Origin of the sequence: Micromonospora sp. NPDC048868 (assembly GCF_043198195.1) — a bacterium.
Lineage (GTDB): Bacteria > Actinomycetota > Actinomycetes > Mycobacteriales > Micromonosporaceae > Micromonospora > Micromonospora reichwaldensis.
In genome coordinates this window covers 1-104,555 of the sequence record NZ_JBICUN010000021.1, presented here as the reverse complement: position 1 = coordinate 104,555, position 104,555 = coordinate 1, and the positions used below count along the sequence as shown (strand labels likewise).

The 104,555-nt window shown below is 74.7% G+C and carries 59 protein-coding genes; 43 read left to right on the top strand and 16 right to left on the bottom strand.

What is annotated here, in order from left to right:
- Window positions 1-262: 262 nt before the first annotated feature.
- The 3 genes from ACGFNF_RS25930 (at window position 263) to ACGFNF_RS25920 (ending at window position 2,653) form a co-directional block, all read left to right on the top strand.
- Window positions 263-685: a DUF6234 family protein gene (locus ACGFNF_RS25930; protein ID WP_357579847.1), complete on the top strand. Its 423-nt coding sequence runs from the start codon at window positions 263-265 to the stop codon at window positions 683-685.
- Window positions 686-810: 125 nt separating this feature from the next.
- Window positions 811-1,683 carry a peptidoglycan DD-metalloendopeptidase family protein gene (locus tag ACGFNF_RS25925; protein WP_357579846.1) on the top strand — a complete coding sequence of 291 codons (873 nt, stop codon included), beginning with the start codon at window positions 811-813 and terminating at the stop codon, window positions 1,681-1,683.
- A 70-nt stretch (window positions 1,684-1,753) separates the two neighbouring features.
- Window positions 1,754-2,653 (top strand): serine hydrolase domain-containing protein, encoded by a 900-nt coding sequence (locus ACGFNF_RS25920; protein WP_357579845.1) that lies wholly within the window; start codon window positions 1,754-1,756, stop codon window positions 2,651-2,653.
- A gap of 48 nt (window positions 2,654-2,701) precedes the next feature.
- On the opposite strand, the gene ACGFNF_RS25915 is transcribed toward ACGFNF_RS25920, so the two are convergent.
- Entirely contained in the window at window positions 2,702-4,096 is a 1,395-nt protein-coding gene (locus tag ACGFNF_RS25915) for an N-acetylmuramoyl-L-alanine amidase (RefSeq protein ID WP_357579844.1), read from the bottom strand.
- Window positions 4,097-4,399: 303 nt separating this feature from the next.
- Between ACGFNF_RS25915 and ACGFNF_RS25910 the strand changes: the two genes are divergently transcribed.
- The 3 genes from ACGFNF_RS25910 to ACGFNF_RS25900 all read left to right on the top strand — a co-directional run bounded on the left by ACGFNF_RS25910 (window position 4,400) and on the right by ACGFNF_RS25900 (window position 8,336).
- On the top strand, window positions 4,400-5,806 hold the full coding sequence (locus ACGFNF_RS25910; protein ID WP_357579843.1) for a hypothetical protein: 1,407 nt from the start codon (window positions 4,400-4,402) through the stop codon (window positions 5,804-5,806).
- A 65-nt stretch (window positions 5,807-5,871) separates the two neighbouring features.
- Window positions 5,872-7,098 (top strand): AAA family ATPase, encoded by a 1,227-nt coding sequence (locus ACGFNF_RS25905; RefSeq protein ID WP_393171277.1) that lies wholly within the window; start codon window positions 5,872-5,874, stop codon window positions 7,096-7,098.
- Window positions 7,095-8,336: a VWA-like domain-containing protein gene (locus tag ACGFNF_RS25900; RefSeq protein ID WP_357579841.1), complete on the top strand. Its 1,242-nt coding sequence runs from the start codon at window positions 7,095-7,097 to the stop codon at window positions 8,334-8,336. The genes ACGFNF_RS25905 and ACGFNF_RS25900 overlap by 4 nt, the downstream gene beginning before the upstream one ends.
- Before the next feature lie 36 nt (window positions 8,337-8,372).
- Here ACGFNF_RS25900 and ACGFNF_RS25895 read toward each other — a convergent pair whose 3' ends face one another.
- The 4 genes from ACGFNF_RS25895 to ACGFNF_RS25880 all read right to left on the bottom strand — a co-directional run bounded on the left by ACGFNF_RS25895 (window position 8,373) and on the right by ACGFNF_RS25880 (window position 16,401).
- A complete protein-coding gene (locus tag ACGFNF_RS25895; protein ID WP_357579840.1) occupies window positions 8,373-9,812 on the bottom strand; it encodes a hypothetical protein in 1,440 nt (479 codons plus the stop codon).
- Between the two features lie 93 nt (window positions 9,813-9,905).
- Window positions 9,906-12,806 carry an AAA family ATPase gene (locus tag ACGFNF_RS25890; protein WP_357579839.1) on the bottom strand — a complete coding sequence of 967 codons (2,901 nt, stop codon included), beginning with the start codon at window positions 12,804-12,806 and terminating at the stop codon, window positions 9,906-9,908.
- An 83-nt stretch (window positions 12,807-12,889) separates the two neighbouring features.
- On the bottom strand, window positions 12,890-13,126 hold the full coding sequence (locus tag ACGFNF_RS25885) for a hypothetical protein (protein ID WP_357579838.1): 237 nt from the start codon (window positions 13,124-13,126) through the stop codon (window positions 12,890-12,892).
- An 86-nt stretch (window positions 13,127-13,212) separates the two neighbouring features.
- Window positions 13,213-16,401: a type 2 lanthipeptide synthetase LanM family protein gene (locus ACGFNF_RS25880; RefSeq protein WP_357579837.1), complete on the bottom strand. Its 3,189-nt coding sequence runs from the start codon at window positions 16,399-16,401 to the stop codon at window positions 13,213-13,215.
- A gap of 307 nt (window positions 16,402-16,708) precedes the next feature.
- On the opposite strand from ACGFNF_RS25880, the gene ACGFNF_RS25875 reads away from it, so the two are divergent.
- From ACGFNF_RS25875 to ACGFNF_RS25860, 4 genes are all read left to right on the top strand, one after another.
- Window positions 16,709-18,526 carry a BTAD domain-containing putative transcriptional regulator gene (locus tag ACGFNF_RS25875; RefSeq protein WP_357579836.1) on the top strand — a complete coding sequence of 606 codons (1,818 nt, stop codon included), beginning with the start codon at window positions 16,709-16,711 and terminating at the stop codon, window positions 18,524-18,526.
- 145 nt (window positions 18,527-18,671) lie between these two features.
- Window positions 18,672-19,046, top strand: coding sequence for a hypothetical protein (locus ACGFNF_RS25870; RefSeq protein ID WP_393171253.1), 375 nt, complete (start codon window positions 18,672-18,674; stop codon window positions 19,044-19,046).
- Window positions 19,043-19,555: a beta-hydroxyacyl-ACP dehydratase gene (locus ACGFNF_RS25865; protein WP_357579834.1), complete on the top strand. Its 513-nt coding sequence runs from the start codon at window positions 19,043-19,045 to the stop codon at window positions 19,553-19,555. Before ACGFNF_RS25870 ends, ACGFNF_RS25865 begins: the two co-directional genes overlap by 4 nt.
- Window positions 19,552-20,298, top strand: a complete 747-nt coding sequence (locus ACGFNF_RS25860; RefSeq protein WP_311410390.1) for an SDR family NAD(P)-dependent oxidoreductase — start codon at window positions 19,552-19,554, stop codon at window positions 20,296-20,298. Before ACGFNF_RS25865 ends, ACGFNF_RS25860 begins: the two co-directional genes overlap by 4 nt.
- On the opposite strand, the gene ACGFNF_RS25855 is transcribed toward ACGFNF_RS25860, so the two are convergent.
- Window positions 20,270-21,106: an SDR family NAD(P)-dependent oxidoreductase gene (locus tag ACGFNF_RS25855; protein ID WP_357579833.1), complete on the bottom strand. Its 837-nt coding sequence runs from the start codon at window positions 21,104-21,106 to the stop codon at window positions 20,270-20,272. The genes ACGFNF_RS25860 and ACGFNF_RS25855 overlap by 29 nt on opposite strands.
- Window positions 21,107-21,284: 178 nt before the next feature.
- On the opposite strand from ACGFNF_RS25855, the gene ACGFNF_RS25850 reads away from it, so the two are divergent.
- From ACGFNF_RS25850 to ACGFNF_RS25785, 14 genes are all read left to right on the top strand, one after another.
- The gene (locus ACGFNF_RS25850) at window positions 21,285-22,241 is read left to right on the top strand and encodes a beta-ketoacyl-ACP synthase III (RefSeq protein ID WP_151456122.1); all 957 of its coding nucleotides are present in this window, start codon (window positions 21,285-21,287) and stop codon (window positions 22,239-22,241) included.
- Between the two features lie 24 nt (window positions 22,242-22,265).
- Window positions 22,266-22,505, top strand: coding sequence for an acyl carrier protein (locus tag ACGFNF_RS25845; RefSeq protein ID WP_132240744.1), 240 nt, complete (start codon window positions 22,266-22,268; stop codon window positions 22,503-22,505).
- Window positions 22,502-23,863 (top strand): condensation domain-containing protein, encoded by a 1,362-nt coding sequence (locus ACGFNF_RS25840; protein WP_357579832.1) that lies wholly within the window; start codon window positions 22,502-22,504, stop codon window positions 23,861-23,863. The genes ACGFNF_RS25845 and ACGFNF_RS25840 overlap by 4 nt, the downstream gene beginning before the upstream one ends.
- Window positions 23,864-23,960: 97 nt before the next feature.
- Window positions 23,961-24,941, top strand: a complete 981-nt coding sequence (gene sbnA, locus ACGFNF_RS25835) for a 2,3-diaminopropionate biosynthesis protein SbnA (RefSeq protein WP_132240746.1) — start codon at window positions 23,961-23,963, stop codon at window positions 24,939-24,941.
- Window positions 24,935-25,966, top strand: coding sequence for a 2,3-diaminopropionate biosynthesis protein SbnB (sbnB, locus tag ACGFNF_RS25830; RefSeq protein WP_357579831.1), 1,032 nt, complete (start codon window positions 24,935-24,937; stop codon window positions 25,964-25,966). Before sbnA ends, sbnB begins: the two co-directional genes overlap by 7 nt.
- Window positions 25,963-26,169 carry an MbtH family NRPS accessory protein gene (locus ACGFNF_RS25825; protein ID WP_121401347.1) on the top strand — a complete coding sequence of 69 codons (207 nt, stop codon included), beginning with the start codon at window positions 25,963-25,965 and terminating at the stop codon, window positions 26,167-26,169. The genes sbnB and ACGFNF_RS25825 overlap by 4 nt, the downstream gene beginning before the upstream one ends.
- Before the next feature lie 66 nt (window positions 26,170-26,235).
- Window positions 26,236-31,248, top strand: coding sequence for an amino acid adenylation domain-containing protein (locus ACGFNF_RS25820; RefSeq protein WP_357579830.1), 5,013 nt, complete (start codon window positions 26,236-26,238; stop codon window positions 31,246-31,248).
- A complete protein-coding gene (locus ACGFNF_RS25815) occupies window positions 31,245-54,626 on the top strand; it encodes a non-ribosomal peptide synthase/polyketide synthase (RefSeq protein ID WP_393171249.1) in 23,382 nt (7,793 codons plus the stop codon). Before ACGFNF_RS25820 ends, ACGFNF_RS25815 begins: the two co-directional genes overlap by 4 nt.
- On the top strand, window positions 54,626-55,609 hold the full coding sequence (locus tag ACGFNF_RS25810) for an ornithine carbamoyltransferase (protein WP_393171247.1): 984 nt from the start codon (window positions 54,626-54,628) through the stop codon (window positions 55,607-55,609). The genes ACGFNF_RS25815 and ACGFNF_RS25810 overlap by 1 nt, the downstream gene beginning before the upstream one ends.
- The gene (locus ACGFNF_RS25805) at window positions 55,606-56,934 is read left to right on the top strand and encodes an MFS transporter (protein WP_357578568.1); all 1,329 of its coding nucleotides are present in this window, start codon (window positions 55,606-55,608) and stop codon (window positions 56,932-56,934) included. Before ACGFNF_RS25810 ends, ACGFNF_RS25805 begins: the two co-directional genes overlap by 4 nt.
- Before the next feature lie 56 nt (window positions 56,935-56,990).
- A complete protein-coding gene (locus ACGFNF_RS25800; RefSeq protein ID WP_357578569.1) occupies window positions 56,991-57,926 on the top strand; it encodes a TauD/TfdA family dioxygenase in 936 nt (311 codons plus the stop codon).
- A 25-nt stretch (window positions 57,927-57,951) separates the two neighbouring features.
- Window positions 57,952-58,758, top strand: coding sequence for a thioesterase II family protein (locus ACGFNF_RS25795; protein ID WP_393171244.1), 807 nt, complete (start codon window positions 57,952-57,954; stop codon window positions 58,756-58,758).
- Between the two features lie 35 nt (window positions 58,759-58,793).
- Complete coding sequence (locus ACGFNF_RS25790) at window positions 58,794-59,972, top strand: class I SAM-dependent methyltransferase (protein ID WP_357578571.1); 1,179 nt, start codon at window positions 58,794-58,796, stop codon at window positions 59,970-59,972.
- Window positions 59,973-60,211: 239 nt separating this feature from the next.
- Complete coding sequence (locus ACGFNF_RS25785; protein ID WP_357578572.1) at window positions 60,212-61,015, top strand: SGNH/GDSL hydrolase family protein; 804 nt, start codon at window positions 60,212-60,214, stop codon at window positions 61,013-61,015.
- 531 nt (window positions 61,016-61,546) lie between these two features.
- Here ACGFNF_RS25785 and ACGFNF_RS25780 read toward each other — a convergent pair.
- Entirely contained in the window at window positions 61,547-62,350 is an 804-nt protein-coding gene (locus ACGFNF_RS25780; RefSeq protein ID WP_357578573.1) for an aminotransferase class IV family protein, read from the bottom strand.
- 26 nt (window positions 62,351-62,376) lie between these two features.
- On the opposite strand from ACGFNF_RS25780, the gene ACGFNF_RS25775 reads away from it, so the two are divergent.
- Entirely contained in the window at window positions 62,377-62,754 is a 378-nt protein-coding gene (locus ACGFNF_RS25775; protein ID WP_357578574.1) for a MerR family transcriptional regulator, read from the top strand.
- 96 nt (window positions 62,755-62,850) lie between these two features.
- On the top strand, window positions 62,851-63,558 hold the full coding sequence (locus ACGFNF_RS25770; protein ID WP_357578575.1) for an AbiV family abortive infection protein: 708 nt from the start codon (window positions 62,851-62,853) through the stop codon (window positions 63,556-63,558).
- Between the two features lie 239 nt (window positions 63,559-63,797).
- On the opposite strand, the gene ACGFNF_RS25765 is transcribed toward ACGFNF_RS25770, so the two are convergent.
- The 4 genes from ACGFNF_RS25765 to ACGFNF_RS25750 all read right to left on the bottom strand — a co-directional run bounded on the left by ACGFNF_RS25765 (window position 63,798) and on the right by ACGFNF_RS25750 (window position 67,687).
- Window positions 63,798-65,072, bottom strand: coding sequence for a rod shape-determining protein MreC (locus ACGFNF_RS25765; protein ID WP_357578576.1), 1,275 nt, complete (start codon window positions 65,070-65,072; stop codon window positions 63,798-63,800).
- Window positions 65,065-65,586 carry a SigE family RNA polymerase sigma factor gene (locus tag ACGFNF_RS25760; RefSeq protein WP_357578577.1) on the bottom strand — a complete coding sequence of 174 codons (522 nt, stop codon included), beginning with the start codon at window positions 65,584-65,586 and terminating at the stop codon, window positions 65,065-65,067. Before ACGFNF_RS25760 ends, ACGFNF_RS25765 begins: the two co-directional genes overlap by 8 nt.
- 40 nt (window positions 65,587-65,626) lie before the next feature.
- A complete protein-coding gene (locus tag ACGFNF_RS25755; protein ID WP_393171275.1) occupies window positions 65,627-65,794 on the bottom strand; it encodes an NUDIX domain-containing protein in 168 nt (55 codons plus the stop codon).
- A gap of 279 nt (window positions 65,795-66,073) precedes the next feature.
- A complete protein-coding gene (locus tag ACGFNF_RS25750; RefSeq protein ID WP_357578578.1) occupies window positions 66,074-67,687 on the bottom strand; it encodes an RICIN domain-containing protein in 1,614 nt (537 codons plus the stop codon).
- 592 nt (window positions 67,688-68,279) lie between these two features.
- Between ACGFNF_RS25750 and ACGFNF_RS25745 the strand changes: the two genes are divergently transcribed.
- The 14 genes from ACGFNF_RS25745 (at window position 68,280) to ACGFNF_RS25680 (ending at window position 94,065) form a co-directional block, all read left to right on the top strand.
- The gene (locus ACGFNF_RS25745; RefSeq protein ID WP_357578579.1) at window positions 68,280-71,438 is read left to right on the top strand and encodes an amino acid adenylation domain-containing protein; all 3,159 of its coding nucleotides are present in this window, start codon (window positions 68,280-68,282) and stop codon (window positions 71,436-71,438) included.
- A complete protein-coding gene (locus tag ACGFNF_RS25740) occupies window positions 71,431-72,489 on the top strand; it encodes a TauD/TfdA family dioxygenase (RefSeq protein WP_357578580.1) in 1,059 nt (352 codons plus the stop codon). Before ACGFNF_RS25745 ends, ACGFNF_RS25740 begins: the two co-directional genes overlap by 8 nt.
- The gene (locus ACGFNF_RS25735; RefSeq protein ID WP_132238359.1) at window positions 72,486-73,502 is read left to right on the top strand and encodes a TauD/TfdA family dioxygenase; all 1,017 of its coding nucleotides are present in this window, start codon (window positions 72,486-72,488) and stop codon (window positions 73,500-73,502) included. The genes ACGFNF_RS25740 and ACGFNF_RS25735 overlap by 4 nt, the downstream gene beginning before the upstream one ends.
- Complete coding sequence (locus ACGFNF_RS25730) at window positions 73,499-78,844, top strand: amino acid adenylation domain-containing protein (RefSeq protein WP_357578581.1); 5,346 nt, start codon at window positions 73,499-73,501, stop codon at window positions 78,842-78,844. Before ACGFNF_RS25735 ends, ACGFNF_RS25730 begins: the two co-directional genes overlap by 4 nt.
- The gene (locus ACGFNF_RS25725; RefSeq protein ID WP_151457456.1) at window positions 78,837-79,589 is read left to right on the top strand and encodes a thioesterase II family protein; all 753 of its coding nucleotides are present in this window, start codon (window positions 78,837-78,839) and stop codon (window positions 79,587-79,589) included. The genes ACGFNF_RS25730 and ACGFNF_RS25725 overlap by 8 nt, the downstream gene beginning before the upstream one ends.
- Entirely contained in the window at window positions 79,586-80,290 is a 705-nt protein-coding gene (locus ACGFNF_RS25720; protein WP_357578582.1) for an alpha/beta fold hydrolase, read from the top strand. The genes ACGFNF_RS25725 and ACGFNF_RS25720 overlap by 4 nt, the downstream gene beginning before the upstream one ends.
- On the top strand, window positions 80,283-81,125 hold the full coding sequence (locus tag ACGFNF_RS25715; protein WP_132238351.1) for an SDR family oxidoreductase: 843 nt from the start codon (window positions 80,283-80,285) through the stop codon (window positions 81,123-81,125). The genes ACGFNF_RS25720 and ACGFNF_RS25715 overlap by 8 nt, the downstream gene beginning before the upstream one ends.
- Window positions 81,122-83,941: an amino acid adenylation domain-containing protein gene (locus tag ACGFNF_RS25710; protein WP_393171238.1), complete on the top strand. Its 2,820-nt coding sequence runs from the start codon at window positions 81,122-81,124 to the stop codon at window positions 83,939-83,941. The genes ACGFNF_RS25715 and ACGFNF_RS25710 overlap by 4 nt, the downstream gene beginning before the upstream one ends.
- A complete protein-coding gene (locus tag ACGFNF_RS25705) occupies window positions 83,941-85,716 on the top strand; it encodes a condensation domain-containing protein (RefSeq protein WP_357578584.1) in 1,776 nt (591 codons plus the stop codon). Before ACGFNF_RS25710 ends, ACGFNF_RS25705 begins: the two co-directional genes overlap by 1 nt.
- Window positions 85,717-85,728: 12 nt before the next feature.
- Entirely contained in the window at window positions 85,729-90,708 is a 4,980-nt protein-coding gene (locus ACGFNF_RS25700; protein ID WP_393171236.1) for an amino acid adenylation domain-containing protein, read from the top strand.
- The gene (locus tag ACGFNF_RS25695; RefSeq protein ID WP_357578586.1) at window positions 90,701-91,591 is read left to right on the top strand and encodes an AzlC family ABC transporter permease; all 891 of its coding nucleotides are present in this window, start codon (window positions 90,701-90,703) and stop codon (window positions 91,589-91,591) included. The genes ACGFNF_RS25700 and ACGFNF_RS25695 overlap by 8 nt, the downstream gene beginning before the upstream one ends.
- 5 nt (window positions 91,592-91,596) lie before the next feature.
- Complete coding sequence (locus ACGFNF_RS25690) at window positions 91,597-91,926, top strand: AzlD domain-containing protein (RefSeq protein ID WP_357578587.1); 330 nt, start codon at window positions 91,597-91,599, stop codon at window positions 91,924-91,926.
- A complete protein-coding gene (locus ACGFNF_RS25685; RefSeq protein WP_357578588.1) occupies window positions 91,908-92,768 on the top strand; it encodes a carbon-nitrogen hydrolase family protein in 861 nt (286 codons plus the stop codon). The genes ACGFNF_RS25690 and ACGFNF_RS25685 overlap by 19 nt, the downstream gene beginning before the upstream one ends.
- A gap of 121 nt (window positions 92,769-92,889) precedes the next feature.
- The gene (locus ACGFNF_RS25680) at window positions 92,890-94,065 is read left to right on the top strand and encodes a PLP-dependent aspartate aminotransferase family protein (protein WP_357578589.1); all 1,176 of its coding nucleotides are present in this window, start codon (window positions 92,890-92,892) and stop codon (window positions 94,063-94,065) included.
- Between the two features lie 21 nt (window positions 94,066-94,086).
- Here ACGFNF_RS25680 and ACGFNF_RS25675 read toward each other — a convergent pair whose 3' ends face one another.
- On the bottom strand, window positions 94,087-95,016 hold the full coding sequence (locus ACGFNF_RS25675) for a diacylglycerol/lipid kinase family protein (RefSeq protein WP_393171233.1): 930 nt from the start codon (window positions 95,014-95,016) through the stop codon (window positions 94,087-94,089).
- Window positions 95,017-95,199: 183 nt separating this feature from the next.
- Between ACGFNF_RS25675 and ACGFNF_RS25670 the strand changes: the two genes are divergently transcribed.
- A complete protein-coding gene (locus ACGFNF_RS25670; RefSeq protein WP_207914442.1) occupies window positions 95,200-95,490 on the top strand; it encodes a hypothetical protein in 291 nt (96 codons plus the stop codon).
- A gap of 74 nt (window positions 95,491-95,564) precedes the next feature.
- Here ACGFNF_RS25670 and ACGFNF_RS25665 read toward each other — a convergent pair whose 3' ends face one another.
- From ACGFNF_RS25665 to ACGFNF_RS25650, 4 genes are all read right to left on the bottom strand, one after another.
- On the bottom strand, window positions 95,565-96,965 hold the full coding sequence (locus ACGFNF_RS25665; protein WP_357578595.1) for a GH1 family beta-glucosidase: 1,401 nt from the start codon (window positions 96,963-96,965) through the stop codon (window positions 95,565-95,567).
- A gap of 25 nt (window positions 96,966-96,990) precedes the next feature.
- A complete protein-coding gene (locus tag ACGFNF_RS25660) occupies window positions 96,991-97,830 on the bottom strand; it encodes a carbohydrate ABC transporter permease (RefSeq protein WP_132238333.1) in 840 nt (279 codons plus the stop codon).
- On the bottom strand, window positions 97,823-98,809 hold the full coding sequence (locus ACGFNF_RS25655) for a sugar ABC transporter permease (protein ID WP_357578591.1): 987 nt from the start codon (window positions 98,807-98,809) through the stop codon (window positions 97,823-97,825). Before ACGFNF_RS25655 ends, ACGFNF_RS25660 begins: the two co-directional genes overlap by 8 nt.
- Before the next feature lie 66 nt (window positions 98,810-98,875).
- Window positions 98,876-100,174, bottom strand: a complete 1,299-nt coding sequence (locus ACGFNF_RS25650) for a sugar ABC transporter substrate-binding protein (RefSeq protein WP_357578592.1) — start codon at window positions 100,172-100,174, stop codon at window positions 98,876-98,878.
- 220 nt (window positions 100,175-100,394) lie between these two features.
- Here ACGFNF_RS25650 and ACGFNF_RS25645 point away from each other — a divergent pair, with 220 nt between their 5' ends.
- A complete protein-coding gene (locus ACGFNF_RS25645) occupies window positions 100,395-101,633 on the top strand; it encodes an ROK family transcriptional regulator (RefSeq protein ID WP_357578593.1) in 1,239 nt (412 codons plus the stop codon).
- A 174-nt stretch (window positions 101,634-101,807) separates the two neighbouring features.
- Window positions 101,808-104,435, top strand: a complete 2,628-nt coding sequence (locus ACGFNF_RS25640; protein ID WP_393171230.1) for a discoidin domain-containing protein — start codon at window positions 101,808-101,810, stop codon at window positions 104,433-104,435.
- Window positions 104,436-104,555 lie beyond the last annotated feature (120 nt).

Sequence of the window (104,555 nt, the reverse complement as noted above, 5' to 3'; positions counted from 1 at the left end):
GCGCGGCCCGCGCGGGGGGGGGCCGCGCCCCGGCCCCACCGCCCCCGGGTGGCGGGGGGCGGGCCCGGGGGGGGGGGCGCCCGCCCCCCCCCCCCCGCCGGGCCGCCGTCCTCGGCGGCGGCCCCTCCCGCCGCAAGCGCCGCGGCCTGACGCGTGGTCAGCGCCGACCCGGCCCCCGCGCGTACGTCGGGGTGCGGGAGATCCCGCGCGGTGAGTACCCGGGCTCACGTCCCGCGGCCCCGGCTCCGCGAGGCTGTACGGCATGACCTCGTCGACACCCGCCGCCCGGTCCCGGTACGCCCTCGTGCTCCTCACGGTGGTCTGGGTGGTGGCGTGCCTGGCGTTGCTGTGGTGGTTGTTCACCATCGGCATGGAGGGCTGGGCCGACCACCACTCGAACGGTGGCGGGCGGTCGGCGGAATTCGGGCGCCGCTCCGCCCAGGCTCTGCTGTGCCTGGCGGCGACGGCAGCGGGCGGGCCGGCCGTCATCGCGCTTGTGGCGTTCGGCTGCCGGTACCGCCGCACCGGGCTGGTCTACCTGCTCCTCGCCGTCGTGGCTGCGGCGGCGCTGGCGCCGGCGGTCGCGGATGCCGCGCGCACCCTCCGGCCGCCGGCCGCGCCGCTCCCGGCGCCGACGACCTGCCAGGAGCACAGCGGCGGTGACAGCCGCTGCCCGGGCGGCTGAGCGACCCGGTGGTGCGGTACGGCGCGGGACCGTCGCCCGTGGCGGAGCGTGATGGTCGACAGATTCATTTGCGGCTATGTATCGTCACAGGCTCGACCGGCGTACCGACCCGCAGGGAGCACGCGATGGACCACCTCGACCCACCCGCGTGCTGTGGCGACGGACCGGCGGTCGCCGGTGTCGACCGCCGCGCGGTGCTGCTCGGCGCCGCCCTCGGCGCGGGCGCCCTGGCCGGGCTGGCCATCCCCGGCCGCGCGTACGCCGCCCCCGCCATCTACCACCCCTTCTCCGGGTATCCCGTCACCGGCACCTGGCAGGAGCACCTGAACCGGGGTTCGCTCGGCGGCGTCGACTTCGGCATGCCGGTCGGCACCCGCCTGCCCGCCTGCGGCGCCGGCACCGTCCAGAACATCCCGTACAACGGCACGGGCGGGCACACCGTCACCATCCACCACGCGGACGGGTACCGCAGCCAGTACATGCACCTGTCGCAGTTCCTGCTCGGCAACGGCGCGGCCGTCGCCGGCGGCACCGTCGTCGGCCTCTCCGGCGGCGCCGCCGGAGCGCCGGGCTCGGGCTCGTCCACCGGGCCGCACGTGCACTGGCACATGATCAACCCGGCGGGCGTACGCATCGACCCGCTGGCCTACATCGGGCAGAACCCCGTACCCGGGCGACTGCCCAAGACCTCCACCGAGCAGGACGGCGTCCCCGGCGTCATCTTCTACCAGCGCATGCAGAACTGGCTGCGGCTCACCGCCGGATACACCGGACCGGTCGACGGCGTGCCCGGGCCGAACACCTACGCCGCCCTCCAGCGGGCCATGCGGGCCTACGGCTACACCGGGCCGATCGACGGCCAGCCCGGCCCGAACACCTGGCGTGCCGTGCAGCGCCTCGCCTCCGGCCACGGCTACACCGGCCCGATCGACGGGGTCATGGGGCCCAACTCGTGGCGCGGCTTCGCCCGCTTCCTCAACCAGGACAGGTGGGACTGACCGCGACAGCCCCGCCGCGCTGGCCGCACGGGCGGCGGCGCGGCGCGGACCGGACGCGTATCGTCCGCCCGTGAGCGCCGAACTCCTCGACGACTTCGTGCGGGCGGACCGCGACCGTGCCCTGGGCACGTACGGCATCCACGTCCACCGCGAGGGCCACCCGCCCGTGGCACACCGCTTCCGGTCCGACGACCGGGTGAACGTGTACTCCGTCGCCAAAACGTTCACGTCCGTGGCCATGGGGCTGGCCGAGGCGGAGGGACGGCTGAGCCTCGACGACCGCCTCCTGGACCACCTGCCCGAGCTGCGGCCGATCGCCGCCGACGGGCTAGGTGCCGTCACGCTCCGGCAGTTGCTGACGATGACCAGCGGCACCAGCCACCGCTGGTTCGCCGACGAGCGGATCACCGCCGCCGACCTGCTCCACGAGATCGTCGCCGCGCCGCTCGCCGCCGCGCCCGGGACCCGCTTCGCGTACACGGGTTCGGGTCCGTACGCCCTCGGCCGGGTGATCGCCCGGGTCACCGGGGCCGACCTGCGCTCGTTCCTGCTGCCGCGCCTGTTCGCGCCGCTGGACCTGCACAACCCGGCCTGGCACGCGTGTCCGCTGGGCCACCCGCTCGCGGAGAGCGACCTCTTCCTGCGTACGGAGGAACTCGCGCGGTTCGCCCGGCTGCTGTTGCAGGAGGGCCGGTGGGACGGCCGGCAGGTGCTGCCCGCGCGGTACGTGCGGCGGATGACGGGGGAGCGGGTCGACACGAGCGCCGTGACGTACGGCGAGCCGTACACCCACGGATACGGGTTGGGCGTGTGGCTCGACCGGGCCGGCACGTACCGGTTGGACGGCCGCTACGGCCAGTACGTGGTGGTCAGCCCCGCGCGCCGGGCCGCCGTCACGGTGACCGCGCACGCGGAGCGCGACGAGGAGCTGCTCACCGCGATCCACGAGCTCGTCGTCGCGCGGTGCTGACGCGCCGGTGCCGTCCACCCGGCGGGCGGACGGCAGCGGCCGTGGTGGTCAGCAGCGTGGCACGCCGGGAATGAAGCCGTCGTGGCCGGTCAGGACGTACGCGTCGGAGACGTAGCGGTTGGTGCCGATCCGGTCCCAGACGTTGCTCGTGCCGTAGGGGCCGGTCACCGTCGTGCCGACGGCCTGGCAGTAGATGCTGACGGTCGCGCCGTCGGCGACGGAACCCACGACGGCGTAGCCGGTGCCGGGCCCGGAACGCACGTTGAGGCTCACCCCCTCGGTGTTCACCGTGCCGGAGCCGACGCCGGTCTGCTGGTTCACCAGCTGCATGTAGTAGGACCAGTTCCAGTTCGGGCCCGGGTCGGTGTGGGTGGCCCCGGGGACCTCGTGGTGACCGATGATGTGCGTCCGGGTCTTGGGGATGCCGTACTTGTTGGCGAGGCTGCGGGTGAGCGTCGCGGAAGCCCTGTACATCGCGTCGGTGAACCAGGCCGCGTTGTTGACGTACCCCTCGTGCTCGATGCCGATGGACTGGGTGTTGTAGGTCCAGTTGCCGGCGTGCCAGGCGATGTCCTTCTCCCGCACCGACTGGGTGACCGCCCCGTCGGAGGAGCGGAACGTGTAGTGCGCGCTGGCCTGGGCGGCCGGGTTCTGGAACCAGCTGATCGAGCCGGCGTAGCTGCCCTGCGTCACGTGGATGACGATGTACCTGACGGAGTGGCTGGTGGGTCGGCTCGCCACCGTGTAGTTGCTGGTGCTCGCCGGCGCCCACGCGGCCGGTCCGTAGTCGGTGCTGAGAGTGCCGGGCCCGTCCGATTCGCCGCCCGGCAGGTCCCGATCCGGTGCCACCTGGCGGCCGGGTACCCGCGCCACCCCGGCATGGCCGGTGTCGAAGCCGGTGCGGAGCAGGTCGTAGACGGCGTCCGCGTAGAGGCGGGCGAGCGACGGGCTGGCCGCGCCGCCGTAGCGGGCGACCGCGGCGTACCACTCGTCGACGTCGTCGCGCCCGGCCGCGCTCAGGCCGGCCTGGTCGGCGTAGGAGCGCAGGACGGCGGCCGCTCCGGCGACGTTCGCGGCGGCGTCGGTGCGCAGCGCGGCACGGCTGAGCCCGGTCAGCGTGGCCGCCTCGTCCAGGGTGTGCAGCTTGGGGTTGCTGACCAGGTGCATCATGCCGTAGCCGCCCGCCGCGCTGGGTGCGCCGCCGTGCCCGTCCAGGCGGGTCTCGGCGTAGCCGAGGGCGACGAGCAGGTCGCGGGGGACGTCGTACCGGCCGGCGGCGGTGTCGAAGGCGGTGGCCAGCCGGGCGGCCGCCGGTGGGGCCCCCTCCGGGGCGGCCGACACGGGCGCGGCGGCCAGGGCTGATTCGGCAGTCAGGAGCAGGGTCGCGGCCAGCATGGCGCTGAGCAGCCCACGCCTGCGTCGCGCGGCGAGTCGAGCAGTCATCTGCACCCCTCACAATATTCGCCAATGTCGATGAGGATCGGCGGGTGGCGGTAACGTACACCGCGACGGACGGCGATGTAAATGCCCTCCGTGGCGGTGCGGCGAGGTGGCGGAAACCTTCAACCTGGTGCGCCGGGCGCCTCCGTGGCACCACCGCGCCGAGTGGACGGGCGGGAAGCGGGCGGCCCCGGCCGGGACGGGATAGGGCCTGGCGGGTCCGGTGCCCGCACCGGTATGCTCCCCGCCGATGACGACTTCCTCTCTCACCAGATCGGAGGCCCGGTTCTCGCAAGGTGAGTGCTGATGCACTCCCGACCCGCGAGTCCGGACCTTCGTCCGTCCTTCTGGCCGCACGTGCGCGAGTTCGCCGTGCCGCCGTCCATGATCGAGGTTGCCACCGCCCGTCGGGCCGTCGGGGACTGGGCCGGGGCGTGCGCCGCCGCCCGCGTCGACGCCGATGTCGACATGCGCTCCGTGGCCCGTACCCACGGTCGGGAACTCGCCGACCGGCTCCGCGCCGACCTTCGCCACCTGGCTCCCGACCTGCTGCGCTGGCATCTGCCGAGGATCGCGCCCGACGGGCTGCTGCGCCCCGGCCTGACCATCGCGCTGGCCCGCTACGACCGGGGCGGACGCCCCGCCGACACCGTGCACCTCGTGGTCCGGACGCCACCGGCCTGGGCCGACGCCGGTCAGCGGTTCAGCCTGGCGCTGTGGGACGGGTCCCGCTCCGGCTCCGGGCCCTGTCGCCATCCGCACCCGCACCCCGACCGCCGGTTCCGTCTCGACCTGCACCGCCACCTGTGGGACGCGCGGCGGGCCGGTGAGCTGCGCGTCCGGTCGGGGGCGGACCGGCCGCCCGAGGACGACCCCTGCGCCGTCCTACCGGAACCGCTGCGGACGGCCGGGCGACGGCGGGGCTGGGCGGTGCGGAGGTGGCCCGCCGAGGCAGCCATCCTGCTGCGCGCCGAGGGACGGGCCGGTGGTCCGGTCGTCGTACGGGTCGGGGCGCGCCGCCACCTGCTGCTGGAGGTGGCGGCCGGAGACGGTCCCGGCCCGCCCGAGCTGCGGACCGCGTCGTCGCCCATGCGAAGCCGCGTCGGGACGCACGGGTCCACGCCGGTGTTGCCCGACGCCGCGACCTGGGTGTCGCCGGACCTGGAACTGCTCCGCAGCGGGCTGATCGAGGCCGACCGGCTGCATCCGCTGGTCGCGTCGGCCCTGGCACCCGGCCGCCCGGCGGGGACCGCGCCCCGGACGACGGACCGGGCGGGACAGCCGCGCCGGGTGCGGTGCCGGGGAGCCTGGCACCGGATCGGCCTGGCCGGCGGGACGCTCGTCGCGCTCGACCACGACCCGGCCGAGGTGCGCCGGGAGGAACTCCTGGCCGCGTTGACCGGCACCCCGCTGCCCTGCCTCCAGGCGATCGACGAGGCACACCGCCACCCGGAGTGCCTCCCCGAGGTCCGGGCCCGCCTGGACCACGGCGACACCGCCGGCGCGCTCGCCGTCGTCGAGGCCCTGCTCGGACCCGACGCGCGGGTGCGCGACGGGGCGCTGCGCAACGAACTCGAGACGGCCGCACTGCGGCGGGTCACGTACGGGCTGTTCCGGGCGGGACTGGCCGGGACCGGCCCCGGCCCCGCCGCCGCAGAGCGTCGCCGTACCCGCGACCGTCGCTCGCGTCCGCGCCACGGCATCGCCCGCTGACCGAGGGCCCCGGCCCCGCACCACCTCGCTCTTGCACCCACCACGAGAAACCACAGGTGATCACCATGTCCCTTGCCGTCGACCGGACCCCCGATCCGCAGCTCGCCGTCGCCGCCGAGCTGCTCTCCCTGTTGCGCGACACCACCACCGAACCGCGATCCGACACGCAGCTGGAGGCACTGACCCTGGCAGTGGCCGCCGACCTGCCCGTGCTGTTGTGGGGTGAACCGGGGATCGGCAAGACCGCTGCCCTGACACAGCTCGCCGAGGCGCTGGACCTGCCGCTGACGACCGTCGTCGCCAGCGTCCACGAGCCGTCCGACTTCTCGGGACTGCCGATCGTCGGTGACGACCCCGCGACGCAGGGCGTCCCGATGGCGCCGCCGGACTGGGCCGTACGCCTCGTCCGCGCCGGCCGCGGGCTGCTGTTCCTGGACGAGCTGTCCACCGCCCCGCCGGCCGTCCAGGCCGCCCTGCTCCGCCTCGTGCTCGAGCGGCGGGTGGGCGCGCTGCGGCTGCCGCCCGGTATCCGGATCGTGGCCGCCGCGAACCCCCGGTCCTCGGCGGCCGACGGCTGGGAGCTGAGCCCGCCCCTGGCCAACCGCTTCGTCCATCTCCAGTGGGTCCACGACCACGAGGTCGTGGTACGCGGCCTGGGCGGGACCTGGCCCCGGACCGCGCCGCCCCGGCTGCACCCCGAGAGGTTGCCGGAGGCCGTCACCTTCGCCCGGCGCGCGGTGTGCGGGCTACTGTCGGCCCGCCCCGCGCTCGTGCACCGGCTGCCCGGCAACGAGACCCGCCGGGGCGGCCCGTGGCCCTCGCCCCGTAGCTGGGAGATGACCCTGCGCCTGATCGCCTTCGCGACCGCGGCGGGCACCTCCCGGGAGGTGCTCTCGATGCTGGTACGGGGCACGGTGGGCGACGGCCCGGGGCTGGAACTGCTCGCCAGCATGGACCGGATGGACCTCCCCGACCCCGAGACGTTGCTGGCCGACCCGGCGGCTGCGGTCCTGCCCGAGCGGGGCGACCTGCGGCAGACCGTGCTGGACGGCGTGGTGGAGGCCGTCCGCGGGCGCCCGGAGAGGGGGCGCTGGGAGGCCGCGTGGACGCTGCTGGTCCGGGCGCTGGAGACCGGCCCGCCGGACCTGGTGGTCGTTCCCGCGAGCACGCTCGCCGCCCTGCGCCGCGAGGACTGGGACGTGCCGGCGGCGATCGAACGGCTCGCCGGGGCGGTGTCGGTGTCCCGGCGAGCCGACCAGGCCCGGCTCGCCGCCGCGGGGAGCGGCAGGTGAGCCCGGAACCGGGGACGCTGGACCGTGAGAAGCTCTTCGCCGCCCGGCTGCACGCCGTCCGGGTCCGGCCCTACCTGGCGTCGGCGCTGTTCGCCCTGCACCTGGTGGAGTCCCGCCGGGTGCCGACGATGGCGGTGGACAAGCACTGGCGGTGTTACGTCTCCCCGGTGTTCGTGGACCGGACCCCGGTGGAGGAGCTCGCCGGGGTGTGGGTGCACGAGGTCTCGCACCTGCTCCGCGACCACCACGGGCGCAGTGACCGGGTCGCGCGGGAACGGGGACTGACCGGGCCGGGGGAGCGGCTCCGGATGAACATCGCCGCCGACTGCGAGATCAACGACGACGTGTTCGGCGACGGGTTGGCCCGGCCCGACGGCGTCGTGGACCCGGCGACGCTGGGGCTGCCCGAGGGGGAGCTGATGGAGGACTACCTGCGACAGTTCCGGCTCGGGCCGCGTACGCAGGGGCTGGTCTGGCTGGACTGCGGCAGCGGCGCCGACGGGGCGGAGCGGGAGTGGGACCTGGGGCCGGACGGCGCGCAGGGCCTCAGCGCGCAGGAACGCGACGCGGTGCGGTTCCGGGTGGCGGAGGGCATCACCGGGCGTCCCGGGGACGTCCCGCAGGGCTGGCGGAGGTGGGCGGAGGAGGCGTTCCACCCGCCCCAGCCGTGGCGGGACCTGCTGGGGGCGGCGATCCGCTCGGCGGCCTCCGGCGCGGGCGCGGGCGAGGACTACACGTACGGCCGGCCGGCGCGGCGCTCCGCCGGGGTTCCCGGCGTCGTCCTGCCCAGCCTGCGGCGCATGCCCCCTCGGGTCTGCGTGGTCGTCGACACCTCCGGGTCCGTCAGCGACGCCGAACTGGGCAGCGCGCTGCTCGAGGTCGCGGCGATCTCCCGCGCCGTGGGCGGCCGGCGTGACCTGGTCACCGTGCTGTCCTGCGACGCGGCGGCCCGGACCGTGCACCCGCTGTGCCGCGCCGAGGAGATCCCGTTGGTGGGCGGGGGCGGGACGGACCTGCGTACGGGCTTCGCCCGGGCGTTGCGGACCCGGCCCCGCCCGGACGTCGTCGTGGTCCTGACCGACGGGCAGACGCCCTGGCCGGCCGCGCGGCCGCCCTGCCGCACGGTGGTCGGGCTGTTTCCCCGCCGGCACACGTACTCCGGATCGTGGAACGAGGACGATCCCGAGTACGTGCCGGACGCACCACCGGAGTGGGCGCGGGTGGTGGTCATCGGGTAGTCCGGCACCGGCGTGGCCCAGCTTCCCGGGGCGGCGTCACGAACCGCCGAGGCGGGGCGTGACCGGGCGGATCTCGACCGGGGCGCCCGGCCGCCCGCCCGCGCGCGAGCGGTACTCGGGGACGCCCACGCAGGTGAAGAGCAGCGCCGCGAGGTCGTCCGGCTCGCCCAGCAGCCCCGGGACGTCCGAGTCGAGGAAGGTCATGCCGGAGGCGCCCGCGCCCAGGGCGTACGCCGCGAGGTGCAGCCGGCCCTCGACGAGCCCGGCGGCGAGCTGGGCGTCGCGGTAGCCGCGGTCGTCGAGGGCCGACATCGGCGCGGCGGCGACGACGACGTAGGCGGCGTCGCCGGCGAGCGCCTGGTCCAGGCAGACCCGGAGCAACTCGTCGCGCAGGTCACCGGCGCGCAGCGGCGTCGACAGGTCGGGCCACCGGTAGAGGCCGGGCGGCACCCCGTCGACCCCGTGCACGGCGACCCAGTGCGGCACCGGCACGCCGCGCAGGGCCGCGGCCAGGGGCCATTCCAGCAGGGCGCGCGGCAGTGTGCGGGACCTGTCCATCCGCCGCTGCGAGCCGCGCCGGCGGACGACCTCGTCGAGCGGGTCGGACGGCGGGTACGCCGGCAGCGGCTCCGCCGACGGCCAGGGCGCGCCGAGCACGTCCCGCTCGCCCGCGCGCTGGGCGGCGGTGCACAGCGGCAGCTCGACCGGGGGCAGCTCACCGGGGAGCGCCGGCCCGGTGGGCCCGATCGCCGGATCGCCGTCGCCGAAGGACAGCAGGGCCAGCGGGTACTCGTGCACCCCGTCCGCGCCGACGAGCGCGCGCACGGTGGCGTCCGGGAAGAGCGACCGCAGCCGCGGCGACAGGCCGGCGCTGTCGGCGGCCGCCGACAGTTGGGACAGCAGCGTGCCGGCGTCCCAGTAGAGGTGTCGCCAGCCGCGCTCGGCGTAGCGCCACCCCGTGCGCCACGGCACGCCCGTGACCACAAGCGTCGTGACCGCCCCGGTCGCGGCGGGAGCCACCTGGACGAGCGCGTGCCGCCGCGCGTCGTACCAGTGCACGCCGTCCGGCACCCCCGCGACGCCCCGGGTGCTCGCGTAGACCTCCAGCGGGAAGCGCGCCCCGGCCGAGCCGGCGGCGCGGTAGAGGAAGGGGCGGCCGTTGCGCTCGGCGGTGCGCACGACGCCGGCGCCCAGGAAGAGCACGCGGCCCAGCTGCGCCGCGTCGAGGGGCCGCGCGGGGGCCGCGACGCCGGCCAGCACGGCGGTCGCGGAGACGCCGGGGTCGGGCAGGTCGCGCGGCAGGGCGAGGACGGCCGGGCCGTCCGGGTAGCCCTTCATGGGCGGCGGCAGGGTCCCGGGGTCGTTCGGGACGAGGTCGTGGCGGACGCGCGGATCGTCCACGGGCACGTCCCACTCGCGGCTCGGCTCGTAGGACGTCAGCCGGTGCAGCAGCCCGGCGCCGGTGTCGAGGTCCATCCGGCCATCCTGCCAGCGCGGAGCGTCGGGCGGTGGCCCCACAAAGCGGTCGCACGTCGGTGCGGGGACCGCCGGGCGGCCGGGACGGCCGGCTCAGCCGCTCTCCACCTCGGCGGCGTACTCGCTCAGCGCGATCCGGTTCGGCAGGCCCGTCTTGCCGAGCAGGCTGGACACGTGCCGTTCCACGGTGCGCGGGGACAGGTGCAGCCGACCGGCGATCTCCCGGTTGCTCAGCCGCCCGACCAGCAGCCGCAGCACCTCGAACTCCCGCACCGTCACGCCCACCGACCGCAGGCCGGAGGGGATGTCGCCCGCGCCGGAGCGGCGCTGCGTCATGCGTACGCCCGCCTGGCGCAGCAGGGCCCGGCAGGCGCTGGCCACGGCCGGCACGTCGCTGCGGTGGAAGTGCTCCTCGGCGGCGCGCAGCCACTGCACCGGCGTGCCCCACCCGTCGGCGAGGGCCGCCTCGCACACCAGCCGCAACGCGAGGTGCCGGCCCATCGCGTACGGCGCCCCGGCCCGCATCGCCTCCGTCGCCGCCTCCGCCGCCTCCTCCGGCCGACCGGACCGGCCGAGCAGCACCGCCTTCGCGAAGAGGGCGAACTGCAGGTCCCAGCGCAGCCTGCTCGCCGAGTCGCCCTGCACCGCCTCGTACGCCGGCCAGCCGGCCTCGCCGGACGTGACCTGGAGCAGCAGGTGCAGGCCGTGCCGGCCGGAGAGGTGGAACACCGTCGGGCTCTGCGCCTCGGCGTGGAACGCGCGGGCCAGTTCGTCGAGGGCGCGGGGCCGGTCCTCCTCCAGCAGCGCGCAGAAGGCCCTGGCCAGCCCGTGTACGCGGGAGGCGTGCAGGGCCTGGTCGCCGCTCCACCGGCGGAACTCGGCCAGCGCGTGCTCCATCTCCCGGCGCCGCCCCTGGTGCGCGGCGAGCACGGCGCTGACCAGCAGCACGTACTGGGTGGTCTCCAGCAGCTTCAGCCGGGTGGTCGCGGCCAGCACCTGCTGGACGAGGGCACCCGCGGTGTCGAAGTCGCCCCGCAGCACCGCGTGCAGGGCGAGGCTGGCCTCCGCCTGGTGGCGCGCGGTCACCGCGCCGGCCTGGGAGGCCCGCTCCCGGGCCTGTTCGAGCCGGTCCAGCCGCGCGTCGCGCAGCGCGTCGTCGTTGCCGAGCCGGATCAGTGCGTGGATCTCCCAGATCGGCAGCCGGTGCTGCGCGGCGATCGCCAGGGCCCGTTCCAGGCACTGCGTCGCCTCCGCCGGATCGCGATGCCGGATCAACGCGCCGAGCAGCTGCCAGGCCTGGCAGGCCACCACCGGCAGGGGGACGGTCTCGGCGACGGTCGCTGCGCGGCGGGCCAGCGCCTCGGCGGTGGCGAGCTGGTCCTGCCCGGCGGTGTCCAGCACCAGGTGGGCGGCGACCACGTCGACCGGCGCGGTGTCCTCGGCGGCGGCGTCCGGGCCGAGCAGTGCGCGCGCCTGCTCCACCTGGGCCAGCCCCTCGGCCGAGCGGCCGGCGACCGTCGCGGCCCAGGCCAGCCGGGTGTGCAGCTGCGCCCGCCGGCGCGGATCGACGCCACCGATCTGGTCGAGGGTGCTGACCGAGGCGAGCGCCCGCTCGACCAGTCCCGCCTCCGCCAGGGCGTGCAGCAGGGCTTCGAGGGCGGCGGCCCGGGCCACCGGGTTCTCGCCGAGCAGGCCGATCGCGCGGTCCAGCAGGGCGACCGCGGTGGTGGCGCCGCCCTGCGCGATCGCCCGCCGGCCCGCCTCGGTGAACAGCCGACCGGCCGCCTCCGGGTTGTCGGCCTCCAGGTGCAGGGTGGCCGACACCTGGCACCATTCGCCCGGCAGGCCGGGGAAGACCGCCGCCACCGCGTCGGCCATCCGCTGGGCGAGCCGGGCGCGGTCGGCGGGGCCGAGGAGGCTGAGCAGCGCCTCCCGGGTCAGCCGGTGCCGGAAGGCGTACCAGTCGGTGAGCTGGTCGTCCACCGTGACCAGTCGCCCGGCGACGTCGCCGCACAGATGGTCGAGCACGTCGTGGTCGCTCAGCCCGGTGGCCGCCTGCACCACGGCCAGCGGGAACCGCTGGCCCAGCAGCGCGCCCATCGAGAGCAGCTCCCGGGCCTGGGGGCCGAGTTGCTCGACTCCCTGCGCCATGCCCCGCGCCAGGGTGCCCGGCAGGGCGGCGGGCAGCTCCTCGGACAGCCGCCAGCCCGCCGGGCCGCCGATCAGCAGCGCGCCGTCGACCATGCCGGCGACGAGTTCCTCGATCAGGAAGGGGTTGCCGGCACTGCCCGTCGAGACGAGGGCGTGCGCCGCCGCCGGCACCCGCTCCGGGTCGGCGTCGAGGCAGGCGCCGACCATCTGCCGCAGCGCGTCGTCGTCGAGGCGGCCCAGCTCGATGAGGGTGCACTGACCGCGTTGGGCGGCCGAGCGGGCGATCGTCGACGCCGCGCAGGGCTCCGCCCTGATCGCCCCCAGCAGCAGGGTCGGTTGCAGGGCGAGGTTGTCGATCAGGTACTCCAGCACGGTCAACGTCTCCGTGTCGGCGTCCTGGAGGTCGTCCAGCAGCATCAGGCAACCCCGCCCCGCGCCGGCCACGCCGGTCAGCCGGAGGACGGCCTCGGCGAGGATCACCAGGGACGCGTTCTCCTGGTCGGCCGGCGGCCGTCCCCAGTCGGGGACGAGCCGGCCGAGGATCGGGCCGTACGGCCCGAGCACGGTGGGGTCGACCGGCCCGGACCGCAGCAGCGACAGCAGCGCCTCGGTGAGGGGGCGCAGCGGCACCGCGGTGCCGATCGTGCTGCCCCGGCCCCGCATCACCCGCATGCCCGCCGCGGTGGCCAGCTCCGCGACCCTCGACGCGAGGCGGGACTTGCCGACGCCGCTCTCGCCCACCACGAAGACCGCGCCGCCCCGCCCCGCCCGCGCCGATTCGAGGCTGTCCAGCACCGCGCGCAGTTCGGCGTCCCTGCCGATGAACTTCGAGGAGCGGTACACACTGCGCACGCTATCCGAGGAGGCAGGCCTCGCCCAACGCGGTGCTGTCGACGCCGGTCCCCCGAACGGCTACCTTGCCGTCATCACATCGGCTTCTCGGGGCAGCAGGTCGTCAGCGGCGCGGCGTCCGCCGCCGCGCCGGCGTCACCGACGAGACCGCCGATCACCATGCCCACGGGCACGACCAGGCTGGCGAGGGCCGCCGCGCGGATCCCGAAGGTCACGACGGGCTGCAGCCACATCGCCCCGGCCGGGTCGTCGACGGGCGCCGCGGAGTCGGTCTCGTCGACACGGCACGGGGAGAGCTGGTTCTCGGACAACTGTCATTCCTCCTGTTGGTGACTTCGTGGGTCGTTACCGGAGCTGGCGGCTCCTCTGGAGATCGTCGTCGGTCGCCCGGCGGTCCTCAACCCGAGGTTCGCGGTTCAGGGGTCGGTTCCAGCAGCAGCACCGACGGCACCGGCCCGGCCCCGGAGAGCCGGAGCAGCCCGTACCCGATGCCGGCGAGGCCGGTGAGCAGACCGGGGGTGGGCACGTTGCCCGGGGTCCCGCAGGACGCCCCGTACCGGTCGACGGCGTCGAGGATCCGGCCGGCACGTCGCAGGGCCGCGCCACCGTCGAGGACAGCCGTCGCCTCGGCGACGCCCAGCTCGCCGTGGCAGAGGCTGAGGTCGTCGAGCAGCGGACGGTCGGTGGGCAGGCGTACCGCCTCGTCGGGGGCGAGGGCGTGGTGGGCGAGCGTCAGGCCGGCGGCGCCGCGACACCAGCCGTACCCCGCCGCCCCGTCGCCGCCGGGGGTGCCGGCCCGGCGCAGCGCGCGCCGGCCCGCCCGCGCGTACCGGGCGCCACCGGTGCGGGCGTGGCGGCCCAGCGCCCAGCCGATGCCGGCCACCCCGTCGGCGAAGCCCACCCCCGTCGGCAGCTCGTCCCGCTCGATCGCGTCCACGAGCCGGTCGGCCCAACCCCGGGCGAGTGACGCCGCCGGCGCGTGGCCCAGCTCGGCGTGCACCGCGTCCATGGCGGCGAGACAGCCCGCGCCGCCGTCGGCCCAGGCCACGGCCGCCGAGCCCGTGCTGGCGGCGGCGGCCAGGTCGACCGCCGCGCGGGCCTGCCCGGCGAGCCCGGGGTCGGCGAGCAGGGTGGACAGCCGGGCGAGCCCGTACGCGATGCCGCCGAGGCCGTACAGGCCGCCGGGGCCGATCGCGGCGACCAGGTCCGGGCGCGCGTCGAGCAGCTGGAACAGCCCCGGCACCCCGGCGACGGCCCGGTGGGCCAGCTCGGCGTAGCGGGCGGTGCCGGTCACCGAGGCGAGCTGGCCGAGGAAGAGGGCGACCCCGAGGTGCCCGTTCGCCAGGCCGGCCCCCATCGGCAGGACGAGCCACTGCCGGTCGTCGACCAGCTCCAGGCCGAGCCAGTTCACCCGGTCCGCGCCGGTCACGCTCCGGGTCTGGATCTCGTCGGCCAGCGCGCACGCCGCAGCGAGCAGGCGCTCCGGCGACGCGGCGACGTCCGCGACCGGCCGGGACGTCGGCGCCCCGGCGTGCCGGCCGTCGACCGGGCGCCGGGTCGCCAGCGTCGCCGCGACGATCCACTCCTGGTGCCGCCGGTCGGCCTCGCCCAGCGCGGCGATCTTGCCCAGCGCGGCGTCGAGCCCGCAGCGGGCCAGCGGCACGGGCAGCGGCTCGCCGCCCCCGGCGACCCGGGCGGTCCGGCTGCCCGGAGTGCCCTCGAACAGCGGGATGTCGCCCGCCCACAGCGCGGCGACCTCGTGCCGCGGGAACTGGGCGAGGAAGGGGTGCCCGGCCACGCTGGACCAGAGGACGCCGAACGCGCGGTCCCGCTCCAGCGCGTCGCCGAGCACGTCCGGGTGGGTGGTCTCGGTGAGCAGGGTGTGGTACGCCGACGTGGGCCGGGCGACCAGCCGTACCGGGACGTCGGCGCACGCCGCGACGAGTTCGGTGAACTCCCTGCGGTGCGCCCGGATCGTCTCGTACGCCTGCCGGAACCCCGCCCGCAGCGCCGGCTCGTGGGCGCCGGGATCGACCAGGGCGTCGCCGACGCGGGGGCGGTTGCGGCCGCCGGCGAAGTCGACGGCCCGCCGGGTCAGCCGCATCCGGTCGGTGCCCGGGTCGGCCCAGTCGAGCGCGCTGACGGGCGCGGTCCCGCCCCGGTCGCCGCCGACGCCGGACAGGTCCATCGCCCCCTGGTCGCCCACGACGATCACCGGTATCAGGCCGGTCCGGTGCACCGAGGCGGTCAGCAGGTCCGCAGCCGGGTCGCCGGTGCCCACCGGCTCGCCCAGCGCGGGGTGGAAGAGCGTCTCGGTGTCCACCACGACCGGTGTGTCGCCGGCGGCGATCAGGTTCTCGTAGTGCATGTCCGTGGCGTGCAGGGCGTGCAGCAGCGCGACCAGGGCGCCCTGCCGGCGGTAGAACCCGTCCGCCTGCCCCGGGTGGCGCAGCGCCGTCGCGTCGACGTACTCCGACCAGCCGTAGCCCGGTCGGGTCAGGGCGGCGACCCCGCGCAGCCCCAGCCCCGGCGCCCGCTGCTCCAGCCAGTCGACGAACCCGGTGAAGCGGACCTGGGAGGCCAGGTCGCGCGGCTTGTAGACGACGCGTCGGCCGTCCGCGAAGCGCAGCACGGTTGTCGTGCGGCCACCGGTGTGGGCGTCGCCCAGGTTGCTGCCGACCGCGACCAGCGGGCCGGGGTCGGCGCCGCCGAGCAGGGTGCCCACCAGGTCGTCGCGGTCGGCGACGAACCGGGTCAGGAGTTCGAGCCCGGACCGGGCGGCCGCCGTGCCGGCCTGCGCCAGCAGGCGGGCCAGCACGGGATAGCGGTCGACCAGCTCGGCCAGCCCGGCGGGGTCGCAGAGCTGGGCCACGAAGTCGGCGAAGCGGGCCCGGCCGTCGGCGCCGGCGAGCCGGCCGGCCGCCCCGCGCCGGTGCAGCTCCGAGACCAGCGTGCGGGCCGCGACGGCGAGCAGGCGGCGACCCAGTGCGGTGGCGAACTGGTCGGCCAGGGTGGCCAGGTCGACCGTCTTCTCCGTCGCGATCCGACGGGCCCCGTCGAGGAACCGGTCGGCGGCGACTGCCACGAACGGTCGCAGGGGCGCCGTGAGGGCGATCCGCCAGTCCGCCTCCTCGGCCGGCCGCCGCGGCTCGGCTGGGGCGGCCAGGGCCGCCTCGACGGTCTCCGCCCACGCCGGGCGGGTCGTCCTGGCGGCGAGCGCGGCCCGGTCCTCGGCCAGCAGGTCGCGCAGCCCCGCCTCGTCGAGGCCGACCTCGGCGAGCCGCGCCCCGAGGCCCGGCCCGTGCCCGTCCCGCCACCGGGCCAGCCGCCGGCCGGCGCCGTCCGCGCCGTCGGCGCTGCCTGTGCCGCCCATGCCGTCGGGACCGCGGCTAGCCGTGCCGGCTGCGCCGCGCGTGGTGCCGGCGGTGTCCGTGGCGTCCGCGTCTCGCGGTGCGTCGGCGGTGCGTCGGCCGGGGGCGCCCGGCGCGCGTTCGTGCAGCGCGAGCCCCGAGGCCCACCAGTGCGGGGCCAGCCGTACGCCGGAGCAGGCGTGATCGGTGGCGCCGGCCAGGGGAGTCGAGGTCACCGTTGCACGGTGCCAGAGCGGGGCGCGGAGTTCATGAGTGGAAACTACTCACATTCCTGCCCCGTTGCTGGCCACGCCGGTGCGCGTGGGCCCGCCCAGGTCCGCGGCCGGCGCGACCGGCCGGGCCGGCGGCGGCTCCTCGCTCCACGTGCGACCCGCCCCATCCTAGTCACGATCGGTGATCAATTGAACGGTCAGCGTGACGTGGGCGGGAAATTGAGTGCCGCCCACGCATGTGGACGCTGCCGGCGCCGATGAGTCTTCGGGCGACTGTTCTACCCGGGGCGGCGCGATGAACGGAGCCAGGATGGAGTTTCGGGTACTCGGGCCGGTGGGGGCCTGGAAGGGTGACTCGGAGGTGGCGCTGGACGGTGCGAAGCAGCGCACCGTGCTCGCGGCGTTGCTGCTCGCCGCTGGGCGTACCGTGCCGGACACCCGGCTGTGCGAGCTGCTCTGGGGGGAGCGCCCGCCGGCCACCTTCGCCGCCCAGCTCTACAACTACGTCTCGCGGCTGCGCAAGTACCTCGGCGCCGAGGTGGACATCGTCCGGCAGTGGTCGGGCTACCAGATCCGGACCGGCGCCGCCCGGCTCGACCTCGACGAGTTCGAGCGCCTGGCCGAGGCCGGTAGGGAGGCGTTGCGCGCCGGGCGGTACGCCGAGGCCGCCGAACGGCTGCACGCCGCCATGTCGCTGTGGCGCGGCCCCGCGTTGTCCAATGTGACCGAACACCTCGTGACGGCCGAGTCGCACCGGATGGCGGAGCTGCGGATGGCGGTCCTGGAGAGCCGGATCGAGGCCGACCTGCGGCTGGGACGCCACGTCCGGCTGGTCCCTGAGATCACCCAGCTCGTCGCCGAGCACCCGCTGCACGAGGGGCTGCGGGGCCACCTGATGACCGCCCTGCTGCACTGCGACCGGCAGGCCGACGCGCTGGCCGCCTACCACGAGGGCCGCCGGGTGCTCGCCGACGAACTGGGCGTCGACCCGGGGCCGCTGCTCACCGAGGCGTACCGGTCGATCCTCGCCGGCCCGCCGGCCCCGGCGGTCGTCGTGGAGCCGAGCTGGCACGGCGTGCGGCCCGCGATGCTCCCGCCCGGCGTCGGTGACTTCGCCGGCCGGGAGGAGGAGCTCACCGGGCTGCTCCGGGTGCTGACCGCCGAGCCGAGGGCCTGCCCGCCGGTCGCCGTGGTCACCGGGATGGCCGGCGTCGGCAAGAGCACGCTCGCCCTGCACGCGGCCCACCTCACCCGGACCGCCTTCCCCGACGGCCAGCTCTACGCCGACCTCGGCCGCGCGAGCGGCAACCCCGTCGAGCCGTACGACGTGCTCGGCTGGTTCCTGCGCAGCCTCGGCCACGCCGAGTCGGCGATCCCGAAGGGGCTCGACGAGCGGGTCCGGCTCTACCGCAGCCAGCTCGCCGGCCGGCGGCTGCTGGTCATGCTCGACGGCACCGCGGGCTACGCGCAGGTGAGCCCGCTGCTGCCCGGCGACCCCGGCTGTCAGGTCATCGTCACCAGCCGGCTCCGCATGCCCGAGCTGGCCGGCGCCACGTCGATCGAGGTCGGCACCCTCGACCGGCAGCAGGCGCTCGCGCTGCTCGGCCGGATCATCGGGGCGCAGCGGGTCGCCGAGGAGGCCGACGCGGCCGGCCGGATCGTCGAGCTGTGCGGTCGGCTCTCGCTCGGCGTCCGGGTCGCCGGATCCCGGCTGCTGGCCCGCCCGCACTGGTCGCTCGGGTACCTGGCGGACCGGCTCGCCGACGAGCGGTACCGGCTGGACGAGCTCCGGCTGGGCTCGATGGACGTCCGGGAACGGCTGGACAGCAGCTACCACCAGCTGGCCGACCAGGGCCAGCTCGCCCTGCGCCGGCTGGCGCTGCTGCGCACGCCGGCCTTCCCCAGCTGGTGCACCGCGGAGGTGCTGGGCGTGTCCCGGCACGCCGGCGAGGAGGTGGGGGAGAACCTGGTCGACGCCCGGCTGCTGGAGATCGTCGAGTCCGACGGCGGTCGGCGGCAGCGGTTCCGCTTCCACGACCTCGTGCGCGTCTTCGCCCGGGAGAAGGCCGACCAGGCCGACCGGGTGCTGGTGGCGGGCGCCGGGGCGCTGAGCGCGGTGGGGAACTGACCCGACGCCGGGACCGACCTTCTCGGCCGCGCCCGGGGTCCGGGCGCGGCCGGCGCTCGCCCCTGCCCGCCGTGACCAGCGCCGCCGGGCGCGCGGCGGGCCGGGACAGTAGAGAAGATATAGCCGCCGAGCCCATGGTGGCCTGGTGAACGCCCTGACATCGGCCGACTGCGCGACGGCCGTTCCCATCGACGTGGAGCACGTCGCACCCGACACGATCGTGGCCAGGATCCGCCCCGACCTCGGCGATCCGGTATTCGCCGGCCACTACCCGGGATTTCCGTTGCTGCCCGGGGTCCACATCTTCGAGTTCGTGCACCGGGCGGTCCGCGCCGCGGCCCCCGAGCTGGCGCTGGCCGAGATCGTCAGCTGCCGGTTCCTGCTGCCCTTCCGGGGCGACGACGAACTCGTCGTGACCATCCGCCGCAGCGGCGACCTGTGGCGGGGCGAGGTCGCCGCCGCCGCATTGCCGGTCGCCGAGGTGCTGCTGCGCTACGCGAGCGAGGAGTGCGCACCATGATGGGGATCGAGGAGATCAGGCGGATCATCCCGCACCGGCCGCCGATGCTGCTGGTCGACCGGGTCACCGAGCTGGTGCCCCGGCGGCGGCTGGTGGGCTCGCTGACCGTCACCGGTGACCGGCCGCTGCCGATGTCGCTGCTGCTGGAGTCCTGGGGGCAGGCGGCGCTCGTGCTCATCCGGCACGACCGGCCGATGCCGGACGTGCTGACCGACGGCGTGCCGGTGGCCGGGGTCTTCGAGCGCATCCGGTTCGGCCGGCCGGTGCTGCCGGGGGAGACGGTGGAGCACCACGTCACCATGACCCGGCTGGTCGCCGACACCGCCTTCGTCACCGGCGAGAGCGTCGTCGGGTCCACCGTGGTGCTGCGGGTGGGCCGCCTGGTCGGTGCGATGCGGTCGGTGGAGTCCCTGCGCGCGTCCCTCGACGCGGCGACCCGGGAGCCCCACCCGGCGGCCCCCGCGCAGCCGGCCGGGCCGGCTCCGGTGGTGTCCGGGGCGGCGCGGTGAGCGCCGGTGGGCGGCCCGTCGCCCTGGTCACCGGCGGCTCCCGGGGGATCGGCCGGGCGGTGGTGCTGCGGCTGGTCCGCGACGGCTACGACGTGGCCATGTGCTACCAGTCCAGCAAGGACGCCGCCGACGAGGTCGTCGCGGAGGCGGCCCGCGACGGCGGGCGCGTGCTGGCGCTGGCGGTCGACGTCGCCGACCCCGCCGCGGTGCGGAACTTCGTGTCGACCACCGAGCGGGAGCTGGGCGACCCCGAGGCGGTGGTCACCGTCGCGGGGATCATCCGGGACCGGCCGCTGGCCCTGATGGCCGACGCCGACTGGCGCTCCGTGATGGAGGTGAACCTCGACGGCACCTACCACGTCTGCCGTGCGGTGGTCCGCCGGATGATGCGCCGGCGCAGGGGGTCGATCGTCACGGTCTCCTCGGTGTCCGGGGTGGCCGGCAACGCGATGCAGACGAACTACTCCGCCTCCAAGGCCGGGATCATCGGCTTCACCAAGGCGCTGGCCAAGGAGGTCGGCCGGTACGACATCCGGGCGAACGTGGTGGCGCCCGGCTACGTCGACACGGACATGATCGCCGCCCTCTCCGACGAGCTGGGCGCGATCGCCCGGGACCGGGTGGCCCTGGGCCGGCTCGGGCGCAGCGAGGAGATCGCCGACGTGGTGGCGTTCCTGCTCTCCTCCCGGGCGTCCTACCTGACCGGTCAGGTGGTCACCGTGGACGGCGGCCTGTCGATGTGACCGGCCGCCGGCCACGGCCGGCGGCCGGCCTCGGGTACCACGGTCCGAGCAGCCGGGTCAGGATCTCGGTGCGGTAGGCGTCCGCCCCGACCAGGATCCGGGCCCGGTTGCGGGCCACCCCGCGCAGGATGGCGCGGGCGGCCTGCTCCGCCGTGACGTCCACCGAACGCTCGAAGTGCTCCCGGACCGCCTGGTAGTCCCGCAACCCGTCGTTGCGGGCGTTGCGCATGATGTTCGTCCTGATCCGGCCGGGATGTACGCAGCTCACCCCGACCGGCACCCCGTCGGCCCGCAGTTCCTGCGCCACCGCCTCCGTGAAGCCCCGGACGGCGAACTTGGCGGCGTTGTACCCGCTCTGCATCGGCGCACCGGCCAGCCCCAGCACGCTGGAGACGTTGACCAGGTGGCCCCGCGACGCCGTCAGCAGCGGCAGGAACGCCCGGGTGCCGTGCACGACTCCCCAGAAGTCGACGTTCATGACCCATTCGAGGTCTTCCCAGGCCCCGTCGGAGACCGAGGCGAGCAGGGTCACCCCGGCGTTGTTGACGACCAGGTCGGCGCGGCCGAAGTCGCCCTCGACCCGCTCGGCGTGCGCCAGCACCGCGGCCCGGTCCGACACGTCCAGCTGGTATCCGCGCACCTGGCCGTCGCGGCCCGCGCAGCGCCGTACGGTCTCCCGTAGCCCCTCGTCGTCCACGTCGGAGACGGCGAGCCGGGCGCCCCGGGCGGCCAGCTCGACGGCGAGCGCGCGGCCGATGCCCGAGCCGGCGCCGGTGACCACCGCCACCCTGTCAGTGAAGTCTCTCATCCTGGACCTTCTCGATCGGCCTTCGGGCCTCGGCGGTCCGTGCCCGGCGCAGACTTCCGCCGCCGGCTATGGCATTCCTATGCCGCGTCGATATGTAGAGAAGCTATGAGGCGGCTGCCCGAGCCTTCTCCCGGCAGTCCTCGACACGGCTGCCGGCCGGGTTGACGAAGGGAGAACGATGTCGAGCATCTTCGGTTCGGCGATCACCGGGCTCGGCGCCTATCGGCCCACCCGCGTGGTCACCAACCCGGACATCGCACTGCGTACGGACGTGACCACGGAGTGGATCGAGGAGCGCACGGGTATCAAGACCCGGCACGCCGCCGGTCCCGGGGAGACCGTGCCGGTGATGTCGGCCGAGGCCGGCGCGAAGGCGCTGGCGATGGCGAACGTCGACCCCTCCGAGGTCGACCTGCTCATCCTGGCCACCGCCACCAAGCGGGACCGGATCCCGGGCGGCGCGCCGGAGGTCGCCCACCGGATCGGCATCCCCGCCACCGGCGCCTTCGACCTGAACGCCGCCTGCGCGGGCTTCGCCTACTCGGTGTCGGTCGCGTCGAACGCGGTCCGGCTCGGCGAGGCGCGCAACGTGCTGGTCGTCGGCGCCGAGCACCTCACCGAGTTCATCGACCCCGAGGACCCGGCGACGTACGTCATCTTCGGCGACGGCGCGGGCGCGGCGGTGATCTCCCGCTCCGGGACCGAGGGCATCGGCCCGGTGGTGTGGGGCAGCGACGGCCGGCGGGCCCCGATCCTCGGCACGAAGTGGGCCAAGGACGGCAAGGAGTACGCCTCGATGAACGGGCCGCTGGTCTACCGGTGGTCCACCAAGAACATCCCCCCGGTCGCCCGGGAGGCCTGCGCCCGCGCCGGGATCGACCTGTCGGAGATCGACTGGTTCGTGCCGCACCAGGCGAACCTGCGGATCATCGAGCAGCTCGCCGAGATCCTGGAGATCCCCGAGGAGAAGGTCGCCCGCGACGTGATCGACACGGGGAACACCTCGGCGGCCTCGGTGCCGCTCGCGCTGAGCCGGCTGCACGAGAGCGGCCGTACCAAGCCCGGCGACAAGGCGCTGCTGCTCGGCTTCGGCGCCGGCCTCGCCTACGCCGGCCAGATCGTCCGGATGCCCTGAACACCCTCCCGAAAGGACACTGACATGACCGTTGACCAGGTGGCCGCCGACGTCGAGCAGCTGACCCGCAAGCTGATGACCGAGGAGCCGGACCGGCCGATCTCCGCCGACGACACCTTCGTGGACCTGGGCCTCGACTCGCTCAAGCTGGTCGACCTGCTCGGCGCCGCCGAGATGCACTTCGACATCGAGGTGCCGGACGAGGAGGTCGGCAACTTCGTCCGCGTCCGGGACCTCACCGACTTCGTGCTCGGCGCCAAGTGAACGCCGGCGACGGGGACGCCCGGGAGCTGTCCGTCGGTCAGGCCGCGCAGTGGGCGCTGTACCGACTCGCGCCCGAGAGCTCGACCAGCAACGTGGTGACGGCCGTGCTCGCCGAGCCGGTCCTCGACACCGACGTGCTGCGGGCCGCCCTCGTCGCCGTCCAGGCTCGGCACGACCTGCTCCGGTCCCGGTTCGCCGAGACCGGAGCAGGACCGGTGCGGCTGGTCGACCCGGTCGGCTCGGGCACGATCGAGATCCGCGACGTCGGCGACGTGGACGACGAGACCCTGCGTGCGCTCATCCACGCCGTCGGCGAGCAGCCGCTCCGGCTCGAACAGGACGGCCCCCTGCGGGCGGTGCTGCTGCGGCGGGGCACGGACTGCGCGTTGGTGCTGGTCATCCACCACATCGCCACCGACGGGCTCTCCCAGTACCTGATCTGGCGGGACCTCGGCGACGCGTACCGGGCGGGTCGGGTCGGGGACCCGGTGGACTGGCCGACGCGGCCCAGCTACGACGAGTTCGTCGCCCGCGAGCAGGCCATGCTGGCCGGGCCCCGGCGCGCCGAGCTGGCCGAGCACTGGGCCCGCACCTGCGCCGGCGCCACCGCCGCCACCCTGCCCACCGACCGGCCCCGCTCCGCCACCCGCTCGTACCGGGGCGCGTCCGTGGCCCGGATGCTGCCGGACGACGTCGCCCGGCAGGTACGCGCCACGGCCGCCACCCTGGCGGTGACCCCGTTCACGGTCCTGCTCGGCGTCTTCGAGGCGCTGCTGCACCGGTGCACGGGGCAGGGCGAGTTCACCATCGGCTGCCCGGTCTCGCTGCGCCGGGGGAGGGCGCTGCGGGAGGTCGTCGGGATGCTGGTGAACCCGGTCGTGCTGCGGTCGTCGTTCACCCCGGGCACCACCTTCGCGACGGCGATCGCCGCCGCGGGACGCCAGCTCTCGGAGGGCGTGGCACGCGCCGCCTACCCGTTCCCCCTGGTCCAGGCGGCCCGCCGGGACCGGGACCCGCTGGTGCGGGTCACCATCACGCTGCTCACCCGGCAGCACGGCGACACCCTGTCCGACACCAGCAACGGATTCGTCGGGCACCGGGTCCGCCAGCTGGTGGTGCCGTACGACGAGGGGCAGTTCGACCTCGCCGTGACGGTGCACCAGCTGCCCGACCTGGCCCTGCGTACCGAGTTCAACTACGACCGGGACCTGCTCGACCGCGCCACCGTCGAGCGGCTCTTCGACCAGTATCTGGCCCTGCTCGGCGCGGCCTGCGCCGACCCGGCCGCGACGGTGGCCGACGCCCGCCTGGCCGGCGACGTCGACGAGCGGATGCTGCTCGAACTCGGCATGAGCTGAGCACCCCGGTCATCCGGCGCCCGTCGTCGACGGGTGCCGCACAGCGCCCGCACGGCGGTTGCGGGCGACCTTCCGTCAGCCCGGAGAGGGGGTTGAAATGGATCAGGGAATTCTCTCCACGGTCGGCAACACGCCCCTGGTGCGCCTGGACCGGTTGTTTCCCGAATTTCCCGCCCGGGCGTACGCGAAACTCGAACAGTTCAATCCGGGCGGGAGCATCAAGGACCGGGCCGCGCTGAACATGCTGCGCGGAAAGATCGAATCCGGCGAACTGGTGCCGGGACGGTCCGTGGTGGTGGAGTCCAGCTCCGGCAACCTCGCCATCGGCCTGGCCCAGATCTGCGCGTACTTCGGGATCCGGTTCATCTGCGTGGTGGACCCGAAGACCACCCGGCAGAACCTGGCGGTGCTGGCCGCGTACCAGGCCGAGATCGACATGATCGAGCACCCCGACCCGGTGACCGGCGAGTATCTCGCGGTCCGGCGCCGCCGCGTGCGCGAGCTGGTGGAGACCGTCCCCGGCGCCTACCGCCCGGACCAGTACACCAACCCGCTCAACGCCCGCGCCCAGCGGCAGACCATGGCCGAGATCATGACCGAACTGGACGGCCGGGTCGACTACCTGTTCTGCTCCACCGGCACCTGCGGCACCCTGGTCGGCTGCGCCGACTACCTGCGCGAGAACGGCCACCGCACCCGGATCGTCGCCGTCGACGCCGTCGGCAGCGCGATCTTCGGCCACCCGCCCGCGCCCCGGCTGATCCCCGGGCACGGCGCCTCGGTGGTGCCGCCGCTGGCCGCCAACGCCCGGCCGGACGAGGTGCTGCACGTCTCCGACCTCGACTGCGTGGTCGGCTGCCGGTTGCTGGCGGTCCGGGAGGCCATCCTCGCCGGCGGTTCCTCCGGGGCGACGGTGGCCGCGCTGCGGCGCCGCATGGCGGACCTGCCCGCCGGGAGCACCAGCGTCCTGATCTTCCCGGACAACGGCGACCGCTACCTCGACACCATCTACTCCGATCGCTGGGTGACCGAACAGTTCGGCGAGGTCAGCCACCTGTGGAAGGGCGAAAAATGCTGATCATCGGCCATGCCGTGGTCCGGGACGTGCTCGACGGCGACGAGGCCCGGGTCATCGACCTCGTCCGGCAGGCGTACCTCCTGCACGAGCAGAGCCGCACCAGCGTGCCGCACTCGGTCTTCCTGCGCTTCCCCGACAACGCCCGCAACCGCATCATCGGCCTGCCCGCGTACCTGGGCGCCGATCCGCCGGCCGCCGGCATGAAGTGGATCTCCTCGTTCCCGGCGAACATCGAGCGCGGCCTGGACCGCGCCAGCGCCGCCATCGTGCTGAACTCGCTGGAGACCGGCCAGCCCGAGGCGGTGATCGAGGGATCGGTCATCTCCGCCCGGCGCACCGCGGCCGGCGCGGCCCTCGCCGCGCAGCTGTTGACCGCCGAGCGCCGCCCGGACGCCCTGGCGCTGATCGGCTGCGGGCTGATCAACGAGCAGGTGCTGCGCTTCCTGACGGTGGCCCTGACCCCGCCGGCCTCGCTGGTGCTGCACGACACCGACCCCCGCCGGGCCGAGGCGTTCGCCGCCCGCGCGGCGTCCCTGCTGCCGGCCACGACGATCAGCGTGGCGGCGAGCGCCGAGCAGGCCCTGGCCGCCCACCGGCTGGTCTCGATCGCCACCACCGCCAGCGAACCGCACCTGGAGCTGACCGCCTGCCAGCCGGGGAGCGTGGTGCTGCACCTGTCGCTGCGCGACCTGCACCCCGAGGCGATCCTGTCGGCCCGCAACGTCGTCGACGACCCCGACCACGTGTGCCGCGAGCGCACCTCGCTGCACCTCACCGAGCAGCTCACCGGCGGCCGGGACTTCATCCACACCACCATCGGCCGGCTCGCCGGCGGTGCGGCGCTGCCCCCGGGCGACGGGCCGGTGGTGGTCTCGCCGTTCGGGCTGGGCGTGCTGGACATCGCCCTGGCCGAACACGTCCGCCGCACGGCGGCCGAGCGGGGCCTCGGCGTGCGGATCGACGACTTCACACCCGTACCGGCCGCCGCCGTGGCGACCGCGCGACCCACGAGGGAGAGAACATGAGCGACGACGACCGCAGCTACCTGGTGGTGCTCAACGACGAGGAGCAGTACTCGATCTGGTGGAGCGACCGGGCGCTGCCGGCCGGCTGGCGGGCCGAGGGCACCGAGGGCACCCGCGACGAGTGCCTCAGCCGGATCAACGAGCTCTGGACCGACATGCGGCCGAAGAGCCTGCGCCTGCGCATGGACGGCGCGTCCGTCTGACGGACCCCCGGCAGGCGTGACCCCCGGCCGTCCGCGATCGACCCCCCACCCCGGAGGAGCACCCCGATGAGCACCCCTCTGTCCACCCTGCCGGCCGCCGGAGCGGGCACGGTCGGTCCCGTCGTCCTGCCGGACCTGATCGCCCGCCAGGCCGCGGCGACGCCCGACGCGACCGCGGTGCTCGCCGGCGACGTACGGGTCGGCTACGCCGAACTCGACCGGCGCGCCAACCAGCTCGCCCGGCACCTGGTCGGGCTGGGCGTCGGTCCGGAGTCGACGGTCGGCGTGTACCTGCGCCGGGGGGTCGACCTGGTGGTCGCCCTGCTCGGGGTGTGGCGGGCCGGCGGCGCGTACCTGCCGCTGGACCCGGCGCACCCGGTGGACCGGCGACGGTGGATCGTCGCCGACACCGGGGTGGACGTCGTGCTCACCCAGAGCGACCTGCGCGACGACGCCCTGGCCGGGCCGTCGCACGTGGTCTGCCTGGACGCCGACCGGGCGCGGATCGCGGCCGGACCGGACACCGCGCCGCCGGTCCGCATCGACCCCGACAACGCGGCGTACGTCATCTACACCTCCGGGTCGACCGGCCGGCCCAAGGGCGTGGTCGTCACCCACGGGGCCATCGGCAACCGGGTGGCCTGGACGGTCCGGCAGCACGGCCTGTCGCCGGCGGACCGGGTGTTGCAGAAGACCGCGGTGAGCTTCGACGCGGCCGGCTGGGAGTTCTTCGCCCCGCTGATCTGCGGAGCCACGGTGGCGCTCGCGCCGGACGGCGCCGAACGCGACCCGGCGGCCCTGGTGGCGGCGGTCGTCCGGTCCCAGGCGACCGTGCTCCAGGGCGTGCCGTCGGTGCTGCAACTGGTGACGGAGGAGCCGGACTGGCCGAGGTGCACCTCGCTGCGCCTGGTCTTCTCGGCCGGCGAGCCGCTGCACGCCGAGCTGTGCCAGCGGTTGGCGGTGGCGCCCGGGACGCGGGTCTGGAACACCTACGGCCCGACCGAGTGCGCCATCGACGTGACCGCCCAGCAGGTCGACCTCGCCCAGCGCACCGGGCCGGTGCCGATCGGCCGGCCGCTGGACAACCTCCGCCTCCAGGTGCTGGACGCCAACCGGCGGCCGGTGCCGATCGGCGTGGTCGGCGACCTCTACGTGGGCGGGGCCGGGCTCGGCCGCGGGTACCTCCACCGGCCCGACCTGACCGCGGAGCGGTTCGTGCCGGACGAGTACGGGCCGCCCGGCGCGCGGCTCTACCGCACCGGCGACCAGGTCCGGTGGCGCTCGGACCGGAGCCTGGAGTTCGTCGGCCGCGCCGACGACCAGCTCAAGATCAATGGGGTACGCATCGAGCCGGGCGAGGTGGAGGCCGCGCTGGCCGCCCACCCCGACGTCCGGCGGGCGGTCGTCGTCGGCTTCGCCGAGCCCGGCGGCAGCCCCCGGCTGGCCGCGTACGTCGCCAGCCGACGCCCCCTGAGCAGCACGGAGCTGCGGGCCTTCCTGACCGACCGGCTGCCCGACGCCCTGGTGCCGGCCGTGTTCGTCCCGGTGGCGGAGTTCCCGCTGACCACCGGCGGGAAGGTCGACCGGGCCGCGCTGCCGCCCGTCGAGAGCACCGACCGCACGGCCTACCTGGCCCCGCGCAGCGACGCCGAGCGTCTGGTCGCCCGGCTCTGGCAGGAGCTGCTCGACGTCGACCGGGTGGGGGTGCACGACGACCTCTTCCAGCTCGGCGGGTCGTCGCTGGTGACAGTCCGCCTCGCCAGCCGCCTCGCCGCCGAGTCCGGCGTGCGCATCGAGCTGAGGGAGCTGCTCGCCGCGAGCACGGTCGAGGCGCAGGCCGCCCTGCTGACCGACGGCGACCCCGCGACGCCGGCGGTGGTCCCGGTGCCCCGCACCGGCGCGCTGCCGCTCTCCCCGGCCCAGCGGCGGCTGTGGCTGCTGGACCAGCTGCACCCGGGCAGCCCCGAGTGGGTGGTGCCGCTCTACCTGCGCCTGCCCGGCTCGCTGACCCCCGACACCGTACGGGCGGCGCTGAGCGCGCTCGAGGCCCGGCACGAGGCGCTGCGCACCCGCTACCTGACCCGCGACGGCGAGCCGCACCAGCGCATCGACCCGCCCGGCCCCGTCGACCTCACGATCCGCGACGCGACCGGGGCCCCGCTCGTCGACCTCGTCGACGCGCAGCTCGGCCAGGGCTTCGACCTGCGCACCGGGCCGCTGTGGCGGGCCACCCTGGTCACCTCGGCCGGGGCGGACCACCTGCTGCTGGTGGCGCTGCACCACATCGCCTCCGACGCGACCACCGCCGGGGTCCTGGAGCGCGACCTGCGGGAACTCTGCGCGGCCGGCGCCGCCGGCCGGGAGCCCGACCTGCCGGAGCTGGCGGTGCACTACGCCGACTACGCGGCCTGGCAGCGCCGGTACCTCACCGACGACCGGGTCGAGCGGGAACTCGGCTTCTGGCGCGAACACCTGGCGGGGGTGCCCGAGCTGACCCTCCCGCTGGACCGACCCCGGCCGGCCGAGCGCGACCCGCGCGGGGCGCACGTCGAGTTCGAGGTGCCGGCGGAGCTCGCGGAGAAGCTGACCGCGCTGGGCCGGCGCTGCTCGGCGACCCCGTTCATGACCATGCTGGCGGGCTTCGCCACGCTGCTGGCCCGCTACAGCGGGCAGTGGGACGTCGCCGTCGGCGCGCCCACCTCCGGTCGCCGCCCCGCCGAGGCGGAACAGATCGCCGGGGTCTTCCTCAACCCCGTGGTGGTGCGCTGCACCCTGGACCCGGCCGCCCCGTTCGAGGCGGCCCTGCGGGCCGTGCGGTCCCGTACCCTGGCCGCCCTCGCCCACCAGGACCTGCCCTTCGAGCGGGTGGTCGACGACCTCGTCGACGTCCGCGACCTCTCCCGCACCCCGCTCTACCAGGTGATGCTCAACGCCCAGGAGGGCGGCATCACCGGCCAGTCGACCGACGACGAGGCACTGCTGGACGCGCTGCGCCGGGCGGCCCGGATCGCCAAGACCGACCTCACGATGCACGTCTGGCCCCGCCCCGACGGCACCCTGGCCGGCAGCCTGGAGTACGCCACCGCCCTGTTCGACGAGCCGACCGTGCGGCGGATGGCCGAGCACTTCGTCCGGCTGCTCGCCGCGGCGGTGGCCGAGCCGGGGACCCCGCTCGACGACCTCGACCTGCTCTCACCGGGCGAGCGCCACCTGCTCCTGCACGAGGTGCACGGGCCCACCGTGCCCCGCTCCGCCGCGACCGTCTGCGACCTCTTCGAGGCCCAGCGACACCGGACGCCGGACGCGGTGGCGCTGCGGCACGGCGACCTCACCACCACCTACGCGGCCTTGGACGACCGGGCCAACCAGTTCGCCCACCACCTGCGGCGCTCCGGGGTCGCCCGGGGCGCGGTGGTGGCCGTGCTGCTGGACCGGGGCGTCGACCTGGTCGCGGCGATCCTCGGCGCCTGGAAGGCGGGCGCGGCCGTGCTGCCGCTCGACCCGTCGTACCCCGCCGGGCGGATCGGGCACATGCTCGCCACCGCCGGCGTGGAGCTGGGCGTGACCCAGGCGGCGTACGCGCCCAGGTTCACCGTGCCGACCCTGCACGTGGACACCCACCGGCTGATGGTCTGCGCCGGCCCCACCCACCGGCCGGACCGGGACACCGACCCGGAGGAGACGGCCTACGTGCTGTTCACCTCCGGCTCGACCGGCCGCCCCAAGGGCGTGGCGCTGCCGCACCGGGCGGTGTCCAACTTCCTCGCCTGCGCCGTCGAGACCGAGGCCCTGGGCGACCGGGGGGCGCGCGGGGGACGGGGCGACGGCGCGCCGCTGTTCACCACCATCGCCTTCGACCTCTCCATCCCCAACCTGTTCAGCCCGCTGGTCTCGGGTCAGTCGGTGACCCTGCTGCCCGCCGCCCTCGACATCGCCGAGCTGGGTGGCCTGCTCGTCAAGGCCGGCCCGTTCGACCGGTTCATCATGACCCCGCCGCACCTGGAACTGCTCACGGAGCAGCTCGACGACGAGCAGGCGGGTCAGCTCTCCGGTCTGGTCTGGACGGCCGGCGCGGCGCTGCGCAAGGAGATCGCCAACCGGTGGCTGGACCGGCTCGGGCCGGGCGGCCTCACCAACAGCTACGGGCCGACCGAGACCACCGTCATCATGACGGCCCACCCGGTCGAGACGCCGCAGACCACCGACATCGTGCCGATCGGCCGGGCGATGGCGAACACCACCGTCCGGGTGCTCGACGACGCGCTGCGGCTGCTGCCGGTGGGGGTCGTCGGCGAGCTGTACATCGGCGGGGAGTGCCTGGCCACCGGGTACGCCGGCCGGCCGGACCTGACCGCGGAGAAGTTCGTGCCCGACCCGTACGGGCCGCCGGGCAGCCGGCTGTACCGCAGCGGGGACCTGGTCCGGATGCGCCCGGACGGGGTGATGGACTTCGTCGGCCGGGCCGACGACCAGGTGAAGGTGCGCGGCTACCGCATCGAACTCGGCGAGATCCGCGCCGTCGTCGAGGAACACCCCGGGGTGACCCGGTGCGCGGTCATCGTCCACGAGGAGCGGCTGGTCGCCTTCCACCGGGGCGAGGCGCCCGACCTGGCCGCGCACTGCGCCCGGCTGCTGCCCGACTACATGACGCCGAGCCTGCTCGTGCCGGTGGCCGAGATCCCGCTCAACGCCAACGGCAAGGTGGACCGCGCCGCCCTGCTCGGCCTGCTCTCCGACGCCGTGACGACCGGCGCCGCCGGCACCGAGGACGGCCTCGTCGCGCCGCGCACGGTCGTCGAGGAACGCCTCTGCGCGATCTGGAGCGACCTGCTGGGCGTGCCCGTCGGCGTACGGCACAACTTCTTCGCCATGGGCGGGCACTCCGTGCTGGCGGGCCGGCTGGTCGCCGGCCTCCAGGAGGAGTTCGACCTCGACGTGTCGCTCCGGCTCGTCTTCGAGCACCCGACCGTCGAGGCGATGGCGGGCGCGGTGGAGGACCTCATCCGGGCCGAGGTGGACGCGCTGTCCGACGCCGACCTGACCGAAGACCTGCGGCAGACCAAGGAGCACCAGGCATGACCTCGACCGCGAACCAGCCCAACCTGCGCGAGTCGCTCGTCCAACGCCGGCTGGCGGGCCGGGCCGCCGGCCGGCGCGCCGGGATCCCGACCGTCGACCGCTCGGGCGACCTGCCGCTCTCCTTCGGCCAGCAGCAGATGTGGTTCCTCAACCGGCTGGACCCCACCAGCCCGGAGTACCTGGTCTCCTCGGCACTGCGGCTGCGCGGCCCGCTGGACCGGGCCGCGCTGGCCCGGGCGTGGGACGCCCTGATCGCCCGCCACGAGATCCTGCGCACCCGGTACGCGATGGCCGACCTGACGCCGGTGCAGGTCGTCGACGAGCCCCGCCCGCAGGAGCTGCCGCTGGTCGACCTCTCCGGGACGGCCGGGGCCGAGCGGGACGACCGGGTCGCCGAGGCGGCGGCCGAGCTGGCCGCCACCGGCTTCGACCTGGCCACCGAGTGGCCGGTACGGGCGACGCTGCTGCGCCTGGACGAGGCCGAGCACCTGCTGGTGCTGGTGATCCACCACATCGCCTGCGACGCGCCCTCCACGGCGGTGCTCCTCGGCGACCTGGCCGAGCTGTACGGCGCGTACGTCCGGGGCGAGTCCTCGCCGCTGGCGCCGCCGGCCGTGCAGTTCGCCGACTTCGCGGCCTGGCAGCGCGACCGGCTGCGCGGCGAGCCGCTGGAGCGGCACCTGGAGCACTGGCGCGACCGCCTCGCCGGCATCGCCCCACTGGAACTGCCGGCCGACCGGCCCCGGCCCCGCGTGCGCGACTGGCGGGGCGCCTCGGTTCCGTTCGCGCTCTCCGCCGACCTCTCCGCCGCGCTGCGCGAGATCGCCCGCGGCGCGGAGACCACCCTCTTCGTCACCCTGCTCACCGCCTTCCAGGCGCTGCTGTCGCGCTACACCGGCCGCACCGACATCCCCGTGGGCAGCGTGACGTCCGTGCGCGACCGCGCCGAGCTGCGCCACCTGGTCGGGTACGGGATCGACAACCTCGTCCTGCGGGGCAGTTGGACGGGGGACCCCACCTTCGCCGACCTGCTGCGCGGCACCCGCGCCACGGTGCGCGACGCCTTCGCCCACGCCGACGTGCCGTTCGCGCTGCTGGTCGACGAGTTCGAACCGGAACGGGACCTGTCCCGCACCCCTCTCTACCAGGTCGCCTTCACCCTGGGCGACGACGCTCCCGGCGGCGCCTGGCCGGCGGGCCTCGCCGCCGAGACGCTCTGGCTGCCCACCCGGGTCGCCAAGGTCGACCTGCAACTGCACGTCGTCGAGGGCGCCGACGGCCGGCTGCGCGGGCACCTGGAGTACGCGACCGCGCTGTTTGACGACGCCACCGTGCGGCGGATGGCCGACCACCTCGGCCGGCTGCTGGAGCACGTCGGGGCCGACCCGCACGCCCGGATCTCCGAGCTGCGCATCCTCGACGACGCCGAGCTCGCGGCGGCGACCCCCGCCCCGGCCCGCCCCGCCGCACCCGTGACTGAGACGGTGCACGGCGTCTTCGCCGCCACCGCCGCCGCGCACTCCGCCGCGACCGCCGTCGTGGACGGCGCGCGACGCTGGACGTACGCCGAACTGGACGCCACCGCGAACCGGCTCGCGCACCACCTGCGGGCCCTCGGCGCCGGCCCGGAGCGGCTGGTCGCGGTCTGCCTGGACCGCCGCGCGGAGCTGGTCGCCACCCTGCTGGGCGTGCTGAAGTCCGGGTCGGCGTACCTGCCGGTGGAGCCCGGCGTCCCCGCCGACCGGCTCGACTTCATGCTGACCGACGCCGGCGCGCGGATCGTGGTGACCACCGAGGCCCACCGGGAGCGGTTCGCCGACTTCGACGGCGCCGTGGTGGTGCTGGACGACCCCGGGCACGCCGGGGAGATCGCCGGGCGCCCCGGCACCGACACGGGCGTCGCCGTCGACCCCGAGAACCTGATCTACGTCATCTACACCTCCGGGTCGACCGGCCGCCCCAAGGGCGTCTTCCTGACCCACGCCAACGTGCTGCGCCTGACGACCGTGGCGCAGGACGACCTGAACTTCGGCCCCGCCGACGTGTGGCCGCTGTTCCACTCGTACGCCTTCGACGTGTCGGTGTGGGAGCTGTGGGGCGCGCTGCTGCACGGCGGCCGGCTGGTGATCGTGCCCCGCGAGGTCACCCGTTCCCCCGGCGACCTGCTCGACCTGCTCGTCGAGGAGCAGGTCACCGTGCTCAACCAGACCCCGACGGCCTTCCGCGGCCTGGTGGGACTGGCCCGCGACGGCGACCCCCGCGTCGACCGGCTCGCGCTGCGCGCGGTCATCTTCGCCGGCGAGAAGCTGGAGTACGGCGACCTCGGCCCCTGGGTGGCCCGGCGCGGACTGGCCGCGCCCCGGCTGCTCAACCTCTACGGGATCACCGAGATCACGGTGCACGCCACCTACTACGAGGTGCGCCCCGACGACCTGGCCGGCACCGCCAACCCGGTCGGCGTCCCGCTGGCCGACCTGAGCATCCACCTGCTCGACCCGTACGGCAACCCGGTCCCGGTCGGCGTCACCGGCGAGATCCACGTCGGCGGGCCCGGCGTGGCCCGGGGCTACCTCAACCGGCCCGAGCTGACCGCCCAGCGGTTCGTGCCCGACCCGTTCGGCCCGCCCGGCGCCCGCCTCTACCGCAGCGGCGACCTGGCCCGCCGGCGCGCCGACGGCAGCCTGGAGTTCGTCGGCCGCATCGACGACCAGGTGAAGATCCGGGGCTACCGGGTCGAGCTGGGCGAGATCGAGGCCGCCATCTCGGCCCTGCCCGGGGTGCGCGAGGCCGTGGTCGTCGTCCGCGAGGACACCCCCGGCGACCGGCGCCTGGTGGCGTACTCGGTCGTCGACGAGCAGGCGGAGCTGCCCCGGCCGGGGCAGGTGCGCGCGGCGCTGGCCCGCACCCTGCCCGAGTACATGATCCCGTCGGCGTTCGTCCCGCTGGCCCGGCTGCCGCTGACCGTCAACGGCAAGCTCGACAAGCGGGCGCTGCCGGCGCCCGACCGGGCCGTCACCGCCACCGACCGGCCCTACCTGGCGCCGCGTACGGAGGTGGAGGAACGGCTCGCCGCGATCTGGGCCGAGCTGCTCGGCCTGGAGCGGGTCGGCGTCGAGGACGGCTTCTTCGACGTCGGCGGCGACTCGATCCGCGCCGTGGCGCTCGCCGCCGCCATCCGGGCCGGCGGCTTCGACGTGCAGGTGCGCGACCTCTTCGAGCGCCGCAGCATCGCCGAGCTGGCGGAGTTCCTCACCGGCCGCCCCGCGCCGGCCGCGCCGGAGCCGGCCGTCGCGCCGTTCGCGCTGATCTCCGAGGCCGACCGGGCCGCGCTGCCCGACGGCGTCGTCGACGCGTACCCGTGCACGCAGGTGCAGCTCGGCATGCTCGCGGAGATGCTCGCCGACGAGCACAACCACTACCTCAACGCCACCACCTACCGCATCCCCGACGTCGGCGAGTTCTCGCTCGACGCGTTCCGGGAGGCCGCCGCGCTGCTGGTGCGGCGGCACGAGGTGCTGCGCACCTCGTTCGACCTGACCGGCTACTCGGTGCCGATGCAGCTCGTGCACGCCACCGCCGAGATGCGGGTCGGCATGGACCGGGCGCGCGCCGACGACCGGGCCGGCCTGGAGCGGGAGCTGCGCGACTTCATCGCCGCCGAGCGGGCCGACATGTTCGACCTCGGCGAGCCGGCGCTGTTCCGGCTGCACGCGCGCGTCTGCGCGGACGGGAGCTGGTGGCTCACCCTCACCGAGTGCCATCCGATCATGGACGGCTGGAGCTACCACTCGCTGATGATGGAGCTGGTCGGCGCGTACCACCGGATCCGCGACGGGCTGCCGGTCGAGCCGCGCCCGGCGCCGCCGGTGCGCTTCGCCGACGCGGTCGCCGCCGAGCTGCGCTCCACGGGCGAGGGGACGGACCGCGCCTTCTGGCACGACCGGGTCGCCGGCCGGGACCGGTTCGTGCTGCCCGAGGGCTGGGGCGACCCGACCGCCGCCGACGGCGCCCAGTACGACCACTGGGTGCCGCTGCACGACCTGGAGCCCGGCCTGCGGGCGCTGGCCCGCGAGACCGGGGTGCCGTTCAAGTCGGTGATGCTGGCCGCGCACCTGAAGGTGATGAGCCAGCTCACCGGGTCGGGGTCGTTCTTCACCGGGCTGGTGTCCAACATCCGCCCCGAGGTCGCCGGCGCCGACCGGGTCTACGGCATGCACCTGAACACGGTGCCGTTCGTGCACGACGCGGGCGCGCGGACCTGGCGGGAGCTGATCGGGCGGACGTTCGCCGGGGAGCTGGAGCTGTGGCCGCACCGCCGGTACCCGCTGCCGGTGCTCCAGCGGGAGGTCGGCGACGGCGGCCGGATGCTGGATGTCCGGTTCAGCTTCCACGACTTCCACCAGATCGACACCGACGAGATCGACTACGCCGACTCGATCGACGACAGCCCCAACGAGTTCCCGCTCGGCGTGATCAGCCGCCTCGGCTTCCTCACGCTGGAGGCCAACCTGCGCCACCTCGGCGTGCCGCAGGTCGCCCGCCTCGGTGGCATGTACCGGGCGGTGCTGGAGGCCATGGTGGCCGACGTGGACGGTGACGCGTCGGTGACGTGTCTGCCTCCGGGTGAGGCGTCGGTGGTGCTGGCCGACGGGGCGTCGGCGGTGGAGCCGGTGTCGCGTTCGGTGCTGGACGAGTTCGAGGCGCGGGCGGCGGAGACGCCGTCGGCGGAGGCCGTGTCGGTGCCGGGCGGCGCGGGGATCGACTTCGCGGAGCTGGACGCCCGGGCCGGGCAGGTCGCCCGCTGGTTGGCCGCCCGGGGTGTGGGTGCCGGTGCGGTGGTGGGTGTGCTGCTGGACCGTGGTGTGGAGTTGGTGGCGTCGATGCTGGGGGTGTGGAAGGCGGGTGCGGCGTTCGTGCCGGTGGATCCGTCGTACCCGCCGGGTCGCATCGCGGCGATGCTCGCTGACGCGGGTGCCCGGGTCGCGGTCACCTCGCAGCGGTACGCGGACCGGTTCGCCCCCGTCGGCGTGGAGGTCGTGCGCGTCGAGGAGATCGAGGAGATGGACGCGCCGCTGCCGGCCCGCGCCACGGGTCTCGACGAGTTGGCGTATGTGATTTTCACGTCGGGGTCGACGGGTCGGCCGAAGGGTGTGCAGGTGTCGCACCGGGGGTTGGCGAATCATGTGCGGTGGGCGGCGGGTGAGTTGGCGTCGCGTGGTGCGGGTGGTTGTGCGGTGTTCTCGTCGGTGGCGTTCGACTTGCAGGTGCCGAATTTGTGGGCGCCGTTGGTGGCGGGTCAGCGTGTGGTGATGGTGGGTCAGGATGTGGATCTGGCCGAGTTGGGTGCGGTGTTGGCGTCGTCGGGGCCGTTCAGTTTCTTGAAGTTGACGCCGGGTCATCTGGAGATTCTTGGTCGGCAGTTGTCGGATGAGGCGTTGGCGTCGTTGGCGCCGGTGGTGGTGGTCGCTGGTGAGGCGCTGCCGGCGGCCCTGGCCAACCGGTGGCTGACGCTTCTGGGGCCGGGCGGTCTGGTCAACGAGTACGGGCCGACCGAGGCGAGTGTCGGCACCTGCATCTTCCCGATCGAGACCGAGCAGGCGGGTCCGGTGGTGCCGATCGGTCGTGCTCTGCCGGGCATGACGATGTACGTGCTCAACCGGGACCTGCACCTCGCCCCGGTGGGCGTGGTCGGCGAGTTGTACGTGGGTGGCGTGGGTGTGGCCCGTGGTTACGCGGGTCAGCCGGCGTTGACGGCGGAGCGGTTCGTGCCCGACCCGTTCGCCGCAGCCGGCAACGAGCCCGGAAACACGGTCGGGGCGCGGATGTACCGCACCGGGGACCTGGTGCGGCGGCTGCCCGACGGGGCGGTGGAGTTCGTCGGCCGCGTCGACCACCAGGTGAAGATTCGCGGCTACCGCATCGAACTCGGCGAGATCGAAGCGGTCGTCGAGGGCACCGACGGCGTCGGCGACGCCGTCGCCCTGGTCGGCGAGTCGGACCGGCTCGTGGTGTTCTACCGCCCTGGCGCGCCGGCGACGCCGGGCCTGTTGGACCGGATCCGGCAGCGGTGCGCCGAGCACCTGCCGGAGTACATGGTCCCGGCCGAGTTCGTCGCCGTGGAGGCGATCCCGCTCAACGCCAACGGCAAGGTCGACCGGGCCGCCCTGTGGGACACCGCGGTGCCCGCGCAGCGGCAGCACGTCGCCCCGGCGACCGAGCTGGAGGAACGGCTGGCGGAGATCTGGGGCCAGGTGCTCCAGCTCGAACAGGTCAGCACCCGGGACAGCTTCTTCGACCTCGGCGGGCACTCCATCAGCGCCATCGCGCTCGTGGGCGCGCTGCGCGGCGCCGGCCACCCGGTCTCGGTGCGCGACGTCTTCGTGCACCGCACGGTCGCCGCCCTGGCCGCGCACCTCTCCGGCGGGGACGACGCGGAGGTCGCGCCCGCCTTCCGGGCCGTCGCCCCGTTCAGCCTGCTCGACGACGCCGACCGGGCCAAGCTGCCCGCCGGGCTCGCCGACGCGTACCCGTGCGCGCAGGTGCAGCTCGCCATGCTTGTGGTGACGCTCTCCGACTCGGAGCGGCGCACCTACCACAACGTGTCGGCGTTCCCGATCCGCGACGAGCACGCCTTCGACGGCGACGCGCTGCGCCGGGCCGTACGGACCGTCGTGGAGCGGCACGAGATCCTGCGTACCTCGTTCGACCTGACCGGCTTCTCGGTGCCGATGCAGCTCGTACACGCCGGGGTGCCCGTCGACGTCACGCTGCTCGACCTGCGCGACGGCACGGACGAGGAGGCCGAGAGCCGGCTACGGGCGTACCTGGCCGCCGAGCGGTCCCGGCCGTTCACCCCCGACCAGGTCCCGCAGATGCGCATCGCCGGGGCGGCCGGCCGCGACGACACGTGGTGGTTCGTGCTGACCATGTCGCACGGCATCCTCGAGGGCTGGAGCCACCACTCGCTGCTCATGGAGATCCTCGACAACTACCGCAGCCTGCGCGACACCGGCGCACCTGCGGCGTTCGAGGCGCCCCCGGTCCGCTACGCCGACTTCGTCGCCGGCGAGATCGAGGCGCTGGCGTCGGACGAGGACCGCGACTACTGGCAGGGCGTCGTCGCCCGCCCGGTCTTCGAACTGCCCGCCGGCTGGGGCGAGGACGAGTCGGTCCCGGAGTACGAGTGCGGCACCCGCGTACCCCTGCACGACCTGATGGACGACCTGCGCGAGCTGGCCAGCCGTACCGACACGTCGCTGAAGAGCGTGCTGCTGGCCGCGCACCTGAAGGTGATGAGCCAGCTCACCGCCGAGCCCGTGTTCACCAGCGGGCTGGTCAGCCACGGCCGGCCCGAGGTGACCGGCGCCGACCGGGTCTACGGGATGCACCTGAACACGCTGCCGTTCGTGCACGACGCGGGCGCGCGTACCTGGCGGGAGCTGATCCGCAACACCTTCGCCGGGGAGCTGGAGCTGTGGCCGCACCGCCGCTACCCGCTGCCGGCCGTGCAGCGCCTGGGCGACGGGCGCCGGCCGATCGAGATCCTCTTCAACTACCTCGACTTCGAGCAGGTCGACACCGAGCGGGTCGACTTCGAGGACGCCATCTACGAGGCCAGCGGCGAGTTCGGCCTGCACGTCTCCACGCTCGGCGGCGTGCTCAACATCCTCGCCCGGCCGCACCAGGTCAGCTACCCCAACGTCCTGCGCCTCGGTGGCATGTACCGGGCGGTGCTGGAGGCGATGGTGGCCGACATGGACGGTGACGCGTCGGTGACGTGTCTGCCGGCGGGTGAGGCGTCGGTGGTCCTGGTCGACGGGGCGTCGGCGGTGGAGCCGGTGTCGCGTTCGGTCCTCGCCGAGTTCGAGACGCGGGCGGCCGAGGCGCCCTCGGCGGAGGCCGTGTCCGAGTCGGGCGGTCGGACGATCGACTTCGCGGGCCTGGACGCCCGCGCCGCCGTGATCGGGCGGCGCCTGGTCGGCCGGGGTGTGGGTGCCGGTGCGGTGGTGGGTGTGCTGCTGGACCGTGGCGTCGAGTTGGTGGCGTCGATGCTGGGGGTGTGGAAGGCGGGTGCGGCGTTCGTGCCGGTGGATCCGTCGTACCCGCCGGGCCGTATCGCCGCGATGCTCGCTGACGCGGGTGCCCGGGTCGCGGTCACCTCGCAGCGGTACGCGGACCGGTTCGCCGGTGCCGGGGTCGACGTGCTCCGGGTGGACGAGATCGTGGCCGACGGCGCCGAGGAGGCCACGGCCGACGGTGACCTGCGCGCGGCCCTGCCCGGACCGATCGACCTCGACGAGTTGGCGTATGTGATTTTCACGTCGGGGTCGACGGGTCGGCCGAAGGGTGTGCAGGTGTCGCACCGGGGGTTGGCGAATCATGTGCGGTGGGCGGCGGGTGAGTTGGCGTCGCGTGGTGCGGGTGGTTGTGCGGTGTTCTCGTCGGTGGCGTTCGACTTGCAGGTGCCGAATTTGTGGGCGCCGTTGGTGGCGGGTCAGCGTGTGGTGATGGTGGGTCAGGATGTGGATCTGGCCGAGTTGGGTGCGGTGTTGGCGTCGTCGGGGCCGTTCAGTTTCTTGAAGTTGACGCCGGGTCATCTGGAGATTCTTGGTCGGCAGTTGTCGGATGAGGCGTTGGCGTCGTTGGCGCCGGTGGTGGTGGTCGCTGGTGAGGCGCTGCCGGCTGCGTTGGCCAACCGGTGGCTGACGCTTCTGGGGCCGGGCGGTCTGGTCAACGAGTACGGGCCGACCGAGGCGAGTGTGGGCACGTGCATCTTCCCGGTGGAGACCGAGCAGGCGGGTCCGGTGGTGCCGATCGGTCGTGCCCTTCCGGGCATGACGATGTACGTGCTCAACCGGGACCTGCACCTCGCCCCGGTGGGCGTGGTCGGCGAGTTGTACGTGGGTGGCGTGGGCGTGGCCCGGGGCTACGCCGGGCAGCCTGCGCTGACGGCGGAGCGGTTCCTGCCCGACCCGTTCGCCGCCGCATCCGAGACCGCAACCGCCGGAACCGCAGCCGCCGCTGGAACCACGGCCGGGGCGCGGATGTACCGCACCGGGGACCTGGTGCGGCGGTTGCCCGACGGGGCGGTGGAGTTCGTCGGGCGGGTCGACCACCAGGTGAAGATCCGCGGCTACCGGATCGAACTCGGCGAGATCGAGACGGTCCTGGAAGGCACCGACGGCGTGGCCGACGCGGTCGCCCTGGTCTCCGGATCGGCCGCCGAGGGCGACGCCCGGCTGGTGGCGTTCTACCGCCCTGGCGCGCCGGCGACGCCGGGCCTGTTGGACCGGATCCGGCAGCGGTGCGCCGAGCACCTGCCGGAGTACATGGTCCCGGCCGAGTTCGTCGCCGTGGAGGCGATCCCGCTCAACGCCAACGGCAAGGTCGACCGCGCCGCCCTCTGGGAGGCGGCGGTGCCCGTCGAGCGGGCACACGTCGCCCCGGAGACCGAGCTGGAGAGCCAGCTCGCCGGGATCTGGGGCCAGGTGCTCCAGCTGGAACAGGTCAGCACCCGGGAGAGCTTCTTCGACCTCGGCGGCGACTCGCTGCGCGCGGTCGCCCTGGTCGGCGCGCTGCGGGCGGCCGGCTTCGGGGTGGCCGTCCGGGACGTCTTCGTGCACCGCACGGTCGCCGCCCTGGCCGGGCACCTCTCCGCCAAGGACGCCGCCCCGGCGGCCCCGGCCTTCCAGGCCGTCGCGCCCTTCTCCCTCTTGACCGCCGCCGACCGGGCCGCCCTGCCCGCCGGCCTCGTGGACGCCTACCCGGCCGTGCAGGCGCAGGTAGGCATGGCCGTGGAGATCCAGAAGGACCCCGGCAAGTCGCTCTACCACATCGTGCGCTGCTTCCGGGTGCACAGTGGACGGCCGTTCTCGGCCGACGCGCTGCGGGCCGCCGTGCGGGACGTGGTCGGCCGGCACGAGACGCTGCGTACCTCGTTCGACCTGACCGGCTACTCGGTGCCGGTGCAGCTCGTGCACGCCGAGGCGCCCGTCGACGTACGGGTGACGGAGCTGACCGGCGACGACGTCGAGGCGCGGCTGCGGGCGTACGTCGACGCGGAGCGGGCGCGGCCCTTCGCGCTGGACCAGCCGGCGCCGCTGCTGCGGGTCGCCGCCCACCGCACCGACGAGCGGGGCTGGTGGCTCACCGTCGCTGTCAGCCACCTGGTCACCGGCGGCTGGGACCTGAACACCCTCCTGGTCGAGCTGATCGGCTGCTACGAGCGGCGCAGCGCCGGCATGGTGCCCGAGTCGCCCGAGCCGACCGCCGTCCGGTACGCCGACTTCGTCGCCGCCGAACTGGCCGCGCTGAAGGGCGGCGAGGACGAGGCGTACTGGCGGGGCGTCGTCGACACGTACGCCGGCTTCACCACGCCGGACGGCTGGGGCCGCACCGACGGCCCGCGCGAGAGCCTGCGGACCCGGGTCAGCTACCAGGACCTGGAGCCGAAGCTGCGCGCGCTCGCGTCGACCCTCGACGTGTCGCCGAAGTCGGTGCTGCACGCCGCGCACCTGAAGGCGATGAGCCAGCTCACCGACCAGGGGCGGTTCTACACGGGCCTGGTGTGCGACGCGCGGCCCGAGGTGCGGGGCGCCGAGCGGGTGCACGGCATGTACATCAACGTGCTGCCGTTCGCGCACGCCCGGGGTGCCGGCACGTGGCGGGAGCTGGTGCGGTCGGTCTTCGACCGCGAGGTGGAGCTGTGGCCGCACCGGCGGTACCCGCTGCCGGCGGTGCAGCGGATGGCCGGCGCCGGGTCCCGCCCGATCGACGTCGTCTTCGACTACACCGAGTTCCGCCGGACCGGGGCGGTCGCCGACGAGTCCGTCGACTTCGAGGCCATCGCCGGGGAGGGCGGCACCGAGTTCGCCCTCCAGGTGACCGCCGCCGGCGGCTTCCTCGACCTGGTCGGCGACAGCCACGTCTTCGGTCCGGCCGCGCTGGCCCGGGTGGGGGCGATGTTCCGCGAGGTGCTGACGGCGATGGTGGCCGACCCCGAGGGCGACGCGGTCGCCGTCCGCCTCCCGGCGGCGGAACGCGACGAGGTCGAGGGCTGGTCGTCCGGCGGCACCGCCGAGGTCGGCGGGTACGCCCCGGCGGCGTTCGAGGCGCAGGCCGCGCGGCGGCCGGACGCGGTGGCGATCACCTGCGACGGCACCCGCGTCGGCTACCGGGACCTGAACGCCCGGGCGAACCGGTTGGCGCACCACCTGCGGGAGCTGGGGGTGGGCCCGGAGGTCCTGGTCGGGGTGTGCGCCCACCGGTCGGTGGAGCAGGTCGTGGGGATGCTTGCGGTGCACAAGGCGGGTGGGGTGTACCTGCCGTTGGATCCGTCGTATCCGGCGGAGCGGTTGGCGTTCATGCTTGCCGACGCGGCGGCCCCGGTGCTGCTCACCACCGCCGAGCTGCGCGGTCAGCTCCCGGCGGCCGAGGCGGCCACCGTGCTGCTCGACGAGCCGGACGCCTGGGCGGGCCAGCCGGCCACCGACCCCGAGCCGCGCACCCACGCCGACACTGGCTGCTACGTCATCTACACCTCCGGCTCGACCGGGCAGCCCAAGGGCGTCCTCGTGCCGCACCGGGCCCTGGTCAACCGCTCCGCGTACGCCGGCCGGCGGATCAACCGCCTCGACGAAGAAGCGGTGCTGCTCCAGAAGACCGAGATCGGCTTCGACGTCTCCCCGGCCGAGGTCTACGCCGCCCTGTCGGCGGGCGCCCGGATCGTGGTGGCCCGCCCCGGCGGGCACCGCGACCCCGCGTACCTGCGGGAGCTGATCGTCCGCGAGGGCGTCACCGCCGTCGAGCTGGTGCCGAGCATGCTGTCCGCGCTGCTGGCCGAGGGGATCGGCGGCTGCCGGTCGCTGCGGTCGGTGGCCGTCGGCGGCGAGGAGATCGCCGTCGACGTGGCGCGGGCGTTCCTGGCCGCGCTGCCCGGCTGCGAGCTGCACAACACGTACGGCCCGGCCGAGACCACGGTCGACGTCACGAGCTGGCTCTGCACCGCCGACGCCCTGGCCGGGCTGACCCGGGTGCCGCTCGGCACCCCGTTCACCAACCTCACCGTCCGGGTGCTCGACGAGCACCTGCAACCGGTGCCGGTCGGGGTGCGCGGCGAGCTGTGCATCGGCGGTCTTGGGCTGGCCCGGGGTTACCTCGGGGCGCCGGGAACGACCGCGCAGCGGTTCGTGCCGGACCCGTACGGCGCGCCCGGATCGCGGCTGTACCGCACCGGGGACGCGGCGGCGTGGCGGCCCGACGGCACCGTCGACTTCCTGGGGCGCATCGACTCGCAGGTCAAGCTGCACGGCGTACGCATCGAGCTGGGGGAGATCGAGACGGCCCTGCGCGGCTGCCCCGGGGTGACCGACGCGGTCGCCGCCGTCCGCGAGCAGGACGGCCGGCGCACCCTGGTCGGCTACCTCGTCACCGACGGCGGGCCCGCGCCCACCCCCGGTGAGCTGCGGGAGCGGCTGCTGGCCGAGCTGCCCGAGGCGACGGTGCCGGCCGCGTACGTCACGATCGACGCCGTTCCCGTGGACCCGCACGGCAAGGTCGACAGGCGGCAGCTGCCGGCGCCGGACGCGCGGTCCTACGCCCGGGGCCGCTACGAGCGGCCCAACGGCCCGGTGGAGTCGGCGATGGCCGGCGTCTGGTCGTGGGTGCTCGACCTCGACCGGGTCAGCGTCACCGAGAGCTTCTTCGACCTGGGCGGCGACTCGATGACCGCGGTGACCCTGGTCGGGTCGCTGCGCGCCGCCGGCCACGACGTCACCGTGCGGGACATCTTCGCGCACCGCACGATCCGCCGCCTGGTCACCGCGCTCGCCGAGGCCGACACCGCCAAGGAGGGGGCCTTTCGCCCCGTCGAGCCGTACGCGCTGATCGACGCCGCCGACCGGGCCAGGCTGCCGGCCGGGCTGGTCGACGCGTACCCGGCGACGCAGGCGCAGGTCGGCATGGCCGTGGAGATCCAGAAGGACCCGGAGAGGTCCCTGTACCACATCGTGCAGTCGATCCGGGTCGACGACGGGCGGCCGTTCGACGACCGCGCGCTCCAGGCGACGGTCGACGCGCTGGTCGCCCGGCACGAGACGCTGCGCACCTCGGTCGACCTGACCGGCTACTCGGTGCCGATGCAGCTGGTGCGCGCGAGCGCCGCCGTGCCGGTCGCCGTGCACCCGGCCGCTGATCACGAGGAGCACCTGGCCGCCGAGCGGCGTACCCCCTTCGACCTGGACTCGGACGCCCCGCTGCTGCGGGTCGCCGCGCACGCCGACGGCGCCGGGGCCTGGTGGCTGACCCTCGCGGTGAGCCACCTGGTCACCGGCGGCTGGGACCTCAACGCCCTGCTCGCCGAACTGCTCGGCGAGTACGCCCGGCGCAGCCGCGGCGAGGCGCCGAAGCAGGACGAGCCCCCCGCCGTCCGGTACGCCGACCACGTCGCCGGGGAGCTGGCGGCGCTGCGCTCGCCGGAGACCGCCGAGCACTGGCGGGCGGTGGTGACCGGGCGGCCCAAGCTGACCCTCCCGGACGCCTTCGGCGACCGCTCCGGCGCGGCGACGGTCTGCCGGTACACGGTGGACGTCAACGACCTGGACGCGGCCGTCCGACGCCTCGCCAGCGACACCAACACCTCGGTCAAGGCGGTGCTGCACGCCGCGCACCTGAAGGTGATGAGCCAGCTCACCAGCGGGTCCGCCTTCTACACGGGCCTGGTGTGCGACGCGCGGCCGGAGGTGCGGGGCGCGGAGCGGGTGCACGGCATGTACATCAACGTGCTGCCGTTCCCGCACGCCCGCGCGGCGGGGACGTGGCGGGAGCTGGTGCGGTCGGTCTTCGACCGCGAGGTGGAGCTGTGGCCGCACCGGCGCTACCCACTGCCGGCCGTGGCGCGGCTGGCCGACGCCGGTTCCCGGCCGATCGACGTCGTCTTCGGCTACGTGGAGACCCGGCAGGACGGCGGCGCGGCGGCCGAGGCGACCGGCACGGACCTCGTCGAGGTCGGCGGGCCCGGCGCCACCGAGTTCGGCCTGTCGGTCGGGGCGGGCGGCGGCACCGTCCGCCTGGTCAGTGACAGCCGGACCGCCGACCCGGCCGCCCTGGTGCGGATCGGGGCGATGTTCCGCGAGGTGCTCACGGCGATGGTGACCGACCCGGACGGGGACGCGGCGGCGCCGCACCTGCCGGCCGGGGAGCGCGAGGAGATCGCCCGGTTCGCCCCGGGCCGGACGGTCGAGGTCGGCGGGTACGTGCCGGCGGCGTTCGAGGCGCAGGCCGCGCGGCGGCCGGACGCCGTGGCCATCACGGCCGAGGGCGTGTCGTTCTCGTACGGGCAGCTCAACGGCCGGGCGAACCGGTTGGCGCACCACCTGCGGGAGCTGGGGGTGGGGCCGGAGGTCCTGGTCGGGGTGTGTGCGCACCGGTCGGTGGAGCAGGTCGTGGGGATGCTGGCGGTGCACAAGGCGGGTGGGGTGTACCTGCCGTTGGATCCGTCGTACCCGGCGGAGCGGTTGGCGTTCATGCTTGCCGACGCGGCGGCCCCGGTGCTGCTCACCACCGCCGAGCTGCGGGCGCAACTGCCGCCGGTCGACGCCACGGTGGTGCTGCTCGACGAGCCGGACGCCTGGGCCGACCGGCCGCCGACCGACCCGGAGCCGCTCACCGACCCCGACAACGGCAGCGTCGTCATCTACACCTCGGGCTCCACCGGCCGCCCCAAGGGCTCGCTGCTGTCGCACCGCGCCCTGGTCAACCGCACCGGGCACGTCGGCGCGCGGGTCTACCGGCTGGACTCCGACGCCGTCGTGCTCCAGAAGACCGAGATCGGCTTCGACGTCTCCCCGGGAGAGGTCTACGCCGCCCTGTCGGCGGGCGCCCGGATCGTGGTGGCCCGCCCCGGCGGGCACCGCGACCCCGCGTACCTGTGCGAGCTGATGGCCCGCGAGGGCGTCAGCACCGTCCACTTCGTACCGTCGATGCTGCCGGCGCTGCTCGCCGAGGGGCTGGCCGGCTGCCGGTCACTGCGGTCGGTGGCCGTCGGCGGCGAGGAGATCGGCGTCGACGTGGCGCGGGCGTTCCTGGCCGCGCTGCCCGGCTGCGAGCTGCACAACACGTACGGCCCGGCCGAGGCCACCGTCGACGTGAGCAGCTGGGCGTGCACCGCCGACGCCCTGGCCGGGCTGTCCCGGGTGCCGCTCGGCACCCCGCACCCGAACCTGCGGCTGTACGTCCTCGACGAGCGGCTCGACCTCGTGCCGCTGGGCGTGCCCGGCGAGCTGTGCATCGGCGGGACGGGGCTGGCCCGGGGCTACCTGGGGCGGCCCGGGCTGACCGCCGGGAAGTTCGTGCCGGACCCCTACGGCCCGCCCGGGTCCCGGCTGTACCGCACCGGGGACGCGGCGGCGTGGCGGCCGGACGGCACCGTCGACTTCCTGGGCCGGCTCGACTCCCAGGTGAAGCTGCACGGCGTACGCATCGAACTGGGGGAGATCGAGACGGCCCTGCGCGGCTGCCCCGGCGTGGCCGACGCCGTCGCCGCCGTCCGCGAGCACGACGGCCGCCGCACCCTCGTCGGGTACGTGCTGCCGACCCCCGGCGACGCACCGACCCCGTCCGGGCTGCGGGAGCGGCTGCTCGCCGCGCTGCCCGAGGCGATGGTGCCGGCCGCCTACGTCACCCTCGACGCCATCCCGAAGGACCCGAACGGCAAGGTCGACCGGCGCCAGCTCCCGGCCCCCGACACCGGCGCGTACGCCACCGGGGACTACCAGGCCCCGACCGGCGACGTGGAGGAGGAGATCGCCGGGATCTGGGCGCGGGTGCTCGGCGTGGCCCGGGTCGGCGTCACCGACAGCTTCTTCGACCTCGGCGGCGACTCGATGCTCGCGGTCACCCTCGTCGGCACGCTGCGCGCCGCCGGGCACCCCGCCAGCGTGCGGGACGTCTTCGCCCACCGCACCGTACGCCGGCTGGCCGCCGCGCTTACCGACGCCGACACCGACGAGTTCCGCCCGGTCGCCCCGTACGCGCTGATCGGCGCCGCCGACCGCGCCAGGCTGCCCGGCGGCCTGGTCGACGCCTACCCGGCGTCGCGCACCCAACTCGGCATGCTTGTCGAGTCGGCCGTCAGCGGCGACCGCGCCGTCTACCACAGCGTCCTCGCCCACCAGGTCCGCGACGGGCGGCCGTTCGACGCCGGGGCGCTGCGCGGCGCGGTCCGCGCCGTGGTGGCCCGGCACGAGATCCTGCGCACGTCGTTCGACCTGGTCGGCTACTCGGTGCCGATGCAGCTCGTGCACGCCCACGCCGACCCCGACGTGCGCGTCGAGGACGGCCGGGGCGTCCCGGCCGAGCGGCACGCCGCGCTCTTCGCGGAGTTCATCGCCGCCGAGCGGGGCCGCCCGTTCGACGTCGCCACCGCGCCGCTGCTGCGGGTCACCGCGCACGTGGACAGCGACGAGAGCTGGTGGTTCACCTTCACCATCTCCCACACGGTCACCGAGGGCTGGAGCAGCGCGCGGCTGGTCACCGAGGTGCTCGACCGCTACGCCGAGCTGGCCGACGGCCGCACCCCGGCGTCGGCAGCCGTGCCGCCCGTGCGCTACGCCGACTTCATCGCCGCCGAGGTCGCCGCGCTCGAGTCGACCGCCGACCGGGAGCACTGGCGGTCGGTGTGGGACGGGCGCGCCCCGTTCACCCTGCCCGCCGGCTGGGGCGAGCCGGACGCGCCGGACGCCACGGTGGACGCCACTGTCGACTTCGCCGACCTGGACGAGGCGCTGCGCGCCCTGGCCCGCGACACCGACGTGTCGGTGAAGGCGGTGCTGCACGCCGCGCACCTGAAGGTGCTCAGCCAGCTCACCGGCGAGCCGGGCTTCCACGCCGGCCTCGTCTGCGACGCCCGGCCCGAGGTGCTCGGCGCCGACGATGTGCACGGCATGTACCTCAACACGGTGCCGTTCCCGTACGACCGGTCGGCCCGCACCTGGCGGGACCTCGTCGCCGCGGTTTTCGACCGGGAGGTCGCGCTGTGGCCGCACCGGCGGTTCCCGCTGGCGGAGATGCAGCGCGAGGCCGGCCACCGGCTGCTGCACGTCCTGTTCAACTACCAGGACTTCACCCGCGCGACGCAGGGCGGCGACGGATCCGGCCCGGTGGTCACCGGCGCCGCCGGCGAGGGCGCCACCGAGTTCGACCTCTCCTGCTTCGCCCAGCGGGGCCGCTACGCGCTCTCCGCGCAGGCGGGGCTGGTCGGCCAGGCCAACCTGGACCGGATCGCCGGCATGTACCGGGCGGTGCTGGAGGCGATGGTCGCCGACCCCGACGGCGACTGCCAGGCCGTCTGCGTGCCCGGGGGCGAGCGCGACCGGCTGCTCGGCGTCACCGACCAGGGCGCGGACGAGCCGGTCACGGGCACCTTGGTCGAGCTGTTCCAGGCCCAGCTGGCCCGCGACCCGCACGCGGTGGCGGTGGTGGCCGGCGCGGTCGAGCTGACGTACGCCCAGGTCGACGCCGCCGCCAACCGGCTCGCGCACCACCTGCGCGCGGCGGGCGCCGGCCGGGAGACAGTCGTCGGGGTCTGCCTCGACCGGGACGCGGACCTGGTGCCCGCGCTGCTCGGCGTGCTCAAGGCGGGGGCGGCGTACCTGCCCCTGGACCCGGCCCAGCCCGCCGAGCGGCTCGGCTACATGCTGGCCGACGCCGGGGCGCGGACCGTGGTGACGACCTCCGCACAGGCGGAGGTGCTCGCCGGCTTCGACGGACGGCGGGTGCTGCTGGACGCAGGCGACCTGGCCGGGCACCCGGAGACCGACCCGGGGATCGCCCGCGACCCCGACGACCTTGTCTACGTCATCTACACCTCCGGCTCGACCGGCCGGCCCAAGGGCGTCTGCGTGAGCGACGCCAACGTGTTGCGCCTGCTCGACGCCGCGCAGGAGCACTACGCGGTGGACGAGACCGACGTGTGGGCGCTGTTCCACTCGTACGCCTTCGACGTCTCCGTCTGGGAGCTGTGGGGGGCGCTGCTGCACGGCGGCCGGCTGGTGGTGGTGCCCCGCGAGGTGGCCCGCGTGCCGCAGGACCTGCTGGACCTGCTGGTGACGCAGCGGGTCACCATGCTGGCGCAGACCCCGACGGCGCTGCGCGGGCTGGTCCGGCTCGCCGCCGAGGACGCCCCCGGGATCCGGGAGCTGTCGCTGCGCGCCGTGGTGATCGCGGGGGAGAAGCTCGACTTCGCCGACCTCGCCCCGTGGGCGTCCCGCCTCGGGCTGGCCCGTACGGCGCTTGTCAACATGTACGGGATCACCGAGACCACCGTCTACTCCACCTACCACCGGATCACCCGGGCCGACCTCGCGCCGGGGGTGGGCAGCCGCATCGGCCGGCCGCTGTCCGGCGTGCGGATGTACGTGCTCGACCAGTACGGCCACCCGGCGCCCATCGGGGTGCCCGGCGAGGTGTACCTGGCCGGGCACGGGGTGGCCCGCGGCTACCTCAACCAGCCCGACCTGACCGCCCGGCGGTTCCTGCCCGACCCGTACGGCCCGGCCGGCAGCCGGATGTACCGCACCGGCGACCTGGCCACCCGGCTGCCCGACGGCAGCGTGGAGTTCCTCGGCCGCCTCGACGACCAGGTGAAGCTGCGGGGCTACCGGATCGAGCCGGGCGAGATCGAGGCGGCGCTGACCGCGCTGCCCGGTGTCGCGGAGGCGGTCGTCGTGCTGCGCGCGGACGACCCGGCCGACCCCCGGCTGACCGCGTACCTGGTGGCCGGCGGCGGGGAGCCGCCGCAGGTCGCCGCGCTGCGCGAGCGGCTGGGGCGCAGCCTGCCGGAGTACATGGTCCCGTCGGCGTTCGTGCTGCTGGAGCAGTTGCCGCGCAACAACAGCGGCAAGCTGGACCGGCGGGCGCTGCCCGCCCCCACCGGCGCGACGCTGGCGGGCCAGGACTTCGTCGCCCCGGCGGGTGCGCTGGAGGAGCGGGTGGCCGCCGCCTGGGCCGACGTGCTGGGCCTGCCGGCGGTCGGCGTCACCGACGGCTTCTTCGACCTCGGCGGGCACTCCATCACGGCGCTGGTGCTGGCCGGCACGATGCGCGCGGCCGGGCTGGACGTGACGGTCGCGGACATCTTCCGGCACCCGAGCGTCCGGGCGCTGGGCGAGGTGCTGGCGAGCCGGGACGCGCCGGCGCCGACCGACCGCCCCGTCGAGCCCTTCGAGCTGGTCGCCCCCGCCGACCTGCCGCTGCTGCCGGCCGGGCTGGACGACGCGTACCCGCTGTCGCGGGTGCAGCTGGGGATGCTGCTGGAGATGCTGGCCGACAACGGCCAGAACCACTACCACAACGTCGTCTCGTTCCTGATCCCCGACGACGAGCCGTTCGACCTGGCGACGCTGCGGACCGCCGTCGCCGAGGTGGTGGCCCGGCACGACGTGCTGCGTACGTCGGTGGACACGAGCGGCTACTCGGTGCCGATGCAGCTGGTGCACCGCGCGGTGGACGTCCCGGTCGGAACCCGCGACCTGCGGGGGCTGGCCGAGGCGGACCGGACGGCCCTGGTGCGCCGGCTCGTCGGCGAGGAGTACGCCGAGCTGTTCGACGTCGAGCGGGCGCCGCTGCTGCGGTTCACCGTGTGCCTGGAGACCGACCGGAGCTGGCGGCTGGTGCTCACCATCTGCCACGTCATCATCGAGGGCTGGAGCCTGCACGCCCTGGTGATGGAGATCCTGGACCGGTACCACGCGCGGCGGGCGGGCGCGGAGCCCGACGTCGCCGCCCCGCCCGGGGTGCGCTTCGCCGACTTCGTCGCCGGTGAGCTGCGCGCCCTGGACTCGGCGGCCGACAAGCGGTACTGGCAGGACGTGGTCGAGCGGCACCCGAGGTTCCTGCTCCCCGCCGCGTGGGCGCCGCCCGCGCCGGCCGTCCGGGAGCCGTACACCGAGGTGGTGTCCTACGCGGACCTGGAGCCGCGGCTGCGGGCCCTGGCCTCGGCGGCCCGGGTCTCGCTCAAGGCGGTCCTGCACGCCGCGCACCTGAAGGTGCTCAGCCAGCTCACCGACGAGCCGACCTTCTACAGCGGGCTGGTCTGCAACACCCGCCCCGACGTGGTGGGCAGCGAGCGGGTCTACGCCATGTCGCTGAACACCCTGCCGTTCCCGCACGACCGGACGGCGGGCAGCTGGCGCGAACTCGTCCAGCGGGTGCACGCCCGCGAGGCCGACCTGTGGCCGCACCGCCGCTACCCGGCCCCGGCCATCCGCACCCCCGGCCGGGGCGCCGGCCTCACCGACGTCTACTTCAGCTACCTCGACTTCACCGAGGTCGACGGCGGGCGCACCGCGCCCGTGGAGCGGATCGGCGCGAGCACCTCCGAGTTCGCGCTCGCCGTCGCCGCGGGCGCCGGCCGGCTCGAACTGAGCACCGACAGCCACGCCATGGGCCGGGCCGACGCCGCGCGGCTGGGCGGCATGTACCGGCTGGTGCTGGAGGCCATGGTGGCCGACCCCGACGGCGACCCCCGGGCGGCGTACCTGCCCGCCGGGGAACGCGACGACGTGCTGGTGGGCTGGAACGCCTCGACCGCGCCCGGATGCGTCGACCTCGTCCCGGACCGGGTCGCGGCGCGGGCCGCCGCCACCCCCGACGCGGAGGCCGTCGACGGTACGACCTACGCCGAGCTGGACGCGGCGGCCAACCGGATCGGCCACCACCTGCGCGCGGCGGGGATCGGCCCGGAGCGGGTCGTCGGGGTGCTGCTGGACCGGGGCGTCGACCTCGTCGCCGCCCTGCTCGGGGTGTGGCGGGCCGGCGGCGCGTACCTGCCGATCGACCCGGGGCACCCGGCCGAGCGGGTCGCCGCGATGCTCGCCGACGCCGGGGCGACGGTGGTGGTGACCTCGGCCGGCCACGCCGACCGGCTCACCGGCGTCGAGCTGGTGCTGCTCGACCGCGACGCCGAGCGGATCGCCGCGCTGCCCGCCGACCCGCCGGCCGGCCGCCCCGACCCGGACCACCTCGCGTACGTCATCTTCACCTCCGGCTCGACCGGCCGGCCGAACGGCGTGCAGATCACCCACGGCAGCCTCGCCAACTACCTCGGCTGGGCGGCCGAGGAGCTGATCGGGGACCGCACCGGCGGCGCCGCGCTCTTCTCGTCGGTCGCGTACGACATGGTGGTGACCAGCATCTGGGCGCCGCTGGTCACCGGGCAGCGGCTGTGGCTGCTGCCGCCCGACGCCGGCCTGGACGAGCTGGGCCCTAGGCTGGCCGACGCCGGCCCGTTCAGCTTCGTCAAGCTGACCCCCGGCCACCTCGACCTGCTGACCCGCCAGCTCGACGCGGAGCAGGCGGCGGCCCTGACCCCGCTGCTGGTCCTGGGCGGCGAGGCGCTGACCCGGCAGGTCTGCGACCGCTGGCACGCGCTCGCGCCGGGCAGCGTGCTGCTCAACGAGTACGGGCCGACGGAGGCGACCGTGGCCGTCAGCCGGTACCCGGTCACCGGGCCGCTGCCGGCCGACGTCGCGCCGATCGGCCGGCCGATGGCCGGGATGCGCACGTACGTCCTCGACGCCGACCTGCAACCGGTGCCGGTGGGCGTGGTCGGCCACGTCCACCTCGGCGGACCCGGCCTGGCCCGGGGCTACGCCGGCCGGCCGGACCTGACCGCCGACCGGTTCGTGCCCGATCCGTTCGGTGCGGACGGCGGGCGGCTGTACCGGACCGGCGACCTGGGCCGCTGGCTGCCGGACGGGCAGCTCGACCTGCTCGGCCGGATCGACGACCAGGTGAAGATCCGAGGCCACCGGGTGGAGCCCGGCGAGGTCAGGGCGGTGCTGGTGGCGCATCCGGGCGTGCGGGACGCGGTGGTGACCGTCGAGTCGACGGGCGCCGGCGGACCCCGCCTGGTGGCCTACCACGTCGGCGACACGCCGGACCTGGCCGCGCACTGTGCCCGGTGGCTGCCCAGCCAACTGGTCCCGAGCGTCTTCGTCCCGGTGCCGGCCATCCCGCTCAACGCCAACGGCAAGGTCGACCGTCGGGCGCTGCCCCCGGTGGACCTGGCCGCGGCGGCCGACCACACCCCGCCCCGCCCCGGTCTGGAAAAGCTGATCGCCGACATCTGGGCCGGGATCCTGGAGGTCGACCGGGTGGGCCGGCACGACCGCTTCTTCGCCCTGGGCGGGCACTCGCTGCTGGTCGTACCGGTGGTCACGGCGGCCCGGCAGGCCGGAGTTCCGCTGACGCTGCGGGCGGCGATGCTCGACCGGACCCTGGCCGAGCTGGCCGCCTCGCTCGCCCCGACCGGGGCGGCGGCGTCCGTCGACGCGGCGGATCCGGCGGTACGCGTGGCGCGGGCCGTGCCGGTGCTGCCGGCCGTCGAGCCGTTGCTCGCCGCCCACCGGGTGCCCGGCGCCTCGCTGGCCCTGCTCGCCGACGGCGAGGTGGTGGAGGTCCGCGCCGCCGGGCACCGCGCGGCCGGCGGCGACGCCCCGGTGACCCCGGCGACCATCTTCCAGGTCGGCTCGGTCAGCAAGCTGGTCACCGCGGTGGGCGCGCTGGTCCTTGTCGGGCGGGGGCAGCTCCAGCTCGACACGGACGTCAACGCGTACCTGAAGGGCTGGCAGCTGCCGGCCGACCGGCCGGTGAGCCTGCGGCAGCTGCTCTCCCACGTCGCCGGGCTGACTCCGACGGGCAGCACCGGACACCCGCGTGGCGGCCCCGTGCCGAGCCTGTCGGACGTGCTGCACGGCCGGGGCGTGCCCACCGGTCCGGTCCGGGCGCTCGACGCGCCCGACGCGGTGGCGGTGGAGCGCAACAGCCACTTCGTGGTGGTGCAGCAGCTCATGGAGGACGTCACCGCGACGCCCTTCGCCGACCTGATGGCCGAGCTGGTCTTCGGACCGGCGGGGATGACCGGCAGCAGCTTCGACCAGAGCTTCCCGGAGACGTCCGGCCGGCCGGTGGCCGTCGGGCACGACGAGCGGGGTGAGCCGCTCCCGGGCGGCTGGCAGGTGCGTACGGACCTGGCAGCGGCCGGCCTCTGGACCACCGCCACCGACCTGGCCCAGCTCGTCAGGGAGATCCACCTCGCGTACCGGGGCGACCCGGCCCTGCTGAGCCGGGAGCTGGCGGTGGCGCAACTGACCACCGGGACGGGCGGCGTCTTCGGACTCGGCTGCATGGTGGACCGCCTCGACGGGCCCGCCGGGGCACGGGTGGAGTTCACCCACCGGGGCCGCATCCCCGGCTACCAGGCGCTCACCGCCGGCCGGGTGCCCGACGGCTCCGGGCTGGTGCTGCTGACCAACGGCGACCTGGGCCATGAGGTCGTGTCGCGACTGGCGTCCGACATCGCACTGACGGAGGAAATGTGATGACGACCGTACCGAGCATCCTTGCCACGGTCACCGACCCACCGACCCGGCAGGTGCGGCACCTGGTGTCGATCCGCGACCTGACCGACGACGACCTGTACTCGATCGTGGCGCGGGGGGCGCGGTTCGCCGCCGGCGAGACCGCCAGCCCACTGGCGGACCGGGTGGTCGGCACCTACTTCGTGAAGACGTCGACCCGGACCCGGACCGCGTTCACCGTGGCCGCGCTGCGGCTCGGCGCGAAGACCATCCAGTACGGGCCGAACGACCTCCAGGTCAACACCGGGGAGTCCAGCGAGGACACCGGCCGGGTGCTGTCGGGCATGCTCGACGTGCTGGTGGCGCGGACCGCCGCCGACCCGGGGGAGATGCGCGACTGGTCGCGCCAGCACCGGATGGCCGTGATCAACGCGATGAGCGCCGAGGAGCACCCGACGCAGGCGCTGGCCGACCTGACCACCCTGCTGCGGCGCTTCGGCCGCATCGAACACCTGCGGCTGCTCTACCTGGGCGAGGCGAACAACACCGCGACCGCACTGGCCCTGGCGCTGACCCGCTTCCCCGGCGTCGAGCTGGAGCTGCGCACCCCGGCGGGGTACGGGCTGCCGGCGGAGATCGCGGCGGTCGCGCGGGAGCAGGCCCAACGTTGCGGCGCCCACCTCGTCGAACGGCACCACATGGACGACCTGCCGGGTGACCTGGACGCCATCTACACCACCCGGTGGCAGACCACCGGCACCAGCAAGCCCGACCCCGACTGGCGGACGCGCTTCGCCCCGTTCCAGGTGGACCGGGAGCTGTGGCGGCGCAGCCCGCACGCGGTCTTCATGCACGACCTCCCGGCGCACCGGGGGGAGGAGGTCACCGCCGAGGTGCTCGACGGTCCGGCCAGCATCGCCTTCCAGCAGGCGGAGAACAAGCTCTACAGCGCGATGGCCGTGCTCGACTGGTGCCGGGCCACCCCCGCCGGGTCCGCGTCGTGAGCGCGGTCGGGCACCCGGCGGCCACGTCCCGGCAGCCGGGGCGCCTGACCGGCAACCGCGACTTCCTGCTGCTCTGGGTCGGCTCCGGGGTCTCCGCGCTGGGTTCCCGGGCCACCTCGATCAGCTACACCCTGCTTGTCTTCTGGTCGACCGGTTCGGCCACGGCGGCCAGCCTGGTGACCTTCGCCGCGCTGCTGCCCAACCTGGTGACCCAGTTGCCGGCCGGCGCGCTGGTGGACCGCTGGGACCGTCGGCGGACCATGGTGCTCTGCAACGTCGGGCGGATCGTCGCGATCGGCAGCGTCGCGGTCGCGGTGGCCCGGGACTCGGTGTGGCTGCCGCACCTGATGGCGGTCGCGTTCGTGGAGGCCAGCCTGGGCATCTGCTACGCCCTGGCCGAACGCGCCGCGGTGTTCAACGTGGTCCCGGCCGACAGGTACGGCGCCGCGACGGCGGCGAACGAGTCGCGGGCCAACGCGGCCAGCATCCTCGGCCAGCCGGCCGGCACCCTGCTGTACGCGCTGACCCGCTGGGCGCCGTTCGGCTTCGCCGTGCTGATGCACGTGATCTCGCTGGTCACCCTGCTGTTCGTGCGGCGGGACCTGCAGGCGCCGAAGGCGCGCGCGGACGAGCCAGGTGGCCTGCTGGCCCGGGTGCGGGAGGGCTTCGTCTTCGTCTGGGGCCAGCTCTACCTGCGTCGCGCCCTCGGCCTCTTCGCGGCGAGCAACATCCTGTTCCAGGTGCTGGGCCTGGGCCTCGTCGTGATCGTCAAGAACCAGGGCGGCTCGCCACCCACGGTCGGGATGCTGCTCGTGGTGAACAGCGTCTTCGGCATGGCCGGCGCGATGACCAGCAACTTCTACCTGAGTCGCTGGGGGATCCGCCGGATCATCATGGGGGTCAACATCGCCTGGGCGGTGCTGATGCCGCTGCTCGCGCTGGCACCGGGACTCGCGCTGGCACCGGGACTCGTCGTCCTCGGCGCGATCTTCGCCCTGATCCACTATGGCGCCGGCATCAGCAACGTGGCCGGGATGCTGTACGTGCTCCAGAGCGCACCCGACCACCTGCGCGGGCGGGCCGGCTCGATCGTCATGCTGCTCAGCTCGGGAGCCAACTCGCTGGGGGCGCTGTTCGCGGGCTTCCTGCTCGACTCGACGAGCATCACCAGGGCCATGCTGATCGTGGGCGGGGCGATGGGGGTGATCGCGGTGCTCGCGGTGCTCGGCTTCGGCGGTCGGGCCCGGGCCGAGGCGGAACGGGCGGAGGCCGCCGAGCGGGCGGGCCACGCGACCCGGGACGGTGGCGATATGGACGGAATATAGCGGAGCGGCAGAGCCTGGGAGGGATCGCACAGCTTGGGACGGTGAGGAGCCCCGGAATGAACGAGCACGCGAGCTGGAAGCCGTTGGAGATCACCCCGGAGAGCGCCGGCTGCGCGCCGAGCGCCGAGGGACTGGTCGGCCACCTGCGCGAGCTGGACCTGGCGGAGGTGCTCACGGCCGAGAAGGCGCTCGTCTTCCGTGGCTTCGGGGTGCGGCCGGAGACCCTGGACCCGGTGATGGACCTGCTGCTGCCGAGGCGCCTGGCGTACGTGCACGGCAACTCGCCCCGCACCAAGGTGGGCCGCAACGTCTACACCTCCACCGAGTACCCGTCCCGGTACACCATCTCGATGCACAACGAGCTGTCGTACGCGGCGCAGTGGCCGGCCCGGCTGCTCTTCTTCTGCCAGATCGCCGCCGAGACCGGCGGCGCCACCCCCGTCGTCGACGCCGAGCTGTGGCTCAACTCCCTGGACCCGCAGTTGCGCGCCGACTTCGCCGGTGGGCTGCGCTACCAGCAGAACCTGCACGACGGCATGGGGCTGGGCAAGAGCTGGCGGGAGACCTTCGAGACCGACAGCCGCGACGAGGTCGAGGAGTTCCTCGCCGGCGCCGGCGCCACCTGGGAGTGGACCGCCGACGGACTGCGCGTGGTCCAGCTGCGGGAGTCCACCCTGCGGCACCCGGTCACCGGGGCCGAGGTGTGGTTCAACCAGGCCGACCAGTGGCACCCGGCCGGCCTGGACGACGACATCGCCAGGGTGATGACCCAGGTGATGGGCCCGGACGAGCTGCCCCAGTCGGTGACCTTCGCCGACGGCTCCCCGATCCCCGACGAGTACGTCACCCAGATCCGCGACCGGGGCCTGGAGGCGGCGGTCGACGTCGACTGGCGGGTCGGCGACCTGCTGCTGATCGACAACGTGCTCACCGCGCACGGCCGGCGCCCGTACACGGGCGACCGCCGGGTGCTGGTGGCGATGTCGGACTGAGCGGCGCGACCGGGAAGTGCCCCAGATGTCCCTGTCCCGCCCGACCGGCGGCGATCCCTGGCTGCGGGTGTTCCGGGGCGGCGCGCACGCGGGCCTGCGGTTGGTCTGCCTGCCGCACGCCGGCGGCTCGGCCGGGTTCTTCCAGACCTGGGCGGCGCGGCTGCCGGACTCCGTCGACGTGCTCGCCGTCCGCTACCCGGGCCGGCAGGACCGGCTCTCCGAGCCGTGCGTCGACCGGATGGACGTGCTCGCCGACCGGGTCACCGAGGCGCTCACCGGGTACCTGGACCGTCCCCTCGCCCTGTTCGGCCACAGCATGGGCGCCTCGGTCGCCTACGAGGTGGCCGTCCGGCTGGAGGAGCGGTTCGGCGTCGTGCCGGAGTTCCTGTTCGTCTCGGGGCACGGGGCACCGCACGTCACCCGGATCGACCAGCACCCCGACCACCTCGACGACGAGGAGTTCCTCGTCCGGATCGCCGCGCTCGGCGAGGTGGATCCGGTGGTCTTCCGCTCGTCGAAGCTGCGGGAGCTGGTCGTACCGGCGCTCCGGGCCGACCTGCGGCTGATCCACGGCTACCTGCCGCGCGCGCCGCGGAGCGTGTCCGCGCCGATCACGGCGTACCTCGGCACGGGGGATCCGGCCTGCGACCGGGAGTCGGTCTCCGCCTGGGCGGAGCTGACCACCGGCGGCTTCCGGCTGCGGGCGTTCCCCGGCGACCACTTCTATCTCGTGCCGGCGCGGGCGGAGCTGCTCGCGGACCTGACCGCGCAGCTCGCCGGCCGGCCGACCGTACCCCGTGCCGCGGCATCCGTGGCCGCGCACCTGACCTGACCGGCACCGCCGGATTCGCACCTGGAGGGCGCATCGTGACCGCACCGGACGTCGAGGCGACGCCGCAGCCGCTCGTGGACGTGGACCAGGAACGCCACGCGCGGTTCCGTACCTCCTTCGAGGCGGTGACGGACTTCGGGCGGCGGCTGCTGGCGGCCCGGTTGGCCGCCGCGGGCGTCCTGCCCGCCCCCGGGGCCGTCGCCGGCCGGGAGGAGATCCTGGCCCGGCTCGCGGTGGCTCCCGGCTACCAGCGGCTCGGCGACGCCCTGCTCGACCTGCTGGCGGACGCCGGCCTGCTGCGTCGGCAGGGCGACGGGCTCGCCGTGACCGGACGGGTCGCCGAGGCGGCCGGGTTCGCCGGGGACGACGCGGTGGACGCGGCGGCGGCGACGCTGCGCCGGGAGCACCCGGAGGCCGCCGGGTACGTGCCGCTGCTGGTCGCCTGCCAGACGCAGCTCGTCGAGGTGGTGCGGGGCGACCGGCCGGCCAACGAGGTGCTCTTCCCGGGCGGCTCCGCCGACCTGGTCTCCGCGATCTACCGGGACAACGTCCAGCTGGACTTCTACAACCGGCTCTGCGCGGCGCGGGTGCGGGAGCACGTCCGGCAGTTCCTGCGGCGCTATCCGCGGTCCTACGCCCACGTCATGGAGGTGGGCGCGGGGACCGGTGGCACCAGCGGCCCGGTGCTCGACGCCCTGACGGACCGGACGGAGCGGCTGCGGTACTTCTACACCGACGTGGGGCCCGCGTTCCTGCGGCTGGGACGGCAGCGCTTCGGCGTCGACCGCCCCCACGTCGACTTCGCCCGCTACAACGTGGAGGGCGCGCCCGAGGACCAGGGCTTCGAACCCGGCTCGATGGAGGTCGTGCTGGCCAGCAACGTCCTGCACGCCACCCTGCGGATCTCCGCCGCGCTGCGGCACTGCCACGCGCTGCTCAAGCCCGGCGGCATCCTGGTGATCAACGAGATGACCAGCCGCCTCGACTACAACACGCTTACCTTCGGCCTGGCCGAGGGCTGGTGGCGGCACGCGGAGGACGAGCCGCGGGTGCCGGCGTCCCCGCTGCTGGACGTGGCGGGCTGGCGGGCCGCCCTGGGCCGGGCCGGCTTCGTCGACGTGCGGGCGCACGCCGTGCCCGGGCTCGACGCCGCCGATCAGGTGCAGACCATGTTCGTGGCGACGGCCACCGGTGGGGGCGGCGCGTCCCGCTGAGGTCCGCCCCGTCCGCGTACGCCCCGACCGGGGTCGCCTCCGCCGGGCCGCGCGACTCGCGGCACCCCGCGGTCGGGACCCCGGTCGGGACGCGCGCGACCCCTGTGGAGCACCGGTGTCGGCGCCTGAACCCGGTAGGTCTTTACCGGCACCCCTATATGTTCCGGCAAGATCTTTCGTTCGCGAATATTCGGTGATATCAATCTCGCACTCGATTCCTCTACCCCCGGAGTTGCGACGTGCGGAGAACCCGTCTCGTTTCCCTCGCCCTGAGCCTGGCCACGGCTCTCGGCGTCAGCCTCACCATGGCAGCCCCCGCCCAGGCCGCCGCCACCGACCGCTACGTGGCGCTCGGTGACTCGTACGCCTCGGGCGTGGGCGCCGGCAGCTACACCAGCGAGAGCGGCTCCTGCCAGCGCAGCACCAGGGCCTACCCGGCGCTGTACGCGGCCAACATCAAGCCCGCGTCGTACCGCTCGGTCGCCTGCTCCGGTGCCACCACCACCAGCGTGATCAACACCCAGCTGTCGGCGCTCAGCTCGACCACCACGCTGGTCAGCGTGACGGTCGGCGGCAACGACGTCGGCTTCGCCAACATCATGTCCACCTGCGTGCTCCAGGGCACCACGCAGTGCGTGGCCGCCGTGCAGGCCGCCGAGGACAAGGCCCGTGCCCAGCTGCCCGGCCTGCTGCGCAACGTCTACAACGGCATCAAGACCCGGGCGCCGAACGCCCGCGTGGTGGTCGTCGGCTACCCGGTCTTCTACCAGCTCGGCACGGTCTGCGCCGGCCTGAGCGCCACCTCGCGGGCGAAGATCAACGAGGGCATCAACCTGGTGGACGACATCACCCGCAGCGCCGCCGTCGCCGCCGGCTTCAAGTTCGCCGATGTGCGTGCGCAGTTCGTCGGGCACCAGCTGTGCAGCTACGGCGAGAAGTGGCTGCACGCCCTCAACTTCGCCACCCTCGGCGTCTCGTACCACCCGACCGCGGCCGGCCAGTCCGGCGGTTACTACCCGGTCTTCCGCTCCGCCGCGGGCTGACCGACGCGCTCCGTCCGGGCGCTCCCGGTCCCGCCCCCTTCGGGGCCGGGAGCGCCCAGGGCGGGAGGACGGGGCACGGTCGCCCGCGCGGCGTCCGTGCCCCGTCCGAACCGTCCGGTCGGCGCCCCAGCGCTGCTGCAGCTTGCGGCCGACAGCATCGAGTTGGGCGCCGGTAGTGAACACGTCGTCGACCAGCAGTACCCGGGCGCCGGCCAGCTCGTCGCGGGTCCCGCGGCGGGCCCGCACGGCAGCGGCATGTCGCCGCGCGGCGTCCTGTTTCGCTGCGAGGTCGCTGCCGGCGGAACGCGGTGTCGGCCGGACCTTGACCAGTCCGCGCGGGTGGATCGGCCACCGCTGCTCATCGTCCGCGTCCGCCGCGGCCGCCAGCATCAGCTCCACGTGCGGGTACGGCTGCCGCTCACGCTACGACGGGTTGGGCAAGATCAGGTCGTTGCGGCCAGCCCAACCCGGATGGCCGGCGGTCACGAGCGGGTGACCGCCCACGCCGTTACACCACAGCGCTCTCGACGATCACAGGGCGACCGCAGGCTCTTCGGCATAGGCAGCGTTCAGAATGCGCAGGAATTCCTGGTCTTGAACGAGCGGCTCGTCGCCGAGTCGCGCGACCGCGATGCCCGGCGTCCACGAGTTCATCACCGCGGCCGCGAGACGCCCGCCGAGCTCGCCGCGCCTGACCTCCTGCGTCCGTTGCGGGACTCTTAGTGCGTCGAGTCGGCGCGTCAGGATCTGCATCGTGATGCCGGGGAGGACCTCGGCGCACGGCCAGATAACGGCCTCTCCGTCCCAGAAGGCGAGGTTCCAGATGGTGGCCTCGCTCAGCCGACCCGATCGGTCGGCGAACGCGGCGCCGTCGAAGCCCCGGGCGCTTGCGCGCCTGAGCAGGAGCGTCTTGGACACCTCGCCGACGTGCTTGACGCGGGGGAGATGCCGCTCGTGCTCGACGACGTCGAGCGAGAGAGGTCCGGACGGCGCAGTCGCGGGATCGGTGACCTTCACCAGCACGTCGAGGTCAACGTCGTCCCCAGCGGGGGCGAACTCTCCCGGCCGCGAGGAGACGAAGCATGTCAGCGACGCGTCCGGGGGAGCGGCCGCCAGAGCGCTGCGCATCTGCTCGAGGATCGTCTCGTCAGCCAGGTGGCGGCCGAAGAGCTCGTCGCTGGCTTCCCGGAGACGAGCCAGGTGCAGGTCCAGCCCCCGCACACGATGGTCCCGGACCTGCATCGCGGTGAAGTGGGCGAACCCGGCGAAGGCCAGTGGCGCGAGGTCCGCCGCCTCGGCCGCCCTACCATTGAACAGAGTGATCGATGTGGTCATGCAAGCGACCGTAGGAGTTGACACCAGTGGCAGGGGCAAGCGGCGCGACCCAGGGAACGGCACTGCGGATCGGCGATGTCGCGGCTCTCACGTCGGCCACGCCGCGGATGCTGCGTCACTACGAGAACCAGGGCCTCATCGCCGCGGAGCGCTCGTCCGCCGGCCAGCGCCTGTTCGACCCGTCCGTCGTCGAGCAGGTCCGCTCCATCCGGTGGCTGCTCAGCGCAGGGTTGCCCGTGGAGGCTATCCGCGAGCTCCTCGACTGCATCCACGACACCGACCGCCTCGAACCGTGCGCAGTTCCGCTGCTCATGGAGCATCTCCAGACGTACGACGGCCGCATCGCTGAGCTCACGACGACGAGGGACGCGCTGCAGGGGCTCATCGACGCGTCGAACGGGTGATGATCGACCATCTGCGTCCCTGATGGCGGCTTGGATCACCGCCGACACGACGTCGTTTCACGTATCAGCGCACGAGCCTCCGCCGATACTTGGATCATGGCGAAGACGAGCGAGAAGGAACCCGAGACCATCACCGCGGACTTCGCGCGGCGGTGGTGGAAGTCCCTGATGGCGAACACGGTCGCGCTGGTCGAGGACGCGGCGCTCCTCGCCTCCCATGACAGCCCCGGCCGGGCGCAGGCGCTGATCGTGCTCGCCATGGAGGAACTCGCCAAGGCGCGCTGGCTGTACGAGGCGGCCGAGCACCAGTGGACGGCGCCGCTCGGCCTCTACGGCCTCGAACCGAGGCCCGCGGGCGACGTGATCGTGCCGGAGGGCCTGCGCTCGACCCGACGGCCGCACGCGGAGAAGCTGCAGGCGGCTGAGCAGTTCGCCTCGGGGCTCGCCGGGTTCTGGAGCCTGGACCGGCGGATGGAGTACTACGAGCGTCCCGACTTGGAGACGTTCACGGCTACAGCCAAGCAGCGCAACCTCGACAAGCAGGCAGGCTTCTACGTCGATCGGGACGGCGAGAGCATCACCAGCCCTCTCGCCATCACCGCCGGCGACATCGCGAACGCCATCCGGCGCACCGCCAAAGTGGTGCAGATGCACCTGATCGAGGACCACACCCGTCAACAGGATGCGCCCGACGCTTCATTGATCGACTCCGCCGAAGACCTGCACTGGGCGGTCATGCCGCACTCGGACCCCGAGCTGTTCGCGGACGTCGTCGCCAGGCACCCACCGAGCGGAGGCGAGTAGGCCGACGCGCCGGATCGGATGGGCCTGCTCGAGTCATGCCGCAGGGCTTGCGGGATCCTCCCGCTTCTTGGACAAGATCGACGGCATCCGCTACGAGGTGGAACCAAGCTCCGTCGACACCGCGACCAGTCTGCTGTTCCGGGCCTGGTGCACCTGCTGCGGTATCGAGTACACCCATCCGTTTCGCCTCAGCGCGGAGGCGAGTCGCCTCCGCGCATCCTTGCGTCGGCGGGCTGCCGTCAGCCTGGGGATGGCGTCATGATCGACAATCTGGTCAGGTTGGCAAGGTCGGCTGTCGGCGTAAGCTCCACCGTGGTCGCGCCTGCCGCCTTGTCCGCAGACGCCCGCCCGATCGTGACAGCGCCAACCTGGCTGCTCTGCTGGGACGGATCCGGCATCAAGACACGGTTGGTCTGGTAGACCTCACCGTCTGCGGGAACGCCTTCCATGACCAGCTTTTCGCCGGTGCCACGTACGGAACCCGGAACATTACTGATATTCGTGTATACCTGGCCGGTGAAACCGGTGCTGGTAATGAGGTCGACAGTGGCTTCGCCGCGGACGGCATCGACTGCCGTTACGCGTCCCACCAAACCTTCGGCGACCACGGCTAGTTGCCCCTGCCGGACTCCCTGGTCCTTCGGGAACGCCACGATCATCTGCTGGCCACTCCTGCCGACCACCTCAGCGGGTACGGCCCGCGCGTCGCCGTCCACGCCGTCCTCTCCGGGTACCTCGAACACCTTCGTGAGGCTGGCGAACGGTCGCTTCGGCTTGGTGAACCCCGCGATCGTCGTCGTCTGCGCGGTCGCAGCGAGCGGGAATCGTTTTACCACAAGGCGACTGGTGGGTCCGTCCGGTTCTTGGACCGTTTCATCATCGACTGCGGTATTCGACACCCGCACCGCTGTCACGCCCGGCACGGCAATGGCGATGGCGTAGGTGCCCGCAGGGTCATGACTGACCTCGCCGGCGGCTCCGGACAACCGTGGACTGACCAGGCTTATCACCTGGGTCTTCACCGGGTCGGGCGCCGGCCGATCAACCCTCATCCTCAAGGCGTCCGCCGCACCAAGATCACCGGTGAAGAACGCCAACCGCGCGTCGCCCTGCTTGTCGTATCCCTGCAGCACGACCACCGTCGAGCGTAGGCGTGAATGGCGCGTCGCGACAAGGGCCCGAACATCAGTGTGCGGGCCTGCCGAGTTGGTACGGTCCCAGACGCTGGTGGCCTCATCTACCAGGCCAGCGTCCACGTCTCCCACCGGGGACCAGCCCAGAAACGGGCCGTCCGGCGGCGGTGCAGCGAGTTGCGGTGCGGGCCCGAATCCGACAACCCGAAACATCGCGACCAGCACCGCCACGCACATGGCAGCTGCGGCTGCGGCGGTGATACGCCGCCGCCCGCGACGCCGCTCTGCCCGCCGCATGATCTTGCCTTCATAGCCCGCGGTCGGTACCACCGACTCGGCCAGATCCGCCAGGCCGTCACGCAACTCTGTCGTGTCACGCATAGCGCACCTCTTCATCAGCAACCGCGTCGGCCCCAACCCACTGCTTACGCAGAGCCTGCAGACCCCTTGAAGAAAGACTCTTGACCGTGCCGACCGAACAACCCAGTACGTGCGCCGTGTCCTGCTCGGACAGGTCCTCGTAGAAGCGCAGTACGACGGCGGCACGCTGTCGTGCTGGCAGCCCGTCCAACGCCCGGCGGAGCAGGTCCCGCTGTTCCACCCCCACGTACTCGTCGCGTGCCTGACCCTCCACCAGCCGGCCCAAGGGCTGTTCCCACCAGGATCGGCGCCGCCTCCAGGTCACGAAGGTGTTGACCAGAATGCGCCGGACGTAGTGATCGACGCCTTCCGAGCGTTGCAGTCGAGGCCATGCCACAACCGTCTTGGCCAACGTTGTCTGGACCAGATCTTCGGCCTTCCCTCGGTCTCCGCACAGCAGGAAGGCGGTCCGGAGCAGCGCTCCGTACCGCGCCCGCACAAAGGCCGTCACCTCCTTGTCCTCGCGATCATGCATCAGCCACCCGCACCCTGAGCTTCAATCTCACGGCCACTACTTACGCTCTCGACTCCAGCAAACGTTGCCGTGACTTCGGGACTTTTTGACGATCGATTGTCTCGACCCGCGGGTCGGCGCAGGTGACGACCAGCCCGGTTTCCTCGGTCAGCTCCCGGGCCGCCGCGTCGGCCGCGGTCTCGCCCGGCTCGACGTTGCCGCCGGGCAGCGCCCACCCGCCGCCGTCGCGGCGCTTCGATCATGACGATCCACCGGCCGCCGGTGGTGTCGATGGCGGTCACCGCGCGGCCTCTGGCTCGCGATCGCCGCCCTGGCCGCCATCATCGTCGGCGCCACCGCCGGTCTGCTCGCCTGTGCCAGCGGCCTCAACCTACCCACCGCCATCACACCCTGGCCGGCACAGCGGCCGTCGACCCGGCGTCGACGGTCGACCGCTGACGCCGGACGGCAGGAGCGGCCCCGGCGAGCGCGCCGGGGCCGCCCCGTCTCAGCACCGGACGATCGTGGAGTTGCTCAGCCCGACGTTGCTGATGGTCAGGTTGTCCGCGCAGGGGTTCTCCACGATCCGGCTGTTCACCAGGGTGAAGTTGCGCAGCGTGATGTCCCGGTTGCCGGGGAACTCGGTGCGCTCGGCCAGCCGCACCTCGCCGCCGCCGCTGATCGTGCCGCCGCCGGCCGCGATGTCCACGTTCTGGCAGTTCTCGATCAGGATCGCGTTGTTGCCGGTGTTGGCGATGTCCACCCGGTCGATGACGGCTCCGCCGGACTCGGAGACGCAGAAGATCCCTCGGCCGCCGCCGCGCGCCCGGACGGTGCCCACCCGGATGTTGGTCGGGTAGCCGGAGCCCACGCGCCCGTTGCGGTTGGCCATCCGGAAGGCGGCGTACCCGGTGCCGGCGCCGGCGTTCTCGGCGTCGACGGTGGTGACCGTGGCGTTGATCGTCTGGTTGAGCAGCAGACCCGACTCGCCCACGTCGCGCGCCGTGACGGTGCCGATGGTCAGCCCGTCCACGCCGTACGTCTCGACCGCGTGGGAACTGGCGCCGGAGACGTACGCGCTGTCGATGCGGACGTTGCGGGTCCACTGGCTGGTGTCCCCGCGGTTGTCGATGCGGATCCCGAGCCCGCCGCCCAGCCGCATGTCGATCCGGCCGAGGACGACGTTCGTCACGTTGCGCAGGAAGATCCCGTAGAGCGGGGTGCCGGTGACGGTGAGGTGTCCGACCTCGATGTCGCTGGTGCCGCGGGAGTAGATCGGCGCCTGGTCGCCGCTGCCCGAGCCGGTGACGTTGATGGTGCCGCAGACGTCGATCGCGGTGTGGCTGGGCAGGGAGATCCGTGAGCCGGCGCTGATCGAGCCGGAGCCGCGTACGACGACGCGCTGCTTGCTGGTCCGCCCGGCGCTGAGGCTGTTCACGGCGGCCTGGACGGCGGCGCGCATGTCGCTTCCGGTGTAGACCGTGCTGGCGCCGTTGCGGGCGGTCCAGGTGCCGCCGCTGAGCACCGCCTCGGCGTGGAACGTTCCGCTGCCGCAGCCGGTGCCGCCGGAGCCGAGGTTGACCAACCGCCACTGCTGGTTGGCGCCGCCGAGGTCCTGGTACTGGGAGATCATCGCGCCGTCGGCGGTCGACCACTGCCACACGTCCAGCGCCTTGTTGGAGTGCCGGTTGACGAGGCGGACGTGGCCGCCGTCGGAGTCGGCGAGCCGGAAGTGCTGCCGGGTGTTGCCGCTGGCGGCGGTGTTCTGGACGAGCTGGACCCCGTCCTCGGCGTTCGGCAGTTCCAGCACCTTGCCGCTGTGCGCCGAGCGGATCTGGTGGTATCCGCCGCCCACGTCGACGAACCGCCACTGCTGCACGGCCAGGTCGTTGCGGGTGAACTGGTTGACCGGCGCGCCGTCGGCGGTGGACCAGCCCCACAGGTCCATGGCCTTGCCGCTGTGTCGGTTGACGAGGACGTAGGTGGCGCCGGGGTCGACCGTGGCCGCCGCGGCGGGTCGCGGACCGACGGCCACGGCGGCGCCGACGAGCGCCAGCACGGCCGTGGCCACCAGGCCGAGGCGTCGACGGGTGGGGTGTCTGTGCGTGTCGGGGGACGTCATGTGGCTCCTTCGGCTGGCGCGGGGCGGCGGGAGGGGTGCGTGACCACCCCGTCGAGGCCGCCAGCAATCCAATCCCGTCGATGCATGGAAGATGGTAAGCGCTTTCCAGTCCCGGCGCGAACGCTGCCGACGCGACCGGCCGCCGGCGGCCGGGGGAGCTGCCCGATACCTGACAGTCGCCGGGTGCCCACATCGGACCCGTTGATCGCGCGGCGGGACGTCTGCCGTGGTGGGGCCCGTCGGGGCGGCCCGATCACCCGCGGGATCGGCCGGATCTGGGATTCCACGCGGGCGCCACTCGTGTCCCGAATTCTGGGAGACATCTTGGCAGTGGAATCGGCGGTCGTGGACTCTCTCTGCGGAGAGCGATGGCTCGGTGGCTCATGGTCACGATGTGTCACCATCTCCGGTCGTCGACCTGGCAGCGGGCGCGCGACCGATCACCGTCAGTATTGGGGGAGCGCTCGGTGGGACGCGCCATGCCAGTTTGCGGTTCGCGGTGAGCGCACCTGCGCGCCCCGCCGGGCCCGTCCGTCGGCCCACCCCGTCCCGACCCGCCGTCCGACCGTCCACGGTCGACACCCTGCACCGGATGGTCGAGGCCCAGGTCGACCGGACCCCGGACGCCGACGCCGTGTGGTGCGACGGGCAGGTCCTCACCTACGGCGAGCTGGACGCGGCGGCCAACCGGGTGGCCGCGCTCCTCGTCGACCGGGGGGTGCGCCAGGGGGACCGCGTCGGCGTCTGCCTGCCCCGCAGTCCCCGGCTCGTGGCCGCGCTGCTGGGCGTGCTCAAGGCCGGTGCCTGCTACGTGCCGCTGGACCCGGCCTACCCGGCCGCCCGGGTCGCCTTCATGACCGAGGACTCCGGGGCCCGACTGGTGCTGACGGTGGCCGACCTCGCCGACCGGTTCGCCGACGCCGCGCTGCGTCTCGACGACCCCGACCTCGACCCCGACGCCCGCCCGGCGGCCCGGCCCGGCCTGCCCGGCGACCCGTCCGACCTGGCGTACGTCATCTACACCTCCGGCTCGACCGGCCGGCCCAAGGGCGTCGCCGTCGAGCACCGCTCGGCCTCCGTGCTCATGCACTGGACCCGGGAGACCTTCACCGACGTCGAACTGGGCGGCGTACTCGCCGCCACGTCCGTCTGCTTCGACCTGTCCGTCTTCGAGCTCTTCGGCCCGCTCTGCTGGGGCGGTCGGGTGGTGCTCGTCCGCGACGCGCTGGCCCTGGCCGCGCCGGACGCCGACCGGCTGCCCGTCGCCCTGGTCAACACCGTGCCGTCGGCGATGAGCGAGCTGCTCGCGGCAGGCGCGCTACCGGGCAGCGTCCGCACCGTCTGCCTCGCCGGCGAGCCGTTGACCGCGGCGCTCGCCGCCCGGGTGCTCGCCCGGCCGCACGTACGCCGGCTCTGCAACCTCTACGGGCCGTCCGAGGACACCACCTACTCGACCTGGGCGGAGGTGCCGGCCGAGGGGGGAGACCCGCCGATCGGCCGTCCGTTGCCGGGCACCCGCGTCTACCTGCTCGACGAGGACGGCCGGCCGGTGCCGCCCGGGGAGCCGGGAGAGCTGTACCTGGCCGGCGCCGGGCTGGCCCGGGGCTACCTCAACCGGCCGGAGGAGACCCGGGCGCGTTTCCTGGCCGATCCGTTCCGCCCCGGGGAGCGGATGTACCGCACCGGCGACCGGGTCCGGCTGCGCCCGGACGGGCAGTTGCAGTTCCTCGGCCGGATGGACGACCAGGTGAAGCTGCGCGGATACCGCATCGAGCTGGGCGAGGTGGCCGCGCGGCTGGCCGCCCTGCCTGGCGTACGCGAGGCGACCGCCGCGGTGCGGACCGGGCCGAGCGGCGACCCGCTGCTCGTCGGCTACCTCGTCGGCGAGCGCCGCGACGACGTGCGGGACCTGCTGCGGGAGACGGTCCCCGCCCCGCTCGTGCCGTCCGCCGTCGTCTGGCTGGACCGCCTGCCGACCACCCCCAACGGCAAGGTCGACCGGGCGGCGCTGCCCGCCCCGGAGGTCGCCCCCGCCGCGAGCGACGGCGACGGCGCGCCGCTGGCCGGCTCCGCCGCCACGGTCGCCGCCGTCTGGCGCGACGTGCTCGGCCGGCCGGTGGACCGAACGGACGCCGACTTCCTCGCCCTCGGGGGCGACTCCCTCCTGGCCGTACGCTGCGCCACCCGGCTCGCCGCCGCGACGGGCCTGCCGGTCGCCCCGGCGGCGCTGTTCGCACACGCCACGGTGGAGGCGCTCGCCGGCCACCTCGACGACCTGCGCCGGGCCGCCGGAGCCACCACCACGGGCACCGCCGGGACCGCGACCGCCGGAGCCGCACCCGGGCCGGGGCACCCGGCGGGCGGTACGCCACCCGCGGCGCCCGTGGACGCGGCCCCGCTCTCGGCCGCGCAGACCCGGCTGTGGTTCCTGCACCAGCTGGATCCGGCCGACACCTCCTACCTGGTGTCGTTCGCGGTCCGGCTGCCGCCGGGGACCGACCCGGGAGCGCTCGACCGGGCACTGCGCCGCGTGGTGGCCCGGCATCCGGCGCTGCGTACCGTCTTCCCGTCGACCCCGGACGGCCCGGTGCAGCGGGTCCGCGACGACCTCGACGTCCCGCTGGTCGTCGCCCCGCCCCGCGCCGGGGTGCCGCTGGACGAGCAGCTCGACCAGCTCGCCGCCGCCGAGGCGCGTACCCTCATGGACCTCGCCACCGGCCCGCTGCTGCGCGCCCGACTGGTCGCCGCCGACGACGGGCGGGCGGCGCTGCTCCTGGTCGCCCACCACATCGTCTGCGACGACTGGTCGTTCAGCGTCATCGTGCGGGACCTGGGCCGCGCCTGCGAGGCCGAGGCGGCGGGCGCCGGGGCGGGCCCGCCGTGGCCGGCCGGTCCGGCGACCGGCCCGGCGGAACTCGCCGTGGCCCAGCGGGACTGGCTGGCCGCCCCGGCCGGCCGGGAGGCCGTGGCCGCCGTGGTCGCCGCGCTGCGCGGCGCGCCGACGACCCTGGACCTGCCCGCCGCCGCACCGGCGCTCGCCGCCGCCACGTCGCCCCGCGCCGACAGCTCCCCGGCCGGGGCCGCCCTGCGGACCCGCATCGACGACGACACCGCCGCCGTGGTCCGCGACCTCGCCCGCGCCAGCCGCGCCAGCCTGCACATGGTCGGGCTGGCCGCCTTCGCCGCGCTGGTCGCTGCGGAGACCGGCCGCACCGACGTGCTGATCGGTGTCGCCTTCGCCGGCCGGACCAGCGTCGCCGCCGAACAGAGCGTCGGCTGCTTCGTCAACACCATGCCCCTGCGCCTGCGGCCCGCCCCGGAGCGGTCCTTCGCCGACCTGGTGGACGAGGCGCGCCGGGTGACCCTCTTCGCCGCCGCCCACCAGGACGTGCCGTTCGACGTCGTCGTCGAGCGGCTCCGCCCGGCCCGGCAGCCGGGCCGCAACCCGCTGGTCCAGGTCGCGTTCGGCGTGCAGAACGCCCCGGCGGCCCGGCACGTCGACGCCTCCGGCGGCGAGTTCGTCGGGGTGGAGCTGACCCCCGACACCGCCCGGCTCGACCTGACCCTCTGGCTCGACGAGCGCCGCGACGGGCTGGCGGCGCTCTGGACCTACCGCACCGACCGCTTCGACGGCGAACTGGTCGACACGTGGCACCGCCGCTTCACCGCATTCCTACGCGGCGCGGCCGCCGATCCCCGGCGCAGCCTCGCCCGATGTGCCCACACCCTGGGGGGAACGAGAGATGAGTGAGCAGACCCCGGTCGCGCCGGTGATCCCGCGCCGCGGCCGCGAACGGTCCCTGGTCGACGTACGCCCCGACTGGCCCGGCGGGCCCCTGCCGGCCCTCGTCCAGGCCAACGTGCCCGACGTGGACCTGGCCGCCTGGCTGGCCGGCAACCGGTCCACCGTGGACGAACTGGCGCGCCGCGCCGGCGCCGTGCTGTTCCGTGGCTTCGCGGTGGACGGCGCGGCCGACTTCCGCACCGTCATGGCCGCCCTCTCCGACGACGTGCTCAGCTACGGCGAGCGCTCGTCGCCGCGCAGCGAGGTGACCGAGGGCGTCTACACCTCCACCGAGCACCCGGCCGACCAGCCGATCGTGCTGCACAACGAGCAGTCGTACACGGTGAACTGGCCGCTGCGCATCGTCTTCCACTGCGAGACCGAGCCCGCCGCCGGTGGGCGCACCCCGCTGGCCGACAGCCGCCGGGTGCTCGCCCGGCTGCGCCCGGAGACGGTCGCCGGGTTCGAGCGCCGGGGCGTGCTCTACCGGCGCAACTACCTGCCGGGGATCAGCCTGCCGTGGCAGACGGCGTTCCAGACCGACGACCGGGCCGAGGTCGAGGCGTACTGCGCCCGCGCGCTGATCGACGTCGAGTGGGTCGGCGAGCAGCAGCTGCGTACCCGCCAGGTCCGCCCCGCCGTGCGGGAGCACCCCGTGACGGGGGAGCGGACCTGGTTCAACCACGCCCTGTTCTTCCACGTCACCTCGCTGCCGGCGGAGGTCAGCGCCGGGCTGCGCGCGTCGCTGGCCGAGGAGGACCTGCCCTACCAGACCGCGTACGGCGACGGCACGCCCATCGGCGACGACGTGCTGGCCGAGCTGCGCGCCGCGTACGCGGCCGAGACCCGCTCCTTCGCCTGGCGGCGCGGCGACGTGCTGCTGGTGGAGAACATGCTGGCCGCGCACGCCCGGGAGCCGTTCACGCCGCCCCGGCGCATCCTGACCGCGATGTCCGACCCGGTCGCCGCGCCCGAGCTGGCCGCCGCCACCGTGACCGCCACGGGGGTGCGGTCGTGACCGGGCCGGCGCCGCGCCGACGGGGCAGCGGCGCGGTCACCTCGCCGGTGTCCCGCCGGGTGCTGGTCGACGACACGTTCGTGCTGCTGGTGGAGGCCGCCGTGCCGGACCTCGACCTGGCCGGCTGGCTGGCGGGGCGCCGCGACGAGCTGCTGCGCGACCTCGACGCCCACGGGGCGGTCTTCTTCCGGGGCTTCGAGGTGGCCACGGCCGACGACTTCAGCCGGGCCGCCCGCGCGGTCAGCCCGGACCTGCTCGGCTACCTGGAACGCGCCGCGCCCCGGCACGAGGTCGCGGAGAAGGTCTTCACCTCCACCGAGTTCAACGCCGAGCAGTGGATCCCGCTGCACCACGAGATGTCGTACTCGCACAACTGGCCCACCCACCTCTACTTCTGGTGCGCCCAGCCGGCCACCGGCAGCGGCGGCGCGACCCCGCTGGCCAGCGAGCGGGTGGTGAGCCCGCGCATCCCCGCCGAGGTACGACAGCGGTTCCTCCGGCACGGGGTCAGCTACGTGCGCAACTACGGCCCGCACCTGGACCTGCCCTGGCAGGAGGCGTTCCAGACGACCGACCGCGCCGAGGTGGAGAAGTACTGCGCCGACTCGGCCACCGAGTACACCTGGCTCGACGGCGACGGGCTGCGGACCCGGGCCCGTCGGCAGGCGGTGGCGACCCACCCGCGCACCGGCGAGACGGTCTGGTTCAACCACGCGCACCTGTTCCACGTCTCCAACATGCCCGCCGAGGTGTCGGCCGCCCTGCTGCGCGAGTACGGGCCCGAGGGGCTGCCCCGCAACGCCTACTACGGCGACGGCGAACCGATCCCCGACGAGGTGGTGGCCGGCATCCGGGACCTGTATCGGGAACACGCGGTGTCGGTTCCCTGGCAGCGCGGCGACGTGCTGGTGGTGGACAACTTCCTCGCGACCCACGGTCGCGAACCCTTCAGCGGCGACCGGCAGATCCTGGTCGCCATGTCCGACCTCTACCTCAACCGGAGCGTGGTGTGAACGGCTACCGTCTGTCCCCGATCCAGCGGCTGGCCTGGTCCGGGGCGCAGGACCTGGTCCGCGCCCGGGTGCTGCTCGACCGCCCGCTGGACCGGGCCCGGTTGCAGACCGCCCTGGACGCGGTGGTCGCCCGGCACGAGGCGCTGCGCCTGACCCTGGTGCACCACCCCGGGCTGCGGGTGCCGTTGCAGGACGTCGACGACGACCGCAGCGTCGTCGTCGGCGCCCAGGGCGAGCTGTCGGTGACCGTCACCGACGACGCCCTGGAGCTGGCCGCCACGCCGTTGATCGCCGACCCGGCGAGCCTGCGGCTCGTCCTCGCCGACCTGGCCCGCGCGTACGCCGACGGCCGGCTGGCCGACGACCCCGACGCCCTGCAGTTCCTCGACGTCACCGAGTGGCAGCTGTCGCAGCGGCAGGAGGCCGACCCGTTCGGCGCCCCCGCCGCGCCGGCCGCGCGGCTGGTCACCCCGCACGGCGACGACCCGGTCGAGGTCGGCACCGCGACCGTGCCCGCCGCGGCGCTGAGCGCCGCCGCGCGCGAGGCCGGCGTCGGCGTCGCGAACCTGCTCTTCGCCGCCTGGGCGCTCGCGCTGTCCCGCCGGGCCGAGCCGCCCGCCGGGGTCGACGACGCGGACCTGGTGCTGGCCCGGTGGAGCGACGGGCGGCAGGCCACCGGGACGGCCGGTGTCGTCGGCCCGCTGGGCGGCCACGCGCCGGTCCGGCTGGGCCTGCCCCTGCCGGCCGCGCCCAAGGCGCTGCTCGACGAGGTACGCGCCGCCGAGTCCGCCGCCGAGGAGGCGTTCCACCTGGTCGAGCCGGTCGGCGAACACTCCGACGCGGTCGCCGGTTTCGCCGTCGTACCGGCCGGGGACCCGGCGGCCCTGGGTGGCCTGGGCGCCACCGCCGTCGAGGTCTCCGCGCCGCCCGCGACGGCCGGCCCGCAGCTGACCGCCGTGGTCGGCGACGACGAGGTGACCCTGCGGGTCGTCGGGGGCCGCTGGTTGCTGGAGGGCCTGCTGGCGATCCTGGGGTCGCTGCCCCGGGCGCTGGCCGACGGCACGCCGCTGGTGCTCACCGGCGAGGGGGAGGCCCGCTGGCTCGCCGACGCGGCCGGCGAGCCGTCCCGCGCCGCGGTGCGCACCCTCGTCGAGCTGCTCGACGACGGGCTGGCCGGCGCCGACCAGGACAGCCCGGCGGTGGTCGCCGCCGACGGCACGTACACCGTCGGCGAGCTGCGCGACGTCGCGGCCCGGGTCGCCGCCGGCCTGGTCGAGCGGGGGCTGCACCGCTCACCTGTGGGCGTGCTCGCCACCCGGTCCCGGGACACCGTCGCCGCGTTCCTCGGCGTGCTGCGGGCCGGCGCGGTGTACGTACCGCTGGATCCGGCGGCGCCGGCGGAGCGGCTCGCCGCGCAGGTCCGCGCGGTCGACGCCGGGCTCGTCGTCGGCGCGGGCGGCCCGGCGGGACTCGCCGGCGCCACCGTCGCCGAGCTGGCCGCCGGCACCGCGACGGCGGCCGTGCCCCCGGCGGCGCCCACCGATGTGGCCTACGTCATCTTCACCTCCGGCTCCACGGGCACGCCGCGACCGGTCCAGGTCCCGCACGGCGCCGCGGCCCACCTGGCGTACGCGCTCGAGGAGACCGTGTACGCGGGCAGCCGGGCCGGGCTGCGGGTGGCGGTGAACGCCCCGCTCACCTTCGACGCCTCGGTCAAGCAGCTCGTGCAGCTGGCCCACGGCCGCAGCCTGTACCTGGTGCCCGAGGACGCCCGGCGCGACGGCGCCGAGCTGGCCGCGACCCTCGCCGACAACCGGGTCGACGTGCTCGACCTGACCCCCTCCCAGCTGCGCATCCTGCTCGCCGGGGCCGGCGACGCCCGGCTGCCGGAGCTGCTGCTGGTGGGCGGCGAGGCGATCCCGCCGGACCTCTGGGACACCCTCGCCGCGCTGCCCGGCGTCCGGGCGGTCAACCTGTACGGGCCCACCGAGTGCACCGTGGACAGCACCGCCGCCGAGATCCGCCCCGCGACGGCGCCGACCATCGGCCGTCCGCTGCCGGGCGTCGGCGCGTGGGTCCTCGACGAGCGGCTGCGGCCGGTGCCGCCCGGCGTGGCCGGCGAGCTCTGCGTCAGCGGGCCGCAGCTGGCCGACGGCTACCTGGGCGACCCGGAGACGACGGGCCGCCGGTTCGTCCGGGCCGCCCTGCCCGGCGGCCGGACGGAGCGTGTCTACCGCACCGGCGACCGGGTGCGCTTCGACGCCGAGGGGCGCCTGAGCTACCTGGGCCGGCTGGACGACCAGGTGAAGATCCACGGCTTCCGGGTGGAGCCGGGCGAGGTGGCCGCGACGCTGCGGGCACACCCGGAGGTCGCCGACGCGGCGGTCGTGGCCCGCGACGACGACGGGCACGGCGACCGCCTCGTCGGCTACGTCCGCCCGGCCGCGCCGGCCGTCGACGTCGACCTGGACCGGGTCGCCGGGATCAACCCGCACGAGACCCGCTACCTGTACGACGAGATCTTCACGCAGCGGGTCTACCTGCGCGACGGCATCGTGCTGCGCCGGGGCGCGACGGTCTTCGACGTCGGCGCCAACATCGGCATGTTCTCGCTGTTCGTCCACGCGGCCTGCCCGGACGCGACAATCCACGCCTTCGAGCCGGTGCCGTCGGTCGTGGCGGCCCTGCGGCGCAACGTCGAGGAGTTCGGCGTGCCGGCCACCGTGCACCCGGTGGGTCTGTCCACCGCGCCGGGGCAGGTCTCCTTCACCTACTACCCGGGCTACTCGATGATGTCCGGCCAGGCCGCGTACGCCGACCCGGCGGCCGAGGTCGCCGTGATCAAGCGGTTCCTCGCCAACGAGCGCGACCGGGGCGAGTCCGACCGGGAGACCCTGCTGGAGCGGGTCGACGAGCTGTTGGCGGAGCGCTTCGACGGCGCCGAGGTGACAGTCGACGTGCGCCCGCTGTCGGAGGTCATCGACGAGGTCGCGCCGGAGCGCATCGACCTGCTGAAGATCGACGTGCAGCGGGCCGAGGCCGACGTGCTCGCCGGCATCGAGGAGCGGCACTGGCCGCTCATCGCGCAGGTCGCCATGGAGGTGCACGACGCCGTCGGCACCGGCACCGAGGGGCGCCTGGACGAGCTGATCGCCCTCTTCGAGGACCGCGGGTTCGACGTGGTCACCCGCCAGGACGACCTGCTCACCGGCACCGACCGGCACACCCTGCACGCCGTGCGTCCCGAGTACGCCGCCGACCCGCGGCCCGCGGTGGCGGTCCCGGACGGCCCGGCCGCCGGCCCGCTGGAGGCCCGGTTGACCGACTGGCTCGCCCAGCGGCTGCCCGCCCACCTGGTCCCCGCGGCCGTGGTGCTCCTCGACGACCTGCCGCTGACCCGCAACGGCAAGCTCGACCGGGCCGCGCTGCCCGCGCCGGAGCTCGACCGGGCCCGGCGGGAGCCGGCCGTGGCGCCGGCCAACCGGGCCGAGGAGATCCTCGTCGAGGCGTGGCGGGAGGTCCTGGGCACGCAGTCGGTCGGGGTGACCGACAGCTTCTTCGCCCTCGGCGGCGACTCGATCCGCAGCATCCAGATGCAGGTCGCGGCGAACCGGCGCGGCCTGTCGTTCCGGCTCGGCGACATCTTCGTGCACCAGTCGATCCGGGAACTGGTCGCGCACGGCGAGATCACCCTCACCGGGCCCGACGCCGACGCCACCGACGCCTCCGACGTGGCCGGGGCGGCGGAGCCGTTCGCCCTGGTCGTCGCCGCCGACCGGGACCGCCTGCCCGCCGGGCTGACCGACGCCTACCCGATGACCGCGCTGCAACAGGGCATGGTCTACCACTGCGAGCTGACCGGCGACCCGGCGATGTACCACAACGTCACCGCGCACCGCGTCGACGCGCCGCTGGAGGCGGAGGCGCTGCGCGCCGCGCTGGCCGACCTGGTCGCGCGGCACCCGGTGCTACGGACCGGCTTCTCCCTCGGCGCCCACACCGAGCCGCTGCAACTGGTGCACGCCGAGGTGCCGGTCGAGGTGCCGGTGACGGAGCTGACCGACGCCGACGAGGCCACCCGCCGGGCCCGCGTCGACGAGTTGGTGGCGGCCGAGCGGGTGCGGCCCTTCGACTGGGACCGGCCGCCGCTGCTGCGGCTGCACGCCGTGCGCGACGACACCGACACCTTCACCCTGATCGTGGCGGAGTGCCACGCGATCCTCGACGGCTGGAGCCTGCACCTCCTCCTCGGCGAGCTGCTGGCCGCGTACGACCGGCGCCGCGCCGGGCTGTCCGTGCCGCACCGCCCGACGTTGCCCTTCCGCGCGTACGTGGCGGCGGAACGGGAGGCCGTGGCGGACGCCGGGTCGCGCCGGTTCTGGCTCGAGGGCGCCGGCGGCGTGCCGCCGCTGCTGCTCGGCGGGGCGGAGCCACGGATCACCACCACCCGTCGGGTGCCGCTGGCGGCGTCCACCACCGACGCCGTCACCGAGGCCGCCCGGGCCGCCGGCGTACCGGCCAAGTCCTGGCTGCTCGCGGTCCACCTGCGGGTGATCGGGGAGGTCGCCGGCCGGGACGAGGTGGTGACCGGGCTGGTCGTCGGCGCCCGGCCCGAGGCCGAGGGGAGCGACGCCACGCTCGGGCTGTTCCTCAACACCCTGCCGGTGAGCGCCGTGCTGGGCACCCGGTCGCTGGCCGAGCTGGCCGCCGACGCCTGGCAGGCGGAGCGGTCGCTGATGGGCCACCACCGGTTCCCGCTCGCCGAGATCGTCCGTGCGGGCGGGGCCGGGCCCCGGTTCGACCACTTCTTCAACTGGACCCACTTCCACGGCGGCGCCGAGGAGGGCGAGGGCGGCGGGGGCCGTGGCAGCCGCATCGTCGACAGCCGGGGCATCACTGTCGACGTGGCGTTCAGCCTCGCCGTCGACGTGGAGGTGGACCCGGCGACCGGCCAGCTCGCCCTGACCCTCCAGTACGACGCCCGGCACGTCGACGAGGCGCGGGCCGACCGGCTGGCCGAGGCGTACCGCCGGCTGCTGGCGACCGACCCGACGGCGCCGCTGCCGGCCGTCGGACCGTCGGGTCCCGTCGTCCCCGCCCCGCGCGACGGGGACGCCCGGGACCGCTGGGCGGCCCGGGTCGCGTCGGTCTGGCAGGAGGTCGTCGGCGTGGCGCCGCGCGGCGAGCGGGCGGAGTTCCTCGCCGCGGGCGGCGACTCGCTGCGCGCGCTGCGCCTGGTCACCGCGCTGCGGCAGCGCCACGGCAGCACCATCACCCTGCCGGAGTTCGTCGCGCTGGGCAGCTACGGCGCCGTCGTCGAGCGGGTGAGCCGCGATGGCTGAGAACCCGTGGCTGGTGGTCCGGGCGCCCGTCGCCCGGCCCGCCCTGCGCCTGTTCTGCCTGCCCTACGCGGGCGGCAACGCCGGGGCCTTCGAGACCTGGCGGGCGGGGCTGCCGCGCGCCGTCGAGGTGAACGCGGTGCAGTACCCGGGCCGCCGAGAGCGGGTCGCCGATCCCGCGCCACGACGGATGACGCCGCTGGTGCAGGCCCTCGAGGCGGCCCTGGCGCCGCACCTGGACCGGCCCTACGCGGTCTACGGCGACTGCCTCGGCGCGTACGTGGCGTTCGAGCTGGTCCGCCGGCTGGAGCGACGCGGGCACCGCCCGGCCGATCTGCTGGTGGTCTCCTCGGCTGTCGCCCCGCACCGCGCCGAGGTCGAACCGGACCACTCCGGCGCCGACGACGCCACGTTCCTCGCCGAGCTGGTCGCGCTGGGCACGATGCCGGCGGCCGTCGCCGCGCACCCGGAGCTGGCCGCCGCCGCGCTGCCGGCGGCCCGCGCCGACTTCGAACTCGGCCGCAGCTACCGCTACCGCGACGCCGGCCCGATCGGCGTGCCGGTCACCGCGATCCGCGGCGACGCCGACCCGCACGTCGACGACGTCGGGACGGCGGCGTGGGCCGACCTCACCACCGCCGGCTGCACCACCGTCACCGTCCCGGGCGGGCACGACCTGCTCGCCCGGGCCGACCCCGGACTGCTCGGCGCCGTCCGGTCCGCCCTCCTCGGCAAGGAGCCGTCTTGACCGTCACGTCACTGCTCTGCTTCCCGTACGCCGGCGCGGGCGCCTCGGTGTATCAACCGTGGCAGCGGGTCGCACCGCCCGACCTGGAGATCCTCCCGGTGCAGTTGCCGGGCCGGGAGAAGCGCTTCGTCGAGGAGCCGTACCGCCGGATGGACCAGGCCGTCGACGGGCTCCTCGACGAGGTGCTCGAACTGGTCGCCGGCCGCGACCGGGTGGCGCTGTTCGGCCACAGCATGGGCGCGGTGCTCGCGTACGAGATGGCCGGCCGGCTGGCCCAGGCGGTCGGGGTGCGGCTGGCGCACCTGTTCGTCAGCGGCTCGCCCGACCCGTGGTCGGGCCGCGACCACACGGCCGCCGACCTGCCCGACGACGAGTTCGTGGCGCGGGTGGAGGAGTTCGCCGGCTACACGCACCCGGCGCTGGCCGACCCCGACATGCGGGAGCTGCTGCTGCCGACCCTGCGCGCCGACGTGGAGCTGCACGAGGGCTACCGGCCGGGCGGCGACAAGCGGCTGGACGTGCCGGTGACCGCGCTGCGCGGTGCCGACGACACCCTGGTGGCCGCGTCGGCGCTGGCCGGCTGGGACCGGGTCACCTCCGCCGGGTTCGCCTCCCTCACCGTCCCCGGTGGACACATGTACCTCGCCGACGACCCGGCCGAGCTGCTGGCGCTGGTGCGACGGAGGCTGGCCGGTGCCTGAGCCGACGCCGGGCCGGCTGGCCGGCCGGACCGCGATCATCACGGGCGCGGCGCGAGGGCTGGGCCGGGCCTGCGCGACCGCCTTCGCGGCGCAGGGCGCCGACCTGGTCCTGGTGGACGTGGCCCACGACCTGCCCGACGTGCCGTACCCGCTCGGCTCGGCCAGCCAGCTCACGCACACCGCCAAGCTCTGCGCGGAGCTGGGGGTGGCCGCGTACCCGGTCGAGGCCGACGTGCGGGACCTCGACGCGGTCCGGGCCGCCGTCGCGCTCTGCCTGGACCGGTTCGGCCGGATCGACGTCCTGGTGAACAACGCCGGCATCGCGGCGCCCTCCGGCAAGCCGGTGCACGAGATCAGCGAGGCCGAGTGGCAGCTCATGCTCGACGTCGACCTCTCCGGCCCGTGGCGGATGGTCAGCGCGGTCGGCGCGGTGATGTGCCGGCAGCGCGCCGGGAGCATCGTCAACGTGGCGTCGACCGCCGGCCTGGTCGGCTACCGGCACTTCGCCGGGTACGTCGCCGCCAAGCACGGCCTGGTTGGCCTGACCCGGGCCGCGGCGCTGGACTACGCGCCGCTGAAGGTGCGGGTCAACGCCCTGTGCCCCGGCTCGGTGCGCGACGATCCGTACGTCGAGGGTCGGATGCTGGCCGAGATCGCCCGGTCGCTGGAGGTGCCGGTCGCCGAGCACGAGGAGACGTTCGTCCAGGCCCAGCCGATGAACGCCCTGATCGAGCCCGACTCGGTGGCCCAGGCCGCACTCTGGCTGGCCTCCGACGAGTCGTCGCAGGTCACCGGCTCGGTCATCACCGTCGACGGAGGATTCACGACCCGATGAGCAGCCGTCCACAGCCCACCCGACAACAGTCCGACCCGGGCCGCTCCTGCCACGCGGCGGCGGTGGCCGTCGCCGGCGACCCCGCCGAGGTCGCCGCCCGGTTCGCCGCCGCGCTGGCGCGGCGGGGCCTCGACGCCGCCCGGCTCTGGGTGGACCGGGTGCCCGCGTCGGCGGCCGCCGCGCGCCGCGCCGCCGAACTGGCGCGACCGCTGCCCGCCGACGGTCCGCCGGTGCGGGCGGTGCTGCTGCGCCACGACGACGGCGCCGACCTGGTGCTCGTCGCCCGGCGTGGCCCGCTCAACGGCCGCGCGCTGGGCGAGCTGGCCGTCGAGGCGGCCGGGACCACGCCGTCGGCCGGGGCGGAGCCGACCGCCGGCCCGGGGCCCGGGGACCGCCCCGAGGGTGTCGCGCCGGACCCGGCCGGGCAGCCGAGGCCGGCCGGGCAGGCGGAGCCGCCGGGGAGCGCCGCCGTCGAGACGGCCGGGACCGGGGCCGAGGACGACGGGGAACACGAGGGGGACACCGCCTGGCGGGGCGGGAACCCGCGCGCCGACCGGCCCGCGTCGTACGCCTTCGCCGTGCCCGCCGGGACCGACCTGCTGGCGCTGACCGGCGCGGTCGGCGCGGTGCTGGCCCGCTTCGGCGGCGTGCGCCGGGTGCGGGTCGGCACGCTGCGCGACGAGGGGCCGGCGGTCGTGCCCGTGTCGGTGGACGGCACCCTGCGCGCCCTCGCGACCCGACCCGCCGAGCCGGCCCCGTGGCCCTCCTCCGGGCGGACGCCCGACGCCGGGCCGCCGGAGGCCGTGGTCGGCGTGCTCACCGCCGACAGCCCCGCTGACACCTACCTGCCCAGCCTGACGCCGCCGTGGCCGCTAACCCTGAGCCTGCGCGGCGGCACCGTCACCTGCGACTTCCGCACCGGCGTGTGGTCCGCCGACGTGGTCGCCACGGTGGCGGGCTACGTCGCCCGCGTCCTCGGCCAGCTCCTCGCCGACGGCGACCGCGCGCTGGCCGACTGCGACCTGTTCGACGACGCCGAGCGGGACCGGGTCGCGGCCCTCGGCGGGGCGGCCGGCGGCCTGCCCGAGCCGACCGGCGGCATCCACGACCGGGTGGCCGGGTGGGCCCGGGCCACCCCGGACGCCCCGGCGGTGTCCTACGGCGACGACCGGCTCACGTACGCCCAGCTCGACGCCCGCGCCGGACGGATCGCGGCGGCGCTGCGGGCGCGGGGCTGCGGCCCGGGCACCCGGGTCGGCGTCTGCCTGGAACGCTCCGTGGACCTGGTGGCGGCGCTGCTCGGCGTGCTCAGGGCCGGCGCCGCCTACGTGCCGATCGACCCCACCTACCCGGCCGAGCGCATCCGCTACACCGTCGAGGACTCCCGCGTGAGCCTGCTCGTCGGCGCCGACGGCGTGGAGGTCGACGAACTGCTCGCCGCCGACACCGACGACGCGGCGGGCACCGGGCCGGCGACGGCCGGCCCGGACGACCCCGCGTACGTCATCTACACCTCCGGCTCCACCGGCCGGCCGAAGGGCGTCCAGGTCCCGCACCGCAACGTGCTGGCCCTGGTCGCCGCGACCCGGGACGAGTTCGGGCTCGGCCCTGCGGACACCTGGACGATGTTCCACTCCAGCGCGTTCGACTTCTCGGTCTGGGAGATCTGGGGCTGCCTGCTCACCGGCGGGCACCTGGTCGTCGTTCCGCACCTGGTGGTCCGCGACCCGGCCGAGTTCCACGCCCTGCTGCGCGCGGAGCGGGTCACCGTGCTCAACCAGACCCCGTCGGCGTTCGCGCAGCTCGTCGACGCCGACCGGCGCGCCGCGCACCGGCTGGGGCTGCGCCTGGTGGTGTTCGGCGGCGAGCCGCTGGACGCCGGCATGCTGACCGGCTGGTTCGACCGGTACCCGGAGCGCGACTGCCGGATGGTCAACATGTTCGGCATCACCGAGACCACCGTGCACGTCACCGCGCAGACCATCGACCGGGGCCTGGCTCTGGCCGGCACCCGCTCCGTGGGTCGCCCGCTGCCCGGCTGGTACGTCCACGTGCTCGACCCGGCGGGGCGGCTGCTGCCGCCGGGCGCCGCCGGGGAGATCCACGTCGGCGGCGCCGGGGTGGCCGACGGCTACCTGCACCGCGACGAGCTGACCGCCCAGCGCTTCCTGCCCGACCCCTGGCGGGGCGGGCGGATGTACCGCAGCGGCGACCGGGGTCGGCTGCTCCCGGACGGGCGGCTGGAGCACCTGGGCCGGCTCGACGACCAGGTCAAGATCCGTGGCTACCGGATCGAGCTGGACGAGATCCGCCAGGTGCTGCTCGACGACCCGGACGTGCTGGCCGTGGCGGTCACCGTGGACACCGCCGACGCCCGGCTGCACGCGTACGTGGTGCTCGCCGACGGGGCCGACCCGCCCGCCGAGCTGCGCCGCCGGGTGGCCCGGATCCTGCCCGAGTACATGGTGCCGGCCACGGTGACGCCGCTGCCGGCGCTGCCGCTCACCGCCAACGGCAAGCTCGACGCCGCCCGGCTGCCCGCGCCGGCCGCCCGGCCCCTGCCCGCCCCCCGGGAACCCGCCGACCCCGGGGCGGGACCCGGCCGCGCCGAGCGGATCCGGGTGGTCTGGGAGCGGGTGCTCGGCGCCGAGGTGGGGCCGGAGGACAACTTCTTCGACCTCGGCGGCAACTCCCTGCTCGCGCTGCGGCTGCTGCGTGAACTGCGCGCGCAGGGCCTCGGCGAGTTCACCCCCCGCCACCTGTACGTGCACCCCACGGTGCGCGCCCTGGTCGGCGCGACCGGTACGGAGCGGTGATGGCCGACGTCGACACGCTGACCCGCCTCTGGCCCCAGGTGCGCGAGGTGGCCGTCAAGGGCGGCTGCGCGTACGTGGTGGCCGAGGACTACCTCGACCCGCTGCACCTGCGCGGCCTGCTCGCCCGGGAAGTGCCCGACGCCGAGCTGCCCCGGCACATCGTGCAGGTCGACTCCCTCGACCCCGCCGACCTGGTGGAGCCGGACGACCGGTTCGGGGCGTACCTGCCGCCGCGCGACGACACCGAGCGCGTCCTGGTACGCATCGCGGAACGCCTGCTCGGCGTGCCGAAGCTGGGCGTGCTCGACGACTTCTACGCCGCCGGCGGCGACTCGCTCGCCGCGACCGGGCTGGCCGTCGAGGCGCAGCGGGCCCTCGGGGTGGGCGTCTCCCTCGCGGCGGTGCTGCGCCACCCGACGGTGGCCGGTCTCGCCGAGGAGATCGGTCGGGCCCGGGCGGCCGTGCCGCTGCCCCGCGCCGAGGCGGCGGACGCCTACCCGCTCTCCCCGCAGCAGCGCCGCGTCTTCCTCGCCCAGTCCCGCGACCCCGCGTCGGTGACCTACAACCTGCCGCTGCTGGTGCCGCTGCCGGCGGACGTCGACCGCGCCCGCCTGGCGGACGCGTTCCGCGCCGTCATCGCCCGGCACGACATCCTCCGCACCGCCTTCGGCACCGAGGCGGGCCGGCCGGTGCAGCGGGTGCTGCCGGCCGTCGGGTTCGACCTGCCGGAGGTCGAGGGCACGGGGACGCTGCCGGTCGAGCCGTTCGACCTGGCCGCCCCGCCGCTGCTGCGGGCCGGCCTGCGGCGTACCGGCGACGGCCCGGTGCTGGCGCTGGACCTGCACCACATCGTCACCGACGGCCTCTCCCTGGCGTTGCTGCTGCGCGAGGTCGACACCGTCTACGCCGGCGGCGAGCCACCGCCGGTCCCCGCCCAGTACGCCGACTACGCGGTGTGGGCCGCCGCCGGGGAGCCGCCCGGGGGCGACTACTGGCGGCGGCGCTTCGCCGAGCCGCCGGCGCCCCTGCGGCTGCCCACCGACGCGGCGCGGCTGACCGGCCGCCCGGCGACGGCGCGGGCCGGCACGGTCGAGTTCGACGTCGGGGCGGAGCGGACCGCCGCGCTGCGGGCGCTGGCCCGGCGCGAGGGGGTGACCCTGTTCCAGGTGCTGCTCGCCTGCTACGCGACCTTCCTCGCCGCGGCGACCGGCGGGACCGACGTCACGGTGGGCACCCCGGTGGCCGGTCGCGGCGCCCCGGGCCTGGACGCGACCATGGGGATGCTGGTCAACACGGTCTGCCTGCGGCACCGGGTGCGGCCGGAGGCCACCTTCCGGGAGTTGCTGACCGAGGTGGCGCACGACGTGGTCGACGCGTTCGCGCACCAGGACTACCCGTTCGACACGCTGGTCGCCGAGGTGCTGCCGGTCCGCGACCAGGACCGGCATCCGCTCTTCGACACGCTGTTCGCGATGCAGCACGCCGAGGTGGCCGCCGCCGACTTCCTGGGGCGGCGGGTCGAGTTGGCCGTCGCGCCCACCGGCCAGGCCATGTTCGACCTGGACATGCAGGTCTACGAGCGCGCGGACTCGCTGCGCGTGCACTGGGCGTACGACGCCGGGCTGTTCCTGCCCGGGACGGTGCGGGCCTTCGCCGACCTCTGGCTGGAGATCGCCGACACCGTCCTGGCCGACCCCGGGGTGCCGGTCGGCGAGCTGACCGGGGCCCGTCGGGTCGCCGCCGGGGCACCCTCCACCATCGACATCGAGTTGTGAGCCGGAGAGATCATGCAGTCGCTGATGACGCGGGGCCAGCTCAAGATCGCCGCGGCGCGCCGCCCGGAGCACGCCCGCCACTGGCGTGCCGTGCTCGGCTCCGGCGCCGACCCGGTCGGCTTCCCCGCCGACCGCACCCCGGCGCCCGGCGCCCCGCCCGAGCCGGCGGCCGTCACCGTGCCGCTCGACGAGGCGGTGGTCGACCGGCTCACCCGGGCCGGCCGGGGCGGCGAGGACGCCCGCCAGGTCCTGGTGACGGCCGCGGTGGCCGCCCTGCTGCGCCGCTACACCGGCGCCGACGACATGCTCGTCGGCCGTCCGGGCGAGCCGGGGCAGTTGGCCGGGATGCTGCCGTTGCGGGTGCGCTGCGCGGCGGAGAGCAGCTACCGCGACCTGGTCGGGCAGTTGCGCACGGCGGTGCCCGAGGCGGCGCGCCACGCCGACTACCCGGTCGAGTTGCTGGCCGAGGAACTGGCGGCGGACGCCGGTCCCGGCCCGCACCCGCTCGTCGACGTGGCGGTGGGGGGCGGCGCCCCGGACGGCGCCGGGGTCGGGGTGTTCTTCGCCCTCGGCGCCGCCGAGGTGACGGTCCACCACGACGCCCGCCGCTACGACGGCGCCACGGCCGAGCGGATCGGCGCCCACCTGGCGCTGTTGCTGGGTCGGGCGCTGGCGGAGCCGGACGCGCCGGTGGCGGACCTGAGCCTGCTGACGGACGGCGACCGGGACGTGCTGCGGGAGGTCAACGACACCGGCGTCGGCCAGGACCCGGCCGGCCGGCCGGACGAGTGGGTCGCCCGGTGGGCCGCCGCCCGCCCGGACGCCGTCGCCGTCCGTACCGCGGCCGGCAGTTGGACGTACGCGGAACTGGAGGCCCGGGTGGCCGCGTACGCCGAGCGGCTGCGCGGCGCCGGGGTGGGCGCGGAGTCGATCGTCGGCGTGCTCGCCGAGCGCTCCCGCGAGCAGTTGGTGGCGATCCTGGCCACCCTGCGGGCCGGCGGCGCCTACCTGCCGGTCGACCCCGGTTACCCGGCGGCGCGCGTCGCCTACCTGCTCGACGACAGCGGGGCCGCTGTGGTGCTCGCCGCCGACCCGGCGCGGGTCCCGGACGGCGTGCCGGTGCTCCCGCTGCCGACCGCCGGCCCGGTGCCCGCCGCCGTCCCGTCGCCCGGCCCCGACGCGCCGCGCCACGGGCGGGACCTCGCGTACGTCATCTACACCTCCGGCTCGACCGGCGCCCCGAAGGGCGCGATGATCGAGCACCGCTCGCTGGCCAACCGGCTGGCCTGGATGCAGCGGCTGTACCCGATCGGCCCCGCCGACGTGATCCTGCACAAGACCCCCACCACCTTCGACGTGTCGGTGTGGGAGCTGTTCTGGTGGGCCCGCGAGGGCGCCTCCGTCTGCCTGCTTCCCGCTGGCGCGGAGCGCGACCCGGAGGCCATCATCGGGGCGGTCGAGGCGCACGGCGTCACCACCGTGCACTTCGTGCCGTCGATGCTGGGCGCGTTCCTCGACTACCTCGGCACCGCCGACACCGGCCGGCTGGCGAGCCTGCGGCAGGTCTTCGCCAGCGGCGAGGCGCTCGGTCCCCGGCAGGTGGACCGGCTCGCGGAGCTGCTGCCCGGCGCGACGCTTGTCAACCTGTACGGCCCCACCGAGGCCACCGTCGACGTCACCCACCACCGCTGCCGGCCCGGCCGGGAGCGGGTGCCGATCGGCCGGCCCGTGGACAACACCCGCCTGTACGTGCTCGACGAGCGGCTACGCCCCCAGCCGGTGGGGGTGCCGGGGGAGCTGTGCGTCGCCGGGGTGCAGCTCGCCCGGGGCTACCTCAACCGCCCGGAGCTGACCCGGGACCGCTTCGTCGCCGCGCCGGAGGTGGGCGAGGAGCGGGTGTACCGCACGGGCGACCTGGCCCGGCTGCTGCCCGACGGCACGCTCGACTACCTCGGCCGCCTCGACCACCAGGTGAAGGTTCGCGGCTACCGCGTCGAGCTGGGCGAGGTGGAGGAGGCGCTGCGCGGGCACCCGGCCGTCAAGGACGCGGTGGTGGTGGCCCGCGACGGCAACCTGATCGGCTACGTGGTCGCCGACGAGCCGGTGGGCGAGGCGACGCTCACCGCCCACCTCGGCACCCTGCTGCCGGGCTACCTGGTCCCCGCCCGGGTGGTCGAGCTGGCGGAGTTCCCGCTGTCGGGCAGCGGCAAGCTGGACCGGCGGTCGCTGCCCGAGCCGGCCGCGCCCGAGCGGCCGTACGTGGCGCCGCGCACCGGGCCCGAGCGGATCCTCGCCGACATCTGGGCCGAGGTGCTGGGTCTCGACCGGGTCGGCGTGGAGGACAACTTCTTCGCCATCGGCGGCAACTCGATCCACTTCGTCACCGTGCTGGCCCGGGCGCACGCCGCCGGGGTGGACCTCACGTTCCAGCAGCTGTTCCGCCACCCGACGATCGCGGCGCTGCTCGCGGCCGGCCCGCCGGGCGCGGAACGGGCGGTGGCGCACCCGCCGTTCGCCCTGCTCGACGAGGCGGACCGGGCCCTGCTGCCGGACGGGGTGGTCGACGCGTACCCGCTCGGGCAGCTCCAGGCGGGGCTGATCTACGAGAACGAGCTGTCCCGGGGCGCCGCCCAGTACCACGACATCATCAGCTTCCTGATCAATGCGCCCTTCGACGAGGCGACGTTCACCGAGGCGGTGCGGATCCTCGTCGCGCGGCACCCGATCTTCCGGACCAGCTACCACCTGACCGGCTTCGGCGAGTACCTGCAACTCGTGCACGCCGACGCGCCGAGCCCGCTGTGGGTGGTGGACCTGCGCGACCGCGACCCGGCCGAGCAGGAACGCTGGCACGCCGACTGGCACGCGCGCGAGCAGTCGTACCGGTTCCGCTGGCAGGAGCCGGGCCTGGTCCGCATCCACGTGCACGTCCTCGGCGACGAGCTGTACCGCTACAGCGTCAGCCAGCACAACTCGGCGCTGGACGGCTGGAGCATCACCCTGCTGCACACCCAGCTCTTCGACACCTACTACCGGCTGCTGGCCGGGGACCGGCCGGACGAGGGACCGGCGGAGAACCACTTCCGCGACTACATCGGGCTGGAACGCCGGGCGCTGGAGTCGGCGGCGGACCGCGACTTCTGGCGCGGCGTCCTCGCCGCGGGCGGGGTCACCGAGCTGCCCCGGTGGCAGCAGCCGCCGGAGGCGCCGGCCGAGCGGCCCGTCGTCTTCCACGAGGTGGAGATCGACGACGCGCTCTCCGAGCGGCTGCTGCGCGCGGCCGACCGGTTGGCGGTGCCGCTGAAGACCGTGCTGCTGGCCGCGCACGTCAAGGTGGTCGGCGCGCTCGCCGGGGACACCGAGGTCGTCACCGGGTACGAGCAGAGCGGCCGGCCGGAGGCGGAGGGCGCCACGGGGGCGCTGGGGCTGTTCCTCAACACCGTGCCGATGCGGGTGGACCTCGGCGGCGGCTCCTGGGCCGACCTGGTCCGGGCGGTGTACCGCGCGGAGGCGGACCTGCTGCCCCACCGGCGCTACCCGATGGCGCAGATGAAGGCGGACGCCGGCACCACCGACCTGCTGTTCGAGACCGTCTTCAACTACACCCACTTCTACCTGCTCAAGCAGCTGCGCGAGCTGCCCGGCTTCGACCTGCTCGACGTGCAGGTGAGCACGGAGACGGAGTTCGCGCTGCGCGCCGAGTTCATGCGGGACTTCTTCACCGACCGGGTCCGGCTGAGCCTGCACTACCATTCGGCGGCCTTCACGCCGGAGCAGGCGGCGGGCATCGGCGAGGTGTACCGGCGGGTGCTGGCGGAGCTGGCGACCGACCCGGAGCGCGCCCACGACGGGCTGCGGCCCGGCCTGCCCGAGCCCCGGGTCGCCCCGACCCGGCGCCGCTTCGACCGGGCCGCACCGGCGACGCGCCGGCCGGCGGCGCCGGCGGGGCGGACCGCGCCGGGCACGCCCGTCGCCCGGCGGATCGCCGAGGCGTGGGCGGCGGCGCTCGACGTGCCGCTGGCCGGGATCGCCGAGGAGGACAACTTCTTCGACCTGGGCGGCAACTCGCTCGCCGCGATGCGGGTGATCGCCGCGCTACGGCCCCTGGTCACCCTGCGGCAGCTGATGACCACCTCCACGCTCGGCCCGCTGGCCCGGGCCGTCGAGGCGGACGCCGCGCCGGAGGACCGGCTGCTGCAACCGCTGTCCCCGCCGGACGCCGCGCACGACCGGGTCCTGGTCTGCTTCCCGTACGCGGCGGGCAACCCGCTCGCCTTCCGGCCGCTGGCCGAGGCGCTGGCCCCGCACCGGATCGCGGTGCACGCCGTGGCGCTGCCGGGGCACGACGTCAGCCGGCCCGAGCCGCTGCTGGACCTGCCGGAGCTGACCCGCCGGGTGGCCGCCGAGATCGGGGAGCTGGGCGGCCGGCCGGTGCTGGTCTGGGGGCACTGCGTCGGCGCGGCGGCGGCGATCGAGGTCACCCGGCTGCTCGCCGCCGCCGGCCGGCCACCCGAGCGGCTCTTCCTCGGCGGCAAGCTGCTGCGCGGGCCGGAGGAGATCGACGCCAGCATCGCGGAGGTCACCGGCATGGCGCCGGCGGACGTGGTGGGCTGGCTGGTGGACCAGACCGGCTTCACCGAGCTGGACGGCCTGGACGCGGGGCACGTCGACGCCCTGGTCGCCGCCTTCCGGCACGACGCCGTCGGCTCGCACCGCTACCTGCGGGACCGGGTGGGGGAGCCGCTGCCGGTGCCGGTCACGGTGGTCGTGGCCGCCGACGACCCGTTGACGGCCGGGCCGGGCGCGGCGCACGAGGCGTGGCGGCGGGTCGCCGCCGACGTGGAGCTGAGGGAGATCGACGGGGGCGGACACTACTTCTGCCGCACCCGCGCGGCCGACGTGGCCGCTATCGTCGGCGCGACGGGTCCGGGCGCGCCGCCGGCGGCCGCCGCCGTACCGTCCGCCCGCCGTCCTGGGGAGAACCATGTCTGACCGTACGCCGACCGCGCGGGACGAGTTCGTCGCCGGCGCCCGCTCGATGGTGCCGTTCCTGCTCTCCGCCTTTCCGCTGGGCGTGATCGGCGGCACCCTCGGCCTGGCCGCCGGCCTGTCCTACCTGGAGACGTTCGGCCTGGCCATGGTGGTCAACTCCGGGACCGCCCAGTTCATCGGCTTCAAGCTGATCTCGGAGGGGGCGGCCTGGCCGGTCATCGTCCTGACGACGCTGATCCTCAGCCTGCGGATGCTGATCTACTCCACGCTGCTCGCGCCGCACGTGCGCGAGTTGCCGCAGCGCTGGCGGCTGCTGCTGGGCTTCGGCCTGATCGACGCGGTGTTCTTCGTGGCCTTCGACCGGATCAAGGGCGACGAGCCGGCCCGGCGCAAGAGCATGTTCTACTTCGGCGCCTCCGCGGTCATGTACGTCAACTGGGCTGTCGCCACGGTGGTCGGCATGATCGCCGGGCACCTGCTGCCGGAGCGGCTGCGTTCCGGCCTGGACTTCCCGATGACCGCCGTCTTCCTGGTCGTGCTCGCCTCGGCGCTGGTCGGCTGGAAGGTCTGGACGACGGCGGTCTCCGCCGGGGCGCTGGCCCTGCTCCTGCTCGGGCTGCCCTACAACCTCGGCCTGATCGTGGCGGCGTTCGGCGGCGCGTTCGTCGGCATGGCCTGCGAGCTGGTGGAACGGCGGTGGTTCCCGCCGAAGCCGGCGGAGCCGGGCCAGCCGGGGGAGGAACCGGGCGAGCCGGGGGAGACGCCAGGGGAGACGGCGGAGTCGGGCGGGCCGGAGCCGAGAACGCCGCAGCCGCGGACCGCCGGGGCGGCGGCCGGGGAACGCCGGGCCGTCGAGACGGCCCGTGACACGGACGGAAGGTGACCGGAATGTCCATGCTGCTGCTCATCCTCGGGATGGGGCTCGCCACCTTCGCGCCCCGGTACCTGCCGCTGCTGGTCTTCCGCGACCGGGTGCTCCCCGACGACGTCAAGGTCTTCCTCGGCTACCTCCCGCCGGCGCTGCTGGCGGCCATCGCCGTCCCGTCGGTGATCGCCCCGGTGGACAACCGGATCGAGATCACCGTCGTCACCGTCCCGTACCTGGTGGCGGGCCTGGTCACGCTGGTGACCGGCCTCTTCGTCGAGCGTTTCATGATCGTCTGGACGGTGGGCCTGGTGGTCTTCTTCGGTTTGCGCTGGTGGCTGGGGGCCGTGTGACGGCCGCCCACCCCGCCGGCCGCGCCCCGCTGCGGGTCGCGGCCGCCCAGGTCACCGCCGTCCCCGGCGACCTCGCCGGCAACGCGCGGACCGCGGCGCGGAGCATCGCCGAGGCGGCGGCCCGCGGCGTCCACCTCGTCGTCTTCCCCGAGCTGTCGCTCTGCGGCTACGACATCGGACTGCTGCACGACGACATCGCGCGGTGCGCCGTCGAGGCGGGCGGTGACCCGCTCGACGTCGTCGCCGAGGCCTGCCGCACCCACCGGGTGGTGGCGGTGGTCGGCGGCTGCCGGCGACGTGCCGACGGCTGGGCGATCGGCGCCCTGGTGGTCGGCGCGGACGGCCGGCCCGCCGCCGCGTACGACAAGCGCCACCTCGACCGCGACGAGCGCGAGCTGTTCGTGCCCGGCCGGGCCGACTGCCTGGTCGAGGTGCGCGGCTGGCGGCTCGGCCTGGGGGTCTGCTACGACGCGAGCTTCCCCGAACACGCTCGCGCGCTGGCCCTCGCCGGCGCCGACGCCTACCTGTGCCCGAGCGCTTTCACGACGGGCGACTCCGACCACCGGCGCGGCGTGTACTTCCCGGCCCGCGCCCTGGAGAACACCTGCTACGTGCTGTTCGCCAACTTCGCGGGATCGCACGGCGACTGGGAGTTCGCCGGTCGCAGCGCCGTGTACGCTCCCGACGGTCGGGTCCTCGCCGACGCCGGCACGGGACCCGGGCTCGCCGTCGCCGACCTGGACGACGCCGTGCTGCGCCGGCACCGCGACGCGCTGCGGATGCTCACCGACCGGGCCGCGCCCGCGCAGCCCCCGGTGGCCGTGCCCGTCCCGGCCGGGTGACCGCCCGTCCGCCGGGAGCGTCCACGCGGACGAGCCGTCGTCGGGCGCCCGCCGCCCGGGTGACGCCCGCACCTGTCCGACCCGCCGTCCCGGCGGGCAGCCCACCACGTGAGGAGAACCTGTGACCGGCACCGGCACGATCGCTGTCCACGGCGACGACGGGTTGAGCCCGGGCGGGGCGGTGTCGCCGCCGATCGTGCAGAGCGCCACCTTCAGCGCCGAGTCCGACGAGCAGTTCGCCGCCGTCGCCACCGAGACCCGGGGCAACGCCTTCTACACGCGCTACGGCAACCCGAACCACGCGCAGGTCGCCGCCGTGGTCGCCCAGCTGGAGGGCGTCGAGGCGGGCCTGGTCACCGCCTCCGGGATGGGCGCGATCAGCACGATCGCCCTGGCCCTGCTCTCCGCCGGGGACCACGTCATCGTGCAGCGCAGCACGTACGGCGGCACGACGTCCCTGGTCACCGGCCTGCTGGCCCGCTTCGGGGTGGCCTTCACCCAGGTGGACCAGACCGACACCGAGGCCTTCGTCCGGGCGCTGCGCCCGCAGACCCGGCTGGTCCTGGTGGAGACCCCGAGCAACCCCCTGCTCGAACTGACCGACCTGGCCGCCGTCGTCGAGCTGGCGCACGCCAACGACGCGCTGGTCGCGGTCGACAACACCTTCGCCACCCCGGTCAACCAGCGGCCGGCGGAGTTCGGCGCCGACCTGGTGTGGCACAGCGGGACGAAGTACCTCGGCGGGCACTCCGACGTCTCGGCCGGGGTGGTCGTCGGCTCCGCCGACCTCGTCGACCGGGTCTGGCAGACCGCCATCGTCACCGGCAGCACCCTCGGCCCCATCGACGCCTGGCTGCTGCTGCGGGGCATCCGCACCCTGTCGCTGCGGGTGGACCGGCACAACGCCAACGCGCTGGCCCTGGCCCGGGCGGTCGAGGGCCACCCGGCCGTGCGGCGGGTCCGCTACCCGGGGCTGCCGACGCATCCCCAGCACGAGCTGGCCGGCCGGCAGATGACCGGCTTCGGCGGGGTGCTCAGCGTCGAGCTGCGCGACGGGCGGGCGGCGGCCGGGCTGCTCGACGGCCTCCGCCTGGCCAAGCGGGCGGCCAGCCTGGGCAGCGTCAGCACCCTCGTGGTGCACCCGCGCTCGATGTGGGCCGGGATCGTCGACGCCGAGCAGTTGGCCGCCACCGGCATCGGCGAGGGCCTCGTCCGGGTCTCCACCGGCATCGAGGACACCGAGGACCTCGTCGCCGACTTCCTGGCGGCCCTCGACGCGGCGGACCGGGCGGAGTAGCACCCCGGCCGGCCGCGCGGGTCAGCGGTCCGGGCTCCCGGCCGGCGCCATCACGCGCAGCGCGTTGGCGTCCAGGCCGATCCGGATCGGCGTACGGCCGCACAGCTCGCCGTCGACCTCGACGCGCGCCGGCCGGTCGGTCTCCAGCCACAGCTCCCCGACGGCGAGGAACGGCTCGTCGCCGACGGAGCGCCGGTGCCCGGTCACCGCGTTGCGGGCCGTGTCGCGCAGCAGTCCACGGCGGTTCGCGCCGCCGACCGGGTACGCGACCAGCAGCCGGTCGTCGGCGTCGGCGTCGGCGGCGATCGGGCGTCCGGCGTGGAAGCCGCCGTTGGCCACGTACACCTGGTGGGTGCGGAACTCGTGCCGGGCGTCCCCGGCGCGGACGGTGACCCGCAGCGGGCGGTGCCGGGCCAGCAGGGCCAGGGCGGTGAGCGGGTACGCCAGCCGGCCGGTGACCCGCTTCAGGCGCGGCGGCGTCCGCAGCATGATGTCGGCGGAGAGGCCGACACCGACGTGGTTGGTGAACCGCATGTCGCCGGCGAGGCCGAGGTCGACGTCGATCACCGTGCCGCCGGTCAGCACGTCGACGGCCAGGTCGAGGTCGAGCGGGACGCCGACGGTGCGGGCGAAGTTGTTGGTGGTGCCCAGCGGCAGCAGGCCGAGCGCCATGTCGCGGTGGGCGAGCAGCCGCGCGGCGGTGCTGAGGGTGCCGTCCCCGCCGCCGGCCACCAGCAGGTCCGGCCCGAGGTCGACGGCCGCGGCGAGGACGCGTTCGAGCTGGCCGGGCTGCTCGACGGGGTGGTCGCCCAGCAGGTGGAAGCCGGCCGCCGTCAGCCGGGCCCGGGCCTGCTCGTGCAGTTGGCGGCCACGGCGGGAGTGGGCGTTGACGACGAGGACGGCCCGCCGGTCCCGCCGGATGGCCGCGCCCAGTTCCTGCTTCGTCCGCATGGGCCCCGACCCTATCGGCATCCCGGACGCCGGCACGAGGACGCGGGGGATCGCAGGCATAGAAGGTTTTCGACGTATTCGTTAGGGGGGCGGGAAGGAAGGTTTCCACCCCGGAGGTGTCGATTTCGGGCCCAACGACTGGGGCTACGTGCGCAGCGAGTGCATCGGGGGCTACGACTCGTGGTGAGCGGGGGAGTGCCGCGCCGGCTCGGCGCGTTGCTGGCGACCGTCTGCGCCGTACTGGCGCTCACGCCGTCGGCCGGGCACGCCGCGAACGGGACGATCGGGCAGCGGGAGACGGTGTGCGCCGAGGACCTCTTCGTCCGCACCGCCCCGGTCGGGGCGTGGATGGGCACTCTCTACCGCGGCCAGACGTTCCTCGTCGAGGGGCCGCGCAGCGGCGGCTACGTCTACGGCTTCGCCTACGGGCACGTCAACCGGCGCGGCTGGGTGCAGGACGGCTGGTTCTGCTGACCCCGCCCGGCGGGTGACCCTCGGAGTCCCGGGCGGGACCGGGACTCCGAGGGGTCCGGCGGATCGTCGCCGGCTCACCGGGAGGGCGTCAGCCGCCCGGTACGCCGCCGGTGGGCGCGGATCAGCTCGGCGTAGCGCAGGCCGCTCGCCTTGACCGTCCGGCGCTGGGTGGGGTAGTCCACGTGCACCAGCCCGAAGCGCTTGTCGTACCCGTACGACCACTCGAAGTTGTCGAGCAGCGACCAGACGAAGTAGCCGGCCAGCGGCACGCCCCGGTCGACCGCCGCCGCGCACGCCGCCAGGTGCCGCTCCAGGTGGTCGGTGCGCTCCCGGTCCTCGACGGTGCCGTCGGCGGTGACCTCGTCCCGCCACGCCGACCCGCTCTCGGTGACGAGCACCCGCGCCGGGGCGTACTCCTCGGTCACCGCGACCAGCAGCTGCTCCAGCCCGGCCGGGTACGCCTCCCAGCCCATCGCGGTGTGCACCGCGCCCGGCACCGGCACCTGCCGGGCGTACGGCGCCGGCCCCGCCGGGTCGTCGGCCACCACCTGACGGAAGTAGTAGTTCAGGCCGAGGTAGTCGGTGGGGGTGGCGATCACCGTCAGGTCGTCGCCCCGCACCGGCGGCTCGACGCCGTACGTGGCGACCATGTCGGCCGGGTAGCCGCGTCCGTGCAGCGGGTCGAGCCACCACCGGTTGACGTGGCCGTCCATCCGCCGGGCGGCGGCCACGTCCTCGGGCCGGTCGCTCGCCGGCTCGCAGGGGCTGGGATTGAGCACGATCCCGACGGAGGCGGGCCGGGCGGCGGCGGCCCGGATCGCCCGGGTGGCCAGCCCGTGCCCGAGCAGGACGTGGTGCGAGGCGCGCACCGCCCTGGCCAGGTCCCGCTCGCCGGGCGCCATCCGGCCCTCCAGGTGCCCGATCCAGGACACGCAGAGCGGCTCGTTGACGGTGGTCCAGTCGGCGACCCGGTCGCCGAGGCGGGCGGCCACGACGGCGGCGTAGTCGGCGAACGCCTCGGCGGTGGTCCGCTCCGGCCAGCCGCCCCGGTCCTGCAACGCCTGCGGCAGGTCCCAGTGGTAGAGCGTCACGAACGGGCGGATCCCCGCCGCCAGCAGGGCGTCGACCAGCCGGTCGTAGAAGTCCAGGCCCTTCGGGTTGACCCGGCCGACGCCGTCGGGCCGCACCCGGGGCCAGGCCACCGAGAACCGGTACGCGTCCACCCCGAGCCGCCGCATCAGCGCCACGTCCTGCGGCCACCGGTGGTAGTGGTCGCAGGCCACCGCGCCGGTGTCGCCGTTGTCGACGGCGCCCGGCACGTCGCAGAAGGTGTCCCAGATGGACGGCGCGCGGCCGTCGGCGCGGACGGCCCCCTCGATCTGGTACGCGGCGGTGGCGACCCCCCAGAGGAAGTCGGGCGGCAGCGTGGACAGGTCCGGCACGGGTGGGCTCTCCTTCGGATGTGCGGCCGACATGGCCTCGTGTGCGGCCGTCACGGCCTCACCTGACCGCGCCGGCGGTGAGGCCGGCGACGAAGTAGCGCTGCAACGCCAGGAAGCCGGCCACCACCGGGACGCTGACCACCAGCGACGCGGCCATCACCTGGTTCCAGTAGACGTTGAACTGGGTGGAGTAGCCCTGGAGGCCGACGGCGAGGGTGCGGCTGCCCTCGTCGGTCATCACCGAGGCGAAGAGCACCTCGCCCCAGGCGGTCATGAAGGCGTACACGGCGACGGCGACGACGCCCGGCACCGCCGTCGGCAGGATGACCCGGAACAGCGTGCGGAGCGGGCCGGCGCCGTCGACCTGCGCCGCCTCGTCGAGGCCGCGGGGGATCGAGTCGAAGTAGCCGACAAGCATCCAGATCGAGAACGGCAGCGAGAACGTCAGGTACGTGATGATCAGGCCGGTGCGGCTAGCGTACAGCTGGATGCCGGTGGCGGTGCCGAGGTTGACGTAGATCAGGAAGAGCGGCAACAGGAAGAGGATCCCGGGGAACATCTGGGTGGACAGGACGGTCACCGAGAACAGCCCTCGGCCCCGGAACCTGTACCGGCTGACGGCGTACGCCGCGAAGATCGCCACGGTGACCGAGAAGACCGCCGCCACGGTCGAGACGACCAGGCTGTTGACCAGGTAGCGGCCCAGCGGCACGGTCGACCACATGTCGACGAAGGCCTGCGCGGTGGGGCGCCGGGGCCACCAGGTGAAGGCGCCCTGCACGTCCTGCAACGGCTTGAGCGCCGAGCTGAGCATGACGTAGAGCGGGACGAGCACGAAGAGCGCGAGCAGGGTCAGCACGATCCGGCGGGCCCAGCGCTCGGCGGCGGTCTCACGCATCGTTCCTCCGGTGGTTGGTCAGCAGCAGGTACCCGGCGGTGACCAGCAGCAGGAACAGCAGCAGCGCCACCGACATCGCCGATCCGGCCCCGAAGTCCCAGGTCTTGAAGGAGCTGCGGTAGATGTGCAGGGAGAGCAGGTTCGCCTGCTCCGGCGCAGAACCGCCGAAGAGCACGTACGGGGTGTTGAAGTCGTTGAAGGTCCAGAGGAACAGCACCAGCACCAGCACCAGGTTGACCGGGCGCAGCATGGGCAGCGTCACCGAGCGCAGCCGCCGCCAGAATCCGGCCCCGTCCATGGCGGCGGCCTCGTACAGCTCGCCGGGGATGTTCTGCAGGCCGGCCATGACGCAGAGGAAGGCGAACGGCCAGGACCGCCAGACCGAGACGGTCAGCAGCGCGACGAAGCTGTTCTCCCCGATCAGCCAGAACGGCCGGTCGTCGAGGAGGTGGAGCTGGTCGACCAGCACGTGGTTGACCAGGCCGGTGTCCCGCTGGAACAGGAAGCTCCAGGTGATCACGGCCGTGTAGACGGGCAGCGCGTACGGGGTGAGGAAGAGCGCGCGCAGCACGGCCCGGCCGCGGAAGGGTCGTTGCAGCAGTACGGCGGCGGTGGTGCCGAGCACCCAGGAGAGCCCGACCGAGGCCACCGTGTAGCCGACGGTCACCCCGAACGAGTGCAGCAGCTGCGCCCCGACCGCCGAGTCGACGTCGAGCACCACGCGGTAGTTCTCCCAGCCCACGAAGGGCGCGGTGGACCAGTCGCGGATGTGGAACTGGGTCAGCTCGCGCAGGCTCATCCACGCCCCGACGAGCATCGGCACGACGTGGACCGCCAGCTCCAGCACGACGGCCGGGGCGAGCAGCAGGTACGGCAGCAACGACCGGCGGCGCCCGGGCGACCAGGGCCGCGCCGGGGCCGCGCGGCGGGCGGGCCGCTCCGGTGCGGCGACGTCCCGGGCGGGCGTGGTGGTGGCCATCGGGGTCCTCTCGCTGGGTGGCCGTGGGAGGGTCGGCGTCCCTCCCACGGCCACCGGTCCGGCGGGTCAGCGCATCTGCTGCTGGGCCCGGGTCAGCTTCTGCCGGACGCTCTCCTCGGTGACCGGTCTGCCGCTGGCGGCGTCGGCGAAGAGTTCCTTGATGGCGGTGCCGACGAGGGTCTCGAAGGTGCTCTCGTCGGGCACCTGCGGCAGCGGCGCTGCCGTGGTGGCGAGGGTCTGCTGGAGCACCTTCTGCTCCGGCGCGGCGAACGCCGGGTCGCCGGCGACGGTGGCGACGGCGGGCAGCGAGCCGTACGTCCTGTTCAGCGCCACCTGCTCGGCGTCGCTGGTCATGAACTTGACGAACTCCAGCGCGGCGTCGCGGTTCTTGGTGTGCTTGAACACCGCCATGTTGATCCCGGCGACCATGCTGTTGACCTTCCTGCCGCCGGCCGGCGGGGCGGCCGGGAACGGCACCGGGGCGATCCCGTACGCGTCGGGGGCCATGTTCTGCGACTTCAGGTTGGACCCGGCGGCCTGCCAGAGCAGCATGGCGGCCTTGCCGTTGGCGAAGTCGGAGACCGACTGGTTCTGCGCGTACTCGGCGTTGCTCGGGTTGACGATCCGGTCGACGGCCATCAGGTCGACGTACCGCTTGACGGCGGTGACGTTCTGCGGGGTGTCGAAGGTCGGCTTGCCGGCGGAGTCGAACCACTCGCCGCCGTACTGCTGGCTGAAGGTGAAGGCGTGGTGGGCGTTCTCCGACGGGTTGGCGCCCTCGACGGCGAGGCCCCAGCGGTCGCCGCCGGTCAGCTTGCGGCCGACCTCGGCCACCTGCTCCCAGGTGGTGGGCGGGCTGGTGACGCCGGCGTCGGCGAACGCCTTCTTGTTGTAGTAGAGGGCGTAGGCGAGGCTGTAGAGCGGCACCGCGGCCGGCGGCTTGCCAGGCGCGCCCGCGGCGGCCAGCGCGGCGGGCACGAACCGGTCCTTCCCGCCGACCTTGGCGAGGGTGGCGTCGTCGAACTCGACAAGCGCGCCGGTGGCCTGCAACGACGCCGACCAGGTGTTGCCGATGTTGACCACGTCGGGGCCCTGGCCCGAGGTGGCGGCGGTGAGCAGCCGGTTGAGCAGGTCCGACCAGGGCACCACCTCGACGTTGACCTTGATGCCGGTCTGCTGCTCGAGCTTGTCCAGTTCGGGCTGGAGGGTCTGCTTGTCGGCCTCCAGGCTGGCGCCCTGGTTGCTGGCCCAGTAGGTGAGGGTCTTCCCGGCCGCGCCGGAGGAACCCCCGGAGTCGCCGCAGGCGGTGAGCGTGGTGGCGGCCAGCACGGCCGCCGTGAGTATCGCGAGGTGTCGTCTCGACACGTTCGGCCCTTCCGTTGCACGTGGTGGGGGTCGCCGGCGTCGCGTCGGGAACGGGGGTGAGGGCGCCGGCGGACGGTGGGCGGGGCGCGCCGGCGGGGGCCGACGGCTCGACAGTTCCATCACGACTTAATGAATGTGGTCATTAAAGTGGTTGACTGAGGGGCCGTCAAGCACGGGGTCGTACAGTCGCTCCCGGGGGCCGAGGGGATCGAGGTGGCAGGTGGAGTTGGCGCGCGCGACCAACCGGGGCGTCCGGCTGCGGAACCGGTCCGCCCTGCTGTCGAAGGTCTTCCTGGACGGCCCGCTCACCCGGCAGGCTCTGGTCCGCAGCACGGGGCTGAGCCAGCCGGCGGTCAGCAACGTGGTCGCCGACCTGATCGACGAGGGGCTCATCGCCGAGGCGGGCGCCGCCGAGTCCGACGGCGGCCGGCCCAGCATGATGCTGCGGGTCGCGCCGCGCTTCGCGTTCGTCATCGGGGTGGACGTCGGGGAGACCCGGGTCCGGGTGGAGCTGTTCGACTTCGCGATGGCCCAGCTGGCCAGCGTCGCGTACCCGCTCGATCCCCGGCGGACGGAGCCGGCGGAGGTGGCGGGGCACGTGCTGGCCGGCATCGACGCGGTCACGGCCCGGGCCGGGGTGGCCGTCGACGAGGTGCTCGGCGTCGGCATCGGCGTCTCCGGGGTGGTCGAGCAGGGCCGGGAGGCCGTGGTGCACGCCCAGTCGCTCGGCTGGGACCGGGTGCCGTTGGAGCGGCTGATCGCGGCGGGCACCGACCTGCCGCTGCACGTCGACAACGGGGCGAAGACGCTCGGCCAGGCGGAGATGTGGTTCGGCGCGGGCCGGGGGGCCCGGCACGCCGTCTTCGCGCTTGTCGGCTCGGGGGTCGGCACCGCGGTGGTGACCAACGGGGTGACCTACCGGGGCGCCTCCAGCAGTGCGGGAGAGTGGGGGCACACCACCCTGCTCTACGGCGGGCGGCCCTGTCGCTGCGGAGCCCGTGGCTGCCTGGAGGCGTACGTCGGCGCGGAGGCCGTCATCGACCGCTACCGCGAGGCCCGGGGCGGTCACCCGGTCCCGGGCGACGACGAGGAGTCCCAGCTGGCGGCCCTGATCGACGCGGCCGGCACCTCGGCCGCCGCCCGGCGGGTGCTGGACGAGACGGCCGAGTACCTCGGCGCCGGGGTGGCCAACCTGATCAACCTGTTCAACCCGGAGCGGGTCGTGCTCGGGGGCTGGGCCGGCATGGCGCTGGGCGGCCTGCTGCCGGCCGTGCGGGAGGCCGCCGGCCGCCAGGCGCTGCGCCAGCCGTACGAGCAGGCCTCGATCGAGCTGGGTCTGCTGGGCGTCGACGCGGTGGCGCTCGGTGCGGCGACGCTCCCGATCGCCCGGCTGCTCACGGCCGGCGGGGTGCGGTCGGCGAATCGGCGGGTTACCGAACAAATCGAACTTCACGGATAAATAACAGCGTTATTTATCGATGTCTTGACGGCTGCGCGACGACGCCGCAACACTCGGACGAGAGCGCTCTCTCCCGTCCCGGCACCGTCCGGCGTCGCCGCCCCGCAGTGCCGCGGCCCCCTTCGTCATCCCGTCACGCCCGAGGTCCCCCACCCTCTATCGACAGGCGAAGTCATGACATCTCGCGCTACATCCGTACGCCCGACGCCGCCGCCAGGGCGACCCGCCCGGCGGCTGCTCATCGGCCTCGCGCTGCTCCTCGTCGCGGCGCTCACCCCCGCCGGCGCGACGCCCCCGGCGCAGGCCGCCCCGAGCCTGCTGTCCCAGGGCCGCCCCGCGACCGCCTCGTCGACGGAGAACGCCGGCACCCCGGCGTCCGCCGCGGTCGACGGCGACGCCGGCACCCGCTGGGCCAGCGCCTTCAGCGACCCCCAGTGGATCCAGGTCGACCTCGGCACCCGGGCCACCCTCAGCCAGGTGGTCCTGTCCTGGGAGGGCGCCTACGGCCGGGCCTTCACGATCCAGACCTCCGACGACGGCGCGGCCTGGACCACCGTGCACAGCACCACCGCCGGCACCGGCGGCACCCAGACGGTGAGCGTGACGGGCGCCGGCCGGTACGTCCGGATGCACGGCACCGCGCGCGGCACCGGATACGGCTACTCCCTCTGGGAGTTCCAGGTCTACGGCGAGGCCGGCGGCACCGCGCCCACCTGCGGCAGCGCCAACGTCGCCCAGGGCCGGCCGGCCACCGCGTCGTCGGTGGAGAACGCCGGCCTCCCCGCCTCGGCGGCGGTCGACGGCAACCCCGGCACCCGCTGGGCCAGCGCCGCCGCCGACCCCCAGTGGCTGCGGGTGGACCTCGGCACCGTCCGGTCGATCTGCCGCGTGGTGCTGACCTGGGAGGCCGCGTACGCGCGGGCGTTCCAGCTCCAGACCTCGACCGACGGCAGCTCCTGGACCACCGTGTACGGCACCACCACCGGCACCGGGGGCAGCCAGTCGCTCGCGGTGGCCGGCAGCGGCCGCTACCTGCGGGTGCACGGCACGGCGCGCGCTACCGCGTACGGCTACTCGCTCTGGGAGCTGGCGGTGAACGTGACAGGCGGCGACGCTCCGCCCGTGGAGCCGACCGACCCCCGCAACCCGAACCTCGGGCCGAACACCTTCGTCTTCGACCCGTCCACCCCGACCGCGACCATCCAGAGCCGGCTGGACACGCTCTTCGCCCAGCAGGAGCGCAACCAGTTCGGCCCCGAGCGCTACGCGGTGCTGTTCAAGCCCGGCAGCTACACCGCCGACGTCAACCTCGGCTTCTTCACCCAGGTCGCCGGCCTCGGCATGAGCCCCGACGACGTGAACCTCAACGGGCACGTCCGGGTCGAGGCGTTCTGGATGGGCGGCAACGCCACGCAGAACTTCTGGCGGGCCGCCGAGAACCTCTCGGTGACCCTGCCGGCCGGGGTGAGCGTGGAGCGCTGGGCGGTCTCGCAGGCCGCGCCCTACCGGCGGATGCACCTGCGCGGCGCGCAGAACCAGATCCAGCTCTGGAACGGCGGCGACGGCTGGTCCAGCGGCGGCCTGATGGCCGACACCAGGATCGACGGCCTGGTCGTCTCCGGTTCGCAGCAGCAGTGGTACTCGCGCAACAGCGAGTTCGGCAACGGCTGGACCGGCTCGGTGTGGAACATGGTCTTCCAGGGCGTCACCGGCGCCCCGCCGCCGCACTTCCCGAACCCCTCGCACACCGTCATCCCACAGACCCCCCAGGTACGCGAGAAGCCGTTCCTCTACGTCGACGGCACCGGCGAGTACCGGGTCTTCGTGCCGGCGCTGCGCACCAACTCCACCGGCACGAGCTGGTACGGCAGGACCCCGGCCGGCTCCTCCATCTCGCTCAGCCAGTTCTACGTCGTGCGGCCGGGCGCCGGCGCGGCCACCATCAACGCCGCGCTCGCCCAGGGCCGGCACCTGCTGTTCACCCCGGGCGTGCACCACGTCACCGAGCCGATCCGGGTGGACCGCCCCGACACGGTGGTCCTCGGCCTCGGCCTGGCGACCATCCAGGCCGACAACGGCACCGTCGCGATGCGGGTCGCCGACGTGGACGGCGTGAAGGTGGCGGGCCTCATGTTCGAGGCCGGCCAGGTCAACTCGCCGGTGCTGATGGAGGTTGGGCCGCCCGGCTCGGCGGCCAGCCACGCGGCCAACCCGACCTCGCTGCACGACGTCTTCTTCCGCATCGGCGGGCCGGGCGTCGGCCGGGCCACCAACACGTTGACCGTCAACAGCGACCACGTGATCGGCGACCACATGTGGCTGTGGCGGGCCGACCACGGGGACGGGGTCGGCTGGGCGGTGAACACCGCCGACACCGGCCTGACGGTCAACGGCGACGACGTGACCATGTACGGCCTCTTCGTCGAGCACTACCAGCGCTACCAGACCGTCTGGAACGGCAACGGCGGGCGGACGTACTTCTACCAGAACGAGATGCCGTACGACCCGCCGAACCAGGCCGCCTGGATGAACGGGGCCACCCGTGGCTACGCGGCGTACAAGGTGGCCGACGGGGTGAGCAGCCACCAAGCGTGGGGGATGGGCAGCTACTGCTACTTCAACGTCAACCCCGCGGTCGTCGCCGATCGCGCCATCGAGGCGCCGACCAGCCCGAACGTCCGGTTCACCAACATGGTCACCGTCTCCCTCGGTGGCGTTGGCACGATCAACCGGGTGGTCAACGGCACCGGCGGCACCGCCGACACCGCCAACCAGGTGGTGTACCTGACGAACTATCCGTGACCCCGTAGGGCGGCGGGCCCGGCCGGGCCCCCCCCCGGTTGCGGGTGGCGCCCCGCGCCCCCCGCCCAGCCCCCCGCGATGGGCGGCGGCACGTCACACCAAAAAAAAAATAATTAACAT

Bases quoted from the DNA above. Each gene is read 5' to 3' on its own strand.
- ACGFNF_RS25660 (WP_132238333.1), bottom strand. From the start codon at position 97,830: ATGCGTGAGACCGCCGCCGAGCGCTGGGCCCGCCGGATCGTGCTGACC.
- ACGFNF_RS25800 (WP_357578569.1), top strand. From the start codon at position 56,991: ATGAACGAGCACGCGAGCTGGAAGCCGTTGGAGATCACCCCGGAGAGC.
- ACGFNF_RS25930 (WP_357579847.1), top strand. From the start codon at position 263: ATGACCTCGTCGACACCCGCCGCCCGGTCCCGGTACGCCCTCGTGCTC.
- ACGFNF_RS25795 (WP_393171244.1), top strand. From the start codon at position 57,952: ATGTCCCTGTCCCGCCCGACCGGCGGCGATCCCTGGCTGCGGGTGTTC.
- ACGFNF_RS25855 (WP_357579833.1), bottom strand. From the start codon at position 21,106: ATGAGAGACTTCACTGACAGGGTGGCGGTGGTCACCGGCGCCGGCTCG.
- ACGFNF_RS25675 (WP_393171233.1), bottom strand. From the start codon at position 95,016: ATGCGGACGAAGCAGGAACTGGGCGCGGCCATCCGGCGGGACCGGCGG.
- ACGFNF_RS25820 (WP_357579830.1), top strand. From the start codon at position 26,236: ATGAGCACCCCTCTGTCCACCCTGCCGGCCGCCGGAGCGGGCACGGTC.
- ACGFNF_RS25765 (WP_357578576.1), bottom strand. From the start codon at position 65,072: ATGCGTGACACGACAGAGTTGCGTGACGGCCTGGCGGATCTGGCCGAG.
- ACGFNF_RS25875 (WP_357579836.1), top strand. From the start codon at position 16,709: ATGGAGTTTCGGGTACTCGGGCCGGTGGGGGCCTGGAAGGGTGACTCG.
- ACGFNF_RS25845 (WP_132240744.1), top strand. From the start codon at position 22,266: ATGACCGTTGACCAGGTGGCCGCCGACGTCGAGCAGCTGACCCGCAAG.
- ACGFNF_RS25865 (WP_357579834.1), top strand. From the start codon at position 19,043: ATGATGGGGATCGAGGAGATCAGGCGGATCATCCCGCACCGGCCGCCG.
- ACGFNF_RS25740 (WP_357578580.1), top strand. From the start codon at position 71,431: ATGAGTGAGCAGACCCCGGTCGCGCCGGTGATCCCGCGCCGCGGCCGC.
- ACGFNF_RS25895 (WP_357579840.1), bottom strand. From the start codon at position 9,812: ATGGACCTCGACACCGGCGCCGGGCTGCTGCACCGGCTGACGTCCTAC.
- ACGFNF_RS25910 (WP_357579843.1), top strand. From the start codon at position 4,400: ATGCACTCCCGACCCGCGAGTCCGGACCTTCGTCCGTCCTTCTGGCCG.
- sbnB (WP_357579831.1), top strand. From the start codon at position 24,935: ATGCTGATCATCGGCCATGCCGTGGTCCGGGACGTGCTCGACGGCGAC.
- ACGFNF_RS25925 (WP_357579846.1), top strand. From the start codon at position 811: ATGGACCACCTCGACCCACCCGCGTGCTGTGGCGACGGACCGGCGGTC.
- ACGFNF_RS25690 (WP_357578587.1), top strand. From the start codon at position 91,597: ATGTCCATGCTGCTGCTCATCCTCGGGATGGGGCTCGCCACCTTCGCG.
- ACGFNF_RS25700 (WP_393171236.1), top strand. From the start codon at position 85,729: ATGCAGTCGCTGATGACGCGGGGCCAGCTCAAGATCGCCGCGGCGCGC.
- ACGFNF_RS25655 (WP_357578591.1), bottom strand. From the start codon at position 98,809: ATGGCCACCACCACGCCCGCCCGGGACGTCGCCGCACCGGAGCGGCCC.
- ACGFNF_RS25825 (WP_121401347.1), top strand. From the start codon at position 25,963: ATGAGCGACGACGACCGCAGCTACCTGGTGGTGCTCAACGACGAGGAG.
- ACGFNF_RS25695 (WP_357578586.1), top strand. From the start codon at position 90,701: ATGTCTGACCGTACGCCGACCGCGCGGGACGAGTTCGTCGCCGGCGCC.
- ACGFNF_RS25750 (WP_357578578.1), bottom strand. From the start codon at position 67,687: ATGACGTCCCCCGACACGCACAGACACCCCACCCGTCGACGCCTCGGC.
- sbnA (WP_132240746.1), top strand. From the start codon at position 23,961: ATGGATCAGGGAATTCTCTCCACGGTCGGCAACACGCCCCTGGTGCGC.
- ACGFNF_RS25710 (WP_393171238.1), top strand. From the start codon at position 81,122: ATGAGCAGCCGTCCACAGCCCACCCGACAACAGTCCGACCCGGGCCGC.
- ACGFNF_RS25725 (WP_151457456.1), top strand. From the start codon at position 78,837: ATGGCTGAGAACCCGTGGCTGGTGGTCCGGGCGCCCGTCGCCCGGCCC.
- ACGFNF_RS25705 (WP_357578584.1), top strand. From the start codon at position 83,941: ATGGCCGACGTCGACACGCTGACCCGCCTCTGGCCCCAGGTGCGCGAG.
- ACGFNF_RS25745 (WP_357578579.1), top strand. From the start codon at position 68,280: ATGGTCGAGGCCCAGGTCGACCGGACCCCGGACGCCGACGCCGTGTGG.
- ACGFNF_RS25905 (WP_393171277.1), top strand. From the start codon at position 5,872: ATGTCCCTTGCCGTCGACCGGACCCCCGATCCGCAGCTCGCCGTCGCC.
- ACGFNF_RS25665 (WP_357578595.1), bottom strand. From the start codon at position 96,965: ATGTCGGCCGCACATCCGAAGGAGAGCCCACCCGTGCCGGACCTGTCC.
- ACGFNF_RS25815 (WP_393171249.1), top strand. From the start codon at position 31,245: ATGACCTCGACCGCGAACCAGCCCAACCTGCGCGAGTCGCTCGTCCAA.
- ACGFNF_RS25780 (WP_357578573.1), bottom strand. From the start codon at position 62,350: ATGACCACATCGATCACTCTGTTCAATGGTAGGGCGGCCGAGGCGGCG.
- ACGFNF_RS25640 (WP_393171230.1), top strand. From the start codon at position 101,808: ATGACATCTCGCGCTACATCCGTACGCCCGACGCCGCCGCCAGGGCGA.
- ACGFNF_RS25850 (WP_151456122.1), top strand. From the start codon at position 21,285: ATGTCGAGCATCTTCGGTTCGGCGATCACCGGGCTCGGCGCCTATCGG.
- ACGFNF_RS25810 (WP_393171247.1), top strand. From the start codon at position 54,626: ATGACGACCGTACCGAGCATCCTTGCCACGGTCACCGACCCACCGACC.
- ACGFNF_RS25915 (WP_357579844.1), bottom strand. From the start codon at position 4,096: ATGACTGCTCGACTCGCCGCGCGACGCAGGCGTGGGCTGCTCAGCGCC.
- ACGFNF_RS25760 (WP_357578577.1), bottom strand. From the start codon at position 65,586: ATGCATGATCGCGAGGACAAGGAGGTGACGGCCTTTGTGCGGGCGCGG.
- ACGFNF_RS25770 (WP_357578575.1), top strand. From the start codon at position 62,851: ATGGCGAAGACGAGCGAGAAGGAACCCGAGACCATCACCGCGGACTTC.